Source organism: uncultured Tateyamaria sp. (assembly GCF_947496075.1).
GTDB lineage: Bacteria > Pseudomonadota > Alphaproteobacteria > Rhodobacterales > Rhodobacteraceae > Tateyamaria.
Genome location: NZ_CANMBJ010000006.1, coordinates 352,672 through 465,321 on the forward strand (window position 1 = coordinate 352,672; position 112,650 = coordinate 465,321).

A 112,650-nucleotide genomic window follows, 5' to 3' on the forward strand; every position below is an offset into this window, starting at 1 on the left:
CGGCGCGGCAGAGGTGTTTGGCGCGGAGGCCGATTCCTATGGCCTGACACAGCCGCTGGCGGAGGAGGAACAGGCCATCCGCGAACTCAACCAGTTTGATGCTCACTGCGAAGCGATGCCGCAGGAGATAATGGGGGGGATGGTCGAGGCGCAGCGCCTGCGCGACGCCGCCTTTGCCCGGTCTGTCATCGAGGCGATGGACACCTATGGCAGCCCGGTGGTCCTGATCACTGGCAACGGCCATGCCAGGATGGATTGGGGTGTGCCCGCCTACCTGATGCGTGCGCGTCCAACACTCGACGTCACCAGCATCGGGCAAGGCGAACGGCAGGAGCCCCCCGACGGTGTGTTTTCCTGGACGTTGAACGGAGCAGTCTCCCCAGACCGTGACGATCCGTGCGCGGTGTTCAAGCAATAGCCGACGTCCCTTCTTCCCTGTTTCAAAAAATCCCGGGGGTGAGCGCGAATGCGCGAGGGGGCTGGCCCCCTGATTGCCGCAGGGCTGGTTCTTGGTGCTGTGTCCGCCTATGGTCACATCGATAACAGCCAGCTGGACACGCTATCATGCTGCAAGACAAACGAATTCTGCTGATCCTGACGGGTGGGATCGCGGCCTATAAAGGGCTCGACCTGATCCGGCGCCTGCGGGAACGCGGCGCGGCAGTGACGCCCGTTCTGACCCGCGCTGCCGAACAGTTTGTAACGCCCCTGTCTGTGTCGGCGCTGGCAGGGGAAAAGGTCTATCGCGACTTGTTTGATCTGACAGACGAGGCTGAGATGGGGCACATCCAGCTCTCCCGGTCCGCCGATCTGATCCTTGTTGCTCCGGCGACCGCTGACATCATGGCAAAGATGGCGCAGGGGCGGGCGGATGATCTGGCCTCGACTCTGCTGTTGGCCACTGACACGCCAGTCATGATCGCGCCCGCCATGAATGTCCGCATGTGGGACCACCCGGCGACAAGGCGCAATCTGGCGCAAATAGCAGACGATGGCGTTGCCGTTGTCGGTCCCAATGACGGCGACATGGCCTGCGGCGAATATGGCCCCGGCCGTATGTCTGAGCCGCTCGAGATCGCCGCGGCGGTCGAGGCTCATTTTGGCCCCAAGCCGCTTGCGGGCAAACATGTGCTGGTGACCTCCGGCCCGACCCATGAACCGATTGACCCGGTGCGCTACATAGCCAACCGCTCTTCCGGAGCGCAAGGCGCCGCTGTCGCGAGCGCGCTGGTTTCACTCGGAGCCGATGTCACCTTTGTCACTGGCCCGGCGGATGTTGCCGCCCCCGCAGGTGCGCGTGTCGTACCAGTACAAACAGCACAAGAGATGAAAGCGGCTGTTGACGCGGCACTGCCCGCCGATGCGGCTGTCTTTGCGGCCGCCGTGGCGGATTGGCGCGTGGCGACGGCCAGTGACCGCAAGCTCAAGAAATCGAAAGACGGGTTGCCGGTGCTGGAATTTACCGAGAACCCAGACATTCTGGCAGGCGTGTCCCAGATGACCGCAGGACGACCCGGCCTGGTTGTCGGTTTTGCCGCCGAGACGGATGATGTGGAGGCCCACGCCACCGCCAAACGCGCGCGCAAAGGGTGCGACTGGATCGTTGCCAATGATGTGTCGCCTGAAACGGGCATCATGGGCGGGTCAGAGAATGCGGTGATCCTGATCACCGAGGATGGCGCCGATCCGTGGCCGCGTATGCCCAAGGCCGAGGTGGCGATGCGTCTCGCCCAGCGGATCGCGGACGCGTTAACGTAAGCGTCGCACCCACTGGCAGCGGCCGGACTTGAGTTTATTTGACAAGGTGAAAATGAGCAGAGTTGCATTGAAGATCATGCGTGTCGCCGGATCGGACCCGGACATTGCCCTGCCCGCTTACGAGACTGGTGGCGCGGCGGGAGCAGATATGCGGGCCAATTTCCCGGATGGTCAGACCGTGACACTTGCACCCGGCGAACGGGCGTTGATCCCCACGGGCCTCGCTATGGCCATTCCACATGGGTTCGAGGTGCAGGTGCGCCCGCGCTCTGGTCTTGCGTTGAAACACGGCATCGCGCTGGTCAACAGCCCTGGCACTATCGACAGCGACTACCGGGGGCAGGTGGGTGTGATCCTTCTCAATACCTCGGACCAGCCGTTCGACGTGACCCATGGCATGCGGATCGCGCAGATGGTGCTGGCCCCCGTCGTACAGGCTGCGTTCGACGTGGTGGATACGCTTGATGACACCGCGCGTGGCGCGGGCGGCTTCGGTTCCACGGGGCGCGGCTGATGCTTCTGGTTGTCTTGCTTGCCGGGGTGTTGTGGGGCATCGGTGCCATGATGAACACGCCGCGCAAGGCGCGGTGGTTGATGATCGGGCTGCTCTCCGTGGTGGTGCTGGCCATTCAGGTCGCTTTGCCTACTGGTCATCCGCTGCGTATGGCAACCGGGGAAAGCCCCGCGCTGTGGCTGATCGTGGGCGGCTTCGCCGTGATCGCGGTTGGGTACCGGGCTGTTTTGCGCAAGCTGCGCAGCCGTGCCGAGGTGACAGAAGCCAAGGCCGCACCGCCTGAATCCGAGGAAGGCCCGTTCACAGACACCGAACTCAACCGCTATGCCCGCCACATCGTGCTGCGCGAGGTGGGCGGCCTTGGGCAGAAACGGCTCAAGGATGCAAAGGTACTCGTGGTCGGGGCAGGGGGGCTTGGTGCGCCGGTTCTGCAATACCTCGCCGCAGCCGGGGTCGGGACCATTGGTGTGATCGACGACGACACGGTCGAAAACACCAACCTACAGCGCCAGACCATCCACACCGACGACCGGATCGGGATGCCCAAGGTCTTTTCCGCGCAAGCCGCGATGGAGGCACAGAACCCATTTGTCACGGTGCGCCCTTATCACCGTCGCCTGACTGATGATGTGGTGGACGACCTGGTGGCAGAATACGATCTGGTGATCGACGGCACCGACAATTTCGACACGCGCTACCGGGTCAACGCTGCCGCCGTGCGGGCAGGCGTTCCCCTCATCTCGGGTGCGCTGACGCAATGGGAAGGGCAGGTGAGCGTGTTTGATCCCGCACGCAACGCCCCCTGTTACCGCTGCATCTTCCCCGAAGCGCCCGCGCCCGAACTGGCGCCCAATTGCGCCGAGGCCGGGGTGATCGGACCGCTGCCGGGCGTGGTTGGATCCATGATGGCGGTGGAAGCTGTCAAGCTGATCACCGGTGCAGGCACCCCCCTGCGCGGTGAAATGGTGATTTACGACGCGCTTTATGGCGAAAGCCGCAAGATCGCGCTGGCCCGCCGCAAGGACTGTGAAACCTGCGCCGGGGTGGTGGCGGGGTGAACCCCGCCCTACATCAGTATTCAAAGGAGACCCGCCCATGACCAACGTGCTGCTGCAAGACTGGGACACACCGTTCCAGATCGCCCCCTTTGACGCCATTTCAGATGATGATTTTGCCCCAGCGCTCGACATCGCCCTTGACGCCCACAAGGCCGAGATCGATGCGATTGCTGGCAGTGATGACGCACCCACATTCGCCAACGTGATCGAGGCATTAGAGGCGGCGGGCGAAGGCCTGGAAAAGGTGCTGGGCACGTTCTTTTCCGTGGCAGGAGCCGACAGCAACCCGCAGCGCGAGGCGCTGCAACGGGACTTTTCCCCCAAACTGGCCGCGCATTTTGCCGAGATTTCCAGCAACAAGGCGCTGTTTGCCCGCATCGCAGCCGTGTGGGACGCCCGCGACGATCTGGACCTGACGGATGAACAAGCCCGCGTGCTGATGCTGACCCACCGCAACTATGTCCGGTCGGGCGCGGCACTTGACGGGGCGGACGATATCCGGATGAAGGAAATCAAGGGACGGCTCGCTGAGCTTGGCACTGCCTTTACCCAGAACCTGCTGGCGGATGAGCGCGATTGGTACATGGCGCTGGGCGACGGTGACATGGCCGGACTGCCTGCCTTTGTTGTCGATGCGGCGCACGCGGCCGGGGAAGAGAAAGAGGCCGGTGGCCCGGTTGTCACCCTGTCCCGCTCGATCATCGTACCTTTCCTGCAATTCTCGACCCGCCGCGATCTGCGGGAAAAGGCGTATCGCGCCTGGGCAGCACGCGGGGCCAATGGCGGTGAAACGGACAACCGTGCCATTGCCGCCGAGACCCTGAAGCTGCGGGAAGAACGGGCGAAGCTGCTGGGCTATGACAACTTTGCCAACTTCAAGCTGGAAACCGAGATGGCCAAGACGCCACAGGCCGTACGCGACCTGCTCATGGCCGTCTGGGAACCCGCCAAATCCCAGGCGAATGCAGATGCGTGGGTGTTGGAACAGATGCTCAAGGCGGACGGAGTTGACGGCCCGCTGGAACCCTGGGACTGGCGTTTCTATGCGGAAAAGCGGCGCAAGGAACTGCACGATCTGGATGAGGCTGAGGTCAAACCGTATTTCCAACTCGACCGGATGATCGACGCGTCCTTTGATTGCGCAAGCCGCCTGTTCGGCCTCGCATTCAAACCGCTCGACATTCCGCTCTATCACGCCGATTGCCGCGCTTGGGAAGTCACGCGGGAAGGTGAGCATGTGGCCGTGTTCATCGGTGACTATTTTGCACGCGGCTCGAAACGGTCGGGAGCGTGGTGTTCAGCCATGCGGAGCCAGGCCAAGCATCCCAAACCGCAAACCCCCATCGTCATCAACGTGTGCAATTTCGCCAAGGGGGATCCGGCGCTCTTGTCCTATGACGACGCGCGCACGCTGTTCCACGAGTTTGGTCACGCACTGCACCAGATGCTGTCAAACGTGACCTACGAGTCGATCAGTGGCACCTCTGTGGCCCGTGATTTTGTCGAGCTGCCCAGCCAGCTTTATGAACACTGGCTGGACGTGCCGCAGGTTCTGCAAGAGTTTGCCACCCATGCTGAGACGGGGGAGGCGATGCCGCAGACCCTGCTCGACAATGTGTTGGCGGCAGCGACCTATGACATGGGGTTTCAGACGGTGGAATACGTCGCCTCGGCCCTTGTCGACCTTGAATTCCATGATGGCGATGCCCCTGCCGATCCGATGCAGAAACAGGCCGAGGTGCTGGAACGTCTCGAAATGCCCCACGCGATTGGGATGCGCCACGCCACGCCACACTTTGCGCATGTGTTTGCAGGCGATGGTTATTCGTCTGGATATTACAGTTACATGTGGTCCGAGGTGATGGATGCCGATGCCTTTGCCGCCTTCGAAGAGGCGGACGGCCCGTTTGATCCTGAAAAAGCGGCTGCCCTCGAGGAGCATATCCTCAGCACAGGTGGCAGTGTGGATGCGGCGGAACTGTACAAGGCGTTCCGCGGCCGTTTGCCCGGTGTTGATGCGCTGCTCAAGGGGCGGGGGCTGGCTGCGTAAAGCGCCTGCTGCGCTACTCGGCACCCCAATATCTGTGCTGAGGCGGCGTTTTGGTTTATGCCATGAAGTTGGCGACATCCCGTGGGCTGATACGGAGAGCCTGAGGTCGGTGTCACGGTCCGCACGCCAACATTACGAGGATCGCGAGCGGCTCCAAGAACGGGGAATGATACATGCTGACAGGAAGCTGCCATTGCGGTCAGGTGCGCTGGACCCTTGAGACAAGGCCAACCTCGGTCACGGCGTGCAATTGTACGATCTGCCGACGCTACGGCGCCTTGTGGGCCTATGGCTATGTCGGCCAAGACATCCAAACCGAAGGAGAAACAAGGACCTACCAGCGTTCCGACAGCGGCGATATCCGGTTCCATTTCTGTCCCGAGTGTGGGTGTGTGACCCACTATGTCGCGTGCATCGCGGATGAAAATGGGCGCAACCGAACTGCGGTGAATGTCAGGATGTCGGACATGGGAGCAATCAGTGAGCTGCCAATCCGTCGCTTTGACGGGCGCGACAGCTTCAGCGCGCTTTCAAGTGACGGTCGAAGCGTGAAGGATATGTGGTTCTAAGGCGTGTCTCGGCGGGCAGATGTGTTACCTTCAAGCAGCTCTCGGGCGATAATATACAATCCGTTGTGAGCCGGGATGGATTTTGGGCTTCCCCAAGCGCGCCTTCAGAACGGAAAACCCGTAACCAAGAGACGCACAAGTACACAGGCTGACCCCGGTTTCCTCTTGAACCAATGTCAACTCATCCGCCTCGAATACAAGGTGGAATCCGCGCGTTTCCAACGCGTGGACCAGGTCCGACCAGTCTTCGGCTGCTTCAAAGACAGGACCGACAAAACAGGCCAGTGCGACGGCCGTTTCACAATCCAATGCGCTTTCTTTTTCGCCGCGGCCGTGAATTGCCCAGACATTTGGGATAACGCGGTCCCGATAGTTGGGTTGCCCAAGGGGGATCGGTGGTGCGTCGTCTGCATTTGGGTGGTTCGGAAAGTTGAAACTATCAAACATGGTTTTCGCCCTTCTATGCGTTGGTATCTCTCCCAACGAGGATGAAGGAGCGGGGTGAAAAGAATTCCGCAATCAAATGAAAGCGGGTTAAATTTGGAATGAGCAGCGCGTTACCGGCACTGCGCGAAGAACCGGATCGGAAGCTACTTTGACGGGGTAGTATGTGCAATCCGGTTTGGCCAACCGCAGAGACGGTTCAGTAGCCTGCTGACCTGTCCACAAGGTACAAGAACGGTTCCCCGGCCTCACCCCGGCGAACGTTCTCGGCAACGGTCTTGCTGGAATAAGCCGCGCGGGTTTCTGATGCGACATGCGGTGTCACCGTGACGCGCGGGTGGGTCCAGTACCGGTGATCTGCCGGCAAGGGCTCAACCCGAAACACGTCCAGCGTCGCGTGGTCGATATGGCCTGTGTCCAAGGCCGCCAGCAGTGCTTCGTCATCGATCAACGGCCCGCGTCCTGGGTTCAGGATACACGCACCTTCCGGCATCAATGCCAGCGTGCGGGCGTTCAGCGTGTTCTCGGTTGCCGGGGTCTTGGGCAGGAGCAGAATGCAGTAGTCTGCTATGCTGAGTGCCTGATCCAGCCCATCCGCGCCGGAGAGGCACGTGATGCCCGGAATGTCCTTTTGAGACCGGCTCCAACCGGTCACGGCAAAGCCCAGTCCTGCCAGCGCCATGGCACAGGCAGCCCCCAACTCACCCAGTCCCAGCACTGTCACCCGCGTGTCAAAAGACAGGGGCGGGGCCTTTGGTTCCCATGTGCCTGGGGCAGCATTGATGTGCGCGTCCATGCCCAGATGCAGGCGCAGTATGTGGCCAGTCACCCACTCGACCATGCCTTGTGTCAGCGCTGGATCAACCATGCGCGCCAGCGGCAAGTGCAGGGTCGGATTGCCCACGATGGCCTCGACCCCTGCCCAGAGGTTCAGCACCGCCTTGGCACGGGTGAACGGAGTGAAATCCTTTACCTCGGAATTGGGGGCATAGACGATGTAGTCGACCTTATCGGCGGGGATGTCGGTTGCGATGTGGGCATCTACACCTACGGCGGCGATCTCCTTGCGCAAGGGTGCTTCGTATTCCGTCCAACGGTCTTCGGTGGCGGCAAACAGGACACTCACACTCATGTGGCAAAGGCCTCATCCATATCGGCCATGCCCTTGATTTCGATCGGATTGCCCGAGGGATCGGTGAAGAACATCGTACTCTGCTCGCCCGGCTGCCCTTCGAACCGTATCTGCGGGGACAGGATGAAATCCATGCCCTCGGCTTGCAGCTTGTCCGCCAGCGCACGCCAGTCAGACATGGGCAGGACGGCCCCGAAATGCGGCATGGGCACATCGTGGTTCCCCACCTTGCCGGTTGGGGCGCTGTCGAACGGCTTGCCCAGATGGCAACTGAGCTGGTGGCCGAAGAAATCGAAATCCACCCAGGTGTCGGTGCTGCGCCCCTCGGCACACCCCAGAAGGTCGCCGTAGAACGCGCGGGTCGCGTCCAGATCAGTCACGTTGAAGGCAAGGTGAAACAGGGCCATGGGCATCTCCGCATCTAAGTCATCTGGGGATCGGTGTAGCGTTGCGGACGACAAATGCAAAACTGCGTCTTGTGATGTTGTTCACACGGATATGCGATGGATCGGCTCAGGTGGCCATCTTCTTCATGTAGGTTTCCAGCCTGTCCTTCGGCGCGCCGTGATCAGACAGTATCGTGGCCGTCCATGCGCCTACTTCAAAGGTCACGATGTCCATCTCCCAGACGCAGCCAAAGACCTCCGTCTTGCCCGTGTCAAAGTGGGTGGGTGTATCCCAAGGAGCGCGCAGCTGATCAATATGCGCCAGAACGCTGCCCCATTGCCAATAGAACACAGGGGACACGACTGCGGTTTCGGCAAAATGGATCAGCTGAAAGCCGACGCCATGGTTGCCATCCGCATCGACCAAGGTGCCAGCTTGTGGCAGGCGATCGAATGCGGTGGCGGTCGCTGCGGCTGCAACCTCTTCCGAGAAGGCGCGGTCATCGGCCAGAATGGCGTACCGCTTCAACTGCCATCCTGCGGAGTGTTCCAGGTCCAAAGACAGCACTTTCCGCGTGCAAAATGGATCAAGATGCCCCACGATCAGTGCCCGTGTCGCGGCCGATGCACATGCGCACTTTGCGCCAGGCCAAAGGCAAGCATCAGAACCAGCATCGCCGACCCGCCATAGCTGACCAGTGGCAGCGGTACGCCCACAACCGGGGCAAGGCCCATGACCATCGACATGTTGACGGCAAAGAAGAGGAAAAAGTTCAGCGCGATGCCAAGGGTCAGCAGCGATGAAAACCGGTCCTTGTTCGCCAGCGCCGAGGCCACGCAGAACAGGATGATCAGGGCATAAAGTACCAGCAGCGAAAACGCCCCGATGAACCCGAATTCCTCGGCCAGCGTGGTAAAGATGAAGTCTGTGTGCTTTTCCGGCAGGAAGTTAAGCCGCGACTGCGTGCCTTGCATGAACCCCCGGCCCGTCCAGCCGCCTGATCCCAGAGCGATCTTGGACTGTGTGATGTGGTAGCCCGCCCCCAGTGGGTCCGAAGCCGGATCAAGGAATGTATCGATGCGGCGGTATTGATAGTCCTTCAGCAACTGCCATTCGGTGCCACGGAACTGGAAGACGGCTGTAATCAGGCCCACGCCCGCACCGATCACGGCTGCGAAATAAGCCCAGTGGACTCCCGCGACAAACATCATTCCGCCCCCCGCTGCCAGCAGCAGGATCGATGTGCCCAGATCAGGTTGACGCAGCACCATGGCCACAGGCAGCAGGATCAGCACAACGGGGATGAGCACCCAGAACGGGCGCGATTTCTTGTGGCTGGGCAACCAGTCGTAATAGGCGGCCAGGATCATCACCAGCGTGACCTTGGCCAGTTCCGAGGGCTGCAGCCGCATGAAACCCAGATCAATCCATCGCTGCGCGCCCTTGCCGACAGACCCGAACAATTCAACGCCCAAAAGCAACAGCAACGTCCCCGCAAACGCGACACCAGCCATGTTGCGCCAGAACCATATGGGCACCATCGCCACGACCAGCATCAGCACGAAACCCATGACAAAGCGTTTCATCTGTGGCTCAGCCCACGGGCTGAATGACCCACCTGCGACGGAGTAGAGCATCAGGAAGCCAACCCCGGCCACAGCAGCCAGAAGCAGGGCGAGGGGCCAGTTCAGGAACAGGATCTTGCGCGGCCCCGCGGGGACATGTTTGACCGTATATTCAAGGTAACTCATGCCTGATCGCTTCCCGCGATATTGGCGACAGGCTGCATACCACGCAGCACCTGTTGCTGGGTCTCGATCCGGCCACGGTCCTTGGTCGGGTAAGCCTCAAGTGGAGGTTCACCTCCATAGAGCGCCTGCAACGTCACATCTCGTGCAATTGGGGCTGCGGCCTTGGACCCGCCGCCGCCATGTTCCACCACGACGGCTACGGCGTACTTGGGGTCGTCATAGGGCGCGAAATTCACGAACAGCGCGTGATCGCGCCGTTCCCATGGCAGGTCTTCGTTGCGGACCACGCCCGCGCGCCGTTCGGCGGCGGTGATGTTGCGCACCTGGCTGGTCCCGGTCTTGCCCGCCATGCGCATCGCGTCCTCGATAATGCGACTGCCATAGGCTGTACCGCGCCTGTCATTTACGGTGGCGAACATGGCCCGGCGCATCTTGCGCAGGTTGTTTTCGTTCATCCCCATGTTGGTCCCGGCACCCGATGGTTGTTCGATCCCATCCACCGTTTTGATCAGGCGGGGTGTGACAGAGTTGCCGGACGCAAGGCGCGCCGTCATCACGGCAAGCTGCAGCGGCGAGGCCAGCATGAAACCTTGCCCGATGGACGCGTTGACCGTGTCGCCGATGACCCAATCCTGACCGTGCACCCGGCTCTTCCAATCTTTGGTAGGCGTCAGCCCCTTCGCCACGGCGGACATGGGTACGTCGTGGCGTTCGCCCAGCCCAAAGCGGTTGGCCATGGCGCTGATCTTTTCGATCCCGACCTTCAGGGCCAGATCGTAGTAGTAGACATCGCAGGATTGCTTGAGTGAGTTTTGCAGATCGACCCAACCATGCCCCGCCCGTTTCCAGCAGTGAAAACGGCGGCCCGCTACTTCCAGATGGCCGGGGCAGTAGACGGTTTCGTCGGGGCCGATCAACCCCTCCTCAAGCGCGGCCATGGCCGTGATCATCTTGAAGGTCGAACCGGGCGGGTAGGTGCCCTGCACGGATTTCGAGGCAAGGGGGCGGTACTTGTTTTCCGTCAATGACTTGTAATCCCGGCTGGAAATGCCGCGCACGAACAGGTTCGGGTCAAAAGTGGGGGCCGAGGCGATGGCCAGCAGGTCGCCGGACTGCACATCCATCACGATGGCGCTGGCGCTTTCAGTGCTCAGACGTGCCTGCACATAGCTTTGCAGCTTGGCGTCAATGGTCAGCTGCATGTCCGAACCTGGGATTCCCTCCCTCCGGTCCAGTTCGCGCATGACGCGGCCTGCAGCGTTGACTTCGACCCGGCGTGCACCGGCTTTGCCGCGCAGGTTCTCTTCGATCTTGGCTTCGACGCCGACCTTGCCGATCTGGAACCGGGGGATGCGCAGCAACTGGTCCGGGTCCTCGATCCGCTCCAGATCGTAGTCGCTGACTGGCCCCACATAGCCCAGCACGTGGGCATAGTCCGATCCCAGCGGGTACACACGGCTCAGGCCCACCTCTGGCGTCACACCAGGCAGGGCCGGGGCGTTGACGCTGACGCGGCTCAGGTCTTCCCAGCTGACCTCATCGGCAAAGGTGATCGGCAGGAAAGGGGCCGAGCGTTTCATCTCGGCCATGGCGCGCTCTACTTCGTCCGGGTCAAGCGAGACGAGCTTGCCCAGGCTTTGCACCACGTCTTCGACCTCACCTGCATCTTCGCGCACGATGACGATACGGTAGCTTGGGACATTGCGAGCCAAGGGCACGCCGTTGCGGTCAAAGATTTCGCCGCGCGACGGGGGGATAAGCCGGATGTTGATCCGGTTTTCTTCGGCCAGCAGGCGGAACTGGTCGGCCTGATCGACTTGCAGGAACTGCATTCGGGCACCAAGTGCGCCGACAAATGCCAGCTGCACCCCACCGAGGATGGCGGCGCGGCGTGTGACCAGACGGTGGTTTGCCTCTGTATCGATACGGGGGCGTTTCATGAGCGTACCCCTTTGCCGTCAATGTCGCCGGGTGTTGGTTTGCGCACGCCCATCAGAACATGTGTGACGACCACGACAACCGGGTATGCGATGGCTGTGACCACGATCTGTATGAGTGCCGGGCCCAGTTGTGGCACTTCGACCAGAAAGACCGCCAGTGCCAGCCGGTAGGCGATGCCGATGCCCACGATCCACAGCACGGCTGACACCAATTCGGTGGCAAGGCTTGCATCCCGCAGGCTTCGGGATTGTGTCTTCATCTGCTCGCAGGCGATGAGGGCCAGAAGGGCCCAGAGCCCGGGCGGGCGTTGCAGCAGCAAGTCGGCCATCAGAAATGTCCCCGCAAGCAGCGCGGCTGGCACGTATTCAGGGCGCCGGACGGACCATGCAATTGCAAAGGTCAGCAGAAAGTCAGGCCAGATCAGCCCGCCTGTTGCCGTTTGCAGGGGCAGCAAGTGGAAAAACAGGATTGTTGTGACCAACAAGATGAACCAGATTCGCATGGCCCAGAGATGAGACGCTGCACTTTCGTTCATTCCGCCACCTCGGCTTCCAGCAGCGCGGCACCGCCAGGGGCGAGCACATTGCTGTCGTCATTGACAGGTTCGTTGCCGTAATGGCGCAGCACGCGCAGGAATTCCAGGCGCTCGTAATCTGCGGCCAACCTGACCCTGAGCCGTCCACCCGGATCGGCCGCGACCTGTCCGATCAACAGACCGGCCGGGAACACGCCGCCGTCGCCACTGCTGATCACACGGTCGCCGGGGCGCACAAGGTCGGGATTTTCCAGAAAGTCGATCGGGGGCGCTGCTGAGTTGTCGCCGGCCACGATGGCGTTCTGCCCGGAGGGCTGGATGATTGCGGGTACGCGGCTGGAGGCGTCGGTGACCATGATCACCCGCGCCGTGTTCTGGGCCACGCCCGAGATGCGGCCCACAAGGCCAATGCCGTCCATGGTCGCCCAGCCTTCGACAATACCATCGCGCGCGCCCACGTTCAGCAGCACGGACTGGCGGAACGGTGAGCCACTGTCGGCCAGAACGACGCCGGTGATGTAGGTCAGGCGAGGGTCGAGCCGGACGTTGTTGAGGTCTAGAAGCCGCGCGTTTTCCTGTTCGAGCTGGAGAGCCGCCTCTTTCCAGGCCTGCATCTGGCGCAATTCGCGGCGCAGCTCGGTGTTCTGCTCGGCGATGCGGCGGTAGCTTTGGAAATCGCGGAACAGGTTGATCGTGCCCGTGACGGGTGCCATCGCCCAGTCCATGTTGGGGACAACCCGGTCCGTCACTTGTGCCCGGAACCGTTCGACGCGGGGGCTGTCGATGCGCCAGACCAAAAATGTGCCGGCCAAAACCAGCACCAGCACAGCCAGAACCAGCCGCCGCAGCGGGCCGCCGTAATCTACCTGTGCGCGGTCCTTGGCCAAGGCGGTGTCACCTCAAGATCTGGTCCGTTTCATGGATGGTCCGATATTTGCCCCGACAGGGCAAGAGACCTGGTGTCCCATGCTGGGACAAATCTTTTTGATACTTAAAACAGAGCGTTAGATGGTTACCAGAGTCCTAACGCCGCTTAGCTGTCGTAGTCGATGGCGTGGCGGAGTTGTTTTTCGTATTCCAGCGCCTTGCCGGTGCCAAGCGCCACGCAGTTCAAGCTTTCATCAGCGATGGACACCGCAAGACCCGTCTGTTCGCGCAAGGCAAGGTCGAGATCGCCCAGAAGCGCGCCGCCGCCTGTCAGCATCACGCCCCGGTCCACGATGTCCGCCGCAAGGTCGGGCGGCGTGGTTTCAAGGGCGGTCATGACAGCTTCGCAGATCTGCTGAACTGGTTCGGCCAGAGCCTCGGCAATCTGCGCCTGCGTGACTTCGATCTCCTTGGGCACGCCGTTCAACAGGTCGCGGCCCCGGATCTGCATCGACGTGCCGCGCCCGTCATCGGGCATGCGGGCGGTGCCGATGCTGGTCTTGATCCGTTCGGCGGTGGTTTCGCCCACCAGAAGGTTCTGTTGGCGGCGGAGGTAGGAAATGATCGCCTCGTCCATGCGGTCGCCACCGACGCGGACCGAACGGGCATAGACGATGTCGCCGAGCGACAGAACGGCCACCTCGGTTGTCCCGCCGCCGATGTCGACAACCATGTTGCCCGTGGGGTCGGTGATGGGCATGCCTGCGCCGATGGCCGCCGCGATGGGTTCGGCAATCAGGCCCGCGCGGCGGGCACCAGCGGACAGCACCGACTGGCGGATGGCGCGTTTTTCAACGGGGGTCGCGCCGTGAGGGACGCAGACGATGATTTTGGGTTTCGAGAAGGTCGAGCGTTTGTGCACCTTGCGGATGAAATGCTTGATCATCTCTTCGGCGGTGTCGAAGTCGGCAATCACACCTTCGCGCATGGGACGGATGGCTTCGATGCTGCCGGGTGTCCGGCCCAGCATCAGCTTGGCGTCTTCGCCCACGGCCAGCACTTTTTTCACGCCGTCCTTGACGTGGTAGGCCACGACCGACGGTTCCGACAGGATTACGCCACGGCCTTTGACGTAGACCAGAGTGTTGGCCGTGCCGAGGTCGATCGCCATGTCTGACGAGAACAGCCCACCCAGATTTCCGAAAATTGACATGCCCGTGCACCCTGCCTTTGCGTGGCCCCAATGATGTTGGGTCCGCGACTCAGGATGAGGCGCGGACCGACCGCGTTTATAAGGGCGCGGGCATTGGGACGAAAGGGCCGAAAACAAACGGTGATCGGCGAGGTCCTGCCAAGCTGCTTTGAGACCGTCACATTTTTCTCGTGGGCCGTGAATAAAGTTTCGGTGTGCCGTGTTGTCACTTCAAACCGGCATGTCCGTCTGGATCGCATTCACCTTGGGAGGAACACATGTTTTCACTTCGTACCGCCGCACTTGGCCTTGGACTGGCGCTGGCCGCAACCACGGCGCAGGCCGACAGCTGGACGCTGGATGGCAGCGCATCAAAGCTGGCCTTCGGGTCGATCAAGTTCAACGACACGGGCGAGGTGCACAGCTTTTCGTCCATTGATGGTGCTGTTGCCGAAGATGGCAGCGTGACACTTGGCATCGACTTGTCGTCGGTGGAAACGAATATCGACATCCGCGACGAACGTATGGTCGAGCATGTGTTCAAGAACGCGCCGCGCGCCGCGGTTTCGGCCCAGATCGACATGGCCGCGATGGAGGCTGTGCCCGTGGGTGACAGCGCGGTGATGGAGGTTGAGGGCACCCTTGATCTGTTGGGTGTCGAGGTGCCGATGTATGGCGACATGTTCGTGATGCGCCTGGCGCAAGACAAGGTGATGGTCACGACCGACAGCATGATGTTCCTGTCCACCGCCGATGCCGAAATTGATCCCGGCGTAGACAAGTTGATGGAACTGGCGAGCTTGCCCAACATCGTTCGGGCCGTGCCGGTGACCTTGCGCCTGATGTTCGATGCGGATGGGTCGAGCGGCTAAGCCTCGCTGGCGAAAATTTGGCTCAACCAGTTGACGAGTGCGTCCTGCTGCCCCGGTGGCAGGACATGTGACACGTACTGATCGGGGCGCACGAGGACGAGCGCCCCGGTCTTTCGGTCGATCCCGCGCATATCGAAGATGTCGGCATCGGGGTCGGGGCAGAACAGCTTTTCCATGTCGCGCAGTTTGAGCGCGCCCTTGGTCGGGAAACGTGTGATGCCCGCATTGGTTTCCCCGTGTCCGGTTTGAACGATTGTGCGCAGGTCGATGATGCTGTCCGGGTCCCGATTTTCGGGGGTATGGTTGGCGATGATCCTTGCAATCGCATCCGTATGGTCGGTGTTGCCTGCAAAGTGAAACAGCCGCCATCGTCCGTCTGCCATGACGATGTGACCGAGTTGCATGGATTTGGCGTCGGCCCAGCGGATGACCGGGGCTGAGTGGAACCGTTTGCCGATTGTGAACCCTGTGGCGAGTGCCTGGTGATCGCTTGGGCCGGTGAGGTGGCCTGAGGCGTAGCGCGTTTCGACCCCGGCAGTGTATCGCGCGTGTTTCTGGAAGTGGCTTTGGAAGGTTTGAGGGTCCTGTCCCCGTGCGGCAAAGGCACGAGCAAAGTTGCGGTCGAAGTCGATCAGTTCCTGTGCGATGGTCTGCCGTTCGGCGGAGTATGTGTGCAAAAGGTCGGAAGAGGCCCGCCCTTCCAGCACCGATTGCAACTTCCAGCCGAGGTTGAACGCGTCTTGCATCGACACGTTCATGCCTTGCCCCGCCTTGGGGCTGTGGGTGTGGCAGGCGTCGCCCGCGATGAACACCCTTGGAGCTGTGGCGTCACTGGGGCTCGTGTCGGCGAACTGGTCGGCCACCCGCTGCCCGATTTCGTAGACCGACCACCAGACGATGTCTTTTACGTCGAGCGTGTAGGGGTGCAGAATGCGTTTGGCCGCCGCGATCAGGTCATCTGGTGTCAGGTCCCGGTCTGCCACCCGTTCGTTGGGGTTGAGTTTCGCCAGTTCGATGTAGAAGCGGACCATGTACCCGCCTTCGCGCGGGATAATCAGGAGGCTACCATGATCCTTTGACTGGATGGCCGTCTTGAGTCGGATGTCGGGGAAGTCGGTGGTGGCGAGGATGTCCATGACGCCCCAGGCGGCGTTTTCGGCTTCGCCCTTGAGCGGGATGTTGAGTGCCCGGCGCACGGCGCTGCGGGCGCCGTCGCAGCCGATGACATAGCGGGCATTGATCGTGCCGTGGTTCGTTTCGACCGCAACAGGGCCTTCGTCATGGATGGTCAGGCCCATGACTTGGGTGCCGTACTCGGGTTCGAGGCGGGTCGGGGATTTGCGCATCAGGTCGAGGTAGAAGTCGTGCACCCGTGCTTGGCTGAGGATCACGTGGGGCATCTCGGAGAGGCCCTCTTCGACATCGTCGATGCGGCCTGTGCGGGTGATGTTTCCGCCCGCGTCGGGGTTCCAGAAGGTGGTTTCGTTGACGTGGTAGGCTTCGCGGTTGACCAGGTGCGCAAAGCCGAACGCCTCGAACATCTCCATCGTGCGGCAGGCGATGCCGTCGGCTTGCCCCATGATCAGCGGACCGTCGCGCTGTTCAACGATGCGGGTGCGGATGTGGGGAAATTGCGCGAGGTAGGCGGCGAGGGTGAGGCCGGCGGGGCCGGTGCCAACGATCAGGACGTCGGTGTCGGTTTTGGTGGTTTTGGCGGCTGGGTGGTGATTGGGATCGCCGGGGCGGAAGCCGTTGAGGTGGTATTGCATGCCGGCAATATAGAGCAAAGCAAGGCGGACGACACGTCCGCCTTACGGGTTTGGCGCTGAGGAAGAAGTAAGGCGGGCGTGTCGCCCGCCTACGCGTCAGCTCACGTCTTTGTAGCTGATCTCTGCCTTGTCCTTGCCGCCTTTTTCGCGGCGGACCAGCAGGCGGTTGAGTGCGTGGACATAAGCTTTGGCGCTGGCCACGACCGTGTCGGTGTCGGCGGACTGGCCTGTGACGATCCGGCCTGCTTCCTCCATGCGAACGCTGACCGTTGCCTGCGCGTCCGTGCCTTCGGTCACGGCGTGGACCTGGTAGAGCTGCAGCTTTGCCTCGTGCGGGAAGAGCGCCTTGACCGCGTTGAACGTCGCATCGACCGGGCCGTCGCCTGTTTGGGTGGTCATGTGCCGTTCACCGTCGATCTCCATGACCAGATCGGCCACTTGCGGACCTTCGGTGCCGCAGCGCACGGCCAGTTTTTCGATCTTCAGCCGTTCGTCTTCGGGGTCGGAGGACGTGCGCATGAGGGCGATCAGGTCGTCGTCGAAGATTTCTTTCTTGCGGTCGGCCAGCGCCTTGAACCGGACAAAGACGTCCTTGAGTTGGTTGTCGCCCACTTCAAAGCCCAGCTGTTCGAGCTTGTCGCGCAGGGCGGCGCGGCCGGAGTGCTTGCCCATGACGAGGTTTGTCTCGGACAGGCCCACGTCTTCGGGGCGCATGATTTCGAACGTCTCGGCGTTTTTCAGCATGCCATCCTGGTGGATGCCGGATTCGTGGGCGAAGGCGTTCTTGCCGACGATGGCCTTGTTGAATTGGACGGGGAAGCCCGAGACCGCGGCGACGCGGCGCGAGATGTTCATGATTTTGGTTGAATCGATGCCCGTCTGGAACGGCATGATGTCGTTGCGGACCTTCAGCGCCATGACCACTTCTTCGAGCGCGGTGTTGCCTGCGCGCTCGCCCAGGCCGTTGATTGTGCATTCGATCTGGCGCGCGCCTGCTTCGACTGCAGCGAGGCTGTTCGCCGTCGCCATGCCCAGATCGTTGTGGCAGTGTGTAGCGAACACTATCTCGTCCGCGCCGGGCACGTTTTCGATCAGTTTGCGGATCAGATCGGCGCTTTCGCGGGGGGCGGTGTAGCCCACCGTGTCGGGGATGTTGATCGTGGTGGCGCCTGCTTTGATTGCGATTTCGACCACGCGGTAGAGGTAATCGAGTTCGGTCCGCGTGGCGTCCATGGGCGACCATTGCACGTTGTCGCAGAGGTTGCGGGCGTGGGTGACTGTCTGTTCGATCCGCTCGGCCATTTCGTCCTTGGTCAGGTTCGGAATGGCGCGGTGCAGGGGCGAGGTGCCGATGAAGGTGTGGATGCGCGGTTGTTTGGCGTGTTTCACCGCCTCCCAACAGCGGTCGATATCACCCAGTTGCGCGCGTGCAAGGCCGCAGATGACCGCGTTTTGCGCGTTTTTTGCGATCTCGCTCACCGCGTTGAAGTCGCCTTCGGACGCGATGGGAAAGCCTGCTTCGATGATGTCGACGCCCATTTCGTCCAGAAGGCTGGCGATTTCCAGCTTTTCGGCATGGGTCATGGTGGCGCCGGGGGATTGTTCGCCGTCGCGCAGGGTTGTGTCAAAGATGACAACGCGATCCTGAGATGTCTTGTCTTGGGTCATTTGAATTCTCTTTTTCTGTCCTAAAGCCTTGGCGCGAGAGGCATCCTCTGAGCGGTCGCGCCGTTGGGCACGCTCAGAGGCGGATTAGGAGCAGGAGGCCACGCAGCGACGCGCCGGGACGGCGTGCAGTCGGGATATGCGTGGCGTGTGACATAGGCGTAGTTATACCGCGCTTTTGGTGAATGGGAAGTGGGGATTTCCGGATGTTGGGCCTGTTGCGGATCGACCCTTCGGGGAAAGTTTATTTGGCAAGATGAAGTTGATGGATCGGGTTTGGCTGCTAGCTCGTGCCTCCATGGATAAGGTTTTGATATTGGGTGCGTCCGGCGGCATTGGGTCAGCTTTGGCGGCCGGGTTCGAGGCGCGGGGAGCCGAGGTGGACCGGTTGTCGCGATCGGTGGACGGGTTTGATGTGACGGATGCGGGGGCGGTTGAGCGGCATTTGTCCAGACGCGGGCCGTACACGCGCGTTGTTGTGGCGACCGGGGCCTTGGAGATTGACGGAGCGGCGCCGGAGAAATCGGTTAAGGGTCTCGATCCGCAGGCGATGTTGGATCAGTTTGCGTTGAATGCGGTTGGCCCGGCATTGGTTTTGGCACATGCGCATACGCTGCTGAATCGGAATGGCCCGGGTGTACTTGCTGTCTTGTCGGCGCGAGTCGGTTCGATTGGCGACAACAGGATTGGCGGCTGGATCAGCTATCGCAGCGCAAAGGCGGCGATGAACCAGATTGTGCGGACGGCATCGATTGAATTGGCGCGGACGCATAAGCAGGCCGCGGTCGTGGCGTTGCATCCTGGTACGGTGGCGACAGCCTTTACCGAGAAATATCTGGGGCGTCATCCGTCTGTTCCCCCGGCGCGGGCGGCGGATGAACTGATCACTGTCATGGATGGGTTCGGGCCTGCGCAGACAGGCAAGTTTTTCGACTATTCGGGGGCGGAGGTGCCGTGGTGAGCCGGTTGATTTTGGTATTGGGCGATCAACTGACTGATGGCGTGGCTGCTTTGAAGGTTGCCGACAAATCGTCGGACGTTGTGGTGATGGCCGAGGTGGCGGAGGAGGGGTCTTATGTGCCCCACCATCCCAAGAAGATCGTCTTGATCCTTGCCGCCATGCGCAAGTTCGCGACGCGATTGCGGGAGGATGGTTGGACTGTCGCCTATTCCGAGCTGGATGATACCGAAAATAGCCAGTCGATCCCGGGCGAGCTGTTGCGGCGGGCCGAGCAGCATGGCGCGTCCGAGGTTATTGCGACGCGGCCCGGGGAGTATCGGTTGATTGCGGCGCTTGAGGGCTGTCCGCTGAAGGTCACGCTGCTGGAAGATGATCGGTTCATTGCCTCGCACAAGGAGTTCGAGGATTGGGCCGAGGGGCGCAAGGCGCTGCGGATGGAGTATTTCTATCGCGAGATGCGGCGCAAGACGGGCTTGCTTATGGAAGGTGACAAGCCTGCGGGGGACAAGTGGAATTACGATCACGACAACCGCAAGCCTGCGCCGGATGAGGTGGCGTTCAGCGGGCCGATGCAGTTCGCGCCGGATGACGTGGTCGAGGAAGTGCTGGACCTGGTCGAGAGCCGGTTTGGCAATCATTTCGGCGATGTGCGCCCGTTCTGGTTTGCCACCGATCAGGAACAGGCGCGGCGGGCGCTTGCACATTTTGTGACCTATGCCTTGCCCCGGTTTGGGGACTTTCAGGATGCGATGCTGGCGGACAATCGGTTCCTCTATCACGCGCTGGTGTCGCCCTATATCAACATCGGCCTTCTGAACCCTCTGGAGGTCTGTCAGGCGGTGGAGCAGGCGTGGAAGGAAGGCCACGCGCCGATCAATGCGGCCGAAGGGTTCATTCGCCAGATCATTGGGTGGCGGGAATATGTGCGCGGCATCTATTTTCTGGAGGGGCCGGATTATCCGCGTCGCAATCGGCTGAACCATCAGCGCAAGTTGCCGGACTTCTATTGGGGCGCTGAGACGAGAATGCGCTGCGTGTCGAAGGCGGTGGAGCAGACCGGAGCCGAGGCCTATGCCCACCATATCCAGCGGCTGATGGTGACGGGGAACTTTGCGCTGTTGGCGGGGTTGGATCCGGCGGAGGTGTCGGAATGGTATCTGGCGGTTTATGCCGATGCGTTCGAATGGGTTGAGGCGCCGAATGTGGTTGGCATGTCACTGTTTGCCGATGGCGGTGTGATCGCGTCCAAGCCGTACGTATCGTCGGGGGCGTATATCAATCGGATGTCCGATTATTGCAAAGGGTGCCATTACAAGGTGAGCGTCAAGACGGGCGACGGAGCGTGTCCGTTCAACCTGCTTTATTGGCACTTCCTGGACAGGCACCGAGATCGCTTTTCGAACAATGCGCGCATGGGCAACATGTACCGGACATGGGACCGTATGGACGCGATGCGGCGCGACACGGTGCTCCGCGAGGCGGACGAGTTTCTGGATCGGATGTCAGCAGGTGAGATCGTTTGAACGCAGTCGCGTTCTGCTCAGCTGTTCAAAGGGTGGAAAGATGGCCGGATACTGTACGTTTCCCCCCATAAAATACGCAGGTGGGTTCCGGCCATTTCGGGCCACTTGGGAAACCGGTGGCCCGAAACTGTGTTAAAATGAATTGCAACGGCCGCTTCTGGGACGCCATTCAGGCTTGGCCGCGTAGAATTGCCTTAATGAAACTGGTTTGTCGCGCAGCCACTGCAGTCGCCTGAATTGCGTCGCAGAATGTGGCTGCGCAACGCTTTACAGGTCGTCCTTGTGTACGCGATCTGACAGCTCAATAAGCCAGTAGAGCGTTTCGGCTTGATCCTGAGACAGGTCGAGAAGTCCATGGATCGACTTGGCCACGGGGCGAAATTCGTCCCAGCGCAGGTGGAAGTCGATGACATCACGTGCCGTCAGCGGTTCATGCGGGGCATTCGCCTCCGGTGCGAAGTCGGGTTTGATCGTCATCGCGTTTCTCCCATACGTTGAAAGCCGCCGGAGCGGCCCGGTGTTCTGACACAAATATGTCAGGTTCTGGGCTGCGCGGCGCGTGAATAAAGCGTGAAGTCGCTTTTTCGTTTCCCAGAGTTCCGCTAGGGTTGGTGCGTGGTGCTGGGGGCATATCCGTGGGCAGAAAAGTGCTGGAGATCAATCTGTTCGGGCCATGCGTCGTCCGCAAAGCGGGCGCCGATGGCTATGAGATTACTGGAACCAAACACAAGGCATTGTTCGCTTTGCTTGCGACGGCCCCGTTCGGACGGCGCACGCGCAGTTTCCTGCAAGACACCCTGTGGGGTAGGTCAACCTTTGACAGCGGTCGACAGAGTTTGCGGCGCGCCGTGTCGGACATCAAATCTCATTTGGGCGAGGATTTCGACCGGTTCCTGACCACGACCCATTCGGAGCTGGCCCTGAACCTTCAGCACGTGCGCTTTCTGGGTCGACCGGGCGGCGCGACCTTTCTTGAGGGGTTGGACATTCGCGAACAAGGGTTCGAGGAGTGGCTTCATAATATCCGCCAGAACCCCAGCCAGATCTATGGCTTGTTCAGCACGTCGCATCAGCCACCGCCGCCGTCTATACTGCCAACGGTTGCCGTGGTCCCCTTTCGGCTTGTGTCTGGTGACCCCAGCCTGAATGCCATGGGCGATTTTGTGGCCGAAGAAGTCTGCCGATCGCTTTCAAAATCCAGCTTGATGTCGGTGATTTCGCATATGTCGGCGCGTCAGCTAAGCCAGCAGCAAATCGACATGCAGACAGTGCATGACACGCTTGGGGCGCATTACTGCCTGACCGGGTCACTGCGCGCCCGGGACATGCATGTGACGTTGAATGCGGACTTCATTGACACATCAACCGGGCGCATTCTGTGGACCCGATCGTTTGGGGCGCCGGTGACAGAGTTCCTGTCGTCAGAAAGCGATGCGATTGCCGAGCTGACCACCGCCGTCGGCCGCATGATTGCGTCCGATACAGTGCGGTATGCGCGGGGTCGGCACATCGTTGATCTTGAAGATCACCGCCTGCTTTTGGCCGGCGTTGGCATGATGCACGAATTGAAGCTGGCCAATTTCGCCCGGGCACGCCAACTGATTGAAGAATCAGTGGCACGCGCGCCCTATGCCCCTGAGCCGTTGGCTTGGCTGGGCGACTGGTACATCATGTCCATCTGGAATGGGTGGAGTTCGGACCCGAAATCCGACGCGTTGCAGGCGTCCGAGCTTACCCAGCGTGCGCTGGACATTGATCCCGACAACTCGCTGTGTCTTGCCGTCGATGGTGTTGTTCATTCTGCGTTGAATAACAGTCAGGGCGTGGCTGAAAAACGGTTCGCTAAGGCGCTTGAAGTCAATCCAAATGACTCGATGTCATGGTTGTTCAGCGGTGTCATGCATGCCTTCCGGGACAGCTCTGAAACGGCCGTCGAGTATGTCGAGAAGGCGCATCGCCTGTCGCCCATAGACCCGTTGGGGTATCTTTTTCATTCTTTTGCGGCTTTTGCCCATGTATCGGCGGGTGACTATCAGCGCGCTGTCGAACTGGCAGACTTGTCGCTTGAGATGAACGCGCGCCACGTATCGACGCTGCGAACGAAGCTGTGTGCTCACCATCATTTGGGTCAGCACGAGCAGGTTATGCAGACTGGCGAACGTTTGCGCCGCCAACTTCCGTATTTTGATCTGGACGAATATCGCAGATCGCATCCGGCTGCGGGTTTTGACGTTGGCAATCGCATGGTTACGGCGCTGAAAGCGGCAGGTTTTTAGTTTTTACAAAGTCATTTGGAACAAAAAAGGGAGAGGGAAATGTCGTTATTTGGACCATTCCACGCAGGTCACGCAGGTCACGCAGGGCATGCCGGACATGCTGGTCACGCCGGTCATGCAGGGCATGCCGGGCACGCCGGACACGCGGGTCACGCAGGCCATGCTGGGCACGCAGGCCATGCTGGGCACGCGGGTCATGCGGGCCATGCCGGGCAAACAGGCGTCTATGCGGCGGGCGGGGCAGTACAAGCCAGTACCATGGCCGTTGTTCACCTTGCCGGGACTGATGATTTCCCTGTGTTTGGTGGCGGGACATTGACGCCGAACGCAACCGATCACATGGGCCGCTACGGGCAGGATGTGCGGTCGATGTTGCTGACCATGGAGTTCCTGGAAGGATTTAGATCGGTCTATACCCCAGAGCCGGATGCAGGCCGTTTGTCGTTGTCTTGGGCGGGGACAGACTTTGCCAGTTTTGTGCCAGCCTCTGCCGAAACGTTGGCCACGCAGGTCAATCTGGTCCGCTACTATCTGGATCAGCGGGGCGACCGCGGTGCAGAGATCGTCGCCCAGACCGGTGGCGTCACCGAGTTTTTTGCGCCCATCATCGCCTTGCCAGCCGCCCGTTCGAAGCATCTGACCGAATTGCTGCAGTTCGTTCAGCATCTGGCGGGCCTGTGTTCGATGCCGGCCAAGCATGCCCTTGCCTGCCGCCGGCCTGATGAGTTGGACAGTCGCCTGGTTCCGCTGATCCCGACACCGTCCCATGGCAGCCTGCCAAGTGGTCATGCGACCCAGGCTTCGGCCATTTCAACCGTGCTGGTGACTTTGCTCGAGGCGGCAGACCCGGGTATCAGCCATGTGGCCGAGCGCCGGGACATGATCCATGCCACAGGGCACCGTATTGCCGTGAACCGGACCGTTGCGGGTGTGCATTATCCTATCGACAGCGCCGCGGGTTTCACGATTGGTATCAATGTTGGTCGCATCATTGCCGCTTTGGGCCAGAACGCTGACGCAGAGCTGCTGAAGTTTTCTTTTGATCCAAATGACACGGCGGCGCAGGGCGCGGATTTTATCCTGCGCGATGCGAAGGCTTTGTTCGACCCTGCGTCGACCACGCCGATTGCAGGTGTCAGCGTGGAGCGCGCGACTGTTGCGCCGCCATCGGCCGACAGCAAGTTCGCGTGGCTTTGGAGCCGCGCGCTGGACGACATCAACCACCTGCGCGCGTCGGCATGACCCCCGCGACAGCGCATGTGGAGTGCGCGGATGGTCCATACGAGGCATGGGTGTATGGGACGGGCAAGGGGTACAAACACCCGGGCCTGGACCGCGCATCGGATGCGCTGACGTGTGTCTTTGAAGCGTCTGAGCCGGTTGAGATGTGCGACATTCCCGGTCGTTGGAGCACGGACAAGGGCGAGGTTCTGACCCCTGTCCTGTGGACCGCACGAGGCTTCAAATCACGCTTTGCGCCAGCCCTGTTTTTTGAAGACGACGCAGCACGCGGCGGCACTCCTGCTGGGCGCTTGCAGGGGTTCAATGCGTGTGTGGGGCAAACGGCTATTTCGACCCTCACCAGCCTGTCACCCGGACCGCGGATTGTCAGTCATGTGAACTACCCTGTGCGCGAGCAAACTGTGTTCTGCGACTGGGCGGACAGTGCTGAGCCAGACCCTGACAGTGATCCTGAAGGCATTGTTATTGTTGCGATCATCGATGACGGAATTCCGTTTGCCCATCGCAACTTCACCGATGCGGCAGGGCGGGGCACCCGCATCGATTATTGCTGGTCCCAATCTGCAACGCAGGCCGGACATCCGATGTTGTTTGGTCGGGAATATGACAAGGCGGCCATTGATGCGCTCTATCAACAGTACGAGGGTGACGAGGGGGCGATCTATCATGCCGCAGGTCTGGCAGGCGGGGGCGACCCGAATGTCCGCAATCCGCTGGATCAGGCGTTTTCGCATGGGGCCCATGTTCTTGACAGTCTTGCGGGGCAAACACCTGGTAACGGTGAGGCCAAGCAGGACCGTGTCCATATCATAGCGGTGGACCTGCCCGCGATGGCGAGCGCGGAGACGTCGGGCTTTGGCAAGGACATGTTCGCGCTTTCGGCCATGCACTACATCTTTGATCGTGCCGAGCGTATTGCGGCGGCTTATGCAAAACCGGGCGCGCGGGTGCCGTTGATCGTGAACCTCAGCTATGGTCATTCGTCAGGTCCGCATGATGGCAACGGCGTGATCGAAGCCGCCTTTGACGAGATGATTGCCGCCCGCCGTGCGCATCACCCGACGGCTGTTGTTTTGCCATCGGGCAACATGTTCATGCAAAGCATCCATGCGGTGATGACCGAACAACACTTTGCAGAGGCTGATGGTGCGGTGACGTTGGACTGGTTCCTGCCCCCTGATGACCGCACGTCGAGTTTTCTTGAAATCTGGTTCCCGGACGGTCTGACCCCGGATGATCTGAAGGTGGAGCTTGTGCCGCCAGCGCACGGGCTGATGGATGCGGGGCACTATGGGTTTCCCAGTGCAGATAAGGTTGCACATTCCCCAATCACCAAAGGGGATCAGCCTGTTGGGCAGCTTTCAACCCAGCAGTATCGTGATGGGCGATGGCGGCATGTGGTTGCCTTGGCGCCTACAGACGTTTTGGTGGATCAGGTGCCAGCGCCCGCGGGTCGTTGGATGGTCCGCGTGACCAAGACAATGGCGGGACCATTGCCGGGGTATACGGAAGGCCCTGACGGGCAATCCCTCGCTGGTGGGCTGCAATTCTGGATCCAGCGGGATGAAGACTTTGGCGGCGCTCGGTCTGGTGCACGTCAGAGCTATTTCATTGATCCCAAGAACGCGCTTTATACCGACGATGGGCGACTGGCGGAAACGGACAGCCCAGGCGCGCTGGTGCGCCGGTTTGGCACTATGAGTGGCATGGCAACCGGGACGCATGTGCTGCGTATTGGCGGATATGACGAAACCACGCTCCGCGCTGCGCGCTATAGCTGTGCGGGTTCGCTGCGATCCAAAGACGGAGATACAGTCCCTGCAGGTGCGCAGGTACAGCTTTCAGCTGCATCCGAGCGGTCGTTCACGCAGCCCGGTATCGTTGGCGCGGGGACGCGCAGCGGCACGTATATCGCGCAAAGCGGGACGTCTTCGGCGGCCCCTCAGGTTGCCCGTGCCTTGGCGGATGCCTTTCTGGACACGCCCGATGGCGAGATGAAGACGGTTGCCGACTATCTGGAGAAGCTTGATCTAAAGACCGGTACGGGTGATCCCAAAGGGCCTGATCGGCTGGGTCTGTTTGTGCTGCGCGCGCCGCATGTGTCCGGTTCTGATGATGAGCGGATGCGGGTCGAGCGGATGGTGTAGGCGCGATCAGCGTCTCGTTAGGTCGAGGTTTAGTGGCCGCGCGCTAGTCCTTGGCCGCGACGCAGGTGTCGAAGCCTTCGATGTCGCGGTCCTGACTGATCTTGTCCGAACAGGCCGTGACTTTTTGCACGCAGGTCACATCCAGTTTCGGGAACTGGCATGTGGTCATGGCCGCCAGGAGCGCCTGGGCAGCTGCGTCTTCCCACTCATCGCCCGCTGAGGCGCCTTCGATGGTGATGCCTATGGCTTGGGCGATGGGCGTACCGGAGGCGGCCATGGACCATGTTGCGGCATGTTCACCGCCGTCCTTTAGCGTGAATGTTGCACTGATGCTGGGCGCTTCGATCATGTCGTGCAGCGTACCGAACGCAGGCGCTGTCCCCTCGCCATGCCAAAGCCGATTGCGCAAGGCGCGGCCCGTACTGGCCGCAAACTCGACCACGCGGCCCTGCTCCGTGCGGGCTTCGATCACCTTGGTATCGAACCCTTCGGGTGTGAGTGTCGCCACTTGCCCTTCATCGGCGATGTCACCTTTGTCGTCGGGTAGGGTGAAAAGTGCGTAAACCCGTCCGGCCGGGTTTCGATAGAGATGCAAGGTGGTGCCGTCGTCGGCGGTTGATACAGCCGCCTTGGTGTCAAACCCGTTGATTGGGTCGGTCCACGTGTCAACGAAAGTCCAGTCTGCCGCCGCAGGAGCGCCAAGCAGGCAAAGGGCGATGCAGCCAGCCTTAGCTGTCTTCATTCAGCGCACCACTTTCCCATTCACCTGTTGCCTCTTCGCCAGTGGCGTACCGCATGGTGCCCGTGCCCTGCCGCTTGCCGTTCTTGAACATCCCTTCGTACACATCGCCGCTGGCATAGGTGGCAACGCCCTGACCGTTGATTTCGCCCTGTTGCCACGCACCCTCGTAAGTGAACCCCGAGGCCATCACAATCTTGCCCGTGCCGTGGCGCTGACCATCCTGAAACTGGCCGGTATATACAGTGCCATCAGGATACGTGGCCGTGCCTGTGCCCTGCCGCTTGCCGTCCACCCATTCGCCTTCATAGCGGTAGCCGTCGGCATAGGTCATCACGCCGGTGCCGTGGTTGCGCGCGTTCTTGAACCCGCCTTCATACGTGATGCCATTGGCATAGGTGATCTTGCCCTGACCTTCGATCACCCCGGCAATCCAGTCCCCATCGAACACCGAGCCGTCCGTATAGCTGATCTTGCCCTCGCCCTGCGGCAGATCGTCGGCAAATTGGCCTTCGTAGACGGAGCCATCCGGATAAGTGACACGCCCTGTGCCTTCGATCTGCCCCTCGGCCCATTGGCCGATATAGGTGTAGCCGTCATTGCCGATGAATGTGCCCTGACCATGGCGGCGGTCATCGTTGAATTGACCATCGTAGACATCGCCATTGGCATAGGTCACGCGGCCCTTGCCAGCGCGTTTGCCCGACACAAGGTCCCCCTCGTACACATCGCCGTTGGGCTGGGTGAGTGTTCCGACACCGTCAATCTGCCCCTCGGCCCAAAGACCGACATATACCAGACCATCGGGCGTAGTCAGCTTGCCCTCGCCCTGGCGTTTGCCCGCTTCGATCTGGCCATCATAGACAGAGCCATCGGGGTAGGTAATCACGCCCATCCCCTGCTTGATCCCGTCGATCCAGTCGCCTTTGTATTCATAGCCGCCGGGTGATTGCATGACGCCTTTGCCGTGGTGCTTGGCGTTGCGGAAGGTGCCTTCATAGCGGACGCCGTTGGCGTAGAGGGCCACGCCGTCACCAACAATCGCGCCGGTTTGCCATTCACCTTCATAGGTGCCGCCATCGGCAAAGGTGATCTTGCCAAACCCTTCGGGTTTGCCCTTGGCAAATGCGCCTTCATAGACAGAGCCGTTGGGGAACCGTGCAGTGCCCTCGCCCTTGATCTCTCCGTCAATCCATTCACCGGAATACTCGTAGCCATTGGGCAGCCGGTAGGTGCCTTGACCATGCTGGAGGCCGCCGCGGAATGTGCCCTCGTACACGCCACCATCATCGTATTGCTTGGTCAGCACTGTGCCTGATTGGGCCAGCACCGCGCCGGGCAAAAGGCATAGGCAGAAGATCAGACCGCGTACGGGCGTGGACATGGCTCACCTCTCAGATTCGTTGGCTTGCCCCGTGAGAGGCAAGCGCCGTGAGGGTAAGACAGGGGGGCGCAAGGGGCAATGGGCTTAAGGCTCTGCGCCCGTGCTTCGCGTGCAGAGAGAAAATTCTGCGAATTTTCTTGGCCGATTGGCCGCGATGTCGCGCATGGGTTCCCTCTGTCCTGCTTTCTGCTACATCAGCCAAGACGTTGAAGGAGCGCCAAGATGGCCGACACATTCCGTATCACACTGGGACAGTTGAACCCGATTGTCGGGGACATTCCCGGCAATGCGGCCAAGGCACGTGCCACATGGGAGGCGGGCCGCGACGCAGGTGCCGATCTGGTCGCTTTACCGGAGATGTTCATAGCGGGCTACAATGCGCAGGACCTTGTGATGAAGCCTGTCTTTCACACGGCGGCGATGGCGGCGGTCGAGGCCTTGGCGACAGACTGTGCTGATGGACCGGCCTTGGCCATTGGTTGCCCATGGACAGAAGGGACGGAGCTGTACAACGCCTATCTCATCTGTCGCGGGGGCAAGATCGTCAGCCGTTTGCTCAAGCACAACCTGCCGAATGAGACGGTCTTTGATGAAGTGCGCGTCTTTGATGCTGGACCTTTGGGTGGTCCCTATTCCGTCGGAAACACACGTGTCGGCAGCCCGATCTGCGAGGATGCCTGGCACCCCGAAGTGGCTGAGACCCTGCAGGAAACGGGTGCCGAGTTTCTGCTGGTGCCGAATGGGTCGCCCTACTATCGCGGCAAATATGAGACCCGCCTGAACCACATGGTGTCGCGCGTGGTCGAGACGGGTTTGCCGCTGATCTACCTCAACATGGTGGGTGGTCAGGATGATCAGGTGTTCGACGGCGGCAGTTTTGCGCTGAACCCCGGTGGTGCGCTGGCGGTGCAACTACCTGTGTATGACGAGATGGTTGCGCATGTTGACCTTGAGCGCGGTCCGGAAGGCTGGCGTGTTCAGACCGGTGAAATTGCCACCCACCCGGATGAGTGGGAGCAGGATTACCGCGTCATGGTCACATCCCTGCGGGACTATTGCGGCAAGACCGGGTTCAAGAAGGTTTTGCTGGGCTTGTCTGGTGGTGTGGATTCAGCGCTCGTGGCCACCATTGCCGCTGATGCCTTGGGGCCGGAGAATGTGCGGTGCGTGATGCTGCCTTCGGAATACACGTCGCCTCATAGCCTTGAGGATGCGGAAGCCTGCGCCAAGGCGTTGGGTTGCCACTATGACTATGTACCAATTGCCGACACACGCGCAGCTGTGACGTCGACCCTTGCCCCCTTGTTTGAGGGTCTTGACGAGGGGCTGACCGAAGAAAACATCCAGAGCCGCATCCGCGGTCTGCTGCTCATGGCCTTGTCCAACAAGTTTGGCGAGATGCTGTTGACCACTGGCAACAAATCCGAGGTGGCTGTCGGCTATGCCACGATCTATGGCGACATGGCGGGGGGCTACAATCCGATCAAGGATCTTTACAAGACCCGCGTGTTCGAGACGTGCCGCTGGCGCAATGCCAACCACCGGGACTGGATGATGGGGAACGCTGGTGAGGTGATCCCGGATCGCATCATCACCAAACCACCCAGCGCGGAGCTGCGCGAGGATCAGAAGGACAGCGACAGCCTGCCGGATTACCCAGATCTGGATCGGCTGTTGGACATTCTGGTGGATCAGGACGGATCGATTGCGGATTGCGTGGCGGCAGGTTTCGATGCCGATGTTGCGCGCAAGGTCGAGCGGTTGATTTACCTCAGCGAATACAAACGCTTCCAATCCGCGCCCGGTGCACGCCTGACAAAGCGGGCGTTCTGGCTGGATCGTCGTTACCCAATCGTGAACCGGTGGCGCGATCCCAGCTGATTTTGTGCGAATTGTTGGCAGAATTCGCTTTGAAAGGCCGACTGATTTAACGCAACCGAAGCACCAAATGGGTTTTGTTGCGCGCGAAAGGATCGCGCGCGATGTCGTTTACATTCTATGCCGAAGACAATGAGTTTGCCGCTTCAACCGGCAGCAACGTGAACGCTGGTGGCGACACAAGCACGTTCGACTATCCGCCGACGTCCACAAAGAACTTGATCATCACATCCCACGCGGATGACGACGAACCGCGTCTGTTCGAAGTAGGCGAAACCTATTCCATTTCCTTTGGTGGAAATGGGGGCACGACGCTTGAAGATGCGACCGTGATCCGAAGTGATACGCTTTATGAAAACGAGGGTGCGGTCGTTTTTGAGGGGACAAACCCGCAAGGTGAAACCGTGCAGGTGGTTTGGTCGCCGAATTTTGATCTTGAAGAGTGGTACTTCGATAATTTCAGTGGGGGGCAATCACCCGGTTTCTACACCTATGATCGTGTCGATGGAGACTATGGATTTGCGTGCTTTGTCAGCGGGACACTGATTGACACGGTAAGCGGCCCGAAGCCCGTGGAACAGATCGTGCCTGGCGATCTGGTGCCGACCAAGGATGGCAATGTGGAACCCGTTCTGTGGGCGGCCAGGTCGACGGTGCCCGGACTGGGGCGCGCAGCCCCGATTACGTTGGATGCCGGTGTCTTGGACGCGCGGTCGCCGGTCGTCGTGTCGCCGCAGCACCGCGTGCTGATCAGTGATCCGCGATGTGAGGCGCATTTCGGAGTGCCCGAGGTCTTTGTCGCCGCTGGTCACCTTGTGGATGGACAGCGCGTGCGTCGGGAAAGCCGCAAGCTTGTTACCTATCACCATCTGCTGTTCGAAGCGCACGAGGTGATCTGCTCGGACGGGCTGCACAGTGAAAGCCTGCTTCTGGGGGAGGATATGCGCGGTGTGATGTCGAAGGTAGCGCATAGGCAGTTTCAAGCAGATTTCGGCGGTCGCTTCCCCACGCGTCGGGCGCAAGTCATGGCACGCCAGGCACTTCGGAAGCGCGATGCGCCGCTGATACGGCAGTGGCTTGGCCTGCAGCCAAGTGATTCAACGGCCCAACCGCCCAGCTTTTTCTATGCAGCCTGAACTTGCCAACACGCGCATGTGAATTGTGCAATCGGTTCGGCTTGCCATTGTGGCAACGACAGTCACCGATTGGAGTAGTTGCAGTGTTTTATCAGCTTTCAGCCTTGTTTCTGGCGTTGTTGAGCGCATCCCCTGCACTTGCTTGCGGCCCCGATACAGATTGTGCTTTGGGCGATCGATATTACCGCATCGCGATGCCAGAGGACCATGATGGCGCGACCCCCGTGGGCGCCATCATCTTTGCTCACGGCTATCGTGGGTCGGCGCAGGGTGTCATGCGCAACATGAACATGCGCCGCATGGTTTCTGACATGGGGCTCGCCCTGATCGCGGTGAAGTCGGCGGGACCGGATTGGGACATCCCGGGTGTTCCCAGCGCCATGGACAGTACGGGCGCGGCAGAGATGGCGTATTTCGAGGAGGTGGTGGCAGACGTGACAGCGCGTTTCGCCGTCGATCCGCAACGCATCATGATGTCCGGGTTCTCTGCGGGGGGCATGGTGACGTGGGAGCTGGCCTGCAACCGCCCTGATCTGTTTGCGGGTTTTGCACCAGTGTCGGGTACGTTCTGGCAAGGTCCACCTGAAAGCTGCGCTGCACCGGCAAGCGTGATCCACATCCACGGCACCGAAGATCGGACTGTCCCCTTGTCCGGGCGTGAGATCGCGGAAACAAAGCAGGGTGACGTGGCCGAGGTTCTTGGCATGTACCGTGCCGATGGCGATTTCGGCGTTATAGAGACCGGGGACGCCCTGAACGATCTGACATGTGAGCGTCAGTCCAATGTGGATGGAAATGTGCTGGAGTTCTGCACTTTTCCTGGCGGTCATTCCTTTCGGCGGAGTTTTCTGAGCTATGCTTGGGATCGCCTGAGTGTTGCCGGAAAAGTGTAAGGCGGACCTGCTGGTCCGCCTCTAACTGGCAAAATCTGTAAGGCGGAGGTGTCCTCCGCCCCGCGGATCAAAGCATCAGCTGGTAGCTGTGTGCCTCGTAACGGTAACCACCTTCGCCATTGCTGACCACATAGCCGATGCCAGGCCATGGCATGTGATAGCCGATGAACGCCGTTCGGTCCGTCGCCATCATGTCCAAAAGCTGCTTGCGTGTAGCTGCTGCTGCCTCTTTGTCCATGTCGAACCGGACTTCCCAGTCCGGATGCGCCAGCGACCAGACATAGTGGTTGGCAAAGTCTGCACCGATGACCAGCTGTGTGCCTCCATCTTCGACCATATAGACCATGTGCCCTGGCGTGTGTCCAAAGGCGGCCATCGCGGTGATGCCGGACGCGGCTGATCCACCATCATCCAGCATGGTCATCTGCTCAGCGAGCGGTGCGACCTTGCCATCGAAATTTTCGTTTCCGGTGCCAGACCACGCGTCGAATTCGACCGCGCCCGTCATGTAGGCTGCATTGGCGAAGGTCGGTGTGCCGTCTGTCGAAAGGCCGCCGATATGGTCACCGTGCATGTGTGTGATGACCACCTTGTCGATCTGGTCGGCGGTGTAACCTGCCGCCTCGATCGCGGCGACGGTGCCTGCGCCGGAAAGGCCGGTGTCGAACAAGACCAGTTCGGACCCGTTGTTGACCAGGGTCGGCGTGAAAAAGAATTGCGCTGCGGCCGTAGACAGTCCGGCTTCGGCCGAGACGCCGTTGAATGTTTCCTCATCAACGTTCAGGCCAAAGATCTGGTGCGGCCCTTCGACTGAACGGGTGCCGGCGAGCAATGTGGTCACTTCGAAACTGCCGACTTTAACGCGGCGAAACGGGGCTTGTGCCACGCCCAGCATGGGGGCTGCAGCACGCGATTGCGTGGCTGTGGCTGCTGCAAGGGGCAGAGCTGCTGCGCCCATCAGGGCAGTACGGCGGTTGAGTTTGGGGGATTGGGACATGGCTGTTATCCTTCCTGTCAGACATCCTTAACATAGCGCGTGTCCTGCATTGTCACGCGTCACAACGCAGAGTGGCCTGTTCATTTTTGCGAGAGGTGCCATGGCTGAGGCAAAGACAAAGGTCCTGAATGTCGATTTCCCCGGGTGGGTGGCTGAGATCCCTACCGAGGCCCGACGGGCTGAGGCCCAGCAATTGGACGATCTGTTTCGCCGTGTCACCGGCTTTGAGCCGCAAGTCTGGACCGGCGGGATCGTTGGCTACGGTGCCTATGATTACACGTATGCGTCCGGTCGGTCAGGGACGTGGATGGCCACGGGATTTGCACCACGCAAGGCCAAGCTCAGCATTTACATCATGCCGGGTTACACGGATTTCGGGCACATCCTGGAACGGCTTGGCCCGCACACCAAAGGCAAGTCCTGTTTGTACATCACGCGATTGGAACGCGTCGACCTGGACATTTTGGCTGAGTTGATTGCCGCAGGGCTACGCGATCTTGCGACCCGCTGGCCGGTGCGGCCACGGGCGGAACTGGACAACACGGGGCCCCTGTGACAAGGCAAGCCACAAGAGCCCGGAGATCGCCATGACCACCACCCGTTTTGCCCCATCCCCCACCGGTTACCTGCATATCGGCAACCTGCGGACGGCATTGATGAACTACCTGATTGCCCGCAAGGCGGGTGGAACGTTCATCCTGCGTATCGACGACACCGACCCGGAGCGGTCGAAAGAAGAATATGTCGATGGCATCAAACAGGACATGGAGTGGCTGGGCCTGCATTGGGACCGGATTGAGCGGCAATCGGAGCGACTGGACCGCTATGCCGCTGCTGCTGACAAGCTGCGCGAGATCGGGCGGTTCTATGAGGCGTTCGAGACGCCGACCGAGCTGGATCTGAAACGTAAGAAACAGCTGAATATGGGCAAGCCGCCGGTTTACGACCGGGCGGCACTGTCCCTGAGTGACGATGAAAAGGCCGCGCTGCGTGCCGAGCGTGGTCAAGGTGTTTGGCGGTTCAAGCTGGATCACGAACGCATCGAGTGGACCGATGGGATCATTGGTGATGTCAGCATTGATGCGGCGAGTGTTTCCGATCCGGTATTGATCCGGGGCGACGGACAGGTGTTGTACACCATCGCTTCGGTCGTGGACGACACCGAGATGGGCGTGACAGACGTGGTGCGTGGCTCGGACCACGTGACGAATACGGCGACGCAGATCCAGATCATTGAAGCGCTGGGCGGCACCGCACCACGCTTTGCGCATCATTCACTTTTGACCGGACCGCAGGGCGAGGCGCTTTCGAAGCGTCTCGGCACTCTGGCCCTGCGCGATCTGCGCGCCAACGGTGTCGAACCGATGGCCGTGCTGAGCCTGCTTGCCCGTTTGGGCTCATCTGATCCGGTTGAGTTGCGCACGGACATGGAAGGCTTGATCGACGGGTTTGATGTCAGCCGTTTTGGCACCGCCCCGACCAAGTTCGACGTTGCCGATATCGACCCGCTGACCAGCCGCTATTTGCAGAGCCTTTCGGTCGAGGCGGTACAGGGCGATCTGGATGCCGCGGCTGTACCTGCTGATCAGCAAGAGGCGTTTTGGTCCGTGATCCGGGAAAACATTGCCACGCGCGCAGATATTGCCGCGTGGTGGGCACTGTGCCGTGATGGGGCGGATCCTGTGATCGAAGATGAAGACAAGGATTTCGTGGCCGAGGCGATGACCTTGCTGCCCGAAGGCCCCTTTGACGGTGACACATGGGGCGCATGGACCGGTGCGGTGAAGACGGCCACGGGCCGGAAGGGGCGTGGCCTGTTCATGCCCTTGCGTCTGGCGCTGACCGGGCAGCGGCACGGGCCCGACATGGGGTCGCTCATGCCGCTTTTGCAGGTTGTGAAGGCCCGCGCATGATCCTGGCGGAGGGCGCTTTTGGACAGCGGCCCGCCGGGGGAAGTTTACTTGGCAAGATGAAGCAAGCGGCAAGTGGCTGAGGCGCAGGCAAAATTCCTGTCCGGGTCGCTTCTGCGCCATGTGACGGTGATGTCGCTGACCTCGACCATCGGATTGATGGCGGTCTTTCTGGTCGATTTCATCGATATGGTTTTCATCTCGATGCTGGGCAAGGCCGAGTTGGCGGCGGCGGTTGGCTATGCCGGGTCGATCCTGTTCTTTACCACTTCGTTTTCCATTGGGATGGCCATTGCTGTCGGTGCGCTTGTCGCACGCGATCTCGGGGCGGGAGACGAAGCCCGTGCGCGGACCCGCAGCGCGCATGGGCTGGCTTATGGTATCGGCTTTGGCGTGCTGTTTTCGGCATTTGTCTGGTGGAACATTCCAACTTTCGTGGCTTGGATTGGCGCGGAAGGTGAAACTGCCCTCCTTGCGCAAGGGTATCTTCAGATCATTGTTCCGTCCCTGCCGTTTCTTGTGGTGGGCATGATGGGCAGCGGCATTCTGCGGGCTTATGGAGATGCGCGGCGGGCCATGATGGCAACCATTTGGGGCGGCGGCGTGAACGCCGTTTTGGATCCGATCCTGATTTTCGGGCTGGGGCTGGACCTGACCGGAGCGGCACTTGCATCGGTCGCGGCGCGCGTTGCCATCGGAACAGCGGCATTGCTACCGATCCTGCGTTATCATGGCGGTCTGCCGCGCCCCGATCTGCGCGGGATGGTCGGCGACCTGCGCCCCTTGGTCACCATTGGTTTCCCGGCGATCCTGACACAGTTTGCAACGCCCGTCGGTCAGGCCATCGTAACGCGATCAATGGCGCAGTACGGGTTGGAAGCTGTGGCCGGCATGGCCATCGTGGGGCGGTTGATGCCGCTTTCCTTTGCCGTGATTTTTGCCTTGTCGGGGGCGGTTGGCCCCATCCTTGGCCAGAACTTTGGGGCCGGGCGACACGACCGGGTCCGGTCCGGTTTCAATGCCGCGCTGATTTTTGCCGGGCTTGTGATTTTCGTGATCGCTGGCGCCCTATTCGTTTTGCGGGGTCCGATTTCCGAACTTTTCGATGCGACCGGCGTAACCCGAGATCTGGTGTTCCTGTTTTGCGGACCGCTCGCGCTGCTGTTCTTTTTCAACGGAGTGCTTTTCGTGGCCAATGCCGCGTTCAACAATCTCGGACACCCGTTCTATTCGACATGGATGAATTGGGGCCGCAATACCGTTGCCATGATTCCACTGGTATGGCTTGGCGCGCACTTGTTCGGTGCCCCAGGCGTGTTGATCGGGCAGGCGCTGGCAGGCGTGGTCTTTGGCAGCATCGCATGGGTCTTGGCCCTGCGCGTGATCGCGGCGGATGGTGGTGCGGTGACACGCGACAGCTTTGAGCGCGAGGGGCGGCTTCTGTCCCTATTGAACCTGCGCAAGTAGTCTGTCTGTCAGAGCGCGTTCTGCTTTTGTAAGCTGTTGCGCGCGCGGATAGAGCGGTGCGGCCCTGTCGTCATACACAGAAGTGTTCCAGCCATCGGTGGTGGCAAAGAAATGCTCCGCCCCTGCTTCTCCGAATTCGCGGTGGAAGCCTTGCACCACAACGTCCAGGTAGCTCAGCAGGATGTGATGATCTCCGCCCTCGCGTTGGGTATCGGTCGGCACCTGGTATACGGCGATGTCGCTCGCTCCGGCCTGATGCTGCACGGCATGGGTCGCGTCGACCCGGTCATAACCGGTTTCACGCAGATCCAGCGCCGCCCAATCTGCGCCGGGAACAGAAGCGATCAACCCTTTGATGCTGTGGCCTTCTGCCGGACGCGCGGACAGAAAAACAACGTCACGCAGCGCCGTCCGCACCCAGACACGGCGCCAGCCCTTGAGTGTCGCGTGCTGCGCTTGTGGGTAGTTATGGGTGGCACGGTTGACGAGGCTGCCATAGCCAAAAAACCAGGGTGTCATGTGTCAGACATCAAGTCGGCAAAATGTGCTGCCACAACGCCCCACACTTCCGGTGACGAGGCGGCAAGCAGATACCCCGTCTTGACGGTCGCGTTATAGTCCGATCCGTCAAGCATGGCCGCTTTGCCGTCTGCTTGCTGGCAGATCAAAGCGCCTGCGGCATGGTCCCAGCTGTTGAGGTGGCCGGATAGGACAAAATCCACCGCCCCTGTTGCAAGAAGGCGATATTCATGGGCTGAACAGCGCAAGCTGCCGATAAAGGCGAGTGCGCCCACCTTGGTCCACATCAGCGCCCGATCTGCTGGCGGCATCAGGCGGATATGAGCATAGCCTGCAAGTTGGTCCAGCGGTTTGGGCTGCGCCGTCTCGATGCCGCGCAAGCGCCCGGTTTGTGTTTGCCAGACAGCGGGCGAGGTGTTGTCGGCCATGATCAGATCGTCTCCCACGGGGTCATAGATCAAACCGAATACGGGTTGGCCAAATCGGCAAACGGCCACCATCGTGCCGAAGAGCGGCATGTTCTTGGCAAAGTTCCAGGTGCCGTCCACTGGGTCGATGATAAAGCACAGCTCGGCCTCGCCGACACCGTCAAGCAGATCGGGTTTGCGCGACACCGCCTCCTCGCCGATCACCAACGCGTGAGGGAACGCCATTTGCAGACCCCTGGTGATCATGGCTTCGGCGGCGATGTCGGCCTGGGTCACAAGATCAGTTTCGTCCCGTTTGGTGTCAATCTCGCCTGCATCGAGCCGACGGAAGCGCGGCATGATCTCTGCCCGGGCGGCACGCCGGATCAGATTGATGATCTGTGTTTTCTGGGCCTGCGACAGGGGGGCGGTCACGGGCATGGGCAACTGATCGGTCATGACAACATCCTCGATTCCAATATTTGACGCGGGTGTGCCACGCTTGGTCGCAGCACCGCAACGCGGCTTATTCTCGTCCGCGCAACACCTGGGCAGGCCGTGCCGCGAGTGGACCCCAGGCAAAGGCAAGACCAGCAATCAGTGTGGCCGAAACCCCGCCGATCACGATGGCAAAGGCGGACGGCCAGATCACCGTGAAATCGGTTTCCATCACGTAGGTGCTGACAGCCCAACCACCCGCGATCCCGGCAGCCAAGGCGACCGCGCCAGCACCAAGGCCCAAGAGCGCTGCCCGGGTGGCAAAGCTGAGCAGGATGCGTTGGCGTGTCGCGCCCAGTGTCTTGAGAACTGCCGCTTCATAGGTGCGGGCCTGCGTGCCCGCCGCCGCCGCACCGATCAGGACCAGAAAGCCGGTCAGAAGCGTTGCCGCCGCGCCATAGGACGTTGCCGCGGCGAGGCCCGAGAGCACCTCGCTCACCCGGTCGATGGCGTCGCGGACACGGATGGCCGTCACGTTGGGGTAGGCGTTTGCGATGTCGCGCAGGATCTGGGTTTCCGCCTGATCCTCGGCATAGACGGTCGAGATGAATGTGTGGGGTGCGCCCTGCAAGGCGGATGGGTTCATCGACAGGATAAAGCCGATGCCTGCGGTGGAAAAATCGACCTCGCGGAACGACGTGACGGTGCCGGTGATGTCGCGGCCCAGAATGTTGATGGTCATACTGTCACCGATGGACAGCCCCATTTCTTCCGCCTCTTCCGCGGCAAAGCTGATCTGTGGTGTGCCTGAATACCCTTCGGGCCACCATTCACCATCGGTGATCCGCGTGTTTTCCGAAGGTGCTTCGGAATAGGTGACGCCCCGATCGCCCGACAGAACCCAGTGATCGCCCGCCACGTCTGCCGCGCGCTGACCGTTGATTTGCGTGATGATCCCGCGCAGCATCGGGGCACTTTCGATGCGGCTGACGGCCGGGTCACTTTCCAGCCGCTGGGTGTAGCCCTGCATCTGGTCGCGCTGGATGTCGACGAAGAAATAGCTGGGCGCCACGTCGGGCAGGTTGCCCGTGATCGCGTTGCGCAGGTTGCCATCGATCTGCCCCACGGCTGCAAGGACCGACAGGCCTAGGCCAAGGGACAAGACCACTGATGCCGCCCCTTCGCGCGTGCCCGAGATAGCTCCGAGCGCCCACCGCAGGGCCGGGCGCCCCTTGGCCCGCGGTGCGATCTTGCGTGACAGCCAGCGGATCAGTGTCGCAGCAAGAGCGAGCAGGCACAGTGCAAATGCGATCCCGCCTGCCGTCCACAATGTCAGCCTCCATGTCCCGGAAAACACACCGGCGATGCCAATCAGCGCGCCAAGTCCAAGGCCGATCCAGAGCAGATAGTTTGGACGGGGAAGCAGCCGCGCCTTGTCCAGTGCATCCCTGAACAGGGTGGCGGCCCGCACATCCTCGGCCCGGGCCAGCGGCCACAGGGTGAACACAAAGGCGGTCAACAGCCCGTAGATCGCTGCTTCGAACAAGGGGGCTGGATAGATCGTGAAACTGGCCGGGATGGGCAAGCGGGCCTCAATGATCGGTGCAAGGGCGACAGGGAGGATCGCGCCCAGAGCAAGGCCAATGATGATGCCCAACAGGGACAGCACGCCAATTTGCAAGAAGTAGGTTTGAAAGATGATGCGACGCTCGGCCCCCAGTGTCCGCAAGGTCGCAATGACAGAGGTTTTGCCAGCGAGGTAGGCGCGTACCGCGGCTGATACGCCAACCCCACCCACGGCGAGACCGGACAGGCCGACCAGAACGAGGAACGCGCCCAAGCGGTCAACGAACTCGGCCACACCGGGCGCGCCGTTGCGTGCGTCTGTCCACCGCATGCCAGTGGCTTCGAACTGATTACGTGCCTGTGCTTCCAACGTGGCAAGGCCCGTGCCATCGGGCAGGTCCAGCCGGTACTTGGAATTGAACAATGTGCCCGGAGCGAGGAGTTGGGCATTCTCAAGCGCGCTGCGCAGCACGATTGTGCGTGGCCCAAGGCCAAAACCACCTGCTGCGCTGTCGGGTTCGCGCGCGAGCGTTGCCATCAGCACGAAATCCTGTGTGCCAAGACGGAATGTATCGCCGATGACCAAGCCCAGTCGGTCGATCAGGGCATTTTCCATCACCGCACCGGGCAGGCCATCTGCACCCGCAAGCGCGTCCGGCAGTTGCATGTCGGGGGTTAACTCCACTGCGCCGACAAGGGGATAGACGCCATCGACCGCCTTGATCTGCGTCAGCCCGCGCTCCGTTTCCCCATTTCGATCAACCACGGCCATGGACCGGAAATCAGCAATCTCCGATACGGTGTCAGCGACCTCTTCCATCCATGTGCGTTCAGCGTCGGTGGCAAAGCGATATGTGAAATCCAGTTCGGCATCGCCACCCAGCAATGCTGCACCTTCCTGCTCCAGACCGGCCTCAATGGCCGAGCGGACCGAGCCGACCGCCGCGATGGCAGCAACACCAAGGGCAAGACACGCCAGAAAGATGCGAAAACCGCGCAGACCTCCGCGCAATTCGCGGCGGGCAAAGCGGGCAGATGTTGCGATGCTCATTCAGCGGCAGCCTTCACCGGCCCTTCGATCCGGCCATCGGCCAGTCGGATCACGCGGTCGCAGCGGGCAGCAAGGTCGGGCGCGTGGGTGACAAGCACCAGCGTCGCCCCATGCCGGTCGCGCAGGGCAAAGAGGAGATCCATGATTGCCTGCCCATTGGCGCCATCGAGGTTTCCGGTGGGTTCATCCGCAAGCAGAATCTCGGGCCGTGTTACGAGGGCGCGGGCCAGCGCCACCCGCTGCTGCTCTCCCCCCGACATCTGGCTTGGGTAGTGACCGCCGCGGTGCCCGAGGCCGACTGCCTCAAGCTCGGCTTCGGCCCTGTCGAACGCACCACGCGCCCCCGCAAGCTCAAGGGGTGTCGCCACGTTTTCAAGGGCGGTCATGGTCGGGATCAGGTGAAAGCTTTGAAACACCACCCCCATATGGCCGCGGCGAAAGCGGGCGAGCGCGTCTTCGTTCATGTTGGTCAAGTCTTGGCCGAGCGCGGTGATTGTGCCGCCTGTCGCCCGCTCCAATCCACCCATCACCATGAGCAAGGAGGACTTGCCCGACCCTGATGGACCCACCAGTCCGACGGTCTCGCCTTTTGCGATGTCCAGTGTGATGCCGTGCAGGATATCCACCCGCCCGGCATTGCCATCGAGGCTGAGTGCTGCATTTTTAAGTGACAGGGCTGGATCGGGCATGCTCGGCGGCCTTTATATCGTCTACGGGGTCATATGGAGATCGGATCAACATGGGCAAGGTGACAGGTGCAATTGTCTTCAGTCTATGGGCTGGAGCGGCATGGGCTGAGCCGGTGACCATAGCGGCGTTGGGCGACAGCCTGACCCAGGGCTACGGCCTTCCTGTCGAACAGGGGTTCGTGCCGCAGCTTGAGGCGTGGCTGGAGGATGCGGGCCATGATGTGGACATCATCAATGCAGGTGTATCCGGCGATACGACCCAAGGTGGCTTGAGCCGGATGGCCTGGACACTGACACCCGAGGTGGACGCGATGATTGTGACGCTTGGTGGCAATGACCTGTTGAGGGGGATCGCACCCGAAGTGAGCCGAGCCAATCTTGAAGGCATTGTGCAGGCTGCAAGCGACGCGGGGGTCGAGGTGTTGGTCGTGGGTATGCAGTCTCCTGGAAACTATGGCCCAGATTACAAACAGGCGTTTGATGCGATGTACCCGGACATCGCCCAGTCATTCGACACTCTGTACGCCGAAAGCTTTTTCGCGGGACTCGGTGGACCTGACACGGCTCCGGCGGATGTCCAAAACTTCATGCAACCGGATGGCATTCACCCCAATGCGGAAGGTGTCGCGCGGATTGTCGAGGGTTTGGCACCAAGCGTGCAGGCTTTGATTGCGCGGGTTGAATAGGGATGCCCGGGCGGTTCTTTTTCACGGACCTCGTGTCGGATTTGGCGACGGCCCTCGGTGTCCCCGCGGGGACAGTTGACAATGAGCCTGCCCGTCACAACGTCTCGCCCGGTCAGGAGATCATCGTATTTGACGGCGCTTTGAAACGTATGCGGTGGGGCATTGTGCCTGTGGGACGGGTGAATGCACGGGGCCGTCCGGTGATGGAGCAGATCATCAACGCGCGGTCCGAGACGGTGTTCGACAAGTCAGCCTTTGATGGTGTTGGTCGCGCCGTGATCCCGGTCAATGGCTGGTATGAGTGGACAGGTGAGAAGCGGCGCAAGACCGCGTGGCGGATTGCACCCAAGGAGGGCGGTTTTCTGTATTTCGCCGCGATCACAGATGTTTGGACGGCGCCGGGTGGTTTGCAAGTGCCGCAGGTGGCCGCCGTGACCTGTGAGCCGAATGGCGACGTGGCACCGATCCACCACCGGATGGGCGTGTTGCTGGCGCTTGAAGATGTTCACACGTGGATGGATGATGATCTGGACGCCGCGAAAGCGTTGATGCAGCCGTGGCCCGATGGGCGCTTGCATATCGAAGAGGCGGTCGGTGTGGATTGGGACGGGCCGTGATCCAATTGCCGCTGCGCGACACGATTTTTTGGGGGCTCTGCCCCGTCGCTGCCGCGACTCCCCGCCGTATTTCTTGTCAGAAGAAGTAGGTTGACGGGCTTGGTATCTTTTTCCGGGACTTGTCCGTGCCTAACGCCCTCCGAATACGAACAAAAAAAGCGGCGCATCGTGAGATGCACCGCTCGAAACTGGTGTATCCTCAGACCGATCAGGCCAGAGCGATGTTTACTGCGCTTTCGCGGCCATCACGACCGGATTCCAGGTCGAATGTGACCTTCTGGTTGTCTGCCAGACCGGTGAGGCCCGAACGCTCGACTGCCGAGATGTGAACAAAGATGTCTTTGCCGCCATCTTCGGGTGCGATAAAGCCGTAGCCTTTGGTTGTGTTGAACCACTTGACGGTGCCGTTGGCCATCGTCGGTACTCCTGTGTTGTGCTGCCCGCAACATGCGGCAGCCTTGGCGTTGTCAATAGATCGAGTGACTGAGCCGAAAGGAGCAGTGGGTCGATAGATGATGTAGCAAGGCGACATATGGCACCGTTTGGCGGCATTGCAAGACCTTCCCCAAGGCTTTTCGGATTCCGGCAAAGTGCCGCTTCTTTGTGCAAGCGTGTGCATTGTGGGTAGCGCTCACTTTTTTACCAGTTGATAAAATTTTGAACCTGTGAGACCGTTTCAAGCGAACAAATGTTGCGATGGAGCGGACATGACGCAATCTCCTTTCTCACCGGGTGTGGCGGCGGGCCGTTTGGATGATGCCGCATATTCCGAGAATTTTTCGGACCTGCATCCAGCCCTTGATCCGCATGAAGCCCTTGTTGCGGCGGATCGCTGTTACTTCTGCCATGACGCACCTTGCGTCACGGCATGCCCGACTGACATCGACATCCCGCTGTTCATCCGCCAGATCGCGACCGGAACACCGGACGCAGCCGCCAAGACGATTCTGAGCCAGAACATAATGGGCGGCATGTGCGCCCGTGTGTGCCCAACCGAAACGCTGTGCGAAGAAGCCTGTGTGCGCGAGTTGGCCGAAGGCAAGCCTGTCAAGATCGGCGAGCTTCAGCGTTACGCTACGGATCATTTGCAAGAGCAGGGTATTCATCCGTTCTCCCGCGCTGCGGTCACCGGCAAGACGCTGGCCGTGGTGGGGGCGGGACCTGCGGGTCTGTCCTGTGCCCACAGGTTGGCCATGCTGGGTCATGACGTGACCGTCTATGATGCACGGGCCAAGGCCGGCGGGCTGAACGAGTACGGGATCGCGGCCTACAAGGCGCCCGAGGACTTTGCGCAGGCCGAGGTGGATTGGTTGCTTCAGATTGGGGGCATCACGCTTGAACACGGCAAAGCGTTGGGTGTGGATGTGACACTTGATCAGCTTAAATCGGATTTCGACGCGGTCTTTCTCGGGATGGGTCTGGGTGGCGTGAACGCATTGGATGTGGAGGGGGGCGATAAGGCAGGTGTGTCGGACGCCGTCGATTTCATCGCCAACCTGCGGCAGTCATCCGACTTGGGTGCGTTGCCGGTTGGTCGCGATGTTGTGGTGATCGGCGGCGGTATGACGGCCGTGGACGCGGCCGTGCAGTCCAAACTGCTGGGTGCTTTGAATGTGACGCTGGCCTATCGACGTGGACGGGATCGGATGAATGCGAGTGTCTTTGAGCAGGACCTTGCAGCGTCCAAGGGCGTTCGGATCATGACGAACGTTGTGCCCAAGGCGCTGTACGGCAACGGTGCAGTCCAAGAGATCGAATTCGAATACGTGACCGACGACATGACCGGCACCGGTGAAACCACCCGTATTCCGGCGGATCAGGTACTGCGTGCCATTGGTCAAACGCTTGTTGGCGATGGACTGCCTGATCTTGAAAAGGGCAAGATTGCAGTGACAGGCGCTGGTCGTACGTCGGTTGCTGGCGTTTGGGCCGGAGGTGATTGTGCCTCGGGTGGTGATGACCTGACTGTGACCGCCGTGGCCGAAGGGCGCGATGCGGCGATGGACATTCATGCCAGCCTGGTAGGCTGAGCGGAGGAGAGACAGATGGCAAACCTTCAAAGCAATTTCATCGGGATCAAGTCACCCAACCCGTTCTGGTTGGCCTCTGCGCCGCCGACTGACAAAGAATATAATGTACGCCGTGCATTCGAGGCCGGGTGGGGTGGTGTCGTCTGGAAGACGCTGGGCGAAGCAGGACCACCTGTCGTCAACGTCAATGGGCCGCGCTATGGTGCGATCTACGGTGCCGATCGACGGCTTCTGGGCCTGAACAATATCGAGTTGATCACGGACCGACCTCTTGAGGTAAACCTGCAAGAGATCAAGGCGGTCAAACGTGACTACCCTGATCGGGCGATGGTCGTGTCGCTGATGGTTCCGTGTGAGGAAGACCCGTGGGCCCGTATCTTGCCATTGGTCGAAGACACAGGTGCCGACGGCGTCGAGCTGAATTTCGGCTGCCCGCACGGGATGTCCGAGCGCGGTATGGGCAGCGCTGTCGGCCAAGTGCCTGAATACATCGAGATGGTGACGCGATGGGTGAAGAAACACACACGCATGCCCGTAATAGTTAAGCTGACGCCAAACATTACCGATGTTCGCAAGCCAGCTGCCGCCGCTAAATCGGGCGGCGCCGACGCCGTGTCGCTGATCAACACGATCAACTCGATCACATCTGTAGATCTGGACCTGTTTTCGCCTGAGCCCACGATTGACGGCAAAGGTGCGCATGGCGGGTATTGTGGGCCCGCGGTGAAACCTATCGCCCTGAATATGGTGGCCGAGATCGCGCGTGATCCTTCGCTGCGTGATGTGCCTATCAGCGGCATTGGAGGGGTGACCACCTGGAAGGACGCGGCGGAGTTTCTTGCCCTTGGCGCTGGCAATGTTCAGGTCTGCACGGCGGCCATGACTTACGGTTTCAAGATCGTGCAAGAGATGATTTCGGGCCTGTCTGACTACATGGACGAAAAGGGCTTCGCATCTGTGGATGAACTGGTGGGCCGTGCTGTCCCGAACGTGACGGACTGGCAGTATCTGAACCTGAACTACGTGAGCAAGGCGAAGATCAACCAGGATCTCTGCATCTCTTGCGGCCGTTGTTACGCAGCGTGCGAGGACACGTCCCACCAGGCAATATCGATGTCCGAAGACCGCGTGTTCGAAGTGATTGATGATGAGTGCGTAGCCTGCAACCTGTGCGTTAACGTCTGCCCGGTAGAGAACTGCATCACGATGGAGGCTATGGAGCCGGGTCTTACTGACCCTCGTACAGGTAAGGTGGTTGAGCCGGACTATGCGAACTGGACCACGCACCCCAATAATCCGTCTGCAACGGCAGCGGAGTAGGACACCGGATAATAAGCTTGCTCGCATTGGGAACGCGCAGAGTTTTCAGGGTGCGAGCAAGCTGCGATACATCTGATCCAGAAAGCGCGCCGCGCTGCCATGTGGTTCGTCATCTAGCAGCACGCGCACCTGGCTGTCGAAATCTGCATAGTGCTGTGTTGTGGCCCATATCGAAAATACAAGGTGGCGCGGATCGACCTGTGCAAGTTTGCCCTCATCCATCCACGTCTGTATAACGGCGCATTTCTCGTTAAACAGCGGTTTCAGATCGGCCCGCAGATGAGGAAGCATCCGGGGCGCGCCTTGCAGGATTTCCCCCGCGAACAGTCGGCTTTCGCGGGGTAGATCACGGGCCATATCCAGCTTGCGTTGCACATAACCCAGCAGTTCAGTCATTGGATCACCTGAGGCATCCATTTCGACGAGCGGATCGAGCCATGTCTCCATCAATTGGTTTAGAAGAGTGACATGAATTTCTTCTTTGCCAGAGAAGTAATAGAGGATGTTGGGCTTGGACAAACCCGCCGCGTCGGCAATCTGGTCGAGTGTTGCTCCGCGATAGCCATGCGCCGAAAAGACATCCAGTGCAGCATCAAGGATCAGGCTGCGGTTGCGCATCTGAATGCGGCTGGGTTTTTTCGACGTACCGTCGGGCATGGGTGATCCTAGTGTCTAGGTCTGCTGCAAGTCTAGGCAGATGCATGTCGCTTGGGCAATTCTGTTGAAAGCAGTTCTTGACAGAAAAGCGTTGGCTGGCAATCGTAGCTTTACCAATTGGTCAAAAAGTGGATGACCATCGGCAAAAGGGGACATCACATGGCGGCACCGGGCGAAAATCTTCGGATCAACGGAGACCGGCTGTGGGATAGCCTGATGGAGATGGCCAAGATTGGTCCCGGCGTGGCGGGTGGCAACAACCGCCAGACCCTGACAGATGAAGATGCCGAAGGGCGCGCTTTGTTCCAAGAGTGGTGCGAGGCGGCGGGCTGTACCATGGGTCTGGACCAGATGGGCAACATGTTTGCGCGGCGTGAGGGCGCAGACCCCGATGCGCTGCCGGTTTATGTGGGCAGCCACCTCGACACACAGCCCACAGGCGGCAAATATGACGGGGTGCTTGGTGTGTTGGGCGGGTTGGAGATTATTCGGACGCTAAACGATCTGGATGTGAAAACGAAGCACCCGATCGTCGTGACCAACTTCACCAACGAGGAAGGCACGCGCTACGCCCCCGCGATGCTGTCGTCCGGCGTGTTCGCCGGCATTCATACGCAAGACTGGGCCTATGACCGCGCGGATGCGGAGGGCAAGAAGTTTGGCGACGAATTGAAGCGTATCGGCTGGCGTGGCGACGAAGAGGTGGGCGCGCGCAAGATGCATGCCTTCTTTGAACTGCACATCGAACAGGGGCCGATCCTTGAGGCCGAAGGCAAGGATATTGGTGTTGTCACCCACGGGCAGGGTCTTTCGTGGACCCAAGTGACCATTGAAGGGAAAGACAGCCACACCGGTTCGACCCCCATGCCGATGCGCAAGAATGCTGGCCTCGGTATGGCGCGGGTGTTGGAAAAGGTGGATGAGATCGCGTGGTCTCATGCCCCCCATGCAGTCGGGGCTGCAGGTCACATCGATGTCTATCCGAATTCGCGCAACGTAATCCCGGGCAAGGTGGTCTTTACCGTCGATTTCCGGTCGCCGGAGTTGAGTGTGATCGAGGACATGGAGGCACGACTGCGTGTCGAGGGTCAGAAGATCGTTGACGAGATGGGATTGACCATCAGTTTTGAGAAGGTTGGCGGCTTCGATCCCGTGGCCTTTGACGATGGGTGTGTGACAGCAGTGCGGTCAGCAGCGGAACGGTTGGGCTATAGTCATCAGAATATCATTTCTGGGGCCGGGCATGATGCGTGCTGGATCAACCAGGTTGCGCCCACTGCCATGGTTATGTGCCCTTGCGTGGATGGCCTCAGCCACAATGAAGCGGAAGAGATATCCAAGGATTGGGCATCAGCCGGTGCCGACGTTCTGATGCATGCGGTTGTGGAAACGGCGGAGATCGTCGGGTGATAGACCCGGACCTCAGCCTTGTCGACCGCATCGCCGATCTGGTGGCCGCAGAAGCGCTAGATGCGCCGCGCGGGACGGAGGCGGAGCGAACGCTTGTGCAGGCCTTTGAAGACGCTTTGGTGCAGCCGTTCGAGACGACGGTGAATTTCAGCGGTGGCATCACGCAGCGCTGCTGGACCGTGACACGCAGCGACGGCGCCTATCGCGTGGTATACTTACCGCGCGCCGGGTACTTTTCGTTGTGCGTGGAGAGTGATTTCGGGCCTTTGGACATTGGCGTGCATGGGCCAGCGTTGGGGTGTTTTGCATCTGTTTGATTGGGGCTCTGCCCCAGACCCCGTGGTATTTTTCGTCAGAAGAAACAGCTGACAGAGGAGAAACAAGGTGAGCGACCTAGCACCGATAGTGGAGATTGACGGAGGCTCCATCAGGTCCGTCTCGGATTTTCACGACGTATTTGCTGCTGCATTTGGGTTTCCGGAATTTTACGGTCGCAATGGCAATGCGTGGATCGATTGCATGACAGATTTGGATGATCCTGAAGCAGGGATGACAAAAGTTCATGTAGAGCCCGGAAAGTGCCTAACTCTGCAGATTGAAAACGCAAAGGCGATGAAACGTGATGCACCGGAGATTTGGGATACGCTTGCTGATCACACCGCATTCGTAAATTGGCGACGCATTGAAATGGGGCAGGGTGCTGTGCTTGCTCTGTCGTATCGCGACTAGGACAAGGGAGAACTGACATGACCAAGGTGATCAAAGGTGGGATGGTCTGCACAGCGGACCGGACCTGGAAAGCCGATGTGCTGATTGAGGGTGAGACCATCAAGCAGATCGGCGAGGACTTGGTGGGCGACGAGTATATCGACGCCGAAGGTGCCTACGTCATTCCCGGCGGGATCGACCCGCATACGCATCTTGAGATGCCCTTTATGGGCACCACTGCTGCCGAGACATTCGAGTCCGGCACATGGGCTGCGGCGGTCGGTGGGACCACTATGATCGTGGACTTCTGCCTGCCGGGTGCCGATGGGTCCATCAAGAACGCAATCAACGAATGGCACCGCAAGTCTGCGCCGCAGATTTGCTCGGACGTTGGCTATCACATGGCCATCACCGGTTGGGACGAGAGCATCTTCAACGAAATGAAGGATGCCGTCGATATGGGTGTGAATTCCTTCAAGCATTTCATGGCCTACAAGGGGGCCTTGATGATCGAGGATGACGAGATGTTCGCGTCCTTCAAGCGTTGCGCCGAGTTGGGCGCGCTACCCATGGTTCATGCCGAGAATGGCGATCTGGTGGCCGAGATGCAGCAGAAGTATTTCGATCAGGGGATCACGGGGCCGGAGGGCCACGCCTATTCTCGCCCACCCGAGTTTGAGGGTGAGGCGGCCAACCGCGCCATTACGATCGCCGACGCGGCGGGCGTGCCGCTTTACATCGTACACGTGTCTTGCGAGCAGGCGCACGAGGCGATCCGCCGGGCGCGGCAGAAGGGTATGCGTGTCTATGGCGAGCCGCTGATCCAGTTCCTGACGCTGGATGAGAGCGAGTATTTCAACACCGATTGGGACCACGCTGCCCGTCGTGTAATGTCGCCGCCCTTCCGGTCGAAGGACCACCAGGATTCGCTTTGGGCCGGTCTGCAGGCTGGATCGCTGCAGGTCGTAGCTACAGACCACGCCGCCTTCAACACAGAGCAGAAACGCGCAGGCCGTGACGATTTCCGGATCATTCCGAACGGCTCGAACGGGCTGGAGGAACGGTTGGCCGTGCTCTGGACAGAAGGGGTGGAGACGGGACGGCTGACGCCCAACGAATTCGTTGCTGTGACCTCGACCAACGTGGCCAAGATCCTGAATATCTATCCCAAGAAGGGTGCGCTGGTCGAAGGCGCGGATGCCGATGTTGTGGTATGGGATCCGAAGATCACCAAGACGATCTCGCCCGCCAACCACCACTCGGTGCTGGATTACAACGTGTTCGACGGGTTCGAGGTGACGGCGCAGTCGCGCTATACGCTGAGCCGGGGTGAGGTGATTTGGGCGTGGGGTCAGAACTCTCAACCGTCCCCCGGCCGGGGCAAGTTCGTGCCGCGCCCTGCATTCCCGTCGGCGTCGGTGGCGCTGTCGAAGTGGAAGGCGCTGACGGCGCCCAAGATGATCGAACGCGATCCGCTGAACATTCCGGCGGGGATTTGATGGGAATCAGAACGACGCTCTATTCCGTTTCGCGCGAAATGGCTTTGGCACTTATAAATGACGGCGATCCCGGGTTCGAAGCAGACGCCCAATTAGACCTTGATAAGTCCGCACCTGTGTTGGGTCATTTGATCGGTGCCGATCCCGGCAGGCGCGGACTTTATACCTCGGATTGTATTGAGATTGCGGACGCCGCACTGAGGGGGTTCTTACCTGAGGATGTGGCCATGCTATTGCGTCGAATGAAAGACGTGCCGGTGATGGAAAGGTTGGCTTCTGCCGACTGGGATGCGGAAATCGCTGGCAAGATCTATCCTTTTGAAACTGGCACCAATCCATCCGATGGGGCGCAGCACATTCAGCAATTTGTCCAGGGGTTCGAGGACTTTGTCGCCGGTTTGGTCGATCAGGAGCGCGGTATGATCACTGTGGAGATTTAGGGGACATGACTGTCATCTCCGCCCAAGACCTCGATTTGACCTTTCAAACCAACGACGGTCCGGTCCATGCGCTCAAGGGCGTGTCGCTGGACATCGAGAAGGGCGATTTCGTCTCCTTCATCGGTCCATCGGGTTGTGGCAAGACCACGTTTCTGCGCTGCATGGCGGACCTCGAACAACCTACTGGCGGCTCCATCACGGTCAATGGCACGACACCGGAGGAAGCGCGCAAGGCGCGGGCCTATGGCTATGTGTTTCAGGCGGCGGGGCTGTACCCGTGGCGGACCATTGGGCGGAACATCTCGCTGCCTTTGGAGATCATGGGCTATTCCAGGGCCGAGCAAGCCGAGCGGGTGGCGCGGACTTTGGAGCTGGTTGAACTGTCGGGGTTCGAGAAGAAGTTTCCGTGGCAGCTATCTGGCGGTATGCAGCAACGCGCGTCGATTGCGCGGGCGCTGGCCTTTGACGCAGACATATTGCTGATGGACGAACCCTTTGGCGCGCTGGACGAGATCGTGCGTGATCACCTGAACGAGCAGCTTTTGCAGCTTTGGGCCAGGACAGAGAAGACCATCGCCTTTGTCACCCACTCAATCCCAGAGGCGGTGTACCTGTCGACCAAGATCGTGGTGATGTCGCCCCGGCCCGGTCGGATCACGGATGTGATTGAAAGCACATTGCCGCGTGAGCGTCCGCTGGATATTCGCGAAACGCCGGAGTTTCTGGAGATTGCGCACCGGGTGCGGGATGGGCTGCGGGCGGGGCATGCCTATGATTGATCTGGGACCCTTGGCAAAACGACCCTCCGGGGGCGGTTTATCCGGCGAAATGAAGCAGGGGATCGTTTGATGCGATCCGTGCTCCCTGTCCTGACCGTTTTGGCCGTTATCGTGGGCATCTGGTATCTGGCCGTGGCTCCCATGAATGTACGCGTGGCCTTGGATCAGGTCGAGCGGGCAGGCGAGGTGGTTGTGCCTGAGGGGTCCGTACCGCGGCGCGAGGTGTCGGTCTGGCAGCTGATGCTGAACAATTCCGAACATGTCGGGCTGGGCTATGCGCTTGACCGTCCACGCCTTCCAACGCCTGCGCAGGTGGGACAGGAGTTGTGGAAGACTACGGGTGCCATGATTGCCAAAGGCCGGCCATGGTCCAAACGTGGGCTGATTTATCATGGCTGGATTACCTTGCAGTCAACGCTTTGGGGCTTTGCCCTTGGGACGCTTCTGGGCATCTTGGGGGCGGTGGCCATTGTCTATTCCCGCACGGCACAGCTGAGTCTGATGCCTTGGGCCATCATCAGTCAAACCATCCCCATCGTGGCACTGGCACCAATGATCATCGTTTTGTCGAGCCAGGTGGGGATTGAGGGGCGTGGTGTGCCCAAGGCCATCATCTCGGCGTACTTATGTTTTTTCCCTGTGCTGGTGGGCATGGTGAAGGGGCTGCGCGCGCCGGAAACGTCCCAGCTGGACCTGCTTCGAACCTACAACGCCAGCGGTTTGCAGAGTTTTCTACGCCTGCGCCTACCGGCTTCGGTGCCGTATTTGTTCACCTCTCTCAAAGTCGGTATCGCAGCGGCGCTGGTTGGTACCATCGTGGGCGAGCTGCCGACGGGGGCCATCAGCGGTCTTGGCGCACGCATCCTGATCGGGGACCAGTTCGGCACGCCTCTGGCCATCTGGTCGGCGCTGTTTGCGGCGGCTGTTCTGGCGGGCGCTTTGGTCACTCTGCTGGACGCGATACAGCGTGTCACGCTGAAGCGCATGGGGATGGCCACATGAGTTGGCTGATCCTTGCGCTGCTGGTCTGGCTAGGCGGCTGGGCGTTGAACAACTGGTTGGCTCATCGTGGCGACAACCGGGCGGTTCGGATAGCCATCCCGGTGATTTTTGGTTTGACGCTATTGGTCATATGGGAGGCGCTGGTGCGTGGCTTCGGCATCTCGCCCGTGATCCTGCCCGCGCCCTCGACCGTGGCGCAGACCTTTGCCGCCTCCACCGACATTCTGTGGATCGATTTTGGGCAAACCGTGGTCAAGGGCGCGCTGCGCGGCTTTGCCATCGGGGCAATCGCGGCCTTTGTCGCGGCGGTCCTGATCGACCGGTCTGCTTTTCTGACGCGGGGCCTGCTGCCTATCGGCAACTTCGTTGCGGCTTTGCCCATTGTTGGCATCGCGCCGATCATGGTGAACTGGTTTGGTTTCGACTGGCAGTCGAAGGCAGCGGTTGTGGTGGTCATGGTCTTCTTTCCGATCCTTGTGAACACCGTGCAAGGATTGAACGAAGCCTCGGCCATGCAACGCGATCTGATGCGGACATATGCAGCCGGATACTGGCAAACCCTGTTCCGCCTGAGATTGCCCGCGGCAATGCCGTTCGTTTTCAACGGTCTGAAAATCGCCACCACGCTGGCCCTGATCGGGGCCATCGTTGCCGAATATTTCGGCTCCCCTACACGCGGTATGGGTTTCCGCATCTCGACCGGCGTGGGAAGCTTGAGCATCGACCTTGTCTGGGCTGAGATCGCGGTGGCCGCTTTGGCGGGGACGGCATTCTATGGCATCGTGGCCTGGATCGAAAAGCGGGTGACCTTTTGGCACCCGTCACAACGCGGATAAAAAACTGTAATCACCTTGGAGGGTATCATGAAGATCAAAGCAACATTCGGAGCCGCGGCACTATCGCTCGTCGCCGGTGCAGCCATGGCGGCAGATGACGTCACGCTGCAACTGAAGTGGGTCACTCAAGCCCAGTTCGCGGGCTACTATGTGGCGCTGGAAAAAGGGTTCTATGGTGAGGAAGACCTGAACGTCACCGTCAAGCCTGGCGGTCCTGACATCGCGCCCACACAGGTGCTGGCCGGTGGCGGCGCTGATGTGACGGTGGAGTGGATGCCAGCCGCCCTGGCTGCCCGTGAAAAGGGCCTGCCGATGGTGAACATCGCGCAACCGTTCAAGTCGTCCGGTATGATGCTGACCTGCCGCAAGGATGCGGGTGTCGAAACCACCGAAGACTTCCCGGGCAAGACGCTGGGTGTCTGGTTCTTTGGCAACGAATTCCCGTTCCTGTCGTGGATGAGCCAGCTTGAGATCCCGACCGATGGATCGGATGCAGGTGTCGAAGTGCTGAAACAGGGCTTTAACGTCGACCCGATCCTGAACGGGCAGGCGGCGTGCGTCTCCACCATGACCTACAACGAGTATTGGCAGGTGATCGACGCAGGACTGTCGCCCGACGATCTGACCGTGTTCAAATACGAAGATAATGGCGTCGCAACGCTCGAAGACGGGCTCTATGTGCTTGAGGAGAACCTCACTGACCCCGCTTTTGAAGACAAGATGGTCCGTTTTGTCCGTGCCTCGATGAAAGGCTGGAAATACGCAGAAGAGAACCCGGACGAGGCCGCCGAGATCGTGTTGGAATATGATGAGACCGGGGCCCAGACCGAAAAGCATCAAAAGCGTATGATGGGTGAAGTGGCCAAGCTGACTGCGGGCTCGAATGGTGCGCTTTTGCCAGCAGATTACGAGCGCACCGTGCAGTCGCTGCTGTCGGGCGGGTCGGACCCTGTGATTTCCGCAGCACCCGAGGGTGCGTGGACGCATCAGATCACCGACAAGGCGCTTGGCGGGTCCTAAGAACAGTATCCGGGCCACCCTATCTCGGGTGGCCCGGTTTCGCCGACGGTGGTCCGTCATGCGATATGTCAATCCCGGTGCTCTGCCTGTGCGCTAGCCTGAACGGGTCAGCACAGGAAAAGGGAGAAGACCATGTCAGTCGCACGAGTGACCGAAATCATCGCCAGTTCCAACTCCAGTTTTGAAGACGCGGTAGAGCAGGGTGTGAAACGTGCCTGCGAGACGCTGAAAAATGTCGAGGGCGCGTGGGTTCAGGACCAGAAAGCCATTGTCCAGGACGGCAAGATCGCTGAATACCGGGTGAATCTGAAGGTGACATTCATCCTGCAGTGACACGGGGTTTCACGCGCAACAAAACGGCCAGCCTTCGGGTTGGCCTTTTTTGTCGCACAATGTGGACTTGATCGGTGTGTGCTCCATCTCGTCACCCAACAAACGGAGCGCGCATCACATGACACACATGGAAAACCTGCAACCGAACCTTGATGAACAAGCACGTCAGGACGCCCGATATAATGCGGCACTGACGTCAATCAATCGGGCCAAGATGGAGCGGGAGCGCCAAGGATACATCGTGATGTCGGCCGCGATGAACTATGGCGAAGGTGCGCTTGGCGACGGCCGGTTTGGCAAGGTCAGTCACGCGGCAAAGCTGTTCATGATCGCGTTTACATGCGCGCTGCCCGTGGTGTTTGTTTGGGCATATCTGCTCTAGTCCACGCCTCGGATCGTTCGAGCGTGATGCTATTGAGCAAACGCTAGTGCGTCCAAGTCCCGCGCCGGTTGGTCGCGAAGTTTTCGCCATATCCGCCGGGACGGATATTTGCCTTGCGCTTGTTGGGCTCCTGGACCTGAGCGTCGATGCCATGTTCCTTGGCGTAGTCCAGTGCAGCCTCTTTCGTGTCAAATGACATACTCACCTGCGCCTGTGTGTCCGAAGACGACGTCCAGCCCATCAACGGATCCACTGACCGGGCAGACGCCGGTGCAAATTCCAGCACCCAGTGCTTGGTCTTGGCTGTACCAGACGACATAGCCGTCTTGGCTGGCTGGTAGATGCGTGCGCGCATTTTGGTTCTCCGGCAATCGACAGCACACATATCGTCAATCGAACGCCACAGGGCAAGGTGTGATTTCGCCTCACCACGCAGGTCCGAGGTGACATTTGCATAGAATGGCGGCGCGGCCCAGACCGCTGCGGACATTGCCCGCGCTGCCGTCGAAAAGCGACTGGGACGCAAGTAAAAAACGCTCGCGAATACGACGGCCGATAACAGATCGCTCAAAGTTCAGACGGGCATTTTGCAGCGTCGGGAGGCGAAGTTGAAGGCGGACAGCCTGCAAATTTGAATCCGACTTGGCTTACCGCCGACACCGATTGAACCGTCACAATTGTGACAGTGCTGGCAATTGTGACGAGTGACGCCAGACCTTGCGTTATCCATTGACTGCTCCACCTTTGCACAATGGCTTGGAACGCTGAACCGCATCTCAACTGGATCCTGACCCATGGTCGCATGAAAGGTCTTCAGGTCCTTGTTGACGGTCTTGGCCTGCGGTTGCGGGATGAAGGGATGGCGTTGATGCGCGTGCGGCTTGGGATGCGGACAACACATCCTTTGACTGCTGCGCTCAGTTTTCTTTGGGAACATGGTGGTGGTCCCATCGTCCAGTTCACAGCGCCGCAAGGGCTGGAGACGCGATCCTCCTATGTGGGCAGTCCGATGGAATATATCGGGCAGACCCGAAAACCGTTCCGGCGCAGCCTTCGGGAACCACTCGGGCCAGAGGATCACGTCGTGTTGCACGAATTGCAGCGTCGCGGGGGGACAGACTATTATGGTGTTCCGCTCGATTTCGTTGAGGGGGCCGGGGGCATCTTGATGCTGGTGTCCGAAGACCCGGAGGGGTTTACTGAGGATGATATCGTTCTGATTGATACGCTCGCGACGGCCATTGCCCCGATTGCCGAGGCGCACGGCAATTTCCATCTCGCGACGGCCATTGCCCAAAGCTACCTCGGCCCGCGAACCGGTCAACGTGTGCTGAACGGCCAGATCACCCGAGGTGATATCGAACAGACTGAAGCGGCCATTCTTTTTTCGGACATTCGCGGGTGGACCGCGCTGAATACAACCCAATCAGCCGAGCACGCCCTCGACGTGGCCAACCGCTATTTCGAAGTCATGTCAGATGCCATCGACAACAACGATGGCGAAATTCTGAAGTTTCTGGGTGACGGTGTGCTGGCTCTCTTTCCCTCGGATGGGACTGACGCGGGGCAGGTGAAGGCTTGCCGTCAGGCGATCAGTGCCGCCCATGCGGCCCTTGGCATTGCAAAGCTTGCCGATTTGCCAGTGCCCTTTGGCACAGGCATCCATTATGGAGCGTTGCTTTATGGCAATGTGGGTGCGCGCGAGCGGATCGATTTTACTATATTGGGCCAGTCGGTGAATATCGCCAGCCGGGTCGAGGCGTTTTGCGGACGCTTGGACGAACCGGTGCTGATCTCTGCCCCGGTGGCCCGCATCGCCGGGGTAGCCACACGCCATGTCGGCACCGAAGTGTTGAAAGGGATGGACGCTCCGATGGCGTTGCACGCCCCGATCGGAATTTGACCGCTACCGATTATTGTGGTCCGAGTGTCCACTCCTGTCACGAACTGGCAGCAGTGCCCCTTGCATCAGGACACGTGCACAACAGATAAACGTGCATGGCCTACGCACACACCGATTCCTCCGAACCCGTCACCTATCTCGCCAACGCGGCCGAGGATGTTCGCAAGCGCCTCAAGCTCGAAGGCGGCAAGCAACTGGTGATGAACACAGAATTCCAGCCCGCAGGCGACCAGCCTACGGCGATCAAGGAATTGAGCGCAGGCGTCATGGGCGGCGACCGCGATCAAGTGCTCTTGGGCGCAACGGGCACCGGTAAAACCTACACCATGGCCAAGGTGATCGAGGAAACACAGCGCCCGGCCATCATCCTCGCGCCCAACAAGACCCTCGCGGCCCAGCTTTATGGCGAGTTCAAAGGGTTCTTTCCCGACAATGCCGTCGAATACTTCGTCAGCTACTACGACTACTACCAGCCCGAAGCTTACGTGGCGCGATCAGACACCTACATAGAAAAAGAAAGCCAGATCAACGAACAGATCGACCGTATGCGCCACTCGGCCACGCGGGCGCTGCTGGAACGCGACGACGTGATTATCGTGGCGTCCGTCTCGTGCATCTACGGCATCGGCAGCGTTGAGACCTACGGGGCGATGACGCAGGACCTCAAGGTGGGCAAGGAATACGACCAGCGACAGGTCATCGCGGATCTGGTGGCGCAACAATACAAACGCAACGACCACGCCTTCCAACGGGGCAGCTTCCGGGTGCGGGGCGACAGCCTCGAAATCTTCCCGGCCCACCTTGAAGACCGGGCATGGAAACTGTCCTTCTTCGGCGAAGAACTAGAAAACATCACCGAATTCGACCCGCTCACTGGCGAAAAATGCGACACGCTCGACCACATCCGGGTCTACGCCAACTCGCACTACGTGACCCCGAAGCCAACGATGAACCAGGCCATCATCGGCATCAAAAAAGAACTCAAGGTCCGGCTCGATCAACTGGTGGGCGAGGGCAAGCTGCTCGAAGCGCAACGGCTCGAACAACGGACCAACTTCGACCTTGAAATGCTCGAAGCCACCGGCGTCTGCAACGGCATCGAAAACTACTCGCGCTACCTCACGGGGCGCGCGCCCGGTGAACCGCCCCCCACCCTCTTTGAGTTCATCCCCGACAACGCCATCGTCTTTGCGGATGAAAGCCACGTCTCGGTCCCCCAGATCGGCGGCATGTACAAAGGCGACTATCGGCGCAAATTCACGCTGGCAGAACACGGCTTCCGCCTGCCGTCCTGCATGGACAACCGCCCCCTCAAGTTCGAGGAATGGGACGCCATGCGCCCCCAATCCGTCTTCGTCTCGGCCACCCCCGCAGCGTGGGAAATCGAACAGACCGGCGGTGTCTTCACCGAACAGGTCATCCGCCCCACTGGCCTTTTGGATCCGCCGGTCGAAATCCGCCCCGTTGAAATGCAGGTCGATGATCTGTTGGACGAGGTCCAGAAGGTCGCCAAGCAAGGCATGCGCACCCTCTGCACCACGCTCACAAAGCGCATGGCCGAGGATCTGACGGAATACATGCACGAACAGGGCATCCGCGTCCGCTACATGCACTCCGACATCGACACGCTCGAGCGGATCGAAATACTGCGCGACCTGCGGCTTGGCGCCTTCGACGTGCTGATCGGCATCAACCTGCTGCGCGAAGGGCTCGACATCCCCGAATGCGGTCTGGTCGCAATCCTGGATGCTGACAAGGAAGGGTTCCTGCGCTCCGAAACTTCCCTCGTCCAAACCATCGGCCGCGCCGCCCGGAACGCCGATGGCCGCGTGATCATGTACGCCGACAAGATCACCGGCTCGATGGAGCGTGCACTGGCCGAAACCAACCGCCGCCGCGCCAAGCAGGAAGCCTATAACAAAGAACACGGCATCACGCCCGAGACGGTGAAAAAGAACGTCGAGGATGTGCTGGCGGGTCTGTATCAAGGCGACACGGACATGAACCGCGTCACCGCCAAGATCGACAACCAGATGGCGGGTGGCAACCTGCAAGCGGTGCTCGACGGCCTCCGCGCCGACATGCGCAAGGCGGCTGAGAACCTGGAGTTCGAAGAAGCGGCGCGTTTGCGGGATGAGGTCAAACGGCTGGAAACGGTGGACTTGGTTGTGGCGGATGATCCGCTGGCGCGGCAATACGCGGTGGAAAAGGCCGTGGACGACGCGCAGAAGGCGTCGGGTCGGTCAACGGCGGGGCGGGCTGGTCAGCGGGGCGGGAATGTGAAGCGGCGGAAGAGGTAATTAACAGCCGACCAAAGAGTCTAAAACCGGGCTCTCGGGTATATCGAAAAAGTGGTCTGCGTACGGGTTGCGCACCCAATATAGCTTGTCTTCCCAAGGCATATGGCCAGCGGAGAAAAGAGTTGTTCCGAACAATACGCCTGCCACACCTTTTGCCCCCTCCATCAAAAATGGTTTTTCGACGACGCGTTTATCTTTTGGTGTGTCAGTTTCGCGAGCTATGCCGTGTTCCCCGGTGTCCAAATCAATTATACCTGTCGCTTTAAATGGTAGAAAAAGCCTCCAAATTGCATCGTCATGTGGAAGGTTGTCATGAACCATTCCGGGCTTGACCCCGCCGTTTCCAATCGCAATCAGATGAATGCGAGAAGTGAAGCCTGAGCTCTTGTGCTGTTGTAGCTGTAGCACCTTTGCTTTGAACGCATTGGACACCCTTAGGCTAATTTCGTTCCAATGCAAAAAAGAAGGATAGCCATCCCCCTTTTTGTGACCCATAGCTTCTATACCGCTTCTGTATTCGTAATTTGTTCTTGGAACTGAAAACGGTTTGCCTTCTTGACCCGGTGAGTAAGAAACGCATTCAACGGTAACATCTATTCCAAACAAACGTCCGACGAAGTCAGGGCCCTCATCTCCGCTTTCGTCACCAAACTCAAAACCCAAAGAACAAAGAGTGTCAGCGATCAGAAGTTCCCATGACCTTTGATGAAATTCCTTGTCTAGAAACCGGTTTAACCAACTCTCATCCAGCCATTGGTGGTGACGTTTGTACATTGAGTTGAGTCTTTTCCGTTTTTCGACATCTGGGCCCCAGTCTGATCGTCTGAGCGCGCAATACTCTTGTGATGGCCCTTCGTTTTCGAACAAATCAGTTTTTGATTTCACGCCAGCCTCAAGTTTTTTTCAATTCATAAATACACTTACGTGAATAAAATTGTGAAGTGCAATTGCCCGGCGGCACTGCCGGTCAGCGCCCGACCTCCCCCCGGAGGGCGCTATTGGCGAGGGTCTTCGCAACCCACCCGACTTCCACGCTTTGAGGCAATCACGCCGACCAAACCGATCAAAGCGCCCACCAGGTCGGTCGCTGCCCTCATCTCTTCAGACCAACCGTTTTCAAAACACCCCCGCCACTTCATACATCACCGGCTCGAACCGCGTGCACAGCCCCGCAATCTCCCGGTTCCGTTCCCGCATCTCCTCCGTTCGTAGCATCGCCTGAAAATCCTCGCGCCGTTGCCATTGCGAGTAATTGGCAATCCGCGTCTGCGCGTCGTTCACATGCAGCCCGGCGGCAATGAACCCCGGCTGGTGCGAGATGAAGTCAGCGTATGCCCCCTGCAACTTGTCCAGCAGGTCGGCACAGGTGCCGGGGGAACATTCGAACGTGGTGATGACGGTCTGGCAATTGGCGGCGGGATCAATTTTGAGCATCTGTCTCCTCCTACACATCCATCATAGCAGAAATTGGCACCGCACAAAAAAACGCGGCCTCCTTTCGGACGCCGCGCCAAATCTCAAACGGGTAGGGTGGGGCTTTATCCCACCATCCCCCTTACACCAGAGCGATGTTCACTGCGCTCTCGCGGCCGTCACGGCCGGATTCCAGGTCAAAAGTGACCTTCTGGTTGTCTGCCAGACCGGTCAGACCGGAACGCTCGACGGACGAGATGTGGACGAACACGTCCTTGTCGCCGCCATCAGGAGCGATGAAACCGAAACCTTTGGTGGTGTTGAACCATTTCACTGTGCCAGTGGCCATGTGATATCTTCCTTCAATTGATACCGCTCACAGGATGCAGCGGTCCGGCGTAGTCGTCATGATCGAGAGACTGCGTGCCGTGAGGAAAAACAGAACATCGAGTAGAATAGCTATGCGCGCCCGCCCTGACAGCTTCGGAGCCAAAGCACAAGCATTTTCGATTGTGCCTGACCGACGTGTCCAGGTGTGTACCAGGCCCAAAACTGCGCTACCATCATGCCATGCGTATTATTTTTCCTCTTATCTTTCTCACCACACCAGCCCTCGCATGGGAGTTCACACCAACCCCCATCTGCACCCTCTCACACACCGAACCGACGGTTGACATCGCGGTCACCTACGACCACGCCACCCGCCTCTATGCCATAGCGGTCACGAGCCCCGACGGCTGGCCCGACGCGGCAGCCTTCTCCATCCGCTTTGATGGCGCACAACCCAACACGATCTCGACAACGCGCCACAGCACAGAAGCGAATACACTCACGGTCACCGATGTGGGTTTTGGCAACGTGTTGGATGGGCTCGAATTCAACGCGACCGCCACCGCATTCACCCAGACGGCCGCTGTCACCGTCTCGCTGACAGGCGCTGCACCCGAAGTGCAGAAGTTCCGCGCTTGCACCACCGCGCCCGTCGCCTGACACGTCAGGAATACCCGACTACGGCGTAGTCCTTCGACGTGCTAAGATAGCTTCATATTTTCATAGCCCCGCAGACCATCGCGAGGCCCTCATTCAAGGGCTTTCAAATGGACCATATTGTTTTTGGATTTGCTTTTACTTTCGTGACAGCACTGGTTGTCATCGCAGGCGACTATGTGCTGAAACTGGCCGCCGACGGGAACCAACCCGTGTGGTCGGTCCTCGTCCTGCTCGGTGTCGCGCTTTATGGCGTATCGGCGTTTTTCTGGTTCTACGCCATGCAGCATGTCACGCTGGCGCAAGCGGGCGTGGCGTATTCCATGCTCACGCTTATCGCTCTGGCGCTGATCGGCGCGCTCCATTTCGGTGAAACGCTGCACGCCCGGGAGTATGCAGGTCTTGGCTGCGCCCTGTTGGCGATGGTCCTGATGAGCCGTCTGGCCTAGAAATCAAAGATGTCGCCCAACAAGTCGCCCATCCCCTTTTTGCGCCGACCACGACGCTGATCATACCGGCGATCGCCGCGGTCCTCATATCCACGGTCGTCATAGTCTCTGTCTGGTTGTGCGCGAGGGGCTTCGGGTGGTGGAGGGGGAGCGGAATAGGCGGCTGCGCGTTCGATGATCTTGTCCAGCTCACCCCGGTCCAGCCACACACCCCGACACTGCGGGCAATAGTCAATCTCGACCCCGCTGCGGTCGGTGATGACAAGGGGCGTTCCGTCGATAGGGCATTGCATGGGCGTCTCTCTCTCCAAATGGCTCTCACCCCATATAGGGTTGTCCGGTCCCCACTGCAGGACAGATTGGCGAAAAAAGGTGAATCCCTGATCCTAATCAATTGTTAACCATGTCTGGGCCACGGTCATTGCTTGTTAACAAAATAAGACAAACCCGTGATGCCCCTTCTGCTGACCCTCTTGTTGCTGGCGCTTGCGCCAGGCGCGCAGGCCGGTGCGTGGTTGCAAGAGCACAAGAAAGGCTTCTTGTCATATAGCGGGGTCTATGAAGAAACCGGGCGGCTCGACGGAACGCTTTATGCCGAATACGGACTGCGGCCCAAGCTCACACTTGGCGCCAAGGTCGACGTGGATATGACGCTGGGGCGTTTGGGCGAAGGCACAGCGTTTGTTTTCATGCGCAAACCAATTCCGACCGGTAAGCGGGACTACAAACTGGCCTACGATATAGGGATTGGCAGTACATTTGGCCTTGCCATGGACCCGTTGCTGCGCACCGGCCTCAGCTATGGGCGCGGGATCAGCCTGGGGGAGCGTCATGGCTGGGTGGCGATTGACGGTGCGGTCGAATGGGCGATCGACGAAGGTGCAAACACGCTGAAACTGGATTCAACTGTTGGCCTCGCGCTCAATGACAAGTTCAAGGTGATGATGCAGGTCTTTGTCACCAGCGCGGACGGGAACACATCTGCAACCCTTGCCCCATCGGTGATCTGGCAGCCCAAACCCGATGGGGCAAGTTTTGTCCTGGGCCTTGAGGACGAGGATGGAACCCTCGCCCTCAAACTGGGTATGTGGCGGTCCTTCTGACCGCCGCGACGGTCAGCCGCGGTCCATCCGAACGGTTGCCCTGACCGATCCACTCATATCTTCGCTGAACTCCAGCGTGAACGCGTCTTCGTTTGAACCGGCCCGCCCACGCGCGACAGGCGCTTCATAGCGTCGCTGGTTCGAACTGTTGCGCAAGTCGTCAGTCAGCGCGACAGAGTCCACGAACTGGCAATAGCTTTCAAAGGGCAGCTTATTGTCTGTCTCGATTGTCCAGATGCGGCTTGGCGTACTCTGGGTGTGTGCAATGACTTGCGGGTTTTCAGCACTTTCGCGCACGTTGTGGTACGAGTTCCCCTTGAACCAGACAGAACGGTTCCGATCATAGTCCAGGTCGGCAAAGCTGGTGTCGACGCGTTCTGCACGGTCAATCTGGCCATTGATGGACTGGAAGCGGTTTCCCGTCACCGTCACGCCATTCAGAAAATGGCCTGCCCCATGCGGTTTGATCACCAGATAGCTGAACCATGGCGCAACACTGCCCGACAGGAACACATTGTCCGTCATACTGAATGAGCTGAAGGAAAAGCCGGACGTGAACGCCGGAGTGGGGTCGCGCTCATTTGTCCATTCGATAAAGCAGTTGTCGACATAGTTCCCGGTGATCACGGTGGCCGTGTAGTTGTCCTGCAGGACCGCCCCTGCGGTGCGGACGCCATCCTGCACCCCATCGCCTTGGAAAAAGTGGTTGCCCTTGATCAGGTGGTTCCGACCAGCCAAAACCATGAAGTGACGGAAGCGCGTCGCGCGACAGTCGCGAATCTTTGCGTCGTTTGAATTGATGTTGAACCCGATGGTCGTGCGGTCCGAAACGTCGAGGGCATCTTCGGACGACAGGAACTGGCACCGATCCATCAGGAAACCCTGACACCCACCACCGATGGACGTAATGCCACGATCCTTTGGGCGGCTGACAAAACATTCCTGCAGTTCGAATGTCGCCCCGGCCGGGGCCAGCATGATACCGCTGCTTTTCCCGTTACACTGAAACTCGATGTTCGACATGTTGAACTTCGTCAGCTTTGAAAAGCCACCAAAGTCGATCAGGTAGTCAAACCGCTCAAAGGTGAAGGTCTGCGTCCCGTCGGCGTCAAAAAGTGGCGCGTTCAGGGTCAGGGTGCCTGCTCCCACGTTCTTGCTTCGAACATAGACTTCGCGACCCACACCATTGCCTGTGACAAGCGCGCCGACCGGCACGTTCGCGATGTTGATCACGTTGCTCAACGTGCGGCTATCGGACGAGCTATAGGTGGCCTGACTTGTAACCGTTTCGCTGCCCCAATCATCGCCCAGCGCCTCGAACTGGCCGTTCCGGATCACACGGCGCGTGTTGTATTGATCGCGGTTCGGGACGGCGGCCTGCATGTCGATGGGTCCGAACACCGCAATGCGGCGCCCACCCATATCCAGGCTTTCGTGGTCGACGCCATTCAAAAGGGCCTGGAACGCTTTTTTGAAAGCCAGAGCCTCGTCGCCAAAGGCCTCAATGTAGGTCGGCAGATCATAGCTTTTGCGCAACAGGAGCTCCCTGTCGTCGGGCATGCTCAGCGTGCCTTCAAACTTGACCAACTCGTCCAGCGTCACGTCATTCTCAAGCCGGAACACGCCCTCTGGAACCAGGATCGTCCGGCCGTTGGCTGCCGCGTTAGCCGCGTCAAAGGCTGCACTGTCATCTGTCGTGCCATCGCCGATGGCACCAAAGTCGCGGACGTCCACAACGGACATGATGTCCCGCAGGAAAATGGACGTGATGTCTTCGATCACAATGTCATCAATGCGGACAATGCCACCGTTAGGACCGGTCAGGTCTAAGCCGAAATACCCATAAACTGCGTCGGCTCCCAACACCAGATCCACGCCGGATCGGTTGCCCGCGCCAATGATCGCTGAGACCTCGACCACTTCGCCATAGTTGGTGAGGGTCACGCTGTCCCCGACAGTATCAACACCGGGCACTGCGGTCCCATTCGCCAGCGCTGCATAGCCCGCAACCTGCACTGATGGCAGGCTGCCACTGATGGCCTTCAGGCGGACGGTCACACGCAGGTAGCAACCGGGCAGCAGAGGGGTTTCGCCCATGTACCGAACACGGGTGGTGTTCGATGCTTTTTGCAATTCAAGACAACCGCCAAAATCCTGATCCGCCGGTACAAACGCCGCGTTGGGCGCGTTCTGGTAGGTGTCAGAGCCCGGCGTGCCATCGCCGCTCGACCAGACATCCAAACCGTTCGCAAAGGCTGGGGGCATCAGCAGCACGCCATCAGTAATTGCCTTGTTCATCCATTCATCCCTTTTCCGCAGGGGGCCGAAGCAGCCCATGTCACGCAGTCAACCTGAACCCAACCGGAAGGCCCGGCTGTCACGGGCAAGGGAAGTATCAACAACGGGTTAACGGGGGCCGACAGGACCGTGCGGCGCAGCGGGCTCATGCGCAACGCGGCACCCAATTGTTACAGCAGCTCACATCCATTGCACCGGGGCTGGCATGGCGGTTGGGCGGTCACAACCTATATTGGTGCAAGTGCAGCAAAGCTCTTTGCAACCGCAGCGAGGTGGACCATGCCAAAACAATCCCGTCCCAAGGTTGTCATCATCGGCGCAGGCTTCGGGGGCCTGGCCGCGGCCCGTGCGCTGAAACGCGCGCCGGTCGACATCAAGATCATCGATCGTCGGAACTATCACCTGTTCCAGCCCTTGCTTTATCAGGTGGCCACGGCTGACCTGTCACCAGCATACGTGGCGTGGCCCATACGTGGGATTTTTTCAGGGCAAAAGAATGTGTCTGTGGCGCTGACCGAAGTGCTGGATGTGGACAAGACCAGCCAACATGTCATCACCGGGGAGGGGCAGTTCGACTATGACCATCTGATCGTCGCCTCGGGTGCGCATCACTCCTATTTCGGGCGGGACGAATGGGAAAGGCACGCCCCCGGCCTCAAACGGATCATCGATGCAACCGAGATCCGCAAACAGGTGCTTATGGCCTTTGAACGGGCCGAGATTTCGAACTCGGACTCCGAACAACGTCGCCAACTGACCTTTGTGGTTGTCGGCGGCGGCCCCACCGGGGTCGAAATGGCCGGTGCAATTGCCGAACTGGCAAACCATGCGCTTGCGGCAGACTTCCATCGCATCAACTCGCGTGATGCCCGCATCATCCTGATCGAAGCAGGCCCACGTGTGCTTGGTACCTTCCCGGAAAACCTCTCCAACAAGGCGCACACGTCACTCGAAAAACTGGGGGTCGAGGTGATGGTCAACACCCGTGTTGAAGACATCACCGAAGCGGGCGTACAGCTATCTGACACCTTCATTCCATCGGCCTGCAAGGTCTGGGGGGCCGGAGTTGCGGTGAAAAACGTGGGGCGGTGGCTTGATGCGCCGACAGATCGCACCGGTCGTGTGGCCGTGACCGACACTCTCTGCCTGCCGGACCACCCAAATGTCTACGTGATCGGGGACGCCGCCCAAGTCCCCTGGAAAGACGGCCTTGACGTGCCTGGTATCGCACCGGCTGCTAAGCAGGGCGGCAAATACGTTGGCAAACGGATCGCCGCGCTGGCCAAAGGCCAGCCGCATGACAGGCCCTTCCGCTACCGACACGCTGGCAATCTGGCCACCATCGGACGGCACGCGGCAGTCATCGACTTTGGTAAACTGCAACTCTCGGGCTTCGTGGCGTGGTGGCTGTGGGGGATCGCGCATATCTACTTCCTGATCGGTGTGCGCAACCCGATCTTCGTCGCAATGAATTGGTTCTGGTCCTACCTCACCTTCTCGAAGGGGGCGCGGCTGATCACCGGACTAAGCCCGCTACACGAGGATCATGATACCGAACCGGAGGAGCCGGTGCGTGCAACCGAGTAGCAGCAGTCTGGCGTTGCGAGCAAAGCCAAAGTGATTTGCGACGGCATGCGTGATAGTTCTCTCCAAGGAGGACGTGGACATACGTGAACCGATCACGGCGATGTGCTTGATTGCACTGGCGAGCGTCACGCAGGCCGACGAACGACCAGCCACCATTGAAGACGAGTTGGGTATTCTCAATCCGCAGGACACAGGCCGGAAAATGCTGACCCGCAAGATCGAGATGGGCGTCATCCGTTCAGTGACCTGCTCTCTGGGCATCAATGTCACCAAGAATGACAATCATGAGCTTGCGCGCGAACTCACCAGGAAATGCGCCGAAGCCGGGTACACGAAGGCAATGACCTGGATGAGCCAGCTTGAGAACAATGGCCTGGGCGGCGACTACAACCCGGATGCCTCTGCGGAATGGGACCGCCGAGCCGCCGAAGCAGGCGACCCGGTCGGGCGGTTCAACCACGGGCTCAACCTCATGCGCGGTCACGGCATTGCCCAGAACGAAGCCTTGGGCCGGCGCTATGTCGATCAGGCGGCAGAAGACGGGTTGGAAATCGCCAAACGTCTGCAAGGCGCCGACTATGATCTGGACGAGGTGACGCCAGACGCGGACAACTGGAAATACGCGCCGCTTTTCTAACGGCGCTGCTCAGGTGATGTTAGGAAACACCAGCAGAAATCTCGGGATCAGGCTGCCCTGACCATGTGAATACCCACGTGTCCCCCTGCCGGACATTCTGGATCATGTGTGGGCGAAACGCGGCAAGGCACGCCCCACCGGAGCGACGCACCGAAGGAAACAGAAACCCGTTCGACCCCGCAGCCATGTATCGGGCCGCCAAACGCTGGCCCGCTGGATACCCAATAATGGGATCGGGGTGTAATTCGGTCTCCAGATCGGCCCCGTTCAGATCGTGAAACTCGGTGGCAAACGATGCGTTCAGCTCGCGATAGGCCGTCACGTTATCATATACACCCGTGGCATGCAGTTCCTGCGTCAGGTGCCACCCAACCTCTGACTGCGCCGTCTCGACCCGATCCTCGCCCCAGGTCGCATACCACGCGCCGCGCTCTGGTCCGCTGAAACGGTTCCCGGTCTCCCGCGTGTAGCAAAATGCAGCGTTGATATAGGTCCAGCCATAGCCGTGATGTGCGGTTACCAACTCGTCAGGGTGAACTCCCGCTGGAATGAACCCGGGCAGGCCGCGGCGCGACGATGACCGACCCTCCAGTTCTGCAAGAAAGGCAAGATCATCGTCGTCATCGGCCAGGGGGGCCAGTGCAGGCTCATCGATATATGCGGTCGAGATCAGGCGCGTTGTCGTGGCTTCGACAAAGGGGCGCAACTGAAGGTCAGATACATCTCTCACACGCCGCCCCGCAGCGCATCGATGTGGCGTCGAACAGACATCATCGCGGGGATGCCCCCTGCGATCATCCGATCAATCGGGGCCTGCCCGGCAAAGGCCAGACCGGCGTTTGGCTGCTTTGGCCAACCCGCCTCCAGCGGTCCGTTGAACAGTAGGCGCAGTCCCTTGAAAATGCCGATCAACAGGCTCGCGCGCATCATCTTGTCCTGATCAAGATTGCCCTTAAAGGCTCCCGCTTTCATCCGGCTCCACGTGGCCGTGGGTACATCAAACAAGGCGGCCGCTTCGGCATTGGTCAGGGACCACGCCTCTGCAACCCGCACGATGGCTTTGACCACCGTGGCAATCCGCTGCGGGTCGCTCAGCGGGGCGATGATTTGCGGGTGCTCAACATGTTGCGCGGCATGGATCATATCGGTATCCTCAAAAGATACAGTAATACTTATCATATGATAAGATTATTTTCAAGTGCCGCTATAGTTTGTGGGATGAACGGGTCGAGATCATGCAAAAGGACCCAAATACCCTGATTGAACCCACGATGGGGCCCGGTGTCACGCGCTCACGCCAGGCGCATCCAAAAGCTGGACGCCGCTGATCTTCCAGCCATCCCCGGTTTCGACCATGCTGTAGGCCAGAAAATGCGTCACCCCGTCTGCATCCTCTATCCGAACGGTCTGAATGTACCCCCCGGCCTCTTCGCGCAGGTCCAAATAGGTCACATCAGCCGGGCGCCACACCATAGGATAGCCTTGTGTCACCATGCGGCCGAAATTCTCTGGCGTGCGGAAAATGCCGCGGATCGACGGCGCGGCAAAGGTGAAGGCCTGTGCGAAATCATCCGCTTTGAAGGCTTCGATCTGGCTGGAAATAACCCCCTCGATCTCGGTTCCCTGCGCCATCGCAGCTCCGGCAAGGCCAACGGCAAAAACCATTCCCATCATCCACTTGCGCATTTCTCATCTCCCCTCGGTTTTAAAAAAAACCTAGAACGGCATGGAAATTGGGCAATGCCGGGGAGCGAACAACAGCAAGCGTGCTGCCGCCGTGCGGCTTCCACACACAAAAACCTACATCAGCAAGGAACCTTCAAATGCCTTCAAACAGGGGCGCACGGAGAGCATCGCATCAGGGCCGTGGCGTGCCAGTTCCGGGAAAAGGTCGACAAGCTCTGCGTGGCAGCCTCTTTCAGCATCGGTGATGTGATCCCCGACAAAAAAGCTTTCCAGCAGGGCATTGCCAGAAAACACAATTTCATGCTGCTCGAACATGAAATGGACATACGTCACCGTCGCGCAGGGTTCCCGGAAAATCTGGTCGCCATCACACAGATGCTTCGCGGCGCACAAAACCTCGCGTGAGTGAAACAGCAACTCGCATTTCCAGCCGGACAAAAGCACGCGATGCTGGGGCGACAGCCTCAGTGCCTGGCTGTTTCCGATACTGCCGGGCCGGAAATGTATCGGTGCGTTTGAGCCAAGCCCGTTGACCGTCCGCTTTCCAAGCCATTTGATCGGTTGCGACCCGCGATCCAGCGTCATGACGCAGTCCCCCACCGTCAGATGCTCGACAGGCACATCGCCATTGGGCGTCCTGATCGGCGTGCCTGCGGCAAAGCAGGCAACCGTGACACTCCCGATGTTCAGATAGACAAAGCTGCGCCCGTTGGGCAGCGTGACATTGCCGCCCGCTGATCCGGGAAAGAAAGGCGTGAATGTCGACCCTTCGGGCAAGATCATAGAATCTGTGCCGGTCCCACCTTCGACAAAGGTCGTGTTCAGACCGGCAAAGATAACGTCGTCACCCTCGCCACCGTTCAGGTTCCCGCTTCCATCCTCGCCAAAAAGCGTGTCGTTCCCTTCGCCCCCGCTGAGGTTGTTGTTGCCGCCCCCACCCGACAGCACGTCGTCACCCTCGCCACCATCAATGTTATTGCTTCCGACACCGCCTATCAGGGTGTCGTTCCCTTCTCCTCCGCGGATGCCTCCACCAAGACTGCCGTCATCCGTAAAGATGTCATCGCCGCTGCCACCGGTGTAGCCCGACGCGTTCAGCCCAACTGAGCCGCTGGCATCGCTGTTACCATCATTGCCGACAAACTCCACGAACTGGCTGAATGATCCGGACGTGAGGTCAGAGTCGGAATAGGTGGTGGTGATGCCGGACGCTGTGTCTTCGAAGCTGATTGAGCTGCCCGTCAGGGTGATGTTGATTGTGCTGCTGATGCCCGACGCGTCGATCGTGCTGTCCTGGCCAATGTCCAAGGCCGTCCAGAAAGCGGCATTGGTGATGTCAGAGTCCGTGATCGTTAAGAAAACAGGCATGTAGCACCTCATGGTGTTGCCAAGAAGCCGACTGGCGCGCCAGACGCGCCTTTCACATGTTAGAGTGGTTCAATTCTTTGCCTCTAATTCAACCAGAGCAAGAACCAAAGGCAAGGGCTATACGTTTGCGCGAATTCCCACCGAAACCTGACCCAATACGCACGATGTGCAATCGTGTGATCACGACCAAGCCCGGGCAAATCGGTACAGTCGCCCTCTACGCCCAACTTCGGTACGCCCAGCTTCGGTACGCGCGGCGCAGACGCGTTCAAAGCGCCGCGCACCCCGCACGAAAATCAACATACCCGCCAAGACCATTTCAGGATGCCGAGACGCAATTTATGCAAGACGGCAAGAACCGGCTGGCATTCGTTCGCACTTTCGGCTGCCGCGTGCCAAGCATGCCTTCAACGGTGGTGTGTACACCCTAACTTCTGTCAAAGTGGCATTGCGCGAGACAAAAACGGATGAGACCATGATCGAACTCAAGTTTGATGGGGATGTCACCGGTGAAAGGCGGGCCGTTTTCGAACGATCCGCACAGCGTTGGGATCAGGTTGTGAATACCGGCTTCGATCCGATCGACATCGACGGCGACATCTTGACTGGCGTACGTATTGACGTGTCGATCCAACCCATCGACGGCGCAAACGGCGTTCTGGGTCAGGCGGGCCCGACCATCTTGCGGCAGGGCAATGAATTGCCCCTTGCCGGGATCATGGAGTTTGACCGGGCCGATGTCGCCACCCTTGAGGCCGGAGGCCGTTTCGAAGATGTCATACTCCATGAAATGGCCCACGTTCTGGGCTTTGGAACGCTATGGAGCAGAAAAAACCTGCTCCAAGGAACGGGGACAATGGACCCCCGGTTTATCGGTGCCTCATCCGCAAGGGAATTTGCGGCCCTTGATCCGCAGGGCGGCAGTGCCGTCCCTGTTTCAAACACCGGTGGCGCGGGCACCCGCGAAAGCCATTGGCGTGAGTTGGTGTTCGGTGACGAGCTGTTGACCGGGTTCCTGTCAGGCAGCGAACGCCCGCTCAGTCGGCTGTCGGTCGCCTCGTTCGAGGATCTTGGCTACGAGGTGGACTACAGCAGCGCGGACCCGTTCGATCTGCCCGATTTCCGGGCCCTTGCCATGATGGGGATCACCGAGGCTGTTCGGATTTGCGACCTGTGCAGAATGGGACGAACCGAACCGGTTGTGCATGGCATGACGTCCGGCTGACGGATTGACTGCCTTCACACGGAATCTCCGATGCTCGGACCAGCGGCTTTGGGCGCAGGTGTCGATCACTTGTCCAAGGTCTGCTGCTGCACCATCGGGAAAACGATCATCTAAAAACCTTCTCGAACCAGGCTCGGGTCGCATCGTTGGCTGGTAGCAAAGTCTCGATACGCAGATCGTCAAGGGTTGCGTCGGCACTCATGCCAATCGTTGCTATGAGAGAGAACAGCTCCAAAACGTAATTGTCGATTTGAAACTTGATCGTGAGCACGGGCGCATTTGGACGTGTTGCCGGTGTGTCCAGCAGCGGCTGCACACCCTCGATAGCCCTGAGCTCGGCCTGTAACGCATGGGCCTCTGTGTCATGAGGGCGGCGCGCAGCTTCCAGTTCCAACATCCGCAAGAGGGCGCGCGCTGTCTCATCCCAGTTCACGATGCAATCGCGGACGTTTCCCGGTGCCAAAATTTCTCGCAATAGATTGGGATCGCCCCGCCCCCCGATGAGCGCAAAGAACCTTTGGGCTGGCTCATTGGCTTTGACCAGGTTCCAAATCCGGTCAATCGACACAGCCGGGTAAGGCGCATGACCTTGCAGAACGTGGTCGATCGACATGTCTACGGCTTTCTGAGCGTCATCATCCCAACCGTTCCGCGACGACTGTGCCGCAAAACCGGCAGACAAGAGCATTGCGTCGATCTCGGCGGCGGGCATCTCAAGCGTGTCGGCAAGCTGCGCGATGGCAAAGCGGCTTGGATTGGACCGCCCGGTTTCTAGAAAACTGATGTGCCGTTGTGACATTCCAGACTGCAATGACAGCTCAAGCTGGCTCAATCTGCGCCGGTGCCGCCAGCTCTTTAGGAAACCCGGAAATGCCGGTGCACTTATGGTCTGACTATGGCTCATACCCAAACATGCCAGAGGCAGGCAGGCAGGTCGATTACCTGCGACGTAATTGAACGGCCTCGTACAATGATGAGGTTTGTCAGCGCACACCCTCTGACGAGAAAGATTGTACCATGGACACCTCAAAGACTGCCCGTACCTTCCTCGGGCTCAACTCGATATTCGCAATTTTGATAGGTGCCGACTTGCTGATTGCACCCGGCTATGCCGCCGAACTTCTGTTTGCCCAGCCCGCGCGGTGGCACATCATTTCGTTGCGTGCATTGGGCGTAGGTCTCGCGCTCTTTGGGATGTGTCTGCTGTTGATGACAAGAAACCGGTTTCTGACGAAAGGACAGGTCGTTTTCATTTCCATACTGGATTTTGGATGGGTTTTGGCCAGCGCTGTCGCGTTGATCGTCTATGGCGCGATTTTTACGGCTTTTGGCAAGGCTGTGATCGTTGTGGTTGCCGGTGTCGTGGCCGTATTTGCCATTGGGCAGTTGGTTGGCGCGCGCAAGATCGTTCCCGGTCTGAGCGATGCTTCAGTCACAACTTCCGGCGGCCAAATCCGCGCCAAAGTAAGCCGAGTGGTCAAGGCGCCGGTGGATGTCGTTTGGAAAGTGATGAACGACCATCCGGGCTATGCGGACGTCGCCGACAATCTTTCAAAAGTTGAGGTCGTAAAAGGTGACGGCATGGGAATGCAGCGTGTCTGCTATGGGCCCAAGGGCGAGAACTGGCTGGAAACCTGCAATCTTTTTAAGGAAGGGCGCGTGTATGGATTCCGGGTTCACACCGAGGCCGAGGATTATCCCTATCCCATATCCGATCTGCATGGCGCATGGTCGGTTGAGCAAAACGGCATCGGGGCAAAGTTCGCGATTGACATCAAGGCTACGCCCAAGGGTAACGTCTTGGTTCGAACCTTGTTCAAATTGGCCGCCAGGCGGCAATTCAAAGTCATCCTTGCTGATCTGGCAGAGGGTTGGGCCGCCCGGATGGAACGTGAGGCGCGAAGTTAGCTTGTGGATTGACGTGGAGGGGGTTCGAGCTCACTTTGACCAATGCTGCAGTTCGTCTCAACGACTTCAAGTTGTCCATAGCTGGCCTACATCTGATGTTTGAGGCACCGTATTCGTTACAGTGACTCGACATCGTGCCCAGTAAATGGGGTCCCACTCACTTGGCCATTCCTATGGTCATGCGCCTCCAAGTCAGATGCCTGCGCACGAAAAATCAGGGACAATACCTGATCTGCTGATGAATGTCTCTGTCGCGTGACCGGCAAACAGGCCGTGATCACGCACCAAGACGGTCTTGAACCCAGCAACCGCACCGCCCAAAATATCCGTGTGCAGTGTATCGCCGACCATTGCGATGCGCTGCGGGTGGATCCCGGTAAGGCGGCTTTTGGCGTCTTCAAACGCGTTGGTGTAAGGCTTTCCAAAATACACGGGCGCGATGGTGAGGTCATCTGCCAATTGGTGGGCGTAGTACCCCGGCTCTTTACTCAGCCCCGTTTCTCGCGGCGCAACGAGGTCTGGATTGGCAACTACAACGGGCCGTTTGCGATGCCTTATTGCGGTGCTGACGGAGGCGAGTAAGTCTGCATCCAATGCGGCGCTTGAGAGAAAGAGAAAGCCGTCAACCTCCTGACCGGACCAATGTTCGACTTTTGCCGGGATGTCCATGAACCGATCTTCTGGTGCGGCGATTGCCCCCCAGCTGCCAACCGGAAGAACCTCTTTCAGACGAGACGCAGCAACGTCGCGGCTTGAAACCACCTCGTCAGGGGCGAAATCGAAGCCGAGGGCGCGATAGCGCTGCACTGCCGTCTCACGAGTGTAGCTTGCGGCATTGGTGAGAACTATCAGATGTTTACCGCGCGCCCGGAGCTGCTCCAGGCAGGCGACCGCGCCAGGGATCGCCGCCTCGCCGACGTTCAATACGCCAAAGCTGTCCAGCACGAAGGCGTCGAACATATCCGCAATCTCCAGGAGGCCGGAACACTGCGTTGTCCCGGAAGGAAATGCAGCACGTGGCATGCGGTGCCGGATGGCTTCATATCGATCAAAGGCGTCTTGCGTATCCCAGATTTCGCTATAGCTCATTCAGATCAAACCGTATTGCTGCGCCTTGCCGTGCAAAAACGGCAGACCTTGACCAATCACGGCGTCCGCGCTTTCAGCAACAGGCCGCCAAACAGAAAGCCCATAACCGATCTCTGGTGGCATGTTGATGAAGCTTTCCATGGCAAGGCCGCCTTTGAAATTGATCGCGGCAAGCGTGGCGAAAATCTCGTCCCAGTCACATGTACCCTGTCCAGGCGTACCGCGGTCGGATTCAGACAAGTGGATGTACTTCAGGTGGGCGCGCCCAGCGATGATGCCGTTGCCCGCGCCCTTCTCCTCGATATTCATATGGTATGTGTCGAGGTGCAGGAACATATTCGGCGCACCGATCCGCTCAATCATCGTGACCCCTTGCGCCGCTGTATTGATCAGGTGGGTCTCATAGCGATTGACCGGTTCAATGCCAAAGGCCAACCCATGGTCCTTTGCGTATTTTGCAGCTGCCTCAAGCACGGTGGCCACATTGTCCAATTCTTGAACGGTCGGCGGGCTTCCCGAACGCTCCCCGATGCCGCCATAGGTGACACCGCTTAGTGCTTCGGCTCCCAAACCCGCGGCTTTCTTGATCGCGAGTTTGAGGAAGTCGATGGCGCCTGTCGGATTGTGTGAGGCCCAAACCTCTTGCGGCAGACCGAGAGAGCAAACAGCAGGCAGTTCAGCTTTTTCGAGCAGGTCGCGCCCAAGTGCTGCATCGGTTGAGGCCGGATCAAGCAAGGCTATTTCAATGAAGTCCATACCGGATGCCTTCGCGGCTGAAATCGCCCGACTGGCACCCTCGGCGTCCCACGTCATGGTCCACATGCTGGTATGTACGCCAAAACCCTTCATACGCTCGAATATCCGCCTTCAATCATCATAAGCGCGCCATTGACCAGATCAGACGCAGGTGAGGCGAGGTAAAGCGCCATGTCGGCGATCTCGACCGGCTCACCAAAACGGCCCAGAGGTGTCGCCGCGATCATCGGGCCAGATTTTTGGGGCGGGCTCCAGATCTCACGGCCCATGTCGGTCAGAACCACGGTTGGACAGATCGCGTTGACTTGAATGTTGTGCGGGGCAAGCTCCGTCATCAGGGACTTGGTCAGTGCGTTTAATCCGCCCTTGGACGATGCATAGGCTGCATGATCAGGCAGCGCGATAACCCCGGTCTGGGACGAGATATTAATAATCTTGCCCGCACCTGCCGCAATCATGCCGGGGGCGACCCCCTTGGACAAAAGGAAAGGGGCGCGCAGGTTGATGGCCATGGTGCGGTCCCAATCTACCGGATCGAAATCAAGGACCGGTCCAACCACGGCGATACCCGCCGAATTGACCAGAATATCGACAGTATCATGCAATGCGTGCGCTTTGGCGATCAGGGTGTTGCATTGCTCGACCGTAGCGATATCGGCCGGTATCGTGGCGCAGCCGGTTTCTATTGCAAGCGCATCCAAACGCTCAACAGATTGCCCAGTTGCAATGACCTTGGCACCAGCTTGCGAGAAAACGCGAACAATCTCGGCCCCGATTCCGGACGAGGCCCCGGTCACCAATGCAACCTTCCCCGCAATCGAAAACCTGTCCTGCCACGTCATCGGCTACTCCAGATTCGTGTGGTTGCCGCGCATTGCATCCGCGCTCAGGTCCAGGTTGTCCCGCAGATGCAGGATAACCATTTCAAAAAACAGGAATTGCGCCGCCTCAAAAAGGGATCCCATCGGCAAAACGGATTGCTGGCTGGTCCGGTCGTTCGCCATGGTCTGCGCGTCCAGATGCACGATGTGATCAACGGAGAGCGGGGCCGTTCCGCCCGGGGTTGCCGTGACGCACATGGTGGCCGCGTCGGCTGCCTTGGCAACGCCGATCAGCCCATCGACGGTCGAAAACCCACCCGGGCCCGCGCTTACAATAAGCAAATCTCCGCGGCCCAAGGGTGGTGTTGTCATATCGCCTACAACATGGGCATCTAAGCCCAAATGAAACAATCGCATCGCGAGAGATTTCATCATCAACCCTTCGCGCCCGACACCGTACAATGCGATCCGTTTCGCCGCCAGGATGGGTACTGCCATCCCTATGACCTGCTGCGGGATGGCGCGATCCAGCACAGCCCCAACTTCGGCAATGGCGGTGGCGGCTGTGGTCTTCAAGTTCATAGATCAGCCACCAAATCACCTGTTGTCAAACTCGGCAAGACTGCAGCAAAGGCCGCCTCGGTCTGACCAATGTCGTGCAACAGATCAAAAATCGTATAGCGGCGGCGAATGAATGCAGCGGCCTGCATGGTGGCGCGCAAATGGTCAGGTGAAACGCCAATCTGTGCGCCATAGGCTGGCGCACCAGCCCGTTGCAGCATCTCGGCCATTGTGTCGTGGCGGTACAGGTGGGCAGACAGTCGATCCCGCAAGGACGGCCAGCTATGGCGCAGTGTTTTCAGCCTTGCTGCGTGAACATCCCGTGACGCATGTTTCGCGGCAAGCTCCGCCTTTGCTTTCTCGGCGATTTTAGGATCCGCGATTGCTTCCGAAAGGTGCGCCTCGCGGGTCGCGAGATCAGGGGCTCGGCTCAGAACGCCTTCGATGTTGAGCGCGCCCAGATCATGCTCCAACAACCAATCGAAGAGGGCGAGCGACACAACGCAACCGACAGAAACCGCGGCTCCGTGGCTGACCTTCTGGCCTTGATGGCTGTGCCCCTCCATCTCCCACATATGCGCGATCTGGTGATCGGCCCCAGATGCCGGGCGGGAGCTTCCATGCGCCTCCATCGCAAACCCTACCGCCGTAAGACCGGTAAACAGGCGCGCAACGCTGTCGCGGTCGCCGGATTTGACACCGTCAGGCCCGCTCAACCAACCTGAGAGATGATCCTGCACCAACGGCCAGGCGACGTCATCAATGGGCTCGATCCCCAGGGCGTCTGCCAAAATCCAATCACCGCCTGCCGGCACCTTGCCCGCAAGATCGCCATACCCCCAGCCGTTCATGTCAGCAGGGGCGGTGGCGATGATGTCGAAATCCGCAAGCATGGCAATTGGCGGGCGGGTTGGGATCGTCACTTTGAACCCGTTCTCCGCCAAAGGCGACCCCGCGCTGGTATAGCCGTCCATGGAGGCCGCAGTTGCGGCCGACACATAGCGGCGGTCTGACCGGTAGGCGGCGTATTTGACCAAATCGTTGATGACCCCGGACCCGACGGAGACCGGGAAAAGATCGGGGTCATCGGCAAGCATCGCCCGAAACGGCTCGGCCTCCTCCACGGAGGCTTTCGGCAAGGGCGTAACCGGCAAGACGTGCGTTTGAACCGCGAACCCTGCGGCTTCAAGTGACCTGACAACAGGGCGGCCAGCGGCCTCAAACCCCGCTTCATCGGCGCAAACAAGAACGCGCGGCATCGCGGTCATCCGCCGGACCAGTGCGCCTGATTGATCCAATATGCCTGCGCCCACCACAACTTCATCTGTCACTTCTGAGCGCGCGACGGCGGGCGCGATCAAACTGTCCATCTGGGACGTCCATGTGGTCATGGGCAGTTCCTCATCTCAGGGTGCGTCCGTGGGCGTCAAAATGGTGCAGCCGGTTCTCGCGGAATGTCATGTGAACATGATCCCCGGCATTCAACATGTCCTCGCCATCGGTCTTCACGACAATCTGCGTGTCGTTCTGGGTCATCACATAAAGGTAGCTCTCGCTCCCCAGCTTCTCCTTCACTCGGATCGTGCCGGGAATCCCGGTGTCGCCAAGCTGAATATGTTCTGGCCGGATGCCGACCTTGACTGCATCTGCAGGCGCGTCACCTGCATCGCCCAAACCCTGGCCAATTGGGAAAATGTTCATTGCAGGTGATCCGATGAACCCTGCAACGAATTCTGAGGCGGGGGTGTGATAAAGCTCCATGGGCGATCCGACCTGTTCAATCCGACCCGCGTTCAGCACAACAATTTGGTCGGCCATGGTCATCGCCTCAACCTGATCATGCGTCACGTAGATCATGGTCGCATCAAGCTCCTTGTGCAGCGCCTCAAGCTCAATGCGCATCTGCACCCTCAGTTTGGCGTCCAGATTAGAAAGCGGCTCATCGAACAGAAACACCTTGGGGTTTTTCACGATAGAACGACCAATCGCCACCCGCTGTCGCTGGCCGCCAGACAACTGACCCGGCTTTCGGTCAAGCAATTCAGACAGTTGCAGAATGCGGGCGGCCTCTTCAATACGGGTCTTGCGTTCGGCTGCGGGAAGGCCGTTGACCTTCATGCCGAACTCCATGTTCGCGCGTACCGTCATATGCGGATAAAGCGCGTAAGACTGGAAGACCATCGACAGATCGCGGTCCGCGGGTTCAAGATCAGTGACGTCCTTTCCGTCGATCTTAATCGTCCCGTCACTCACCGATTCGAGACCCGCTATGGTGCGCAGCAGGGTGGACTTGCCGCAGCCTGAGGGGCCAACAAAGACGACGAACGCGCCATCTGCCACCGATAGGGACACGTCCTTCAACGCATGCAAGGCACTGTAATACTTATTGATTTTTTCAAGTTGTACAGTGGCCAAGCCCATAATCCTTCTATGCAGCCACTTTCGGCCCGACACGATGCTGCGTCACTTTCTGTTTGACACACACCCGATATTTACATTTGTATGCAGCAGGAAGCAAAAGTATGTCAACCGCTTCTGAACAGGGAGGTCACCATGAAATTGAGGACATTTTTGGCATCTACGGCGCTGACCGCGACGCTGGCGACAGGAGCGCTGGCTGATGGTCACGGATGGAGCTTGAAGGACGCCGCTGCACCATATGCCGGGACAACTGTGGACGTCGTTTTCCTATTGCGGCCAGGCTATGAAGCGATCGAAGCGATGCTGCCGGCCTTTGAGGAAGAAACTGGCATTAAGATCAACATCATCAAGCATCCATATGAGAACGCATTGGGCGAACAGGTTCGTGACTTCGTCGCGGGAGGAGACCTCGACGTTGCCCTGATTGATCTGGTCTGGATCGGCAATTTCGCGGAAAATGACTGGATTCTGCCCTTGGCGGATGTACAGGCGAAGTTTCCTGACACAGTTGATCCCGAATTGGACATCGATGACTTTTTCCCGCTGGTACTGAACGCCTTTGGCGGCTGGAATGACACGATTTATGGCTTGCCTGTCGACAACTACTCCGGCCTGCTGTTCTACAATCGGTGCATGCTGGAAGACGCAGGTTTCGATGGGCCGCCAGCAACATGGGCTGACCTGAAAGACGTCTATGGACCCGCCCTGACAGGGGACGGCAAATACGCCTACGCCTTGCAATCCAAGCGGAACGAGACACAATCGGCCGATAGTTTCGCACGCATGATCTGGCCCTTTGGTGGGTCTTTCCTCGATGCTGACTTCAAGTCCAACCTGCTCAGCGAAGAAAGCCAGGCCGGGCTGCAATTCCGTCAGGATCTGATGCAATACATGCCGGACGGCGTTGTCGCATATGACCACGCTGAAACCGTGAACGGTTTCGCGCAAGGGGATATCGCGATGATCACTGAGTGGTCCGCGTTCTACTCCACGGTCGTATCGCCTGACACATCCGCGGTCGCGGATTGCGTTGAGATTGCACCGGAGCCAACTGGCCCTGCGGGTCGCAAGCCGGCCCTTGGCGGGTTCTCCATGGCCGTTGCCAGCCAGGCAGATGAAGCCGAACAGGCAGCCGCTTATCTGTTCATCCAATGGGCTACATCCAAAGCTAACGCACGCGAATATCTTGAGCGTGGCGGCGTGCCCGCCCGGCAGTCGGTCTACATGGAAGATGGCCTTGAAGACTTCAAGTTCGTGCCTGCACTGGTAGAAAGCTGGCAGGACGGCGTGCCAGAATTCCGCCCGCGCTTTGCGGAATGGCCTGAAATCACCGAGATTGTGCAAGAGTGGGGCACCAAGATGATGTTGGGTGAAGTCACCACCGAAGAAGGTGCAATGGAAATCGGCGAACGGATGGAAGCTGTTTTGGAAGAAGCAGGCTATTATTCCGGCGAAAAACCACTCGCACAGTAAGCGAGAGCCACTCAACATGTCCGGGGCCGTTCTGCGCGGCCCCGGACATGACCTGTCTGGCCGGGAGGGGCACCTATGCGCGATAAGGTCTCGCGACGGACAATCTTTGCATTCATCGGGCCAGCCGTCGTGGCACTTGCCGCTATTGGCATCGTGCCGTTGCTTTATGCGGGCTGGACCTCGTTGCATTTCTTCAATTTGACGAAGCTGAAGAAGGTCAAATTTATTGGCCTCGAGAATTACTGGGATGTCCTCACAGACGAAGTCTTTTGGCAAGCTATGGGGCGGACGTTCTTCCTTCTGGGCACCGCACTTCCCCTGCAGATCGGGCTTGGGATGGTGATCGCATTGGTACTCCATCAACCAGGCCTGACCGTGCTCAAAACGCTGGCCCGGCTCAGCCTCGTTTTACCTATGGCCACCACTTACGCGGTTGTAGGATTGCTGGGTCAGGTCATGTTCAATCAGAAATTCGGGGTCGTGAACCAACTGATGGGCGGGGCTGATATCAACTGGATCGGCGACAGCACCAACGCCTTCGCCATGATTATCTTCTGGGATGTCTGGCAATGGACGCCCTTTGTGGCGCTTGTCCTGCTGGCGGGCCTGACGATGGTACCGGATGAGGTTGAAGAGGCCGCGAGGCTAGAAACAAAAAGCCGCTGGACGGTGCTGCGGTTTGTGCAATTGCCCTTCCTGTTACCCGGCCTTGTGGCCGTGCTGATCCTGCGCACGGCGGACACGCTGAAACTGTTCGATATGGTGTTCACGCTGACACGCGGCGGGCCCGGGGCGTCGACCGAGTTCATTTCACTCATGATCCAACGTGTCGGTTTTCGCGGCTTTGACCAGGGCTTGGCGTCGGCACAAGCTATCATTCTTCTGATCATCACAATCTTCTTGGCGCAAATCTATATCCGCGTCTTTTACAAGGAGGTCTGAGATGACAGCCCGTGTACAAAGACCGCTTTGGGGGCAGATCATCCTGCTTTGTCTCATCCTTCTGATCTGTGTATTTCCATTCTACTGGATGGTGACCACCTCACTGAAGACCCACATCGTCGCCCTCCAAGCCCCGCCAGCGTGGATTTTTGAACCGACGCTCCAAAACTACCGCGAGGCCCTGTTTGAAGACGGGGTGCTCCGAACACTCATCAATTCGTTGGTGATCGCCGTTTGCACCACCATGCTCGCGGTCATATTGGGCGTCCCGGCGGCTTTCGCGCTCGCGCGGTTCGAGTTTCGGGGGAAAAAGGATTTGTGGTTTTGGTTCATCACGAACCGCATGGTGTCGCCCATTGTGCTGGCGCTTCCGTTTTTCCTGATAGCTCGCAATCTTGGCATGCTCGACAAACACATCACGCTGATCCTAATCTATCTGACGTTCAATCTGCCCATCGTGATCTGGATCGTCACCGATCAGTTCCGCGGTATTCCCTACGACTTGGACGAAGCCGCTCGACTAGAGGGGGCTTCACAATTCACCATCATGACAAAGATCTGCCTGCCGCTGGCGATGCCAGGGGTTGCAGTGTCGTCGATCTTTGCGTTCATCTTCTCCTGGAATGAACTGATGTTCGGCCTGATCCTCACCCGGTCCGAGGCGAAGACCGCACCTGCCATGGCTGTCAGCTTCATGGAGGGGTACAACCTGCCCTACGGGAAGATAATGGCGACCTCGACGCTGATCGTCATTCCGGTCTTGATCTTTGCCTTGCTGGCGTCAAAACAGCTTGTGCGCGGCTTAACCATGGGGGCCGTCAAGTAAGGATCACCGAAGATGTCGCGCCAAACAAAGACTGAGATTCTCGACGCAAATGAACAGCTTCTGGTGCGGCTGGCATGGGCCTGTGAGGTTCAGGGCATGACCCAAGCGCAGGCGGCCGAACAGTTCGGCGTAACGCGGTTGCGGGTCAATAAATCGCTGGCTGAGGCGCGCGAGCGCGGCATCGTGCGGGTGACAATCAACTCCTCCTTTGGGCCCTGCATCGAACTGGAAGAGCAGTTGCGCGACCGGTTCGGTCTGGACACTGCGACTGTGGCCCCGGTGGGCGGCGAAGATTTCAAGCTTTATACAGTATTGGGCGCGGCCCTGGGCCAGTTTCTCAACCGCCTGCTCGAACGTCCTGAGATCAAGCTGTTTGGTATGTCCTGGGGTAACACGCTGAACATGGCGACCCGGTATATGGAGCCGATGAACCGCCCCGACCTTGAGATCACATCAGTGATGGGCGGGCTTACCAAAGGGTCAGACGTCAACAGCTACGAAATCACGACCCGCTTGGCAGATCTATGCAACGCACAGCACAGCTATTTCACCGCACCGGTTTATGCCGCCAGCATGGCCTCACGCGAAATCTTGGAGCAGCAACAGGAATTCAAAGGGTCGATCGAAAAGATCTGCGCGGCTGATGGTCTGGCCCTGGCTGCGGGCGACATGAAGAACTCGCTTTTGTTGGCGGATGGTCTACCACAGGATATCAAAACCAGCGATCTGGTGCAGGCGGGTGCTGTCGGCGACATCATGGGGTATTTTCTGCGTGCAGATGGTGGCTTGATTCACCATGAAATCAACGACCGCGTGCTGGGGATCAAGCTGACGGACCTGGATGATCTGTCGAACGTAATCGTTGCCGCCGGCGGTGCACAGAAAGTACCGATCATGCGCGCCATATTGCTGCGTGGCTGTGTCAATCACCTCGTGACGGACGAGCATACGGCACGCGGCTTGCTTGTGGCATCTGCATGATCTTCGCTGGTATCGACCTCGGCACGTCGGGGATCAAGATCGCGCTGGTGGACGAGGATGGCGTCTGCCTTGCTTCTGCTGCGCGACCCTCCCCCGTTGATATTCCCCAAGCCGGGTGGAGCCAACAGGACCCCGACCAATGGTGGACCCTCAGTCGCGACATCTTTGATGAGTTGGCTGCGACCCACCCGGACCTGATGCACCGTCTCACAGGGATTTCCCTGTCGGGTCATATGCTGGGGCCAGTGCTGCTGGACAAGGCGAACCGACCGACCACGCCTTGCATTCTGTGGAACGATCAACGCTCCATTCTGGAATGCGCCGACTTGTTGGCGAAAGTACCGGATATCGGCTGGCGTACGAATGGGCATCCGGACCCCGGCCTTGGCGCACCGAAGCTGCTTTGGCTGGCCAAGCATATGCCCGAGGTCTTGGACCGCGCAGATGTGCTGATGCTGCCGAAAGACTATGTCGCCCTGCAGCTGACCGGCGAAAGAGCAACGGAATACAGCGATGCGTCCGGGACGATGCTCCTGGATTGCGCCACGTGCGACTGGGATGACGAACTGCTCGCCGCCGCAGGTTGGGACCGTGCGCGCCTGCCGCCCTTGTTACAGTCCTGCGATGTCGCCGGGCAGCTAAAACCAGACCTGTGTAAACGCTGGAAGACGCCAAGTGTTGTTTTGGTCGCGGCTGGCAGCGGGGACAATTATGCAGCGGCCCTTGGTGTGGGGGCGGCGGTGTCCGGGCGTGCGGCACTCAGCATCGGGACATCGGGTGTCTTATGCGCCGCAGACAACGACTTCCATCCGGCACCTGAACAAGCCGTCCTGACAACCCCTCATGCGGCACCGGGCCTGTTCTTGTCGATGGGGGTGGTGATGTCAGCCACGCAATCGCTGGATTGGTTGAGCCGCCTGACATCCGTGTCAGCCCCAGATCTGGCCACATTGGCCGAGGCCCGCGCGGCAACAGGGATCGGGGATCTGCCGATTTCGCGTCCATCGGTCACCGGCGTGCGCACGCCAGACAACAGACCCGACGCGCAAGCCTTTCTCGGTGGGCTTACAGCGGGGCACGATGCCGCAGACGTGGCCTATGCCATCCTCGAGGGTGTAGCGATGCAATTCTACGCGGCATACAGCGCTCAAAAGGCGGCCAACGTTCCGATTGATACCCTTGCCGCCGTTGGGGGAGGTACGCGCTCAGTATTTTGGGTCTCGTTGATCGCGACTCTTTTCGACACGGAGATCAGCATCCCCGAACAAGGCGATATCTCCGCCTGCCTTGGTGCTGCGCGTATGGCCCAAGCCGCCGTTGCTCCCGCTGAGCGCGATACGATCTTGTCGCGCAAGAACAGAAGCAAAACCACAGCACGTCCAATAACGTCCCTTAGCGGTCCTCTTTTTGAAAGGTATCAATGGCACTGCGACCTGCCATTTTCAGTGATCTGATGGGTTCGATCTGCTGGCATGCGTTACGGACAGGTTCACGCGACCAGTGCCCAAACCGGTTCGTCCATATTGGATGGTGACTGCTTTCCAATGCAGATGTGCTGCGCTCTTTTCACTTCGAGTGGCGATGCGCCGTGCAGTGTTCCGGTCGCAGCAGTCATTCCAAAAGCATTTTCCAATACCACGATATGGGTGTCACTCTAGACTTTCATTGTGTGCACAGGAATTCAGAATTGGCTTTTTCACATCCGGAGAACAAAGCCGGTGGTTCAGTTGCATCACAGAAAATTTCAGCAGAATCCTCTTCTAACAGGAAACATGCCAATTTCTTAACAACGTGGACTGGTAAGGAGACAGTGATCATGGCAGCTGCAAGCTAAGTTGCAGCTGCCGTTGTTTAGATATCGACTAGTACTGAATTGCGTATCCGGCAGCCAGTTCGCCGTCGCTGCGGCGTTGTGTGATCCGCAGTTCCGCGCCAGAACCGCGCGCCTCGGGCGATCCGATCATTAACGGAAACAATTGACGTTCGCCGGCCGAGACAGGCAATTCGTAGACAGAACCGCCGCGCAACACCACAACCTCTTTGCCCTTGTACTTCGAGATCGTAGCGGCGCTGCGTGGCCGTTCAAACTGATCACGAAGCCGAAAGCGCGTGCTGGGTGAGACAAGCATTTCCAGACGGCGATTATCGACAAGCTCCAACTCCATCAATGCTTCGGAACGGAACGTAATGCCGCCCAGAAATTCACGTCCGAGAGCCTTGATTTCCGGCTTGTCAGGCGCTTCTTCTACGGCGCCAAGCGGTGGCAGATCAGATTTCACCGCACCTTCTTTGACGGTTCTAAGCAATTGCGCCATCAGCTTTTCGTCACCAAGGCACAGTATGATCCGTTCGTTTTGACGGAACCTGCTTGCATCCACAACAAGCGACCGCGTGCGTCCACCGGACATGAAACCACCGATGATCCCCGTCAGGTCAGACGATGAATCGGTTGCATCGTCGATGGTGATATTCCGCTGGCAGATGTTGTTGAACCGCCGAATATCGATCGCACTGCCGCTGGCGGCGACGGGGCCATCATGTGGTGACGCCTCAAGCAATAGGCACGGATGCCAATTTACGGTCGACCCACTCACCATAACGCTTGCAGGCGGGATAAGGGCTTCTGGCCACGTCATTTTGACAATGCGATCTTCGCCGGGCAGCAGATCATCCACCCGAATTTCGTCAATCAGATAGGTGCCAGGCACCAATGGGTTTGGGATAGGGTCGCCGGGACGAATGGAGGGAATGAATTCCTGAGGATAGCGGAATTCAAACCCGGGGTAGTGGCAGATCATGCCACGCACATAGACTTCTGTCGCTGTGGCAACGCCGTTGTTCCTGACCCGCGCAAAGACATAGTTATCTTGGCCCCGGACCGCGTTTTGATGCGGTGGGTTGGCGTTGTAGGCCAGCGCAGGGATCGGATCGTTTGTCGCCCGAACCCAGATGTCGGGACTATGTGCATGCCAGCCTGGCGATGGAACAGCGCCCGTGTCGCTCTGGTTTTCACGCACCACCACATCGGACGCAAACGCGCCGTCGCGGGCTGCAATAACGGCTGCATCAACATTGACACGGCCATAGCCATACCACTGTGAAAACTCAGCAACACCGTCGCCGTCATTGTCGACGTAGCTCCCGGTTGGATCAGTATTGCCGGCATGGATACGCACCGCAGTTGTCCGCAAGATATTGCGCACTTGGATCCAATTCAGTGACGGATCCATCGATAGAACAAGCGCTGCGGTGCCCGCAATGGTAGGTGAGGCATGACTGGTGCCGCCAAAGTTGGTGCTATAGTCATTCGCAATTACCGGTGGCACAGCGCCGTTCAGCGCACCTGTGCCGACATTGACGGTTGTTGTCGTCGGGTCCACCAAGCCGCCATCATAGGCGGTATGAGACGGCGCAACGATGTCCATCTCAGGTCCAAACGGGTTATAAAGCGCGCGTTGATCGGTGATCGCGGCAATATTGGTGGTGTTCCCGCTGGGATCCGGGCCGCTGCTGTTGGTGGGATTTGTTGGATTGGCACCGATACTTGCCCCAACCGCAACCGTCCGTTCATAAGACGCAAAGCGGCGAACATTGGTGAACTGCACGTAGCCCAGATTGCCGGTTGAAAAAGTCACAACACAACCGCGGCCATTGCGACCATAAACGGTCAGAAAATCAAAGCAGTCGCGCAGCGCGTTAGACAAAGCACCGTTGGTGACGCCCCAGGAATTGGCAATGACGTCAGCGGGCTGCGTTGGGACTGCCGGAAACGCCACATTGGTGTTTCCAGTGTTGAACCCGGCAGACCAGATAAACGCATCCGCCATTTCAATCCCTGTCGCCGGGTTTGCGATCCTGCCCCCGATGAGGCGACAATTCGGGGCAACCCCCGCGACACCAAGATTGTTGCTAAACGCCGCCGTTGCGGTTCCAGAAGTCTGCGTACCATGCGACCCACTCAGCCCAGCCACGGTTTGCGTCGTCAGATTGTTGAAATTGAAGGAGGTGAGCATTTTGGATGCCCCGTCCGTCAAGTTCGCCGTCAAATCAGGGTGGTTCGGGGTGACACCGTTCACATCAAAAACAGCGATACAAATGTCCGGGCTACCGCCACGCAGATTGACATCGATGTCGTCCATGGTGTCCCACGCTTCATCCGCATTGATCAGCGGCAGGTTGTCCTGCAGGCCATATAGCGTGTCGTTCGGCGTAAAGGCATCGTTTTCGATGACGTACAGGATCTGTGGTTCCGCGTAGTCCACCTCTTTCATAGAGTTGAGCTTTTCGGCCAGCTCGAGCAAGTCATAGTCAGGTAGCCCGGCGCGTTCGACCATGTAAGCATTGCCTGCATAATCGACCGTTCGCTGAATACGCAGGCCAAATTCACGCAGAATTTTCTTGGCCACGTCATCGCCGACATCACCGCCAAAACGGACAACCATTTCATTCGTCAAACCCTGCAGGGGGTTTTCCTTGCCGCGTTCGATTACGGCACCAAAGATCACATTTGCATCGCGACGGGCCGCGAGGCGGGCAAAACCGCTGAGCGCTTGGGTCGCGTTATCGATGCCATCGGGCGTTTCGATCAGAACAAAATCGCTGTCCAATGGTTGATCAGCGCTGTCCGTCATCTTGAGATCAAGGCGTTTAAGTCCGGCTTCTTCCAGCAGCTCATCGACTTCAAACTTGCTTTCTTCACCCATACGAACGGTCGCAAGGACCGCATCCTGCCTGCCGCGAAAGTGCATGGGACCATCAGCAGAAGGATAATGTGGGTCATTTTTGCGGCCTAACGATACGACAGCTGAATTCGGCCCCGGCGTCAGATGAACCTCGCGGCTGACAGGTTCCAAAGTCGACACTTCGGGTTTCACCGTTAGCGTGTAGGTTCCCGGTTTGATTTTTGGTGCCTCGAACGCGCCATGCGCATTCAGCTTGAGGCCCTGCTCATCTTCTCTTCCAGTGAGTGTCACACTGGCCTTGGTAACGGTTTTCGCATCGCGATCCGTGAGGAAAACTTGAAGGGATGTTAGACGTGTCATAATGCATCTCCTAGAAATTGAATTTTCATAAAAATGTAAGTCGTCGAAATTTGACGAGAGGTCGTTTCGTCGGGCTAAAAAATCCCGATACCTCTGCGCCAATCATATACGGCATCGCCTGAAATTGTTAGTCAGGAATCCCGTACCGGAGAATTTCGAGGGCCATTTTTGGGTTAGCTTCTGGTATCGGCCACAGGCGCAACCGCAATGAAAGCCGAGTATGTTCCACCTTTCACTAGACCCAACAACCATGCTCGTTTCACAAGATGAATCCATCCCGAGATTTGTCCAATAGGGCTTCATTCAGGACCAAAGACTTGATGTTAAAGGAGAAAGACAACTGCATACCCCACAAGCATGACAGAGGCTTCCTTCCTGCTCAGTACAAAACCGGTTCGCAGAAAGATAAGTGAAACAAGCGAGGCTACGACCATGATCGGAATCCAGTAGTCAATGAAGCTATCTGCGACCGTTACCGGGGCAACCAGTGCTGCACTTCCCAAAACAATCGTGCCGTTGAACACGTTGCTGCCCAGTATTCCACCCAGGATCAGATCGGGTTGGCGTCTCAGGGCAGCCGCCACACAGGCCGCCATTTCAGGAAGAGACGTGCCAATGGCTACAGCTGTCAAACCGATCAAAGCCTCGGAAATTCCCAGACTGCCAGCGAGCCCGACAGCCCCGTCTATGAACAGATACGCCCCGACGGGTAGGGCGATCAGCGCAGCGACGCACCAGCCAATAGCAGTGGCGAGTCCTTCTGTGCCGTTCGTTTCTGCGTTCTCCTCGTCCTCCAGGGAATGCCAACGCAACAGCAAGTAGATGGCCATTCCCAGAAGCAGTGTTGCTGCATCGGCCCGCGAAACAACCGCATCTTGCGCAACGACGCCGAAAGACAGCGCCGCCAAAAGCATTGCACCGCCGTCGACGCGCAAGATATCCGAGGCAATGGCAAGCGGTTTGATCAGAGCCGCAAGCGCCAGCACGAGAAGCAGATTTGCGATATTGCTTCCAACGACATTGCCGACTGCAACATCGGGTGCGGCAGAAAGCATGGCCTGCACCGCGACGAACAGTTCGGGCGCCGATGTGCCAAATCCCATGACCACAAAGGCCACAATGACGAGTGGTATCCTGAATTCCACCGCAAGCCGTTGGATACCGTCAACAAGCCAATCCCCGCCATAGAAAAGGAGCGTTCCGCCAAGGGCCAGGAACAGCAGGGACACACCCATCAGTCCGGCGCCCCGAAATCAAGGTCGTCGGGGCGGTAATTGAACAACTCAATCCGGGGTGATTTGCCGTTTCCCAGCCGCAGTGCTGTCAGGCTTGCGGGTGCAACGGGGATGATATGTGCGGGCTGAAGCCCGACATAGCGTTGAAGAAGGGCGCGGATGACGCCGCCGTGGCAGACGACAAGCAGATTTGTGCAAGGCTCACGGCGCTCATCCTCGATTGCGGCGCTGACGCGGTCTGCGAAATCGGACCATGGCTCACCTCCCGGCGGCACGGCCGTGCCCGCGCGCCAGCCTTGATAGCCCTCTTCATCTTCCTTGCGAATGTCCGCTATGGCGCGGCCGGTCCAATCACCAACATCAATTTCGCGCAGCCCTTTTGAAAGGCGCGGGGCGTCAACGCCGAGGTGCTGACTGGTCTGGCGCACGCGCTTCAGATCAGAGGCAACGGTGCGGCAGGGCGCGATGCCTTCGATCAGGGGCCGCAAGGTATCTGCCTGGGATTTACCAAGCTCCGAAAGACCGATGTCGGCCTGTCCCTGAAGACGGCGGGCGGCATTCCATTCTGATTGCCCATGGCGGACCAGCAGCAGGCGCATCAACCGATCCTCGTGCCGTCGGGCGCGAACCAACTGTCCGGTTCGCTGGGCAGGCGGAACTGCACGGTCTCACCGATCCGAACCGCAGGGACGTGATCGACAATGGCGGTCAAGCGCAGCCCGTCGCGCAGTCCGGTGACCATGATGCGCCCCGCGATGGTACTGGTCTCTACCAATTCCATGGGCAGTGTGGTGTCGTCTGCCTGATCGCTCACTGTCATGTTCTCGGCCCGGAACATCGCCATGCATTCATCTGCAGGCGGTGACAGCGTCATGTGACGGCCCCCGACCTTGTAGCCTGCGCCGTTTTTGACAACAGGCACCATGTTGTTCGGCGGCGTCCCGACAAAGGTGGCGACAAAGGCGGTCTCGGGCCGGTTGATCAGGTCGGCTGGGGCGCCGAATTGCTGGACACGGCCCTGATCCATGACGGCGACATGGGTGGCCATGGTCATCGCCTCGATCTGGTCGTGAGTGACGTAGACGGTCGTTGCTCCGGTGGCGCGGTGCAGGCGCATGAGTTCGGTCCGCATCTCGACCCTGAGTTTCGCGTCGAGATTTGAAAGCGGCTCGTCAAACAGCAGTACCGACGGTTTTGGCGCAATGGTGCGGGCAATGGCGACGCGCTGTTGTTGTCCGCCCGAAATCTCGTTGGGGTAACGGTCGGCAAGGCTTGCGATGTCCAGCAGGTCCAGCACCTCGCGTATGCGTTCGCTGCGCTCGGCTTTGGGCATCGACATGACCTTCAGCGGCCAGTCCACGTTTCCCCGCACCGACATATGGGGCCAGAGCGCGTAGGACTGAAACACCAGGCCCGAATTCCGCTTGGCCGGATCCACTGCCCAACCCCGGTCGCCATCCGAAACCGTCTGGCCATCAAAGACGATCTGCCCTTCGGATGGCAATTCCAACCCGGCGAGCATTCGCAAGAGCGTGGTTTTGCCACAACCCGATGGGCCAAGAAGGACAAGGAACGCGCCATCCGGTACAGAGATCGAGACGTTCTTGACCGCCTGAAACTTCCCGAAGCGTTTGGTGAGATTGCGTATTTCCAGCATGAGAGACCTTTAGTTTTTCAGCCAGGGCTGGGATTTGGATTGCAGCCTGCTGGCAAGCAGGCTGGCGGCAATAGAGACGAACAGGATCACAACCGTGATCGCATTGGCGAACTGCGCAAACCCTTCGGAGGCATAGCGATAGGCCACCACGGACAGGACCGGCATCGTTGGCGTAAACAGCAGCACCACCAGCGACAGGTCGCGGACGATTTTCACAAAGATCAGGATACCGCCTGCCGTCAGCCCCCGGATCGCCAGCGGGACGGTGATTGCGCTGAGGCGGCGCGCGAACCCGGCACCGGTCATGCGGGCGCTCTCCTCAAGCTCACCGCCCACTTGCTGAATAACGGCGCGCCCGGTTTGCACCGAAAACGGCAGCAGGTAAGCGGTGGCCGCAATGACCAGCAGCGCGAAAGTGCCGTAGAGTGCGGGCAAGGGCCCAATCGGCGCGCCGAGATATGCAATGTAAGCCGCGCCAAAGGCAATGCCCGGCACCAGAAGCGGCAAGAAGCTGATTTGCGTGATCGCCGCTGACATCCAGCCTTCGCGGTAGCGCGCTGTGGTGTAGGAGGCGAGCAGGCCCACGAACATGCCCGTAAAGGCGACCGCTGCACCGAGGGCCAGCGTAACCGTAAGTGCACGCACGATGTTTTCGTTAAATGCGATTCCTGGGATGCCTTGGGCAAAGCTTTGATCGCTTTGACCGATCCAATAGTGCAGCGTCCAGCCCGAAAAGAGGTTGGCCGAGGAAGGCGCGAGGCTGGACGCGACAAGGACGATCACCGGCACCACTGTCGCAGCCACCAGGATCACCATTGCGATGGCAAAGAGAGGCCAGCGGGCCCCGCGCAGATCGAACCGTTTGGCCCGCCCGCCCTTGCCGGTGATCGTGGCGTAGGACCGGCGGCCGGACACCAACCGGTTGCCTGCCCAAAGGAAGGCGGCCGAAATCAGCACCAAGAGGATGCCGATCACATAGCCGCGCCCGACCTGACCCACTTCGATCATACCGAACAGCCGGGTCGAGAGCGTTTGCATCCGTACGGGCAACCCAAGCAGCGCGGGTGTCGCGAAGTTCGACACAGCCCCTGCAAAGCAAAGTGATCCAGCAGCAACAAGCGCGGGCATGGTGACGGGCAGGACAATGCCCATCAGGATGCGCCGCCCTTTCGCGCCTGCGATTTGTGCGGCCTCGACCAGGTCCGAGTTCACGGTTGCCAAAGCGGCTGCGATGATGGTGAAGGCCAAGCTGAAATAGTGCAGCGTGAGCACGATCAGGGTGGGTACAATGCCCCAGGCCAGCCAATCGGGGATGTCGGCGCCCATGCCCTGCACCCATCCCACTTGCCCGCCGACCCGGTCATTGCGGAACAATGCGCCCCACGCCAGGGCCGCTGCAAAGGATGGGATCATGAAGGGCAGCGTCGCCATCACGCCGATGGTCTTGCGAAACGGGACATTGGTCATCACCACGAGCCAGGCCAGAAAGCCACCCAGCAGGATACAGCCCGTGCCCACGACCACACCGATCAAAAGCGTATTGCCCAAGGGCTTGTAGAACAGGTTTGTGGACAGACGTCCGCTCAGCACATCGCTCCAGGCACGGATCGTGTCGGGCTGGAACGTGAACAGAACGGTGCGCAGCAGGGGTAGAACAATCAGCGCGATCAGGATGGCAAGAACCACCGTCTTGAGCACCGTGCCCGGCCCGAACAGCACGCGTCGTCCCTGTCCAGTTACGGCTGTATCCGCCATCGAGGTCATCCTTGCAGTCTTGGAATGGAAAGAGGCGGGGGCCGGTATGCTGCCACGCCAGCCCCCGCCGGCAGGCAAGCGCTATTGCAGCGTCAGAACCAGATCGCCGACATCGGCGCGGATCGTTGCCGTTTCCGCCGGTGCGATCCGCCATGCGGTGAAGTCGTCGAGCGGGACAGCGTCCGGATGCGGGGGGATATCGGTTCGGGTAACGTAGTCGCCAGCCACGTAGAAGGGGGCAAGGCCGGGGCCGCCGGTCTCACTCTCATCTCCCATCAGGAAGTCGATGACCAGACGGGCGGCGGCAGGGTTCTGCGGCTCGGACGCGAGCGCGAGTACGGCGGGAAAGATGATGCCTGGTGCGGGTACGACGCTGTTGGCAACCTGCAGTGCCCAGCCCTCATCGGCGTTGTCGCGGCGATCGGAGTAGCTTGTGAAACCCACCGGCGGGTTGTCCTGCCCAATTGCGCCCACAGCGACATTCACATCATCGGTTGACCCGACAAGGATCAGGTCGTTCCCAAACAGGTCGATGATGAAACGTTCACCCGCATTGGCAGCACCATCGAGGTCAATAACCTGTCCGAAATGCGCCTCATATGCGGTGCTCATCTCGTCCGCGCGCAACACGATCTCGGTCATCAGATCAAGGTAGTCGCCACGCTGAAGCGGGTCGACCATGACAACGCGGCCCTGCCAATCATCCGTTGTCAGCGCCCACAGGTTGTCGATGGGCGCGCCGTCTGGGTTGGATTCTTCGTTATACATCAGGACCTTGGTTGACAGCCGCTGTGCCAGAAGCGGGCTGCGGTACTCCTCTGGCACACGGTCGGCCACGCGGGGCGGCACGTAGGGCGCGATGATCCCGGTCTCCAAAAGCTCGGTCAAAACAACCGGAGTATCGGAGATGTAGATAACGTCTGCGTTTGTCACACCCGCTTGTGCCTCGGCCTTCAGGCGCGCGATCTGCTCGGTCGACGAGATGTCGAACCCTTGCAGGTCAATGCCCGGATACGCCTCTTCAAACGCGGTTTCGACCCGGCCAATGCGGCTGGTGAAGGAGTAGACGACGACGGCCCCTTCCTCCTGTGCGCGCGGCAGCAGTGTCTCCGGCGTCATGTCGTCGATGTGTCCATCCGCCAGCACGGCGGTAGACAAAAGGATACCTATCGCGCCAAGGCGCGTTACAGTCAGTCGTTTCATGTTTTGCTCCCGTGGGCCCTAGATCATTCGAACCGCTCGATCAGCTGGCCCAGCCGGTCGAGCTTCTTCAGCGTCTCCTCTTTCGCTGTAAGACCTGCCGCGATGACGATGGCATTGCAGACCGTCATCGGAACGATCAGTGTCTGGAACGCGTCCGGATCACCTGATCGCGGCGCGGCAAGTAGGTAGTCGGGACTGGGCGCGAGAAGTGCGCCGGATTTGCCCGAAATCACAATCGTCTTCGCGCCGGCCTCTCGGGCAACCTCTACCAACGCGGCATATCCCCGGGGTTGCCGGCGAAACGCAAAGCTCAGAACCACGTCACCGGGGGCAATGCCCAAGAGGTGTTCAGCCATTCCGCGCGGATCCGACGTAAGATGTTGGACATCCTTGCCGAAACGGCGAAAGCGTTTGACCATCATCAACGCCAGGACTTCCGCATTGCCGTAGCCATAGACAAAGATGCGCCGCGCGCCCATCAACAGACCCGCCACTTCGGCGATCTGGTCGGCGTTGATGAACTCCTCGATCCGTCCAAGCGCCTGTGCCTCGTCAAGTGCCAGCTTGCCCAGGATCGTTTCCGGCGTGTTTGTCGTGATGGTCTTTTCAAACCGGGTCGCGGTCTCATGCGTCGCGATGAATTCCTCACGCAGGGCATCACGAAACGAAGCGTAACCATCAAACCCAAGTTTTTTTGCAAGACGCGATGCGGTTGCTTCATGCACACCAACGGCGCGTGCCAATTCCCCGGCCGTCCCGAGGGCTGCAGCCGTCGGCTTTTCTATCACCGTTTCCACGAGTCGGCGTTCGCTTGGCGTCAAGCTCGGCGCCTGATCTGATATCTTGTCAATAAGGGACACGGCAGTCTTCCAGGGATCGTTTCGCAACGATACTTGCATGATTCATAAGTTTTTGCAAGATGACTTGCAGAAAGCTCTGCAAGCCTTCATTGGCGATCCAGCCGGCTGGCGGAGTTGCCGCTTCGAATAGGTGTGATCGCGCCTCTGCTGCGAATGTCCAGAACGATGGACCCAGCCATTGGCAGACCTTCAATGGAGACAACGCAATCACCGCTTTGGTCCGCAGATCCACCATTGCCTCAGTAGTCACCGGCCTTCCGTCAAAGCTGACGACAGACGACCGCGGCTGGGCCCAAGCCAGCGCCGCCCGCCTTCGGGCAACAGAATGCGTGGCGCATGGTTAATTTCGGCTGAACCCAACGTACGAAAGCCAAGCGGTTGATCCCGCTTGGCTTTCGCAAGTTACTTAAATTTCAATGACATGACCGAACACCTTGTCCCCGCGGGGACAGATCAGCCCACCAGCTCTCCGGCCAGCCCTTTTTCGATCAGCGCGATGGTTTCCTGCACGCCGTAAAGGGCAATGAACCCACCAAATCGTGGCCCTTGCGAAGCCCCCAAAAGGACCTCGTACAACGCCGTGAACCAGCCCCGCAGCGGATCGAACCGGTCGCGCCCAACGGCATAGACAACCGACTGCAACGCCTCGTCGTCGATGGGCCCGTCATAGGCTTCCAACTCGGCCTTCAGTACCTCCAGCGCCTCGCGTTCGGGATCGGTCGGCAGGCGGTACACTTTGGCCGGTTTCACGAAGTCGTTGTAGTAGCGCACCGCGTGCCCCACGGCCTTATCCATGCCCGGATGCGTCTCGGGTCCGGTCTCGGGCGCGTAGCGGCGGATGAACCCCCACAGCTTGTCCTTGTCCTCGGCTTGAGAAACCGAGGCGAGGTTCAGCAGCATCGCAAAGGGCACGACCATATCGCTCTCCGGCACGTCGCCGGAATGGATGTGCCACACCGGATTCGCCGCCTTGCCCTTGTCGTCCTGCCCCGGATAGGCGCGCAGTTGCTGGTGGTATTCGTCCACTGCCTTCGGGATGACGTCAAAGAACATCCGCTTCGCCGTCTTCGGCTTTTGGTACATGAAATACGACAGCGACTCGGTGCTGGCATAGGTCAGCCATTCATCGATGCTCACCCCGTTGCCCGACGATTTCGAAATCTTCTGTCCCTGATCATCCAAAAACAGCTCATAGCTGAAGTGGTTCGGCGGCTGCACCCCCAGCGCCCGACAGATCGCGTCATAGATCTTTTCGTTGGTGGCGTGTTCCTTGCCGTACATTTCAAAGTCGACACCCAACGCCGCCCAACGCGCGCCGAAGTCAGGCTTCCACTGCAGCTTCACGTTGCCGCCGGTGACGGGCAGGGTCCATTCCTTGCCGCTCTCATCGTCAAAGGTGACCGTGCCGTTGACCGCATCCACGTGCTTCATCGGCACATACATCACGCGGCGGCTTTCCGGATGCAGCGGGAGGAAGATGGAGTAGCTCGCCGCCCGCTCTTCGCGCAGCGACTTCAGCATGATCTTCATCAGATCATCGTATTTCTCGGCACAGCGCAGCAGAATTTCATCAAACCGGCCAGAGGCATAGAATTCGCGGGCCGAGATGAACTCGTAATCAAACCCGAACGTGTCCAGGAACCGGCGCAGCATGGCGTTGTTGTGATGGCCAAAGCTTTCATGCGTGCCGAACGGGTCTGGCACATCCGTCAGCGGGCGTTGCAGATGCTGTTCCAGCACCTCGGGGTTCGGCACATTGCCCGGCACCTTGCGCATCCCATCAAGGTCGTCCGAGAAGCAGATCAGCTTGGTCGGGATGTCCGAGATCGCCTCGAACGCGCGGCGCACCATCGTGGTGCGGGCCACTTCGCCAAAGGTGCCGATATGGGGCAGACCCGAGGGGCCATAACCCGTCTCGAACAGGACATATCCTTTCTCCGGTGGCGCCTTTTCATAGCGTTTGAGCAAGCGGCGCGCCTCTTCGAACGGCCAGGCTTTGCTGCTCATCGCGGCGTCACGGAAACTCGACATCTCATATGATCCCATGTGGTGGGCCTGCGCCCTATGCGCGGCCCTGGCTGACTGTCCCCGCAGGGACAATCCCGCCGCTACCTATTGCGGGCCGCCCCAGCCGTCAATATTGAGGGGGAAAGCACCCAGAAAGGACACCGGATCATGGCCGCTTCACAACTCTCTCTCACGGCGCAGGATGCACTGGTCGCCATGATGATCGCCGTGTCCGCCTCGGACGAGGATATTCGCACCGCCGAACTGGTCAAAATCAACTCGGCCGTGAACAACCTGCCCGTCTTTGCCGGCTATGACCTCGACCGGTTGAACCGGATGGCGCAGATGGTGTTCGACCTCTTTGAACAGGAAGACGGGCTGGATGCCCTGTTTGGCCTCGTGCGCGAGGCGTTGCCAGAGCGCCTGTTCGAAACGGCCTATGCCCTTGCCTGCGACGTGGCAGCCGCCGACGGCACATTGGACGAGGCGGAATTGCGCCTGCTGGAAGAGATGCGGTACGAGTTGAACATTGATCGTTTGCATGCCGCCGCCATCGAGCGCGGCGCGCGGGCGCGGCACTTGACGCTGTAGTCTCTTCAGAGAAGTAGAAATATTTACAAGGACTTAAAGTCAACCTGGCGTGTGTAGCGCGAGGGGCATCCGTCGCGATACGCGACGAATGCCCTTGTTTGCTTTTTGATCAATCGTTCAGAACCGGGAACGCATAGAACGCAATGCCTTTAGCCGCATTGATCGGATTGGGGTTATGCCAGCACTGGCGTTTGTAAGTAGGAATCTCCGGGACAACGGACAGAGTCCACTGGTTCGGGTTCACATCGGCGCATTGCTGGTAAACCGGAATCGTCCCATCTACATGGGTTTGGTAGGCGTAGAACATGACATTGCCTGTATCCCCAGAAGACGTCGCATGTGGACCCGTTGCCGGGCTGAAGTTCGGATCATAAATCTGTGCGTCTTTCTGAATTGAATACACATAATAGTTGTTGAAATTCGGCTCTGTGACCTGACCGTAGATGTAGCCGTATACGGGCACCAGCCCGGCATCATCATCCGGGGAGTTTGCCACATAGAACGGGACATTTGACAGATTGCCGTTTCCGACCTGCAGCGGCAGCCAGCACGAATCCGTTTCGGTCGCCAGGTTGTCGTTCAAGGACACCATTTGAAGCTGGCGGTTGTCATGCCCCACACGGAACATGTGGCCATAAAGGTACGCGGGCTGAAAGCTTGTATCCGTTTTGAACGTGTTTCCAGCAATGTATGCTTCGAAAGCGGCCTTCAAAGCGTCTGCGCGCGCCTCATTCCCGTCGTCAACAAGGGTCCAGATCGGCGTTAACCCCTCAGATTCCGTGTAGTCGATCAGGTCGAGCGCATCGTTGGAATATGTCAGGCTTTCGACCCATTTTTGAATGCCCTCATGGTCAAATTGTGTCATCGAAGGACCCGTCGACACCACAGTCGCATTTCCACCTACGATGAAGTTTTGGAAATGAGACCCGTCGTAAAAGTGTTGTGCGGATTGCGACAGCGATGTCGTCGTTTTACCCGATGCAAAGACGCCGTAGCTGCCCGTGATCCCTGCCGTCAGCGCCTGCGTTGACGACGAGTATTTGGAGAATGTCGACGCGGAGATGAGGATCGATCCGCCGAACACGCCACCCGTCAAGAAGTGCGAACCAAACGTCTGGATCACTTCGTCTGCCGTCAACGGGTTCGTGCCTGTGCCGTTAATCGCCTCTTTGACAGTTTGAATGAGATAGGGGCGCAGGTCAGTTAACGGCTGCATCTGCAGCGCGATCATCTGGTACATTGCGTAGTACTGGGTGAACGAAAAGCTGGAACTGTCCATCCGTTGAGCGTTGTATGTGCTGGTGATGGATCCTGCGAAACCGTTATATTCGCCGGAAGCGTCGATGGAGACCGACAGCTTTTGCGAAAGCTCCTGTGCCGATGTACCTGCGAACACGCGCGCGTTTGAAGTGTGATTGAAGTTCGGGTTGGTGAACTTGGGCAATTTGTAGGTTACACCGGCCTGAGCGTAGGTTGTCATGTCCTTTTCAGGCAATTCGGTGAAATCAAACAGCGCTGCCTTCAGCGCGTTCTGGCTGGCATACGCGCCCTTCACCACGTCGTAGCCTTTGTACATGGCGTTCCAGCCGGGGGGATGGATTACATCTGCTGGAATTGCTTTGGAAGTCATTGATTTGTCCCTGAGTTCAATCATACCGGGTGACCCTAGGGCGTCTTTGACATTGGAGAAACTCATTTTTTGAATTTCACCGCGGGCGTACTTTGGCGATGTAGAACAAGGACAGGGCAGCGCCGCCGTGAACTGGCGCGGTACATCATGGTGCGCGCGCGACTTCTGCCGTCAGCACGCCGTACCTGGTCCTGCTTTTGCCCATTTTCAGCTTGGCGTTTCCGGATGGCCGGGGTTTCTGACATGCGAGGTCCCGGCGTGTCGCTCGCCAAAAATGAGAGGCAATGTGGCGGTCACGGCGCGCCTGTAGTTCCGTGACATACCGTGATCGCGATTTCCTTTGCGCGACTCAATCGGATTTCCTATACGCGCCTCAGTCGCAGAGGCCGACATGGGAGAGCGCAGCGCAGGCTGCCGCCGAAGGAGCAACGCCCCGGAAACTCTCAGGCACCACGAACCGTGCCGGCCGCGCCCCCGTTCAGGGGCACATGTGATGATCTGGAGAGTGGTCGGACGTCACGCGCCCGGCCCACCGAAGGAGAAAGCGGCCCTGTTGGTCCGTGAAGCTCTCAGGTCTCGCGACAGATGGGGACGCTTGCCCGGCACGGTGCCGGATGCGTCCATATCTGCGTGCACTGGGAGAACCCCCATGACCCGTATTGCCGTGATCGGCGCCGGTATCACCGGTATTACAACCGCCTATGCCTTGGCCCGCCGCGGCTATGACGTGAGCGTGTTTGACCGCAACCGCTATGCCGCGATGGAGACATCCTTTGCCAATGGTGGTCAGCTATCAGCCAGCAATGCCGAGGTCTGGACCCGCTGGGGCACCATCTTCAAAGGGTTGAAATGGATGCTGAAATCCGATGCACCCCTGCTGGTGAACCCGACGCCCAGCTGGCACAAGCTGTCCTGGATGGCGGAATTCATGGGCAACATCCCCGATTACGAGCGCAACACGGTCGAGACGGCGCGCCTGGCCATCGCCGCGCGGGAACATCTGCTGGAGTTTGCCCGCGAAGTGGGCGCCGATTTCGATATGGAGCGCCGCGGCATTCTGCATGTGTACCGCCAGCAGTCCGAGTTCGATCATGCCCGCCGGGTAAATACCCTGCTGGAAAAGGCGGGGTTGGAACGACGCGAGGTGTCAGCGGACGAGGTACAGCGCTTGGAACCTACGCTGAAGGCCGACACGATTGGCGGTTTTTATACCGAGAGCGATTTTACCGGCGACATTCACCGCTATACCCGTGCGCTGAGCGACCGGTGTGAGCAGATGGGCGCGTCCTTTCACTACAAGTGCAAGGTGACGGACATCACGCATGTCGGTGCGGGTGTTCGCCTGACTTGGGATCATGCAGGTGCCGCAGAGATGCAGCAATTTGACGGCATCGTCGTGTGTGCTGGCGTCGGCAGCCGCGCCATTGCGGCCCAACTCGGTGACCGCGTGAATATCTACCCGGTCAAAGGGTATTCCATCACCGTCAATCTGGACGATGCCGAAAGCCAGGCAGCGGCCCCGTGGGTCAGCCTGCTGGATGACGAGGCCAAGATCGTGACTTCGCGCCTGGGCCGTGGGCGCTTCCGCATTGCAGGCACGGCCGAGTTCAACGGCTACAACCTGGACATCCGCGATGATCGCATCCGTCCCCTGCGCGAATGGTGCGAGGCGTTCTTTCCCGATGTATCGACCGAGCATTGCGTGCCGTGGGCGGGGCTGCGCCCGATGCTGCCGTCGATGATGCCCAAGGTGGGGCCGGGCGCAAAGCCGGGGGTCTATTACAACACCGGGCATGGGCATCTCGGCTGGACCCTCTCAGCGGCCACGGCACAGGCCACCGCCGACATCATTGACGCGAACAGGATGAAGAACGCGGCCTGACGTGCGGGGCGGATCAAGATCCGCCTTACGGGGGTCATGTAAGGCGCAGCTTGCTGCGCCATCCACCGCTGACATGACGTGATGAACAAAACCCGTAAGGCGGAGGTGCCCTCCGCCTAGCTGCCGTAGACCGCGCCCCAGCGTTCAATCAGTTTTTGTTGCATGACCTTGGCCCGCCGGTTCCAGCTGCGCGCGCCTTGGGGTCGTTCACGGTTGGCGCGGGGGATGCGGGCGCGGGTCGCCTCGTCCGCAGCGAAGATGGCAAAGGCCATTTCGGTCCCGTCCCGCGCCGTCATGTAGCCTGCCAGCCCTGACACGAAGTTCAATGTGCCCGTCTTGGCGTGCACCTCGATCGGGTGGTTCTTGATCGCACGGCGTTGTTCATCAAGGATCGGGATCGCTTTTAGGATGGGGCGCAGCACGTTGTTCTGCCGCGCCTTGACCAGTGCAGCAACCATGTCGTCGGCCGTCATCTCGCTGTCGCCTCCAAGGCCCGAATGGTCAACGAGCCGCATCTTTGTCGTCCCGAGGGCGGCATTCGCCCAGCGGTTCATTTCGGTGGCCGATGCACGCAGGGAGGAGGGCCGACCATTGCGTTTGACTGTCGCGGCCATCCCCACCATTTCGGCCGTGACATTGGTGGAAAAGCGCAGCATGTCGCGCAGGATCGCGCGCAGGTCCTCGCTTTGATGGGTCGCCAGCGTTGTGCCTTGGGGGATGCGGCTGACCACCTTGGGGTTCTTCAGAACGACACCGTGCGACCGCGCGAGTGTCTGGAACACGTCGCCGGCATAAAGCGCAGGTTTGCGCACCGGCAGCCAGCGGGCACCGCCATTGCCAAGGGCACCGCGCGCGACGCTCCAATTGTCGGTGCGCCCGCCATCGGCATAGGTATAGACCGGCGCGCGTCGTTCGCTCACCTGCATCCGCGCGATGGCCACATCCGGGCGGTATCGATCCGACCGCGCATCCATAGTGACGTTGTATTTGCTGCCCTGCCGCTTCCATTCGAAATGCACGCGGTTGAAGTTCAGCGCGATGCCCGAAAGCGCCGGACTATAGCCGACATGATCGGGTTGATCCTTGTCGATCGTGGGGATTTCGGGGAACAGACCGTCGGCCACTTTGAAGTCGCCACGGACCTCGCGGATGCCCTTGGCCTTGAGCGCCGCAGCCAGTCTGGCCAGCGCATTTGTATCAAGGGTCGGATCACCGCCGCCCACCAGCACAAGGTCGCCCTGGACCACGCCGCCCGACACGCCGCCGGTTGCGATAACCCGCGTGCTGAACCGATGGGCGTGTCCAAGTACGCCCAGCGCATAAAGCGCGGTTACTGCCTTGGCGACCGATGCGGGGGGTGCGCCCACCTTGGCGTTGCCGCCCTCCAGCTTTGTTCCTGTCCTTGCGTCGGCCACCGCATAGCAGACGCGCCCGCCCAGCTTGGCCTTGGCGATGATGTCCTGCGGATCGGCAATGGCTTTCTTGAAATGATTGCCGCCACGCGCTTGCGGTCGCAAAGAGGCTGTCGGAGGGGCAGCAAGGGCTGCTGTGGCTGTGGAACTGGCCAGCGCGGAAAGAAAAAACCGTCTCGAAATCGTGTGCAACATGGACTTATGTAACCGCAGCTTTGTCCGGCAAACAAGCAGGCAAAGATCACAAATCCGAGGACGGCGTCCACTTGCCTTCTGCCCGGATCGCCGTGGACGATTCTGCGGTCATGGCGACATTCACGAAACACCAGGCCGGGGCATCCGAGCGGCCCAGAAGTTGGCTGGCCCGCCCCGAGATGCGGTAGGACCGATAAAGCCGCGCGGCGGGGCTCATCCGGGCCGAAATCCGATCGCCCGGACGGGCCAGAACGCCCACGGGCACGTTCTCCATGATCCAGGCCCAATCTTGCCAAAGGTGAAACTGGGCAAGGTTGTCCGCTCCCATCAGCCAGACGAACCGGGTGCCCCGATACCGCTGCTTCAGCGCCGCAAGGGTCTGCGCAGTGTAGCGTGTGCCCAGATGCGCCTCGATGTCTGTCACCGTCACACGCGGGTGCTGCATGACCCGCCGTGCATGCGCCAGCCGAGTGGCCAGCGGGGCAGGGCCTTTGGCCTTGAGCGGATTTCCCGGCGACACCAGCCACCAAACGCGGTCAAGCCCAAAGCGCTTCATCGCCTCGCGCGTGATGTGGGCGTGCCCCCCATGAGCCGGGTCAAAGGAACCGCCCAGGAGGCCGATGATCTGGCCGGATCGGGCATATGGCACGCGCCGCATGTTTGGCCTTTCTTCAGAGTTCGGGCGTTATCGGGCGGTTGCGCCGTGGTTGTCAACGTGTAGACAGGCCACTCAGCACATATGAAAGGCAATGCCATGAAATCGTTCCTTTGCGCGTTCACGCTGGCTGCAACGCTCGCCTGTTCGGCTGTTGCAGATGTGGAGGCGGACTTGGACTACATGATCTCGCAACAGGTCAATCGGACTATGTTCGAAGGTGCGTTGGCTGCGCAGCGCCCCCTGTTGGTGGGCGCGATCGAGAACGATTTGCGCAAACGTGGCATGGGCGTTTCGGACATCGAGCGCTTTCTCGATATCTTCATGGAAGAGTTCATTGACGAATTCACGGACACGATGCAGGACGAGGCGCGCGCGCTTTACCGTGACAGCTTCAGCGATCAGGAGATAACTGACATCGCAGCGTTCCTGCGCACGCCATCCGGTCAGGCATTGACAGCTGCGACCCCGAAACTCATGGCTGATGGCGCGAAACGCGGACAAGTTGCGGGGCGAGAAGCAGGAAAAAATGCTGCACCGCGCGTGCTGCGCCGCATCCGTGATGAAGGTATCACCTTCGACAACCCGCTCGTAATCGATCAATTGATCGAGGAATTCGACATCTAGTTCGACGGTCTGGCTTCAACCGGTATCACCTTGTCACCGCGTGATAAAATCCCAGGTGTCACTACCTCGGCGCACCAACCGCCATGCCCGCGCATCGCGGCATAGCCGCCGTGGCCCAACAATCGCTCCATCAGGCTGCAAGGTGCGCAGATGGTGGTAAAGCGCAAAACGGCTGTGCCCAGTTGCACCTCACGACCCTTGAGGCCCGCTAGATTGATGCCTTGCACCATGATGTTGCGGCGCAGCAGTGTCGGATCAATCTGGTCACGTCCCAGATACGAGGCGATGGCGGGCAAGTGTTCGGCCTGCACCAACGTGACGGCTCGTTTACCTGCGCGACCGCGATCACCTTCGATGCCGGTTTCCGAAATCTTGGCCGTGTCCAAGACCTGAATGTCCACCGCGCGCGCTGGGCGCACACCAATCCATGCCACCGTTCCGGGCTGCGCCCAGCGGGCCATCATGTCGTGAAGTTCGCTCACCGTTCTTCGCTGCGTTCCCTGCGTGCTTCGAGGCCGACAAGGTCCGGCAACCGCTCAAGGGGATAGTTCGGGTGCAGCACCCAGATGCCCGCCTCGTCCTGTTCAAGGGGTCGCAATGTGCCCCCCGGAAAGGCTCGCGTGCGCAAAGCCAATACAACGTCGGACAGGACGGCCGGGTTGTCGCGGAAATAGGCATGTCCGAAGCCACCGCGCACATTTTCCACCCGGATGAAATGCACCAGCCCCTCTTTCTGGAGGATTGCCAGTTCACCATCGACAAAATCTTCGTTCCTGAGAGCACCCAGCCGGATCGAACGGGTCAGATAAGCCGACAAGCGCAACGCGCCGTCGTTCGGGTTGATGTACAGATTGATCTGTTCAAAGGATTCCGAAAAGCGTTCGGCCTGCAAGCGTTGACGCACGATATCAACGTCAAGATCGGGGGCCGCCATGATCAATGTGCCCGTTTTGAGGGCAAGCTTGGGGTGTACACCGGCGCCGCGCGCTTCGATCATCAGTTCGCGCAGGGCCGTCGTGACCACATCCGTGCCACGCGAATGCGCAATGATGTCGATGTTGTCGACCTCTGGCATATCCGCCAGTATGCGCAGGAATTCCTTGGTGTGGTGTACGGAAAAGACACCCGCATCCCGGTCACGGAAGTAACCAAGCGGACCAACCCCGTTGCCGGCAGGCCATGTGAAAGAAACCGGAACAGACTCGCGCCCGGCAAAGTGCCACATGTTGGCAAGCGTCGTCAGGCTGTCTTCGAAATCGTTGTTGAAGCCGTGGACATAGACCAGCAGGCTGCGGTTGCCGGTTTGGGCAATCTCGTCCGCGATCACAGCCTGAAAGCGGGCGGCCTGTTCGTTGTAGACATCCAATGACTGTTGCAGGTGGTTGAGCTGCCCGTCTGCCCGGGCGTAGGGCAGTGGCGTTGCTTCGAACCGCACGATCTCTTGGAAATCCGGCACCCAGAGGCTCGAAATGTTTTGATCGGAGTCGCTGCGGGTCCTGTCCAGCAGTTCTTCCCACCCCAGATCGCGTCCGAACTTGACCGTGGCTGCCCCAAACGCCATCGAATCCGACCTGTTGGCCCCATAGTTTTCACCATTCGGTGCGCGATCGGTCATGTAGAAAATCTTGGGTTCGGCGGTGCGCCAGACCGCGGGCACCAGATCATCGGGGTAATTCAGACCGCTTCGATACAGGTTTGGTGGTGGCGCAAGACTGATGCCAACCGCGCAGCCTCCCATGACCCAGCAGACTGCAAACAGGATAAACCGCCTCATGTCAGGCACTTCCGTAGGTTGCGTTGATCACCGCTAACACAGGTCGGTTGGCTTCACCAAATGACATTTCCATGGCCGGCGATGCATTGCCCTTTGCCCGCGTGCCGGGTAGACGGACCTGCACAGTTTTTCCGGGAGGATGCCATGGCTGCCTATCAATATGTCTATCACATGTCGGGTGTCTCCAAGACCTATCCCGGGGGCAAGAAGTGCTTTGAGAATATCCACCTGAACTTCCTGCCGGGCGTGAAGATCGGTGTCGTGGGTGTGAACGGCGCCGGTAAGTCCACGCTGATGAAGATCATGGCGGGCATGGACAAGGATTTCACCGGCGAGGCGTGGGTCGCCGAGGGCGCCAAGGTCGGCTATCTGCCGCAGGAGCCGCAACTGGATCCGGCCCTGTCCGTGCGCGAGAACGTGATGCTGGGCGTGGCCGAGAAGAAGGCCGTTCTGGACCGCTACAACGAGCTGGCCATGAACTACTCGGACGAGACGGCGGACGAAATGGCCGCCCTGCAGGACCAGATCGATGCAGAGAACTTGTGGGATCTGGACAGCCAGATTGATGTGTCGCTGGAAGCGCTGCGCTGCCCGCCCGACGATGCGGATGTAACCACCCTGTCGGGCGGTGAAGCCCGCCGCGTCGCGCTGTGCAAGCTGCTGCTGGAAGCGCCCGAAATGCTGCTGCTTGATGAGCCGACCAACCACCTTGATGCCGAAACCATCGCGTGGCTGCAACAGCACCTGATCGACTACAAGGGCACGATCCTGATCGTGACCCACGACCGTTACTTCCTCGATGACATCACCGGGTGGATCCTGGAACTCGACCGCGGGCGCGGCATCCCCTACGAGGGCAACTACTCCGCATGGTTGGAACAGAAGGCCAAGCGGCTTCAGCAGGAAGCCCGCGAGGACAAGAGCCGCCAGAAGACGCTGGAGCGCGAACTGGAATGGATGCGGCAGGGCGCCAAGGCGCGGCAGGCCAAGTCCAAGGCCCGGATCAATGCCTATAACGAGATGGCTGATCAGTCTGAGCGCGAGAAGCTGACGCGCGCACAGATCGTGATCCCGAACGGGCAGCGCCTTGGATCGAAAGTGATCGATGTGCAGGGCCTGTCCAAGCACATGGGTGACAAACTGCTGGTTGAGGGGCTGGATTTCTCTCTGCCCCCCGGCGGGATCGTGGGCGTCATCGGCCCCAACGGTGCGGGCAAGTCGACCCTCTTCAAGATGCTGACCGGGCAGGAAACGCCCGATGCGGGGACCATCGAATTGGGCGACACGGTGCAATTGTCCTATGTCGACCAGTCGCGCGATGATCTGGCTGCGAACGATACCGTATGGGAAGCCATTTCCGGCGGGGCCGAGATCATTGAGCTGGGTGACGCGCAGGTGAATTCCCGCGCCTACTGCTCATCCTTCAACTTCAAGGGTGGCGACCAGCAAAAGAAGGTGTCGCTGCTGTCAGGTGGTGAGCGCAACCGCGTGCACATGGCGCGGCTATTGAAAGAGGGCGGCAACGTGCTGCTCTTGGACGAACCGACCAACGATCTGGACGTCGAGACATTGCGGGCACTGGAAGACGCCTTGGTCGATTTCGCGGGCTGTGCGGTCGTGATCTCGCACGACCGGTTCTTCCTTGACCGGATCTGCACACACATCCTCGCGTTCGAAGGGGATGCGCATGTGGAGTGGTTCGAGGGGAATTTCGAGGATTACGAAGAAGACAAGAAGCGTCGGTTGGGGCCAGATGCCCTTGAGCCCAAACGACTGAAACACAAGAAGTTCGTACGTTGAGTTTTACAAAGTAAAACTCAACGGGTGCGAGGCAGCGTCTGCGCAGCAGGCGCGTTCGCACTCAGTTGAAATCTGGGCGCGATATAGGCGGACGGACTTTTTGAGTTTACGTTTGGGTTCAAGGCGTGCGCGTAGCGGCACCCGGTTGGATTGAAGTGCACGCGTATAAGTAGTTTGTTATCACAATTGTTTTGCTCGGGGGCGATGCAAATGTTTCATCAAAATGAATTTTATAACTTCATTTGCTCTGCCTTTGAAGACAACTGGGAAAAAAGCCCAACAACCTTCGTCAAGTACCGCGTTTTTGAATACACAGAACCTTCGGTTCTGGAGGCGCTAGTCGGCTCAAAAACAGAAATACTCGAGCAGATGGTCGGTCTACCAACGCTATTCGTATACGAGGACATGGTGGATAAGCTTGCGCGAGTTGGAACTGTTACAGGAATCAATGAAATAGGTTCGGAATTTCATCTATCATTCGAACTGTCAGAAGAGTTTGAGCCCATTTCTAACGAAGACTTGGCCAACCTTACTTTCGAGCTTGACCTTGAGCCTTTCGAGTTTTCGCGCACACATTGGGCAGTAAAACATGTTAACCTTTTGAAGACGTTGGAACAGCGTGGGTTTCGAATACCAAAATCGAACACAGAAGGACGACTAGGCTCTGGCGCTTCTAAACCTGTCGAGCGGTCCGATAAGACAACGAAAGTCTTTATCAGTTACTCACATGCCGATGTGCAATTTCTTGATCGTCTAAAGCTTCACCTTAAACCCTTGATGGACAGGTTGGATTTGGAGATTTGGTCCGATACCAAACTTGTCGGAGGAGACGATTGGAAAGCAGAGATAGAAGTCGGATTAAGCAATGCCTCTGTTGCTATACTAATAGTTTCTGCCGATTTTCTTGCGTCTGATTTTATTGCAAAATTTGAACTTCCACCTCTCTTGGAGAAACACGAGAAAGACGGTTGCAGGATAATTCCAGTAATTGCGAAGCCATGCTTTTTTGCTGGTAATGCCGAAATTAGCCGCTTTCAAGCTGTGAACGATCCTAAAGATGCCTTGCAATCCCTAACTGAAGCAAAACGTGAAGAAGTCTTCGCCAAAGTTGCGCAATTGGTAAACGATCTAGCAAGTTGAAGCCCCCGCCCATCGGGGCGGTCGGGGGCGGCGAAAACGCGGGGCGTTTCCGGGGTGAGCAACTCAGGCGTTGATGCAAATCGAATTGGCATTGTAGCGTCTGGACATGCACATCATCGACATCTGGGTGAATTGCCCCTCCATCGATACGGCCGATGCGATCACGGACGCGCTGCTTGACCAGCACCTCATCGCCTGTGCCAACCGCTACGCCCCGATCCAAAGCGCCTATGTCTGGGATGGTGCCATCCAGCGCGAGCAAGAGCATCCGCTGCTTCTGAAAACCAGGGCCGACCTCGCCCAGCAGGTTGAGGACGCCGTGCGGGCCCTCCACCCCTACGACGTCCCGCCGATCATCCGGATCGAAGCCACTGCCAATGCCGACTATCTTGCATGGGTCCACGCCGTCACCCGCCCGACATAGGGCGCGCCGTCACGGCATGCGTGCAAAGGGTCTTTGAAGTTCCCGCATGCGCGTTTCCTAACAGGTGGTTAATCCGCCTCTGTAACCCATTGAAATTCCTGACCCGCGAACCTGTCCCAGCATGGGACATGAAAAAAAGGGGCCAAGAATGTCGACCCCTCACCATAATTGCTGGCCGCCGACATCACGACATAGCCGCTCTTTTCCTGCACCACCTAGGGCCGGTTGATCGAGGCCATCGCCAAGGATTATCTGACCAACATCAGATCAGACATATTCTTGGGAAAAGCGATGCCAGATTGAAAAGCATTCGTTAACCCGGACTTGCGAAGCTCTCGAGGGGAGCAAGAGAAGCAATGATATACATCTACCTCAGATACCTCGCTATCATCGGCACGGTTGTGTTGCTGCTTTTTGGCATCTCTTTCTTTCCGCCGCTTACAAGCGGCGGCAATTCAGCCGGTTCTGGTGTGAGCCAGGCCGAATATGAAGAAATTACAGGACAAGAGTTGGCCTACTGCGAGAACAGCGCATACGACGTTGATTGCGAGTGTTTTGCCGAGATATCTGGTCACATCCTGTCTCAGCAAGAAACCAAGGTTCCTTTTGCCGTGTATCCCGACAGGACAGCACTTGCGCGGGGGCAAGCGTCGGGCGAATGCTGAGGTCAGGGGCAGAAGAGCGGTGCCACGAACGGGTCTGTGGGTGGTGTCGCCCAAGCGGCGCGGCGCAGTAATCACTTCAGCATGCCTGCATTTGGCGTCTGCCGTGTCCTTTGTTCTGGGGAATGACACGCGTGATTGCCAGCCTTGTTTCAGAGTGCCCCGATCGGCACGGTCACTGTCGTCCCTACAACGCTTTCACCATGGTCAGAGAGGACTTGGACATTGGCATGTTCGATGTCGCCGCGCTTCATGGGTGTCGGCATTGAAGGTCCAATTGTGTCACAAGAAAGAGCGCTGTAACCTCTTTGGCTTAGCGGAACGGCGACGAATTATTAGAATACGTATTGTGTTGCTAGAGAGTATCGAACTCTCGCGCTCAGCGTATCCCGCAAGGGATGCACGTACGTCGAGGCCTGACACTTGCGGAGAAGCGCCTCTGTCTCAATGGGTCGGGAAACGATGGTGCTGCTGGAGAGAATCGAACTCTCGACCTCTCCCTTACCAAGGGAGTGCTCTACCTCTGAGCTACAGCAGCGCCGTGCGCGGCGGGATAGCCCCAAACCGCCACCCATGCAAGCCCATTCTGGACGCCAAATGCCCCCTGCGCTACAGAAGCGGCATGGCAGATAAAACCCCACCCAAGCCCACGGCAAAAGACGACCGCGACGCGCGGCTCAAACAGGCGCTCAAGTCCAATATGGCCAAGCGCAAGGCACAAGCCAAGGCACGGGCACAGGCAGGCAATAAAGAGGAGCAGGACAATGGATAGCATATTGGTCAAGGGTGGCGGCACCCTGAACGGGCAGATCCCCATCGCGGGGGCCAAGAACGCCTGCCTGACGCTGATGCCAGCGACCTTGCTCAGTGACGAGCCGCTGACGCTCACCAATGCGCCGCGCCTGTCGGACATCCGCACCATGACGCAACTGCTGCAATCGCTCGGGGCCGAGGTCACGTCGATGCAGGACGGGCAGGTGCAGGCGATGTCCTGCCATGGCGCGATCAACACGCGCGCCGAATACGACATTGTGCGCAAGATGCGTGCCTCGAACCTGGTGCTTGGCCCGCTTCTGGCGCGGGAAGGGCATGCCGAGGTCTCCTTGCCTGGCGGTTGCGCCATCGGTGCGCGGCCCATGGACATCCACACTGATGGCCTGGCCAAGATGGGGGCAGAGATCGACCTGCGCGACGGCTACCTGCACGCCAAGGCGGAGGGCGGCAAGCTCAAGGGGGCGGTGATCGACTTCCCCTTCGCGTCCGTGGGGGCCACCGAAAACATCATGATGGCCGCGACGCTCGCCAAGGGCACCACGGTCATCAACAACGCCGCGCGCGAGCCCGAGATCGTGGACCTTGCCACCTGCCTTCGGGCCATGGGCGCGCAGATTGAGGGCGACGGGACACCCTCCATCACCATTCAAGGCGTGGACAAGCTGCACGGCGCCACCCACCGCGTTGTCACTGACCGGATCGAGCTGGGCACCTACATGCTGGCCCCGGCCATTTGCGGGGGCGAGGTTGAGCTGCTCGGCGGCAAGATCGACCTTGTGGGCGCCTTCTGCGAAAAGCTGGACGCGGCAGGGATCAGCGTTTCGGAAACCGACAAGGGGCTGAAGGTCGCGCGCAAGAACGGGCGCATCCGCGCCGTGGATGTGACGACCGAACCCTTTCCGGGCTTCCCGACCGACCTGCAGGCACAGATGATGGCGCTGCTCTGCACGGCCGAGGGCACATCGGTGCTGGAAGAAAAGATTTTTGAGAACCGCTTCATGCACGCGCCGGAATTGGTGCGCATGGGGGCTGATATCGAGGTGCATGGCGGAACGGCCACCGTGAAAGGGGTCGACCAACTGAAAGGCGCGCCGGTCATGGCAACGGACCTGCGGGCGAGCGTCAGCCTGATCCTTGCGGGCCTT

General features: G+C 59.3%; 109 protein-coding genes, 1 tRNA gene and 2 riboswitches (2 of these 112 cut by a window edge). Of the genes, 57 read left to right on the plus strand and 53 right to left on the minus strand.

Annotated features, from left to right (window positions below):
- The 6 genes from Q1A51_RS20590 to Q1A51_RS20615 all read left to right on the plus strand — a co-directional run.
- A protein-coding gene (locus tag Q1A51_RS20590) for a ChaN family lipoprotein (protein ID WP_299601876.1) crosses the window boundary here: on the plus strand, positions 1-418 show its 3' portion. It extends 380 nt beyond the left edge of the window; only the last 418 of its 798 coding nucleotides appear in the window; its start codon lies off the left edge, out of view; its stop codon occupies positions 416-418.
- A 146-nt stretch (positions 419-564) separates the two neighbouring features.
- Positions 565-1,758 (plus strand): bifunctional phosphopantothenoylcysteine decarboxylase/phosphopantothenate--cysteine ligase CoaBC, encoded by a 1,194-nt coding sequence (gene coaBC / locus Q1A51_RS20595; RefSeq protein ID WP_299601879.1) that lies wholly within the window; start codon positions 565-567, stop codon positions 1,756-1,758.
- A gap of 52 nt (positions 1,759-1,810) precedes the next feature.
- Positions 1,811-2,272, plus strand: a complete 462-nt coding sequence (gene dut / locus Q1A51_RS20600; protein ID WP_299601882.1) for a dUTP diphosphatase — start codon at positions 1,811-1,813, stop codon at positions 2,270-2,272.
- Positions 2,272-3,330 carry a molybdopterin-synthase adenylyltransferase MoeB gene (gene moeB / locus Q1A51_RS20605; protein ID WP_299601884.1) on the plus strand — a complete coding sequence of 353 codons (1,059 nt, stop codon included), beginning with the start codon at positions 2,272-2,274 and terminating at the stop codon, positions 3,328-3,330. Before dut ends, moeB begins: the two co-directional genes overlap by 1 nt.
- 37 nt (positions 3,331-3,367) lie before the next feature.
- Complete coding sequence (locus Q1A51_RS20610; protein ID WP_299601887.1) at positions 3,368-5,380, plus strand: M3 family metallopeptidase; 2,013 nt, start codon at positions 3,368-3,370, stop codon at positions 5,378-5,380.
- Positions 5,381-5,553: 173 nt separating this feature from the next.
- Positions 5,554-5,949, plus strand: a complete 396-nt coding sequence (locus Q1A51_RS20615) for a GFA family protein (RefSeq protein ID WP_299208394.1) — start codon at positions 5,554-5,556, stop codon at positions 5,947-5,949.
- Between the two features lie 30 nt (positions 5,950-5,979).
- On the opposite strand, the gene Q1A51_RS20620 is transcribed toward Q1A51_RS20615, so the two are convergent.
- From Q1A51_RS20620 to Q1A51_RS20660, 9 genes are all read right to left on the minus strand, one after another.
- Positions 5,980-6,396 (minus strand): hypothetical protein, encoded by a 417-nt coding sequence (locus tag Q1A51_RS20620; RefSeq protein WP_299601890.1) that lies wholly within the window; start codon positions 6,394-6,396, stop codon positions 5,980-5,982.
- Positions 6,397-6,592: 196 nt separating this feature from the next.
- Positions 6,593-7,525 carry a glyoxylate/hydroxypyruvate reductase A gene (locus tag Q1A51_RS20625; protein WP_299601893.1) on the minus strand — a complete coding sequence of 311 codons (933 nt, stop codon included), beginning with the start codon at positions 7,523-7,525 and terminating at the stop codon, positions 6,593-6,595.
- Complete coding sequence (locus Q1A51_RS20630; RefSeq protein WP_299601896.1) at positions 7,522-7,932, minus strand: VOC family protein; 411 nt, start codon at positions 7,930-7,932, stop codon at positions 7,522-7,524. The genes Q1A51_RS20625 and Q1A51_RS20630 overlap by 4 nt, the downstream gene beginning before the upstream one ends.
- 106 nt (positions 7,933-8,038) lie before the next feature.
- Positions 8,039-8,479, minus strand: a complete 441-nt coding sequence (locus Q1A51_RS20635; RefSeq protein ID WP_299601899.1) for a hypothetical protein — start codon at positions 8,477-8,479, stop codon at positions 8,039-8,041.
- Positions 8,480-8,514: 35 nt separating this feature from the next.
- A complete protein-coding gene (gene rodA, locus Q1A51_RS20640) occupies positions 8,515-9,663 on the minus strand; it encodes a rod shape-determining protein RodA (protein WP_299601902.1) in 1,149 nt (382 codons plus the stop codon).
- Positions 9,660-11,603 (minus strand): penicillin-binding protein 2, encoded by a 1,944-nt coding sequence (mrdA, locus tag Q1A51_RS20645; RefSeq protein WP_299601905.1) that lies wholly within the window; start codon positions 11,601-11,603, stop codon positions 9,660-9,662. The genes rodA and mrdA overlap by 4 nt, the downstream gene beginning before the upstream one ends.
- Complete coding sequence (locus tag Q1A51_RS20650) at positions 11,600-12,106, minus strand: rod shape-determining protein MreD (protein ID WP_299601908.1); 507 nt, start codon at positions 12,104-12,106, stop codon at positions 11,600-11,602. The genes mrdA and Q1A51_RS20650 overlap by 4 nt, the downstream gene beginning before the upstream one ends.
- Before the next feature lie 29 nt (positions 12,107-12,135).
- Positions 12,136-13,026: a rod shape-determining protein MreC gene (gene mreC / locus Q1A51_RS20655; protein WP_299601911.1), complete on the minus strand. Its 891-nt coding sequence runs from the start codon at positions 13,024-13,026 to the stop codon at positions 12,136-12,138.
- A gap of 146 nt (positions 13,027-13,172) precedes the next feature.
- Positions 13,173-14,219 (minus strand): rod shape-determining protein, encoded by a 1,047-nt coding sequence (locus Q1A51_RS20660; protein WP_299143324.1) that lies wholly within the window; start codon positions 14,217-14,219, stop codon positions 13,173-13,175.
- A 257-nt stretch (positions 14,220-14,476) separates the two neighbouring features.
- Between Q1A51_RS20660 and Q1A51_RS20665 the strand changes: the two genes are divergently transcribed.
- A complete protein-coding gene (locus tag Q1A51_RS20665) occupies positions 14,477-15,070 on the plus strand; it encodes a YceI family protein (RefSeq protein WP_299601914.1) in 594 nt (197 codons plus the stop codon).
- Here the strand turns inward: Q1A51_RS20665 and Q1A51_RS20670 are convergent.
- Complete coding sequence (locus Q1A51_RS20670; RefSeq protein ID WP_299601918.1) at positions 15,067-16,839, minus strand: FAD-dependent monooxygenase; 1,773 nt, start codon at positions 16,837-16,839, stop codon at positions 15,067-15,069. The two genes, Q1A51_RS20665 and Q1A51_RS20670, sit on opposite strands and share 4 nt — an antisense overlap.
- Positions 16,840-16,935: 96 nt before the next feature.
- Positions 16,936-18,507, minus strand: coding sequence for a 2-isopropylmalate synthase (locus Q1A51_RS20675; RefSeq protein ID WP_299601920.1), 1,572 nt, complete (start codon positions 18,505-18,507; stop codon positions 16,936-16,938).
- 295 nt (positions 18,508-18,802) lie between these two features.
- On the opposite strand from Q1A51_RS20675, the gene Q1A51_RS20680 reads away from it, so the two are divergent.
- Positions 18,803-19,465, plus strand: coding sequence for an SDR family NAD(P)-dependent oxidoreductase (locus tag Q1A51_RS20680; protein ID WP_299601924.1), 663 nt, complete (start codon positions 18,803-18,805; stop codon positions 19,463-19,465).
- On the plus strand, positions 19,462-20,988 hold the full coding sequence (locus Q1A51_RS20685) for a cryptochrome/photolyase family protein (RefSeq protein ID WP_299601927.1): 1,527 nt from the start codon (positions 19,462-19,464) through the stop codon (positions 20,986-20,988). The genes Q1A51_RS20680 and Q1A51_RS20685 overlap by 4 nt, the downstream gene beginning before the upstream one ends.
- A gap of 267 nt (positions 20,989-21,255) precedes the next feature.
- Here Q1A51_RS20685 and Q1A51_RS20690 read toward each other — a convergent pair whose 3' ends face one another.
- On the minus strand, positions 21,256-21,465 hold the full coding sequence (locus tag Q1A51_RS20690) for a hypothetical protein (protein WP_299208420.1): 210 nt from the start codon (positions 21,463-21,465) through the stop codon (positions 21,256-21,258).
- A 158-nt stretch (positions 21,466-21,623) separates the two neighbouring features.
- Here Q1A51_RS20690 and Q1A51_RS20695 point away from each other — a divergent pair, with 158 nt between their 5' ends.
- From Q1A51_RS20695 to Q1A51_RS20710, 4 genes are read left to right on the plus strand one after another with little or no spacing between them, the layout of a single operon-like run.
- Positions 21,624-23,264 carry a hypothetical protein gene (locus Q1A51_RS20695; RefSeq protein WP_299601930.1) on the plus strand — a complete coding sequence of 547 codons (1,641 nt, stop codon included), beginning with the start codon at positions 21,624-21,626 and terminating at the stop codon, positions 23,262-23,264.
- A gap of 49 nt (positions 23,265-23,313) precedes the next feature.
- Positions 23,314-23,583, plus strand: a complete 270-nt coding sequence (locus Q1A51_RS20700; RefSeq protein ID WP_299601933.1) for a hypothetical protein — start codon at positions 23,314-23,316, stop codon at positions 23,581-23,583.
- Positions 23,523-24,506, plus strand: a complete 984-nt coding sequence (locus Q1A51_RS20705; protein ID WP_299601935.1) for a phosphatase PAP2 family protein — start codon at positions 23,523-23,525, stop codon at positions 24,504-24,506. The genes Q1A51_RS20700 and Q1A51_RS20705 overlap by 61 nt, the downstream gene beginning before the upstream one ends.
- The gene (locus tag Q1A51_RS20710; protein ID WP_299601937.1) at positions 24,503-26,653 is read left to right on the plus strand and encodes a S8 family serine peptidase; all 2,151 of its coding nucleotides are present in this window, start codon (positions 24,503-24,505) and stop codon (positions 26,651-26,653) included. Before Q1A51_RS20705 ends, Q1A51_RS20710 begins: the two co-directional genes overlap by 4 nt.
- Positions 26,654-26,696: 43 nt before the next feature.
- Here the strand turns inward: Q1A51_RS20710 and Q1A51_RS20715 are convergent, their stop codons facing one another.
- Together Q1A51_RS20715 and Q1A51_RS20720 are read right to left on the minus strand one after the other, a co-directional pair.
- The gene (locus tag Q1A51_RS20715; protein WP_299601940.1) at positions 26,697-27,395 is read right to left on the minus strand and encodes a hypothetical protein; all 699 of its coding nucleotides are present in this window, start codon (positions 27,393-27,395) and stop codon (positions 26,697-26,699) included.
- Complete coding sequence (locus Q1A51_RS20720) at positions 27,382-28,776, minus strand: 2-isopropylmalate synthase (protein ID WP_299601943.1); 1,395 nt, start codon at positions 28,774-28,776, stop codon at positions 27,382-27,384. Before Q1A51_RS20720 ends, Q1A51_RS20715 begins: the two co-directional genes overlap by 14 nt.
- A gap of 222 nt (positions 28,777-28,998) precedes the next feature.
- Between Q1A51_RS20720 and Q1A51_RS20725 the strand changes: the two genes are divergently transcribed.
- The 3 genes from Q1A51_RS20725 to Q1A51_RS20735 all read left to right on the plus strand — a co-directional run bounded on the left by Q1A51_RS20725 (position 28,999) and on the right by Q1A51_RS20735 (position 32,683).
- On the plus strand, positions 28,999-30,657 hold the full coding sequence (locus Q1A51_RS20725; protein WP_299601946.1) for an NAD+ synthase: 1,659 nt from the start codon (positions 28,999-29,001) through the stop codon (positions 30,655-30,657).
- Between the two features lie 101 nt (positions 30,658-30,758).
- Complete coding sequence (locus Q1A51_RS20730) at positions 30,759-31,790, plus strand: Hint domain-containing protein (RefSeq protein WP_299601949.1); 1,032 nt, start codon at positions 30,759-30,761, stop codon at positions 31,788-31,790.
- Positions 31,791-31,873: 83 nt separating this feature from the next.
- Positions 31,874-32,683 carry a prolyl oligopeptidase family serine peptidase gene (locus tag Q1A51_RS20735; RefSeq protein WP_299601952.1) on the plus strand — a complete coding sequence of 270 codons (810 nt, stop codon included), beginning with the start codon at positions 31,874-31,876 and terminating at the stop codon, positions 32,681-32,683.
- A 67-nt stretch (positions 32,684-32,750) separates the two neighbouring features.
- Here the strand turns inward: Q1A51_RS20735 and Q1A51_RS20740 are convergent, their stop codons facing one another.
- Positions 32,751-33,680 (minus strand): MBL fold metallo-hydrolase, encoded by a 930-nt coding sequence (locus Q1A51_RS20740; protein ID WP_299208430.1) that lies wholly within the window; start codon positions 33,678-33,680, stop codon positions 32,751-32,753.
- A gap of 100 nt (positions 33,681-33,780) precedes the next feature.
- On the opposite strand from Q1A51_RS20740, the gene Q1A51_RS20745 reads away from it, so the two are divergent.
- The 3 genes from Q1A51_RS20745 to Q1A51_RS20755 all read left to right on the plus strand — a co-directional run bounded on the left by Q1A51_RS20745 (position 33,781) and on the right by Q1A51_RS20755 (position 37,057).
- Positions 33,781-34,236, plus strand: coding sequence for a DUF1801 domain-containing protein (locus tag Q1A51_RS20745; protein WP_299601956.1), 456 nt, complete (start codon positions 33,781-33,783; stop codon positions 34,234-34,236).
- A gap of 31 nt (positions 34,237-34,267) precedes the next feature.
- Complete coding sequence (gltX, locus tag Q1A51_RS20750) at positions 34,268-35,593, plus strand: glutamate--tRNA ligase (RefSeq protein ID WP_299601958.1); 1,326 nt, start codon at positions 34,268-34,270, stop codon at positions 35,591-35,593.
- Between the two features lie 72 nt (positions 35,594-35,665).
- Positions 35,666-37,057, plus strand: coding sequence for an MATE family efflux transporter (locus Q1A51_RS20755; RefSeq protein WP_299601960.1), 1,392 nt, complete (start codon positions 35,666-35,668; stop codon positions 37,055-37,057).
- Here Q1A51_RS20755 and Q1A51_RS20760 read toward each other — a convergent pair.
- From Q1A51_RS20760 to Q1A51_RS20775, 4 genes are all read right to left on the minus strand, one after another.
- On the minus strand, positions 37,037-37,576 hold the full coding sequence (locus Q1A51_RS20760; protein WP_299208434.1) for a gamma-glutamylcyclotransferase family protein: 540 nt from the start codon (positions 37,574-37,576) through the stop codon (positions 37,037-37,039). The two genes, Q1A51_RS20755 and Q1A51_RS20760, sit on opposite strands and share 21 nt — an antisense overlap.
- Positions 37,573-38,442, minus strand: coding sequence for an inositol monophosphatase (locus Q1A51_RS20765; protein ID WP_299208435.1), 870 nt, complete (start codon positions 38,440-38,442; stop codon positions 37,573-37,575). The genes Q1A51_RS20760 and Q1A51_RS20765 overlap by 4 nt, the downstream gene beginning before the upstream one ends.
- Before the next feature lie 67 nt (positions 38,443-38,509).
- Positions 38,510-41,038, minus strand: coding sequence for an FtsX-like permease family protein (locus tag Q1A51_RS20770; RefSeq protein WP_299601964.1), 2,529 nt, complete (start codon positions 41,036-41,038; stop codon positions 38,510-38,512).
- On the minus strand, positions 41,035-41,727 hold the full coding sequence (locus Q1A51_RS20775; RefSeq protein ID WP_299601967.1) for an ABC transporter ATP-binding protein: 693 nt from the start codon (positions 41,725-41,727) through the stop codon (positions 41,035-41,037). The genes Q1A51_RS20770 and Q1A51_RS20775 overlap by 4 nt, the downstream gene beginning before the upstream one ends.
- 50 nt (positions 41,728-41,777) lie before the next feature.
- Here Q1A51_RS20775 and Q1A51_RS20780 point away from each other — a divergent pair, with 50 nt between their 5' ends.
- Both Q1A51_RS20780 and Q1A51_RS20785 read left to right on the plus strand, forming a co-directional pair.
- Positions 41,778-42,413, plus strand: a complete 636-nt coding sequence (locus Q1A51_RS20780) for an arylesterase (protein WP_299601970.1) — start codon at positions 41,778-41,780, stop codon at positions 42,411-42,413.
- A 2-nt stretch (positions 42,414-42,415) separates the two neighbouring features.
- Positions 42,416-43,030, plus strand: coding sequence for an SOS response-associated peptidase (locus Q1A51_RS20785; protein WP_299601973.1), 615 nt, complete (start codon positions 42,416-42,418; stop codon positions 43,028-43,030).
- Between the two features lie 208 nt (positions 43,031-43,238).
- Here the strand turns inward: Q1A51_RS20785 and Q1A51_RS20790 are convergent, their stop codons facing one another.
- Positions 43,239-43,445 carry a cold-shock protein gene (locus Q1A51_RS20790; protein WP_189367848.1) on the minus strand — a complete coding sequence of 69 codons (207 nt, stop codon included), beginning with the start codon at positions 43,443-43,445 and terminating at the stop codon, positions 43,239-43,241.
- A 292-nt stretch (positions 43,446-43,737) separates the two neighbouring features.
- Here Q1A51_RS20790 and Q1A51_RS20795 point away from each other — a divergent pair, with 292 nt between their 5' ends.
- Positions 43,738-45,060 carry an NAD(P)-dependent oxidoreductase gene (locus tag Q1A51_RS20795; RefSeq protein ID WP_299601976.1) on the plus strand — a complete coding sequence of 441 codons (1,323 nt, stop codon included), beginning with the start codon at positions 43,738-43,740 and terminating at the stop codon, positions 45,058-45,060.
- Between the two features lie 15 nt (positions 45,061-45,075).
- A complete protein-coding gene (gene preA / locus Q1A51_RS20800; RefSeq protein ID WP_299601978.1) occupies positions 45,076-46,380 on the plus strand; it encodes an NAD-dependent dihydropyrimidine dehydrogenase subunit PreA in 1,305 nt (434 codons plus the stop codon).
- A gap of 45 nt (positions 46,381-46,425) precedes the next feature.
- Here the strand turns inward: preA and Q1A51_RS20805 are convergent, their stop codons facing one another.
- Positions 46,426-47,037, minus strand: a complete 612-nt coding sequence (locus tag Q1A51_RS20805; RefSeq protein ID WP_299601980.1) for a TetR family transcriptional regulator C-terminal domain-containing protein — start codon at positions 47,035-47,037, stop codon at positions 46,426-46,428.
- A gap of 159 nt (positions 47,038-47,196) precedes the next feature.
- On the opposite strand from Q1A51_RS20805, the gene Q1A51_RS20810 reads away from it, so the two are divergent.
- The 11 genes from Q1A51_RS20810 to Q1A51_RS20860 all read left to right on the plus strand — a co-directional run bounded on the left by Q1A51_RS20810 (position 47,197) and on the right by Q1A51_RS20860 (position 55,446).
- Positions 47,197-48,447 (plus strand): Zn-dependent hydrolase, encoded by a 1,251-nt coding sequence (locus Q1A51_RS20810; protein WP_299601982.1) that lies wholly within the window; start codon positions 47,197-47,199, stop codon positions 48,445-48,447.
- On the plus strand, positions 48,444-48,764 hold the full coding sequence (locus Q1A51_RS20815) for a hypothetical protein (protein ID WP_299601984.1): 321 nt from the start codon (positions 48,444-48,446) through the stop codon (positions 48,762-48,764). The genes Q1A51_RS20810 and Q1A51_RS20815 overlap by 4 nt, the downstream gene beginning before the upstream one ends.
- Positions 48,765-48,852: 88 nt before the next feature.
- Positions 48,853-49,176 carry a barstar family protein gene (locus tag Q1A51_RS20820; RefSeq protein ID WP_299602806.1) on the plus strand — a complete coding sequence of 108 codons (324 nt, stop codon included), beginning with the start codon at positions 48,853-48,855 and terminating at the stop codon, positions 49,174-49,176.
- Between the two features lie 17 nt (positions 49,177-49,193).
- Positions 49,194-50,654, plus strand: a complete 1,461-nt coding sequence (hydA, locus tag Q1A51_RS20825; RefSeq protein ID WP_299601987.1) for a dihydropyrimidinase — start codon at positions 49,194-49,196, stop codon at positions 50,652-50,654.
- A complete protein-coding gene (locus Q1A51_RS20830) occupies positions 50,654-51,094 on the plus strand; it encodes a hypothetical protein (protein ID WP_299601990.1) in 441 nt (146 codons plus the stop codon). Before hydA ends, Q1A51_RS20830 begins: the two co-directional genes overlap by 1 nt.
- Positions 51,095-51,099: 5 nt before the next feature.
- On the plus strand, positions 51,100-51,873 hold the full coding sequence (locus tag Q1A51_RS20835; protein ID WP_299601993.1) for an ABC transporter ATP-binding protein: 774 nt from the start codon (positions 51,100-51,102) through the stop codon (positions 51,871-51,873).
- Positions 51,874-51,942: 69 nt separating this feature from the next.
- On the plus strand, positions 51,943-52,875 hold the full coding sequence (locus Q1A51_RS20840) for an ABC transporter permease subunit (RefSeq protein WP_299601995.1): 933 nt from the start codon (positions 51,943-51,945) through the stop codon (positions 52,873-52,875).
- Entirely contained in the window at positions 52,872-53,711 is an 840-nt protein-coding gene (locus tag Q1A51_RS20845) for an ABC transporter permease (RefSeq protein ID WP_299601997.1), read from the plus strand. Before Q1A51_RS20840 ends, Q1A51_RS20845 begins: the two co-directional genes overlap by 4 nt.
- 27 nt (positions 53,712-53,738) lie before the next feature.
- Positions 53,739-54,731: an ABC transporter substrate-binding protein gene (locus tag Q1A51_RS20850; protein WP_299601999.1), complete on the plus strand. Its 993-nt coding sequence runs from the start codon at positions 53,739-53,741 to the stop codon at positions 54,729-54,731.
- A 132-nt stretch (positions 54,732-54,863) separates the two neighbouring features.
- A complete protein-coding gene (locus Q1A51_RS20855) occupies positions 54,864-55,064 on the plus strand; it encodes a dodecin family protein (protein ID WP_299602001.1) in 201 nt (66 codons plus the stop codon).
- 118 nt (positions 55,065-55,182) lie between these two features.
- A complete protein-coding gene (locus Q1A51_RS20860) occupies positions 55,183-55,446 on the plus strand; it encodes a hypothetical protein (RefSeq protein WP_299208472.1) in 264 nt (87 codons plus the stop codon).
- 43 nt (positions 55,447-55,489) lie between these two features.
- On the opposite strand, the gene Q1A51_RS20865 is transcribed toward Q1A51_RS20860, so the two are convergent.
- On the minus strand, positions 55,490-55,801 hold the full coding sequence (locus tag Q1A51_RS20865) for an ETC complex I subunit (protein WP_299602808.1): 312 nt from the start codon (positions 55,799-55,801) through the stop codon (positions 55,490-55,492).
- Positions 55,802-56,197: 396 nt separating this feature from the next.
- Between Q1A51_RS20865 and Q1A51_RS20870 the strand changes: the two genes are divergently transcribed.
- Positions 56,198-57,349 (plus strand): adenylate/guanylate cyclase domain-containing protein, encoded by a 1,152-nt coding sequence (locus tag Q1A51_RS20870; protein ID WP_299602005.1) that lies wholly within the window; start codon positions 56,198-56,200, stop codon positions 57,347-57,349.
- A gap of 95 nt (positions 57,350-57,444) precedes the next feature.
- A complete protein-coding gene (gene uvrB / locus Q1A51_RS20875) occupies positions 57,445-59,649 on the plus strand; it encodes an excinuclease ABC subunit UvrB (RefSeq protein WP_299602007.1) in 2,205 nt (734 codons plus the stop codon).
- On the opposite strand, the gene Q1A51_RS20880 is transcribed toward uvrB, so the two are convergent.
- The 3 genes from Q1A51_RS20880 to Q1A51_RS20890 form a co-directional block, all read right to left on the minus strand.
- The gene (locus Q1A51_RS20880) at positions 59,650-60,423 is read right to left on the minus strand and encodes a hypothetical protein (protein ID WP_299671505.1); all 774 of its coding nucleotides are present in this window, start codon (positions 60,421-60,423) and stop codon (positions 59,650-59,652) included.
- 342 nt (positions 60,424-60,765) lie between these two features.
- Positions 60,766-61,083, minus strand: coding sequence for an antibiotic biosynthesis monooxygenase (locus Q1A51_RS20885; protein ID WP_299602013.1), 318 nt, complete (start codon positions 61,081-61,083; stop codon positions 60,766-60,768).
- A gap of 121 nt (positions 61,084-61,204) precedes the next feature.
- Entirely contained in the window at positions 61,205-61,411 is a 207-nt protein-coding gene (locus Q1A51_RS20890; protein ID WP_299208486.1) for a cold-shock protein, read from the minus strand.
- Positions 61,412-61,632: 221 nt separating this feature from the next.
- Here Q1A51_RS20890 and Q1A51_RS20895 point away from each other — a divergent pair, with 221 nt between their 5' ends.
- A complete protein-coding gene (locus Q1A51_RS20895) occupies positions 61,633-62,052 on the plus strand; it encodes a hypothetical protein (RefSeq protein WP_299602016.1) in 420 nt (139 codons plus the stop codon).
- 107 nt (positions 62,053-62,159) lie between these two features.
- Positions 62,160-62,498, plus strand: a complete 339-nt coding sequence (locus Q1A51_RS20900) for a DMT family transporter (protein ID WP_299208490.1) — start codon at positions 62,160-62,162, stop codon at positions 62,496-62,498.
- On the opposite strand, the gene Q1A51_RS20905 is transcribed toward Q1A51_RS20900, so the two are convergent.
- Entirely contained in the window at positions 62,495-62,791 is a 297-nt protein-coding gene (locus tag Q1A51_RS20905; RefSeq protein WP_299602021.1) for a zf-TFIIB domain-containing protein, read from the minus strand. The two genes, Q1A51_RS20900 and Q1A51_RS20905, sit on opposite strands and share 4 nt — an antisense overlap.
- Positions 62,792-62,950: 159 nt before the next feature.
- Between Q1A51_RS20905 and Q1A51_RS20910 the strand changes: the two genes are divergently transcribed.
- Positions 62,951-63,601, plus strand: coding sequence for a hypothetical protein (locus tag Q1A51_RS20910; protein ID WP_299602024.1), 651 nt, complete (start codon positions 62,951-62,953; stop codon positions 63,599-63,601).
- 12 nt (positions 63,602-63,613) lie between these two features.
- Here Q1A51_RS20910 and Q1A51_RS20915 read toward each other — a convergent pair whose 3' ends face one another.
- On the minus strand, positions 63,614-65,899 hold the full coding sequence (locus tag Q1A51_RS20915; RefSeq protein WP_299602027.1) for a glycosyl hydrolase family 28-related protein: 2,286 nt from the start codon (positions 65,897-65,899) through the stop codon (positions 63,614-63,616).
- A 279-nt stretch (positions 65,900-66,178) separates the two neighbouring features.
- Between Q1A51_RS20915 and Q1A51_RS20920 the strand changes: the two genes are divergently transcribed.
- Positions 66,179-67,486 carry an NAD(P)/FAD-dependent oxidoreductase gene (locus Q1A51_RS20920; RefSeq protein ID WP_299602030.1) on the plus strand — a complete coding sequence of 436 codons (1,308 nt, stop codon included), beginning with the start codon at positions 66,179-66,181 and terminating at the stop codon, positions 67,484-67,486.
- Positions 67,487-67,535: 49 nt separating this feature from the next.
- The gene (locus Q1A51_RS20925) at positions 67,536-68,123 is read left to right on the plus strand and encodes a sel1 repeat family protein (protein WP_299602032.1); all 588 of its coding nucleotides are present in this window, start codon (positions 67,536-67,538) and stop codon (positions 68,121-68,123) included.
- Between the two features lie 19 nt (positions 68,124-68,142).
- Here Q1A51_RS20925 and Q1A51_RS20930 read toward each other — a convergent pair whose 3' ends face one another.
- From Q1A51_RS20930 to Q1A51_RS20945, 4 genes are all read right to left on the minus strand, one after another.
- Positions 68,143-68,853 (minus strand): RES family NAD+ phosphorylase, encoded by a 711-nt coding sequence (locus Q1A51_RS20930; protein WP_299602035.1) that lies wholly within the window; start codon positions 68,851-68,853, stop codon positions 68,143-68,145.
- Positions 68,850-69,266, minus strand: coding sequence for an antitoxin Xre-like helix-turn-helix domain-containing protein (locus Q1A51_RS20935; protein ID WP_299602038.1), 417 nt, complete (start codon positions 69,264-69,266; stop codon positions 68,850-68,852). Before Q1A51_RS20935 ends, Q1A51_RS20930 begins: the two co-directional genes overlap by 4 nt.
- A gap of 141 nt (positions 69,267-69,407) precedes the next feature.
- Entirely contained in the window at positions 69,408-69,809 is a 402-nt protein-coding gene (locus Q1A51_RS20940; protein WP_299602041.1) for a DUF4864 domain-containing protein, read from the minus strand.
- A 114-nt stretch (positions 69,810-69,923) separates the two neighbouring features.
- The gene (locus Q1A51_RS20945; RefSeq protein WP_299602044.1) at positions 69,924-71,177 is read right to left on the minus strand and encodes a Hint domain-containing protein; all 1,254 of its coding nucleotides are present in this window, start codon (positions 71,175-71,177) and stop codon (positions 69,924-69,926) included.
- Between the two features lie 475 nt (positions 71,178-71,652).
- Between Q1A51_RS20945 and Q1A51_RS20950 the strand changes: the two genes are divergently transcribed.
- A complete protein-coding gene (locus tag Q1A51_RS20950; RefSeq protein ID WP_299602047.1) occupies positions 71,653-72,402 on the plus strand; it encodes a leishmanolysin-related zinc metalloendopeptidase in 750 nt (249 codons plus the stop codon).
- 106 nt (positions 72,403-72,508) lie between these two features.
- Here Q1A51_RS20950 and Q1A51_RS20955 read toward each other — a convergent pair whose 3' ends face one another.
- Positions 72,509-73,306 carry a helix-turn-helix transcriptional regulator gene (locus tag Q1A51_RS20955; RefSeq protein WP_299602051.1) on the minus strand — a complete coding sequence of 266 codons (798 nt, stop codon included), beginning with the start codon at positions 73,304-73,306 and terminating at the stop codon, positions 72,509-72,511.
- Positions 73,307-73,419: 113 nt separating this feature from the next.
- Here Q1A51_RS20955 and Q1A51_RS20960 point away from each other — a divergent pair, with 113 nt between their 5' ends.
- On the plus strand, positions 73,420-74,310 hold the full coding sequence (locus tag Q1A51_RS20960; protein WP_299602054.1) for an SRPBCC family protein: 891 nt from the start codon (positions 73,420-73,422) through the stop codon (positions 74,308-74,310).
- A gap of 192 nt (positions 74,311-74,502) precedes the next feature.
- Here the strand turns inward: Q1A51_RS20960 and Q1A51_RS20965 are convergent, their stop codons facing one another.
- From Q1A51_RS20965 to ugpC, 6 genes are read right to left on the minus strand one after another with little or no spacing between them, the layout of a single operon-like run.
- Positions 74,503-75,399 carry an HAD family hydrolase gene (locus tag Q1A51_RS20965; protein WP_299602057.1) on the minus strand — a complete coding sequence of 299 codons (897 nt, stop codon included), beginning with the start codon at positions 75,397-75,399 and terminating at the stop codon, positions 74,503-74,505.
- Complete coding sequence (locus Q1A51_RS20970) at positions 75,400-76,212, minus strand: sugar phosphate isomerase/epimerase family protein (RefSeq protein ID WP_299602060.1); 813 nt, start codon at positions 76,210-76,212, stop codon at positions 75,400-75,402.
- Between the two features lie 32 nt (positions 76,213-76,244).
- The gene (locus Q1A51_RS20975) at positions 76,245-76,997 is read right to left on the minus strand and encodes an SDR family oxidoreductase (protein WP_299602063.1); all 753 of its coding nucleotides are present in this window, start codon (positions 76,995-76,997) and stop codon (positions 76,245-76,247) included.
- Positions 76,998-77,000: 3 nt separating this feature from the next.
- On the minus strand, positions 77,001-77,558 hold the full coding sequence (locus Q1A51_RS20980) for a 6-phospho-3-hexuloisomerase (protein WP_299602066.1): 558 nt from the start codon (positions 77,556-77,558) through the stop codon (positions 77,001-77,003).
- Positions 77,555-78,928, minus strand: coding sequence for a sn-glycerol-1-phosphate dehydrogenase (locus Q1A51_RS20985; RefSeq protein ID WP_299602069.1), 1,374 nt, complete (start codon positions 78,926-78,928; stop codon positions 77,555-77,557). Before Q1A51_RS20985 ends, Q1A51_RS20980 begins: the two co-directional genes overlap by 4 nt.
- A gap of 10 nt (positions 78,929-78,938) precedes the next feature.
- Positions 78,939-79,952, minus strand: a complete 1,014-nt coding sequence (gene ugpC, locus Q1A51_RS20990; RefSeq protein WP_299602072.1) for a sn-glycerol-3-phosphate ABC transporter ATP-binding protein UgpC — start codon at positions 79,950-79,952, stop codon at positions 78,939-78,941.
- A 138-nt stretch (positions 79,953-80,090) separates the two neighbouring features.
- On the opposite strand from ugpC, the gene Q1A51_RS20995 reads away from it, so the two are divergent.
- The 5 genes from Q1A51_RS20995 (at position 80,091) to xylB (ending at position 85,634) form a co-directional block, all read left to right on the plus strand.
- Positions 80,091-81,431, plus strand: coding sequence for a sugar ABC transporter substrate-binding protein (locus Q1A51_RS20995; protein ID WP_299602074.1), 1,341 nt, complete (start codon positions 80,091-80,093; stop codon positions 81,429-81,431).
- 75 nt (positions 81,432-81,506) lie between these two features.
- On the plus strand, positions 81,507-82,373 hold the full coding sequence (locus Q1A51_RS21000; RefSeq protein WP_299602077.1) for a sugar ABC transporter permease: 867 nt from the start codon (positions 81,507-81,509) through the stop codon (positions 82,371-82,373).
- Between the two features lies 1 nt (position 82,374).
- The gene (locus tag Q1A51_RS21005) at positions 82,375-83,199 is read left to right on the plus strand and encodes a carbohydrate ABC transporter permease (protein WP_299205870.1); all 825 of its coding nucleotides are present in this window, start codon (positions 82,375-82,377) and stop codon (positions 83,197-83,199) included.
- Between the two features lie 12 nt (positions 83,200-83,211).
- Positions 83,212-84,180: a sugar-binding domain-containing protein gene (locus tag Q1A51_RS21010; protein ID WP_299205868.1), complete on the plus strand. Its 969-nt coding sequence runs from the start codon at positions 83,212-83,214 to the stop codon at positions 84,178-84,180.
- The gene (gene xylB / locus Q1A51_RS21015; RefSeq protein ID WP_299602082.1) at positions 84,177-85,634 is read left to right on the plus strand and encodes a xylulokinase; all 1,458 of its coding nucleotides are present in this window, start codon (positions 84,177-84,179) and stop codon (positions 85,632-85,634) included. The genes Q1A51_RS21010 and xylB overlap by 4 nt, the downstream gene beginning before the upstream one ends.
- Before the next feature lie 408 nt (positions 85,635-86,042).
- On the opposite strand, the gene Q1A51_RS21020 is transcribed toward xylB, so the two are convergent.
- The 9 genes from Q1A51_RS21020 to Q1A51_RS21060 all read right to left on the minus strand — a co-directional run bounded on the left by Q1A51_RS21020 (position 86,043) and on the right by Q1A51_RS21060 (position 97,963).
- Positions 86,043-89,222, minus strand: a complete 3,180-nt coding sequence (locus Q1A51_RS21020) for a S8 family serine peptidase (protein WP_299602085.1) — start codon at positions 89,220-89,222, stop codon at positions 86,043-86,045.
- Positions 89,223-89,545: 323 nt separating this feature from the next.
- Positions 89,546-90,457, minus strand: a complete 912-nt coding sequence (locus Q1A51_RS21025) for a calcium/sodium antiporter (protein ID WP_299602088.1) — start codon at positions 90,455-90,457, stop codon at positions 89,546-89,548.
- Positions 90,457-91,056, minus strand: coding sequence for a histidine phosphatase family protein (locus tag Q1A51_RS21030; RefSeq protein ID WP_299602091.1), 600 nt, complete (start codon positions 91,054-91,056; stop codon positions 90,457-90,459). Before Q1A51_RS21030 ends, Q1A51_RS21025 begins: the two co-directional genes overlap by 1 nt.
- Positions 91,056-92,114, minus strand: coding sequence for an ABC transporter ATP-binding protein (locus Q1A51_RS21035; protein WP_299602094.1), 1,059 nt, complete (start codon positions 92,112-92,114; stop codon positions 91,056-91,058). The genes Q1A51_RS21030 and Q1A51_RS21035 overlap by 1 nt, the downstream gene beginning before the upstream one ends.
- Positions 92,115-92,123: 9 nt before the next feature.
- Positions 92,124-93,869 carry an iron ABC transporter permease gene (locus tag Q1A51_RS21040; RefSeq protein ID WP_299602097.1) on the minus strand — a complete coding sequence of 582 codons (1,746 nt, stop codon included), beginning with the start codon at positions 93,867-93,869 and terminating at the stop codon, positions 92,124-92,126.
- 81 nt (positions 93,870-93,950) lie between these two features.
- A complete protein-coding gene (locus tag Q1A51_RS21045) occupies positions 93,951-95,072 on the minus strand; it encodes a substrate-binding domain-containing protein (protein ID WP_299602100.1) in 1,122 nt (373 codons plus the stop codon).
- 23 nt (positions 95,073-95,095) lie between these two features.
- The gene (locus tag Q1A51_RS21050) at positions 95,096-95,971 is read right to left on the minus strand and encodes a MurR/RpiR family transcriptional regulator (RefSeq protein ID WP_299671509.1); all 876 of its coding nucleotides are present in this window, start codon (positions 95,969-95,971) and stop codon (positions 95,096-95,098) included.
- Positions 95,919-96,167, minus strand: a complete 249-nt coding sequence (locus tag Q1A51_RS21055) for a hypothetical protein (protein ID WP_299602106.1) — start codon at positions 96,165-96,167, stop codon at positions 95,919-95,921. The genes Q1A51_RS21050 and Q1A51_RS21055 overlap by 53 nt, the downstream gene beginning before the upstream one ends.
- Before the next feature lie 218 nt (positions 96,168-96,385).
- Positions 96,386-97,963: a lysine--tRNA ligase gene (locus Q1A51_RS21060; RefSeq protein WP_299602810.1), complete on the minus strand. Its 1,578-nt coding sequence runs from the start codon at positions 97,961-97,963 to the stop codon at positions 96,386-96,388.
- 144 nt (positions 97,964-98,107) lie between these two features.
- Between Q1A51_RS21060 and Q1A51_RS21065 the strand changes: the two genes are divergently transcribed.
- Positions 98,108-98,530: a tellurite resistance TerB family protein gene (locus Q1A51_RS21065; RefSeq protein WP_299205837.1), complete on the plus strand. Its 423-nt coding sequence runs from the start codon at positions 98,108-98,110 to the stop codon at positions 98,528-98,530.
- Between the two features lie 109 nt (positions 98,531-98,639).
- On the opposite strand, the gene Q1A51_RS21070 is transcribed toward Q1A51_RS21065, so the two are convergent.
- Positions 98,640-100,160 carry an MAC/perforin domain-containing protein gene (locus tag Q1A51_RS21070; RefSeq protein WP_299602109.1) on the minus strand — a complete coding sequence of 507 codons (1,521 nt, stop codon included), beginning with the start codon at positions 100,158-100,160 and terminating at the stop codon, positions 98,640-98,642.
- Positions 100,161-100,542: 382 nt separating this feature from the next.
- Positions 100,543-100,630, plus strand: a riboswitch (glycine riboswitch).
- 18 nt (positions 100,631-100,648) lie between these two features.
- Positions 100,649-100,755: riboswitch (glycine riboswitch) on the plus strand.
- Positions 100,756-100,809: 54 nt separating this feature from the next.
- Here Q1A51_RS21070 and Q1A51_RS21075 point away from each other — a divergent pair.
- Positions 100,810-102,042: a D-amino acid dehydrogenase gene (locus Q1A51_RS21075; RefSeq protein ID WP_299602112.1), complete on the plus strand. Its 1,233-nt coding sequence runs from the start codon at positions 100,810-100,812 to the stop codon at positions 102,040-102,042.
- 116 nt (positions 102,043-102,158) lie between these two features.
- On the opposite strand, the gene dacB is transcribed toward Q1A51_RS21075, so the two are convergent.
- Positions 102,159-103,649: a D-alanyl-D-alanine carboxypeptidase/D-alanyl-D-alanine-endopeptidase gene (dacB, locus tag Q1A51_RS21080; RefSeq protein ID WP_299602115.1), complete on the minus strand. Its 1,491-nt coding sequence runs from the start codon at positions 103,647-103,649 to the stop codon at positions 102,159-102,161.
- 46 nt (positions 103,650-103,695) lie between these two features.
- Positions 103,696-104,307, minus strand: a complete 612-nt coding sequence (locus Q1A51_RS21085; protein WP_299602118.1) for a nicotinate-nucleotide adenylyltransferase — start codon at positions 104,305-104,307, stop codon at positions 103,696-103,698.
- Positions 104,308-104,403: 96 nt separating this feature from the next.
- Between Q1A51_RS21085 and Q1A51_RS21090 the strand changes: the two genes are divergently transcribed.
- Entirely contained in the window at positions 104,404-104,931 is a 528-nt protein-coding gene (locus tag Q1A51_RS21090) for a DUF2059 domain-containing protein (RefSeq protein WP_299602121.1), read from the plus strand.
- Here the strand turns inward: Q1A51_RS21090 and Q1A51_RS21095 are convergent.
- Positions 104,928-105,413, minus strand: coding sequence for an MOSC domain-containing protein (locus Q1A51_RS21095; protein ID WP_299602124.1), 486 nt, complete (start codon positions 105,411-105,413; stop codon positions 104,928-104,930). The genes Q1A51_RS21090 and Q1A51_RS21095 overlap by 4 nt on opposite strands.
- The gene (locus Q1A51_RS21100; protein WP_299602127.1) at positions 105,410-106,705 is read right to left on the minus strand and encodes an alpha/beta hydrolase; all 1,296 of its coding nucleotides are present in this window, start codon (positions 106,703-106,705) and stop codon (positions 105,410-105,412) included. Before Q1A51_RS21100 ends, Q1A51_RS21095 begins: the two co-directional genes overlap by 4 nt.
- 144 nt (positions 106,706-106,849) lie before the next feature.
- Between Q1A51_RS21100 and ettA the strand changes: the two genes are divergently transcribed.
- The 4 genes from ettA (at position 106,850) to Q1A51_RS21120 (ending at position 110,734) form a co-directional block, all read left to right on the plus strand.
- Positions 106,850-108,505: an energy-dependent translational throttle protein EttA gene (ettA, locus tag Q1A51_RS21105; RefSeq protein WP_299602130.1), complete on the plus strand. Its 1,656-nt coding sequence runs from the start codon at positions 106,850-106,852 to the stop codon at positions 108,503-108,505.
- A gap of 210 nt (positions 108,506-108,715) precedes the next feature.
- Entirely contained in the window at positions 108,716-109,645 is a 930-nt protein-coding gene (locus tag Q1A51_RS21110) for a toll/interleukin-1 receptor domain-containing protein (RefSeq protein ID WP_299602134.1), read from the plus strand.
- Positions 109,646-109,751: 106 nt separating this feature from the next.
- Positions 109,752-110,069 carry a divalent-cation tolerance protein CutA gene (gene cutA, locus Q1A51_RS21115; RefSeq protein ID WP_299602137.1) on the plus strand — a complete coding sequence of 106 codons (318 nt, stop codon included), beginning with the start codon at positions 109,752-109,754 and terminating at the stop codon, positions 110,067-110,069.
- 356 nt (positions 110,070-110,425) lie between these two features.
- Positions 110,426-110,734: a hypothetical protein gene (locus Q1A51_RS21120; RefSeq protein ID WP_299602139.1), complete on the plus strand. Its 309-nt coding sequence runs from the start codon at positions 110,426-110,428 to the stop codon at positions 110,732-110,734.
- Between the two features lie 460 nt (positions 110,735-111,194).
- Here Q1A51_RS21120 and Q1A51_RS21125 read toward each other — a convergent pair.
- Positions 111,195-111,269 (minus strand) — tRNA-Thr (locus Q1A51_RS21125).
- Between the two features lie 84 nt (positions 111,270-111,353).
- Between Q1A51_RS21125 and Q1A51_RS21130 the strand changes: the two genes are divergently transcribed.
- Together Q1A51_RS21130 and murA are read left to right on the plus strand one after the other, a co-directional pair.
- Positions 111,354-111,503 carry a hypothetical protein gene (locus Q1A51_RS21130; protein WP_299602141.1) on the plus strand — a complete coding sequence of 50 codons (150 nt, stop codon included), beginning with the start codon at positions 111,354-111,356 and terminating at the stop codon, positions 111,501-111,503.
- Positions 111,496-112,650, plus strand: partial view of a UDP-N-acetylglucosamine 1-carboxyvinyltransferase gene (murA, locus tag Q1A51_RS21135; protein ID WP_299602143.1) — the 5' portion only. Its footprint extends 117 nt past the window's final position; the window shows 1,155 of its 1,272 coding nt (coding positions 1-1,155); it begins with the start codon at positions 111,496-111,498; its stop codon lies off the right edge, out of view. The genes Q1A51_RS21130 and murA overlap by 8 nt, the downstream gene beginning before the upstream one ends.

What these genes read in the sequence shown, in the direction of transcription:
- coaBC (WP_299601879.1), top strand. Translation starts at nt 565, where the DNA reads ATGCTGCAAGACAAACGAATTCTGCTGATCCTGACGGGTGGGATCGCG.
- dut (WP_299601882.1), top strand. Translation starts at nt 1,811, where the DNA reads ATGAGCAGAGTTGCATTGAAGATCATGCGTGTCGCCGGATCGGACCCG.
- moeB (WP_299601884.1), top strand. Translation starts at nt 2,272, where the DNA reads ATGCTTCTGGTTGTCTTGCTTGCCGGGGTGTTGTGGGGCATCGGTGCC.
- Q1A51_RS20610 (WP_299601887.1), top strand. Translation starts at nt 3,368, where the DNA reads ATGACCAACGTGCTGCTGCAAGACTGGGACACACCGTTCCAGATCGCC.
- Q1A51_RS20615 (WP_299208394.1), top strand. Translation starts at nt 5,554, where the DNA reads ATGCTGACAGGAAGCTGCCATTGCGGTCAGGTGCGCTGGACCCTTGAG.
- Q1A51_RS20620 (WP_299601890.1), bottom strand. Translation starts at nt 6,396, where the DNA reads ATGTTTGATAGTTTCAACTTTCCGAACCACCCAAATGCAGACGACGCA.
- Q1A51_RS20625 (WP_299601893.1), bottom strand. Translation starts at nt 7,525, where the DNA reads ATGAGTGTGAGTGTCCTGTTTGCCGCCACCGAAGACCGTTGGACGGAA.
- Q1A51_RS20630 (WP_299601896.1), bottom strand. Translation starts at nt 7,932, where the DNA reads ATGGCCCTGTTTCACCTTGCCTTCAACGTGACTGATCTGGACGCGACC.
- rodA (WP_299601902.1), bottom strand. Translation starts at nt 9,663, where the DNA reads ATGAGTTACCTTGAATATACGGTCAAACATGTCCCCGCGGGGCCGCGC.
- mrdA (WP_299601905.1), bottom strand. Translation starts at nt 11,603, where the DNA reads ATGAAACGCCCCCGTATCGATACAGAGGCAAACCACCGTCTGGTCACA.
- Q1A51_RS20650 (WP_299601908.1), bottom strand. Translation starts at nt 12,106, where the DNA reads ATGCGAATCTGGTTCATCTTGTTGGTCACAACAATCCTGTTTTTCCAC.
- Q1A51_RS20660 (WP_299143324.1), bottom strand. Translation starts at nt 14,219, where the DNA reads ATGTCAATTTTCGGAAATCTGGGTGGGCTGTTCTCGTCAGACATGGCG.
- Q1A51_RS20665 (WP_299601914.1), top strand. Translation starts at nt 14,477, where the DNA reads ATGTTTTCACTTCGTACCGCCGCACTTGGCCTTGGACTGGCGCTGGCC.
- Q1A51_RS20670 (WP_299601918.1), bottom strand. Translation starts at nt 16,839, where the DNA reads ATGCAATACCACCTCAACGGCTTCCGCCCCGGCGATCCCAATCACCAC.
- Q1A51_RS20675 (WP_299601920.1), bottom strand. Translation starts at nt 18,507, where the DNA reads ATGACCCAAGACAAGACATCTCAGGATCGCGTTGTCATCTTTGACACA.
- Q1A51_RS20680 (WP_299601924.1), top strand. Translation starts at nt 18,803, where the DNA reads ATGGATAAGGTTTTGATATTGGGTGCGTCCGGCGGCATTGGGTCAGCT.
- Q1A51_RS20690 (WP_299208420.1), bottom strand. Translation starts at nt 21,465, where the DNA reads ATGACGATCAAACCCGACTTCGCACCGGAGGCGAATGCCCCGCATGAA.
- Q1A51_RS20705 (WP_299601935.1), top strand. Translation starts at nt 23,523, where the DNA reads ATGGCCGTTGTTCACCTTGCCGGGACTGATGATTTCCCTGTGTTTGGT.
- Q1A51_RS20710 (WP_299601937.1), top strand. Translation starts at nt 24,503, where the DNA reads ATGACCCCCGCGACAGCGCATGTGGAGTGCGCGGATGGTCCATACGAG.
- Q1A51_RS20715 (WP_299601940.1), bottom strand. Translation starts at nt 27,395, where the DNA reads ATGAAGACAGCTAAGGCTGGCTGCATCGCCCTTTGCCTGCTTGGCGCT.
- Q1A51_RS20720 (WP_299601943.1), bottom strand. Translation starts at nt 28,776, where the DNA reads ATGTCCACGCCCGTACGCGGTCTGATCTTCTGCCTATGCCTTTTGCCC.
- Q1A51_RS20725 (WP_299601946.1), top strand. Translation starts at nt 28,999, where the DNA reads ATGGCCGACACATTCCGTATCACACTGGGACAGTTGAACCCGATTGTC.
- Q1A51_RS20730 (WP_299601949.1), top strand. Translation starts at nt 30,759, where the DNA reads ATGTCGTTTACATTCTATGCCGAAGACAATGAGTTTGCCGCTTCAACC.
- Q1A51_RS20740 (WP_299208430.1), bottom strand. Translation starts at nt 33,680, where the DNA reads ATGTCCCAATCCCCCAAACTCAACCGCCGTACTGCCCTGATGGGCGCA.
- Q1A51_RS20745 (WP_299601956.1), top strand. Translation starts at nt 33,781, where the DNA reads ATGGCTGAGGCAAAGACAAAGGTCCTGAATGTCGATTTCCCCGGGTGG.
- gltX (WP_299601958.1), top strand. Translation starts at nt 34,268, where the DNA reads ATGACCACCACCCGTTTTGCCCCATCCCCCACCGGTTACCTGCATATC.
- Q1A51_RS20760 (WP_299208434.1), bottom strand. Translation starts at nt 37,576, where the DNA reads ATGACACCCTGGTTTTTTGGCTATGGCAGCCTCGTCAACCGTGCCACC.
- Q1A51_RS20765 (WP_299208435.1), bottom strand. Translation starts at nt 38,442, where the DNA reads ATGACCGATCAGTTGCCCATGCCCGTGACCGCCCCCCTGTCGCAGGCC.
- Q1A51_RS20770 (WP_299601964.1), bottom strand. Translation starts at nt 41,038, where the DNA reads ATGAGCATCGCAACATCTGCCCGCTTTGCCCGCCGCGAATTGCGCGGA.
- Q1A51_RS20775 (WP_299601967.1), bottom strand. Translation starts at nt 41,727, where the DNA reads ATGCCCGATCCAGCCCTGTCACTTAAAAATGCAGCACTCAGCCTCGAT.
- Q1A51_RS20780 (WP_299601970.1), top strand. Translation starts at nt 41,778, where the DNA reads ATGGGCAAGGTGACAGGTGCAATTGTCTTCAGTCTATGGGCTGGAGCG.
- Q1A51_RS20785 (WP_299601973.1), top strand. Translation starts at nt 42,416, where the DNA reads ATGCCCGGGCGGTTCTTTTTCACGGACCTCGTGTCGGATTTGGCGACG.
- Q1A51_RS20790 (WP_189367848.1), bottom strand. Translation starts at nt 43,445, where the DNA reads ATGGCCAACGGCACCGTCAAGTGGTTCAACACAACCAAAGGCTACGGC.
- Q1A51_RS20795 (WP_299601976.1), top strand. Translation starts at nt 43,738, where the DNA reads ATGACGCAATCTCCTTTCTCACCGGGTGTGGCGGCGGGCCGTTTGGAT.
- preA (WP_299601978.1), top strand. Translation starts at nt 45,076, where the DNA reads ATGGCAAACCTTCAAAGCAATTTCATCGGGATCAAGTCACCCAACCCG.
- Q1A51_RS20805 (WP_299601980.1), bottom strand. Translation starts at nt 47,037, where the DNA reads ATGCCCGACGGTACGTCGAAAAAACCCAGCCGCATTCAGATGCGCAAC.
- Q1A51_RS20810 (WP_299601982.1), top strand. Translation starts at nt 47,197, where the DNA reads ATGGCGGCACCGGGCGAAAATCTTCGGATCAACGGAGACCGGCTGTGG.
- hydA (WP_299601987.1), top strand. Translation starts at nt 49,194, where the DNA reads ATGACCAAGGTGATCAAAGGTGGGATGGTCTGCACAGCGGACCGGACC.
- Q1A51_RS20830 (WP_299601990.1), top strand. Translation starts at nt 50,654, where the DNA reads ATGGGAATCAGAACGACGCTCTATTCCGTTTCGCGCGAAATGGCTTTG.
- Q1A51_RS20835 (WP_299601993.1), top strand. Translation starts at nt 51,100, where the DNA reads ATGACTGTCATCTCCGCCCAAGACCTCGATTTGACCTTTCAAACCAAC.
- Q1A51_RS20840 (WP_299601995.1), top strand. Translation starts at nt 51,943, where the DNA reads ATGCGATCCGTGCTCCCTGTCCTGACCGTTTTGGCCGTTATCGTGGGC.
- Q1A51_RS20845 (WP_299601997.1), top strand. Translation starts at nt 52,872, where the DNA reads ATGAGTTGGCTGATCCTTGCGCTGCTGGTCTGGCTAGGCGGCTGGGCG.
- Q1A51_RS20850 (WP_299601999.1), top strand. Translation starts at nt 53,739, where the DNA reads ATGAAGATCAAAGCAACATTCGGAGCCGCGGCACTATCGCTCGTCGCC.
- Q1A51_RS20855 (WP_299602001.1), top strand. Translation starts at nt 54,864, where the DNA reads ATGTCAGTCGCACGAGTGACCGAAATCATCGCCAGTTCCAACTCCAGT.
- Q1A51_RS20860 (WP_299208472.1), top strand. Translation starts at nt 55,183, where the DNA reads ATGACACACATGGAAAACCTGCAACCGAACCTTGATGAACAAGCACGT.
- Q1A51_RS20865 (WP_299602808.1), bottom strand. Translation starts at nt 55,801, where the DNA reads ATGCGCGCACGCATCTACCAGCCAGCCAAGACGGCTATGTCGTCTGGT.
- Q1A51_RS20870 (WP_299602005.1), top strand. Translation starts at nt 56,198, where the DNA reads ATGGCTTGGAACGCTGAACCGCATCTCAACTGGATCCTGACCCATGGT.
- uvrB (WP_299602007.1), top strand. Translation starts at nt 57,445, where the DNA reads ATGGCCTACGCACACACCGATTCCTCCGAACCCGTCACCTATCTCGCC.
- Q1A51_RS20880 (WP_299671505.1), bottom strand. Translation starts at nt 60,423, where the DNA reads ATGTACAAACGTCACCACCAATGGCTGGATGAGAGTTGGTTAAACCGG.
- Q1A51_RS20885 (WP_299602013.1), bottom strand. Translation starts at nt 61,083, where the DNA reads ATGCTCAAAATTGATCCCGCCGCCAATTGCCAGACCGTCATCACCACG.
- Q1A51_RS20890 (WP_299208486.1), bottom strand. Translation starts at nt 61,411, where the DNA reads ATGGCCACTGGCACAGTGAAATGGTTCAACACCACCAAAGGTTTCGGT.
- Q1A51_RS20895 (WP_299602016.1), top strand. Translation starts at nt 61,633, where the DNA reads ATGCGTATTATTTTTCCTCTTATCTTTCTCACCACACCAGCCCTCGCA.
- Q1A51_RS20900 (WP_299208490.1), top strand. Translation starts at nt 62,160, where the DNA reads ATGGACCATATTGTTTTTGGATTTGCTTTTACTTTCGTGACAGCACTG.
- Q1A51_RS20905 (WP_299602021.1), bottom strand. Translation starts at nt 62,791, where the DNA reads ATGCAATGCCCTATCGACGGAACGCCCCTTGTCATCACCGACCGCAGC.
- Q1A51_RS20910 (WP_299602024.1), top strand. Translation starts at nt 62,951, where the DNA reads ATGCCCCTTCTGCTGACCCTCTTGTTGCTGGCGCTTGCGCCAGGCGCG.
- Q1A51_RS20915 (WP_299602027.1), bottom strand. Translation starts at nt 65,899, where the DNA reads ATGAACAAGGCAATTACTGATGGCGTGCTGCTGATGCCCCCAGCCTTT.
- Q1A51_RS20920 (WP_299602030.1), top strand. Translation starts at nt 66,179, where the DNA reads ATGCCAAAACAATCCCGTCCCAAGGTTGTCATCATCGGCGCAGGCTTC.
- Q1A51_RS20935 (WP_299602038.1), bottom strand. Translation starts at nt 69,266, where the DNA reads ATGATCCATGCCGCGCAACATGTTGAGCACCCGCAAATCATCGCCCCG.
- Q1A51_RS20940 (WP_299602041.1), bottom strand. Translation starts at nt 69,809, where the DNA reads ATGCGCAAGTGGATGATGGGAATGGTTTTTGCCGTTGGCCTTGCCGGA.
- Q1A51_RS20945 (WP_299602044.1), bottom strand. Translation starts at nt 71,177, where the DNA reads ATGCCTGTTTTCTTAACGATCACGGACTCTGACATCACCAATGCCGCT.
- Q1A51_RS20950 (WP_299602047.1), top strand. Translation starts at nt 71,653, where the DNA reads ATGATCGAACTCAAGTTTGATGGGGATGTCACCGGTGAAAGGCGGGCC.
- Q1A51_RS20955 (WP_299602051.1), bottom strand. Translation starts at nt 73,306, where the DNA reads ATGAGCCATAGTCAGACCATAAGTGCACCGGCATTTCCGGGTTTCCTA.
- Q1A51_RS20960 (WP_299602054.1), top strand. Translation starts at nt 73,420, where the DNA reads ATGGACACCTCAAAGACTGCCCGTACCTTCCTCGGGCTCAACTCGATA.
- Q1A51_RS20965 (WP_299602057.1), bottom strand. Translation starts at nt 75,399, where the DNA reads ATGAGCTATAGCGAAATCTGGGATACGCAAGACGCCTTTGATCGATAT.
- Q1A51_RS20970 (WP_299602060.1), bottom strand. Translation starts at nt 76,212, where the DNA reads ATGACGTGGGACGCCGAGGGTGCCAGTCGGGCGATTTCAGCCGCGAAG.
- Q1A51_RS20975 (WP_299602063.1), bottom strand. Translation starts at nt 76,997, where the DNA reads ATGACGTGGCAGGACAGGTTTTCGATTGCGGGGAAGGTTGCATTGGTG.
- Q1A51_RS20980 (WP_299602066.1), bottom strand. Translation starts at nt 77,558, where the DNA reads ATGAACTTGAAGACCACAGCCGCCACCGCCATTGCCGAAGTTGGGGCT.
- Q1A51_RS20985 (WP_299602069.1), bottom strand. Translation starts at nt 78,928, where the DNA reads ATGACCACATGGACGTCCCAGATGGACAGTTTGATCGCGCCCGCCGTC.
- Q1A51_RS20995 (WP_299602074.1), top strand. Translation starts at nt 80,091, where the DNA reads ATGAAATTGAGGACATTTTTGGCATCTACGGCGCTGACCGCGACGCTG.
- Q1A51_RS21000 (WP_299602077.1), top strand. Translation starts at nt 81,507, where the DNA reads ATGCGCGATAAGGTCTCGCGACGGACAATCTTTGCATTCATCGGGCCA.
- Q1A51_RS21005 (WP_299205870.1), top strand. Translation starts at nt 82,375, where the DNA reads ATGACAGCCCGTGTACAAAGACCGCTTTGGGGGCAGATCATCCTGCTT.
- Q1A51_RS21010 (WP_299205868.1), top strand. Translation starts at nt 83,212, where the DNA reads ATGTCGCGCCAAACAAAGACTGAGATTCTCGACGCAAATGAACAGCTT.
- xylB (WP_299602082.1), top strand. Translation starts at nt 84,177, where the DNA reads ATGATCTTCGCTGGTATCGACCTCGGCACGTCGGGGATCAAGATCGCG.
- Q1A51_RS21020 (WP_299602085.1), bottom strand. Translation starts at nt 89,222, where the DNA reads ATGACACGTCTAACATCCCTTCAAGTTTTCCTCACGGATCGCGATGCG.
- Q1A51_RS21025 (WP_299602088.1), bottom strand. Translation starts at nt 90,457, where the DNA reads ATGGGTGTGTCCCTGCTGTTCCTGGCCCTTGGCGGAACGCTCCTTTTC.
- Q1A51_RS21030 (WP_299602091.1), bottom strand. Translation starts at nt 91,056, where the DNA reads ATGCGCCTGCTGCTGGTCCGCCATGGGCAATCAGAATGGAATGCCGCC.
- Q1A51_RS21035 (WP_299602094.1), bottom strand. Translation starts at nt 92,114, where the DNA reads ATGCTGGAAATACGCAATCTCACCAAACGCTTCGGGAAGTTTCAGGCG.
- Q1A51_RS21040 (WP_299602097.1), bottom strand. Translation starts at nt 93,869, where the DNA reads ATGGCGGATACAGCCGTAACTGGACAGGGACGACGCGTGCTGTTCGGG.
- Q1A51_RS21045 (WP_299602100.1), bottom strand. Translation starts at nt 95,072, where the DNA reads ATGAAACGACTGACTGTAACGCGCCTTGGCGCGATAGGTATCCTTTTG.
- Q1A51_RS21050 (WP_299671509.1), bottom strand. Translation starts at nt 95,971, where the DNA reads ATGCAAGTATCGTTGCGAAACGATCCCTGGAAGACTGCCGTGTCCCTT.
- Q1A51_RS21055 (WP_299602106.1), bottom strand. Translation starts at nt 96,167, where the DNA reads ATGGTGGATCTGCGGACCAAAGCGGTGATTGCGTTGTCTCCATTGAAG.
- Q1A51_RS21060 (WP_299602810.1), bottom strand. Translation starts at nt 97,963, where the DNA reads ATGTCGAGTTTCCGTGACGCCGCGATGAGCAGCAAAGCCTGGCCGTTC.
- Q1A51_RS21065 (WP_299205837.1), top strand. Translation starts at nt 98,108, where the DNA reads ATGGCCGCTTCACAACTCTCTCTCACGGCGCAGGATGCACTGGTCGCC.
- Q1A51_RS21070 (WP_299602109.1), bottom strand. Translation starts at nt 100,160, where the DNA reads ATGACTTCCAAAGCAATTCCAGCAGATGTAATCCATCCCCCCGGCTGG.
- Q1A51_RS21075 (WP_299602112.1), top strand. Translation starts at nt 100,810, where the DNA reads ATGACCCGTATTGCCGTGATCGGCGCCGGTATCACCGGTATTACAACC.
- dacB (WP_299602115.1), bottom strand. Translation starts at nt 103,649, where the DNA reads ATGTTGCACACGATTTCGAGACGGTTTTTTCTTTCCGCGCTGGCCAGT.
- Q1A51_RS21085 (WP_299602118.1), bottom strand. Translation starts at nt 104,307, where the DNA reads ATGCGGCGCGTGCCATATGCCCGATCCGGCCAGATCATCGGCCTCCTG.
- Q1A51_RS21090 (WP_299602121.1), top strand. Translation starts at nt 104,404, where the DNA reads ATGAAATCGTTCCTTTGCGCGTTCACGCTGGCTGCAACGCTCGCCTGT.
- Q1A51_RS21100 (WP_299602127.1), bottom strand. Translation starts at nt 106,705, where the DNA reads ATGAGGCGGTTTATCCTGTTTGCAGTCTGCTGGGTCATGGGAGGCTGC.
- ettA (WP_299602130.1), top strand. Translation starts at nt 106,850, where the DNA reads ATGGCTGCCTATCAATATGTCTATCACATGTCGGGTGTCTCCAAGACC.
- Q1A51_RS21110 (WP_299602134.1), top strand. Translation starts at nt 108,716, where the DNA reads ATGTTTCATCAAAATGAATTTTATAACTTCATTTGCTCTGCCTTTGAA.
- cutA (WP_299602137.1), top strand. Translation starts at nt 109,752, where the DNA reads ATGCACATCATCGACATCTGGGTGAATTGCCCCTCCATCGATACGGCC.
- Q1A51_RS21120 (WP_299602139.1), top strand. Translation starts at nt 110,426, where the DNA reads ATGATATACATCTACCTCAGATACCTCGCTATCATCGGCACGGTTGTG.
- Q1A51_RS21130 (WP_299602141.1), top strand. Translation starts at nt 111,354, where the DNA reads ATGGCAGATAAAACCCCACCCAAGCCCACGGCAAAAGACGACCGCGAC.